Below are 94,529 nucleotides of genomic sequence, written 5' to 3'. Positions count from 1 at the left end.
GTGTTCCCCGTACCCACGGGGCTAAACCGTTATCAAAACAGAAATTAACCATATGGTTTTGGTGTTCCCCGTACCCACGGGGCTAAACCGTATGATGTAAACATAGATGGTGTTAAATACAAGTGTTCCCCGTACCCACGGGGCTAAACCGTGACGAACCCTTCTCAGATCCTCCTATAGCGGGTGTTCCCCGTACCCACGGGGCTAAACCGGACTTTATTTATAACGGACTCTGCTGCCAGTTGTGTTCCCCGTACCCACGGGGCTAAACCGAAAGGGACTTTTTTATGACGAACATGTTTTTAGTGTTCCCCGTACCCACGGGGCTAAACCGCGCCTTAAATCGGCGTTAAAACTATCAAAACAGTGTTCCCCGTACCCACGGGGCTAAACCGACCTGCTCAGGAGTGCTTTCGAATATGCCCCCGTGTTCCCCGTACCCACGGGGCTAAACCGTGTTATTCTGGTGCAGGCTGGCGCTTCTGATTGTGTTCCCCGTACCCACGGGGCTAAACCGCCCAGCAACCCTCAGGTATTGCCCACGGTGGTGTGTTCCCCGTACCCACGGGGCTAAACCGTAAACACTTTGTCGAATTTAACTCTGTCGAAAGTGTTCCCCGTACCCACGGGGCTAAACCGTAATGTGATTGAACAGTTCGAAAAAGAATTATGTGTTCCCCGTACCCACGGGGCTAAACCGCTTTCGCAGGATCTTTTATATCTTTATCCCACGTGTTCCCCGTACCCACGGGGCTAAACCGAGAATGGATGATGTGAAGAAAGGGGCTTAAGCGTGTTCCCCGTACCCACGGGGCTAAACCGGCGTTCCAACGCCTTTTATCACGTTACAACTTGTGTTCCCCGTACCCACGGGGCTAAACCGTTGGCCAGACTGTCCATGGGAAATGGTCTCGAGTGTTCCCCGTACCCACGGGGCTAAACCGCGCATCTATTGTTATTGAGCCAAACTTTTCAAGTGTTCCCCGTACCCACGGGGCTAAACCGTCACGTAGGTTTAGTGACATTTCCATTGTCAGCGTGTTCCCCGTACCCACGGGGCTAAACCGCTTGAATCCCAAATTACTGCGATGACTGAGAAGTGTTCCCCGTACCCACGGGGCTAAACCGTGGATAGGTATTCAAGAGGCGATAGGTGATGTGTGTTCCCCGTACCCACGGGGCTAAACCGGCTAGGCTCATCAACTCTGTTTTCTCCGGATGGTGTTCCCCGTACCCACGGGGCTAAACCGACGGTTGGAATTTTAGATTTTCTAGTGAGAATGTGTTCCCCGTACCCACGGGGCTAAACCGAGCTTGTTGCTATCGAAACATCTTCACCCTTTGTGTTCCCCGTACCCACGGGGCTAAACCGCGTAGACTTACCAGCCCCTGTAGGTCCTACTAGTGTTCCCCGTACCCACGGGGCTAAACCGATATCAACGACATTGTTGAAACATACAATCCTGTGTTCCCCGTACCCACGGGGCTAAACCGACTATGAAGAGTTCAAGGGGCGTATGGTTAGGCGTGTTCCCCGTACCCACGGGGCTAAACCGGTTAAAGTGGGCCAGCTTCCTAACTTTCGCCAGTGTTCCCCGTACCCACGGGGCTAAACCGTTTGGTTTTGTGATCCACTCTGTAGGTCAGCGGTGTTCCCCGTACCCACGGGGCTAAACCGTCAATCAAAATAACACCCGTTGGCGATATATCGTGTTCCCCGTACCCACGGGGCTAAACCGTTAATAAGCGAAACGCATTAAACAGGTTATTAGTGTTCCCCGTACCCACGGGGCTAAACCGCGAACCTATTTCTATTTGTGCACGCCGATTTTGTGTTCCCCGTACCCACGGGGCTAAACCGGTCTTTATTATTATTTCGTCGGGCCGCATTATGTGTTCCCCGTACCCACGGGGCTAAACCGAGCTTGTTGCTATCGAAACATCTTCACCCTTTGTGTTCCCCGTACCCACGGGGCTAAACCGTAAAACCCTTTTACGGGTTGTATCTAACCATTGTGTTCCCCGTACCCACGGGGCTAAACCGAACAGTCACCCGACGGCACACCATGGGAGCCGGTGTTCCCCGTACCCACGGGGCTAAACCGTTATCACGTTTTTCCATACGATTAAACAAAGCGTGTTCCCCGTACCCACGGGGCTAAACCGTTCATTTTCAGTTTTCCCGAAAACCAAGTATTGTGTTCCCCGTACCCACGGGGCTAAACCGCGCTTATGGCTCCCAAGAGCCTGACCAATGTCGTGTTCCCCGTACCCACGGGGCTAAACCGGTTGTTGAGTGTCACGTTGTTTTTGTCTCCATGTGTTCCCCGTACCCACGGGGCTAAACCGTAGTCAGCATCAGCATTATCACGTTTTCTATTCGTGTTCCCCGTACCCACGGGGCTAAACCGTACTTAGGGCAAACTAGAACAATGTTGCTGTAGTGTTCCTCGTACCCACGGGGCTAAACCGGACATATTAGATAGTGTTAGTAATTTTGAAGTGTGTTCCCCGTACCCACGGGGCTAAACCGTATTATTTCACAGGCAAGCCGTGCAAGCATGGGTGTTCCCCGTACCCACGGGGCTAAACCGCGCTTCATTGGCCGCGCTGTTCGGGTCCGTGTGTGTTCCCCGTACCCACGGGGCTAAACCGTTATCGTCTCTTAGCGTAAACATCTGACGCTTGTGTTCCCCGTACCCACGGGGCTAAACCGTGATTCAATTAGCAGTACAGCAGATATAAGTAGTGTTCCCCGTACCCACGGGGCTAAACCGTGATTCAATTAGCAGTACAGCAGATATAAGTAGTGTTCCCCGTACCCACGGGGCTAAACCGTTTTTTGGCCGAAAAATATGGAGCAAATTATGGTGTTCCCCGTACCCACGGGGCTAAACCGCTTTAAAAAGAGAAGAAGATTTATGTTATGAAGTGTTCCCCGTACCCATGGGGCTAAACCAGGTCCTGGCCACGATCTCGAATGATTTGCTGCGTGTTCCCCGTACCCACGGGGCTGACCGCACTCGTTAGATATGTCAACCCCCTTTACAGTTTCGATTATTCTGAGTTTAAAGAAAGCTCATGGGTTATGCCTATGTTTGTTAAAAAATACTCGTCATGGCTAACGATTAGGAAGCTGCCTGAGTATTCGCTTAGTGCCTTTGCGAGCTGTTGCTTTGAGTCGAAGTCTAGGTGGTTGTCAGGTTCATCGAGTAACAAAAGTGGAGTGGGGCTTTGCTGACTTGCGCAAAGCATACTGAGTTTCATTTTTTCTCCGCCGCTTAGGGTATTAATTGGCTGGCTGACTTTAGTTTTTTTCAGTCCTATTCCCGCAAGTAGAGTACGTGCGACTGAGTGTGTTAACTCTGGACAAGTTTGCGTTAACGTATCTAAACAATTTTGGTGGGACGTTAGGTGTAAAAAGTGTTGGTCGATATAGCTCAAAGTGGTGTTGATTATCACTGAGCCAGATTTTGGAGCGCGCTGATCTAGTAGCACTTTTAACAGGGTAGATTTACCACTGCCATTGGCACCTTGTATGTGCCATTTTTGCTGCTGATAAATGGTAAAGTTGAGCGCTTTTTGCTGGCCAAAGGGAAGTGTTAATTGCTGTGCGCTGACTAACGAGCGTTTGTTGGTGTCTGTTTTGGATATATTGCCTAAATAAAGTTGCTGGGTTTGGTGTTGTTGCTGTTTGAGCCTTAATTGAGCATGTTTATCTTGGAGCTTTTTTTGCCGTTGCTGTTGATTTTTAAGGTTGCTCGATGCATTCGCTGTGGCGTTGTCTCTTTTGCTATTGAGTAGCACTTTTGCTTGGCTATTACTTGCTCGCAGTTTGTTGCCTTGAGCGGCTCGCTTTTGTGCCTTTTCTTTATTGAGTTGTGCTTGTCTTTTTACTACTAATTGTTGCTTGCGCACGGCGTTAATTTGTTTGCTCTGTGTGCTTTGCTCGGTGTGTTTTTGTATTAAAAAGTTATCAAAGTCGGTGCCATACTGTTTTAATCCTAACTCACTTAGCTCCCATATTTGGCTTACTTGCTTTAGCAACGTATGGTCGTGACTGACCAGTAAAACATGGCCTCTAAACGCACTCAATTGCTCGGCTAGCCACTGCCGGCCATCGGCATCAAGGTGGTTAGAGGGTTCATCCAGAATGAGTAATTCGGCATTGCTATCAAAAAGTTGCCAAAGACGCAGACGCGCAAGCTGGCCGCCGCTGAGGTGTTTGCAAAGCATGTGATAGTCATTGGGTAAGCCTATAGCAATGAGCTGCTGAGACAGGGTTTGTGGCAGTTGCCAATGTTGCTCTACCGCGTCAAAAAGTGCGGGTTCACAGTGGCCGTTGGCTATTTTTTCCAGTGCTTTGAGTGTACTGTCGTGGCCAAGAAATTGTGCGATAGTGGTTGAGCTATCTAGATGTTGCTTGGCATGTTGATCAAAAAAGCCGATGGATGCTTGGCTGTGAATGCGACCTTGTGTTGGTGCTAATTGTTTGGCAAGTAGTCTAGCTAGAATAGACTTACCCGCCCCATTTTTGCCAACCAACCCGATGCGAGTGTGGTCAATGGCGCAGTTGAGGGCATTAAATATTACGTTGCCATCAGCAAATTGGTAACTTAGGTTTTGTGCGGTTAACACGGGCATCGCGGCCTCCTAATTATTCAAATAGGGGCAGTCAACGAGGCCAAACAGTACAACCAAAAGGTAACGCTCAGTCTAAATGTGCGTACAAAAAAATGAAAAGGTATAAACGCATAGCCACGCTCACTAACCCTGTAGATCCAAAGAAAACAAATGAAAATGGATAACAGGTATTAGTTGTTCATGTTGGCGTTTACTCCTTGAAGTAGGTGAGACGAGTAGTTTAAGGGTTTAGCGGTTAAAAATAAAGCATCACGCAGCAATATGGTGTTTAACTGCGTGATGGGTATGGTGTTGGTTAGCGTATTTTAGTGCCACCTTTGATATCGTTCGTGCGTACATCACCTGAACTATCGCTCAAGATTTCCAGGCTTTGTGCCGTGTCGATATTGATGTCGCCCGAGTCATCGTCAATGGTCACAGCGCCGGCGTTTCTTACCCAGATGTCGCCGCTACCATCTTCTATTTTTACATCACCACGGGTGTTATTGACTTTAATATACCCAGAGTCATCATCAATGTTGACGCTTTGTGCACCATCAATGGTTAAATTACCAGAGCCATCAACCACAGATATAGACCCCGCGATTGAAGCAAGACTGATGTCTCCAGAGTCATCTTTTATCACAAGGTTATTGCCACCGACTATGTCCATATCGCCCGAGCCGTCAGTGATCTGCATATCTCCTGTTACATTAGCAATCTCAATACCGCCCGAATCATCTCGTAAGGTGAGCTGTTGTCCACCACGGATCGTTATTTCTCCTGAGCCATCGTTTATGCTCAAGTTACCCTTGGCGTTGAGAACTGTTATGTCACCAGAATCGTCTCGTATTGTGATGTTGTCTCCACCATCAATCGTCAGTGCTCCTGAACCGTCATTGATTTGGATGTTATTGATCAACCCTTTTATATCAATGTCACCAGAGGTGTCGGTTAAATCTAATGCAAGTTGACTTGGCATGGTAATAGTCATGTCTATTTTTGGGCCGTTACCACCAAAGCGCCAAGTATTTTCAGCGTTAACTTTGGCAACTAGTTTTGCGGTATTGCCTTGCTGCTCAAGTGTAAAAACAAAGTCATTTGGTTCTATGGTGTAAATGTCTGCACTGGCGGTGATCTCATCGGTATCTGACGAGGCTATAATTTTTAGATAGCCTGCGTTGGTTAACGCAGCAAGTGACGAAATGTTACTAGTAGACAGTTGCAGTTGGCGTTGTACATGCTCTTTTGCTTCTGCAGAGGCTGTATTAACATGAATGATACAGCCACTTAGAATTAAGGTGCTCACTAAAGGGGTAAGTATTTTAAGCATGGAATGTCCCTGTATTTTATTTTTGGTAGTAAATCGGTGCCTTTTTATAGGGCAAGTAAGATGCCAAAAATTTAGTTATTGTTTTTTATGATTTTTTTAGTATTTTAGCTGATTTCATTATTCACTTTTTTAGTGGCTTATGCAATATATTGGTCAGATTGACTAAAGGCGTAGGGGGGAGTAAGGGAAGGTTTTGGGTGTGGGAACTGGGATGAAGTGGCTCTGCCACCCCATCCGATAGAGATTTAGTAGGCTGTAAAGTAGCTTACATTTACATCGCCCTCATGATACAGGTAGTTCAGTTGATGATAATAAATATCAACCACTACCGTTGCATAGTCAGTTCTAAATGAGTAAACATTCGGGTCTTTAGGGATTGAATAATAACACTCTGCCTGGCTAAACAAGTAGACGTCTTCGCTTGGCTGCGCAAAATAGTACACTGGTTGTTGCTCACAGCCTTGAAGCTCATAACCAGAGTTGTTTAACTGCTCTTTCACCACTTGGTATTTACGACCAAACTCTAATACTTCTTGCGTAGTATAATAGCCTGACGCTAGGTCTGGTGTAGCTAAAGATGAAAAGCTAGCAGATGAAATTAGACCAAAAATTGTGGTTAACAGTAATTTTTTCACAAGAAAATTCCTTCTAATTTAAAAGTGATTAATGCCTAATTGGCGGGTGTATCCTACCGTTTAAATTGAGTTCATCAAGTTAAACTTTGGTTACAGTTTAACGACGATTTAAATTAAAAAATTGATATAAATCAAAGGTTAAATGGTTGTTTTTGAGTGTCACTTTTATTTTCCAGCTGTAAATTTATGGCAGCTTTTAACGAGGTGAAATATTGTAGCCTGAAACTTGAATGTTAGAGATTTTAGCTCTATTGTTGCTGGTTTTTTTATTCTTTTTAAGTTAATTTCTGTATTAATTTTGCTCTTCTTGTTGCGTTTAATTAATTAGTTAAAAAGTGCTGCTTTTAATTACGTATAGAAGCTTACATCAAGGTAACAGTAGCTGTTATCAACCCCCTTTACAGTTGATAAGGGTCAAGCAACTGTTTTGTGGGCTAAGCTGTGTTAAAAATGTGCACCTGGTAGTGAGGAGTATTAACGTGGTAAATGAACAGCTTTGGGAAATCTATCATCAGGTGTACTTTCAACCTTGTGATTTACGCAACTCGCTAGTGCCTAGCAACCGTGGTCAGCGGTTTTTACATAGCGGAGCTATCATCAGTATTTGGAATCCGTGTGGACAAATATATACACTTAGAAAAAATAAGTTGTTCGCTCATAAGATTATTAATTGTCTCAATAACCAAGGGGTGCGTTACTCATTTTTGTGGGGCGGAGACAGAAATATGCACTACAAGGAGCTTAGTATGTTCGTGCCATGCCAGTTTCATACTGCTATAAAGTTAGCCAAGCAAAGCCAGCAATTGGCGTTTTATTATATTGATGATGCATGTGCACTGTGGCTTATCAACACCCATGCAAGTGAGCACAAGCAACGTGTTTGTGGATCTGCTAAGCGTAGAATCGTGAGTATGGGCGGCAAAAGAAGCAATATGGCGCTGAGCTAGCCAAAGAGTGCCTGAGGTGCTGTGATACAACGATGCTCAGGGCTGGGTTAATACTCGATATTTTACATCTTACCTTATTGTATTTATTGCTAATTTAAATCGAAAATAACAGCAATCATTGTTAGAGCCTGAGCGCTTTTTCTACTAGACTGTAGTGCATGTTTCTCATTCTAATAAGATGATATGCGTTTAAAGAACCAATTGGTTGGTTTAATGCTTGGCTGTGCGTTGCTGCCGTTACTAATGATGTTCTGGCTTGCGATAACCCAAAGTAGTGAGCAGGCCAAACAACTAAGGGTGATTGCAGCACAAGCGGAAGTAAACAATGCAGCGATGACCTTTGATAGATATTTTAGTGCGCGCAAAGCAGAGTTATCAACCATGGTGAATGATAAGCGTGTGCAAAGCATGGATTTTGCACAAATGAAAGCTTACCTCAAAAACGCCAAGGCTCGCAGCCAAGGAGGTTATGAAAAGTTTATTTTGGGGGAGTTGGATGGCCGTTTCTATAACACGGAAGGTGGTAATCCTGCACAAGGTATGTTCAGAACCTTTGATGACACAAACCCAAACGCTGAGGCAAAAAGTTTAATCAAACGAGACTACTGGCAAGCCACGATTGGGCAGAATATTGACGCTCGGCCCTTAGTCTATGTATCCGACCCCATGATTTCCTACACCACCCATACCAAGCAAATTGTGGTTAGTGCCAGTATTTTGGATGAGCAAAATAAGCTAGCAGGGCTATTGGCAGGAGCAATAGCTTGGGATGAAATTGAAAGGTTAATTGCACAGGTTGAGAACAATGTAGTTGCTTCGTTTTCAGGCAAAGCACGCATTATGTTGGTATCTCGCCATGGTGCTTATATTTCTCATTGGGACAAAGAAAATATTGTCCATTTGAAAACTGAAGAGGGTGAGTGGGCCAATGAAATGAGTGGTGAACGCGCATCTCAGTCACACTATATTACTCAACATGATGACCCTCAGATAAAAGCGCTTGGACTGCGAAAGATAGCTGGACATCGAGGTTATGAGCAGATCACAGACCCAAATACCCATCAGCCGCTACACGTATTTTTTGCCCCAATAGATTCAGCTAACTACAGTATTTCTATTGTTCTAACTGATGACGCCATGTTTGCTCAGGTACATGAGTTGCGAACATTATTTTGGATTGTGCTGGTGTTTGTACTCACCTTGGTATGTGTCGTTGCAATATGGATATCAAACGTTATTTATAAGCCCATAAAATCACTCACTGATGCGGCGAAATATATGTCATCAGGCAATTACGATCAGCCAATTAGCAGCCATAATAAGGGGGAGTTTGGAGAACTTACTCGCGCCTTCGAGCAAATGCGCAACAAGTTGCGTCAGCGAGAAGGTAAGCTTGCGGAGCTGGTTAATACGCGCACCCAAGAATTAGAAGAAGCCAAACAACAAGCTCAGCAGGCACTGCAAGCCAAAGGTCGCTTTCTAGCCAACATGAGTCATGAGATCCGTACGCCAATGAACGGTATTTTGGGTACTTTGGAGCTGCTAAATAATAGTTCAGAGCTTAGCAAAGAACAGACTCAGTTATTAAAAATCTGTACACATTCAGGTAAGCATTTATTGAATGTGATCAACGATATTTTAGACTTATCTAAGCTCGAAGAGGGGCATGTCACGCTTGAATACAATGATTTTGCGGTAAAAGACTTGATTGAGGATATTAATCATTTGCTCACCCCCTTGGCTGCAAAAAAGGGATTGCAGCTTGATTATGTGATAGATGATGATGTGCCCGAATTTATTCGTGGTGATCAGGCGCGTTTGCAACAGATCTTAATTAACTTAGTTGGCAATGCTATTAAGTTTACAGAGCAAGGAAAAGTGCTGGTATTACTAAGAAACACAAGTAGTCAATCAGCAAAGCAGGTGGACTTGAAGTTTGTTGTTTCTGATACCGGTGTGGGTATTTCACAGCAAGATTTACAGCATATTTTTGAACCGTTTAAACAGGCTGATGGCAGTAAAACACGCCGTTTTGACGGTACTGGACTGGGCCTGAGCCTTTGCAAGGAGCTGTTAGCGCTTATGGGCGGAGAGATTGGTATTGAATCCAAGCTTGGCCAAGGCACAGACGTGTTTTTTAGAATACCCGTAGAGGTTGTGTCCAGCCTAGATAAACCCATACAGCAACAGGTATCATCGTTGTCTGAACTCAAGGGCCACGTGCTGCTCGTTGAAGACAATGATGTCAATCTTATGGTTGTGACGGCAATGCTGAAAAAGCTTGGCCTAGAGGTGAGCACTGCAAAAGATGGTTTGCTTGCGCTTGAGGCACTTGAAACACAACGCTTTGATTTGATTTTGATGGACGTTCATATGCCGAACCTGGATGGCCTTGAAACATCCAAACGGATCAGACAAAACGGTACACTTAAAAACCTGCCAATCATTGCTTTTACAGCCAATATATTTAAAGAAGACATTAACGATTGCTTCAATGCCGGTATGGACGATTTTATAAGTAAGCCTGTGGAACAGGCACAACTTAAGGAAGTGCTCGCGCGTTGGCTTAATGTTAATCATTTGTGATTTTTATCTTGGTGGTAAAGTAAACTGTTGATATATTTTATATAACCTACTGAAGAGCATTAAGTTGTAGCAAGAAGTTGGCGGCTTCTGCTGTAAACATCAAGGAATAGAAATGAATTATAAACTGGTAATTAAGCTGCTGCTGATGGTGGTTATTGTTGTTTTATGTGTTAAAAGGCCCGTGCTGTTTGCTTCTGTTGCATGGTTTAGTGCGGAAAATAACTCTGTGTCGAGTACACATGGTATTGATGTCTCTCACGATCAAGGTCAGGTAGATTGGCAGCAGGTGGCGCAAAGCGGCATTGCGTTTGTTTATCTCAAGGCGACCGATGGTATTACATATACCGATCCTAAATACTTCGATAACTTAGCAGCCATCAAAAACACTTCGTTGGCGGTGGGTGCGTACCATTTTTTTGAAGCTGAAGATGCACCAGAGCAACAATTGAATAATTTTCTATCGCATATCAAAGGGAAAGGGCTCACATTAGCACCGATGGTGGATGTGGAAATTACTCGTGAACAAAGCGCAGAGCAAATTAAGTCACGGCTACATGAATTTTTAACTGGGCTTGAGCTGCAACTTGGGTGCAAGCCTTTGGTGTACAGTAATAGTAGCTTTTGGCAGGCTAACATTGGTCCGTCGTTCAATGACTATCCATTTTGGTTTGCCCACTATGGCGACACCATGAACCCTCCTGAAGGGCTTGAAAATATTCAAATTTGGCAGTATTCACAGACCGGCACCGTGGCAGGGATCAACACCCTAGTTGACCTAGATAAAGTGCTCAATGGTAAATACGCATTGGAGGCGCTCAAATGCAGTTATTAACATCCTTTCATCAAGAAGTTAAGCAGCAGCGGTATCGGATACTGGCACTTTTAAGCTGTATACTTTTAGCTTGGTTACTCATAGGCATTGTACAAGGCCATTTCGCAAACAGCTCACTAGTAGAAGATAACAAACAGTTGTATCAATCCAACTTACAGTATTTGCAACAGGTTGAGCAGCAGATCATGAAAGATTTAGCTGACGTAAACGCCCTAAACGCTGCGCTCAACGTTGCAAAAAGCAGCCAATTTGGTATCTCATTTATTGTTGATTTTAACGTACAAATAGGCAGTTTGTTGGCGGATTTCTCCAGTTTGTTAGAAAAAAGCAGTCATTATTTGTTTTGGTCGTTAGCTTTGGTTGGTGTGATACAGGCGCTTACGTTCTTGGCCGAGCAGCTGTCACCTTGGTTATTACAAGCGGGGTTGTTATACAGCATTGTGTGGGCAGCGTTATGCGTGGTGAAACCGCAGCTAATATACCGACCAAGCTTACAGTGGCTAGGTAAAGCCTTTGCCTTGGCATTTGTATTGTGCCATATCGTGATACCTTACAGTATTCATGTGAGTGCAAAAAGCTCTCAAATAGTTGCCTCGGAATTGGGCCATAAGGCGGATTTAGGCTATTTTCGTGATGTGGCTAAGGAAATGAATACCAGTTTATCCAGTACCGATCTAAAGGAACATGCAAAGCATGGTGTTAAGGTGTTGCATAAGTCGCTCGCGGTGAAGCTGCCAAATAAACTGTTAAAAGCCAACAGCGTGGTCACTCATAACTTGGCGCATAAGTTTATTGCTTTTGTGTTACTCCCTTTGTTGTTTGCTGGACTACTTTTTTTGTTAATCAAGCGTTGTCTGCATAGTTTACTGGGCAACCCTCCCCCTCTAATCACAGAGGCAAAGGCAATAGCCAAATAGCGCCAGGCGACTCCTCATAGCCCTGCCTTGACCATGTACTGGTTCTGGTGGGGTTACACCTCATTGTGTCCTCACCACTTATTACTTTGCGCGTCTATTAGGCTGCTCTAGCGCTTAATTACGCTTTTTTGATGTATTTAATCAATACCGAACTATGATTTATTAAGCTTGTATTAATTTTGCGCACTCTTTGCATCACAAGGGCACCATTGCCCCCAAACGCTCACTGTGAAATTGATAAGGGGATATGATGAGCAAGAATTATCCTAAGTTGCTGCCAGCATTTTGTATTGTGGCAATGACTACCGCGGCTTATGCTGAAGTTCAAGAACAAACATCTATTGAAACGATCACCGTCACCGGTTCACGTATTAAACGATCGGTACAGTCAGAAAGCGCTTCACCTATTTCAAGTACACAATTGAGCGATCTTGCGGATATTGGGGCCAATGACGTGCGTGACCTTATTGAGGTTTTACCCTTCAACGCAGGCTCACAGAATAACTCAGACAATTTAACGCAAAACTTTACGGTGGGTACCTCAAACGTCAATCTACGCGGTCTAGGTGTATCTTCAACCTTAGTGCTACTTAATGGTATTCGTCAGGTTACATCCGCCGTTGTCACTGACCAAGGAGCGAGCTTTGTTGATACGGCCTCTTTGGTGCCTGCGCTTGTTATCAAACGCGTTGAGATACTCAAAGATGGTGCTTCGGCAATTTATGGTTCGGATGCGGTTGCGGGGGTTGTTAACTTTATTACCCGAGATGATCTCGAAGGTGCCGAAGTACAATACGAGTATCGTACTCGATGGAGTGAGGGTAGCCAAGATGAGACCAAAATAGACTTTGCTTATGGTGGGTATGTGGGCGATTCTGCACATATGCTGTTTGCTGTGAGCTTTTTGGAGCGCTCCAGCTTATTATTGGATGAGGTTGATTGGGTGAAGCCAGCAACCAGTAGCTTTGGTAATCCCGGCAGCTTTGTGATCCCCTCATTAGCCGATGAAAATAACCCCAGCGGTTTGACCGTTGCGGATCCGAATTGTGAGGCTAACGGTGGAAGCGTGTCGCAGGGTTCTAACGGTAATTCCTTCTGTTTGTTCGATTTTGCCCCTCAGATCACCGCTGTTCCCAATGAAGACAGGCTACAGGCGTATGCGCGTGCACTGTGGGATTGGAGTGATACGACAAGAATGTGGGCGGAATTTGGCTATGCGCGCAATAAAATCAGTCGTGAAGTATCTCCCAGCTTTCCAGTGCTTAATGCGCCCAGTGTATTGGCCTCTCACCCTGACAACCCATATGAAGAAGATGTATTCTTTCGTGGCAGGCCTTATGGGGTGGGCAAACCTACCGAGATCAATTATTACGACCATACCACATCTCGTTTCGCCTTTGGTGTCGACGGTGAAATAAGTGATGGCATCTATTGGCAGGCTTCCTTTGTGGCTGCGGCAAATGATGCGTTGGTTAACCCAAGAGATGTTATTACTGATAATTTTCAGGCTGCACTGCATGGTTTTGGTGGTAACAAATGTAACGGTACAACCGCGTCTGAGGCTGGGGTAGGAGAGTGTTATTATTTCAATCCATTTGACCCACAAGACCCAAATAATGAGCTACTGAGAGACTTTATTATTGGTGACTATATTGGCGATGCTGAGTCTGAAATGCGTGTCTTCGAAGCGGTTATAACGGGAGACTCATTGTTTGAAGTGGCAGGAGGGGATGTGGGTTATGCCATCGGGATCCAGTACCGTGATGAGTCAATCACCAATGTGTATGACTCGTTTACACAACAGGATAGCTTTGCATTTCTTATAGGTAATCAGAACTTTACAGGTGAACGTGATGTGAAAGCTGTGTTTGCCGAAGTACTGATGCCAATCACTGAAAATCTAGAGATAGGTGCAGCGATAAGATATGAAGACTACGGCGATTTTGGTGGCGATACCACTAATCCTAAATTTTCATTCTTGTGGCTAGCTAGCGATACGCTCTCGCTTAGAGGCACTTTTAGTACTTCCTTTAGAGCGCCATCCGTGCACCAATTGCAAGGCGTACAGACTAATTTTGCTAATATCACTGACCCAGAAGATGGATCAACCACTTTTGGGGGAAACCGCACCATAGGAGACCCTGATCTGGTGCCCGAAACCTCAGAAGCGCTTAATCTAGGTCTCACATATAGCTATGATGAATATGCATTTGATATCGACTATTGGGATTTCTCATTTGAAGATGTACTCACCAGAGAAAGCCACCAAGCAGTGGTGAATGCTCATCCGAATGACCCTACACGCGTGATCAGAACATCAGCTGGCACCATTTCAATCGTCAATACTAAGTTTGTTAACGCCGAGGCAATAGACACATCAGGAATCGATATAAACGTCTCAACGATTTATCAAAGTGACTTTGGGGATTTCTCTCCACAATTAACAGCAACTTATCTACTGCGTTACGATTTGATGGATGCCAGCGGGCAAACCACCGATGGACTCGGTCAACTCAACCTCAATACCGTGGGCAATCCATCACCACGCTTACGAGGCAGCATAGGCTTAAACTGGTCAAATGGCATGCATCGCGCCAATGTTTTTATCAGACATGTGGCGAGCTACAACAATGATGTGAGCGATGAATCAATTGATGCCTTTAATACACTCGATGTGCAATACAGTGTGAATATGGGGCAAGTGCTCAAAGGCGACTCTGAAACTAAACTGACGCTTGGTGTTATCAACGTTACCGATGAAGCGCCACCCTATGTTGCGGTTGCAGGCAGTTATGACCCTCGCACAGGTGACCCAAGAGGACGTCGTGCCTATGCAAAACTACAGTTCAGCTTCTAATTCATCGAGGGCCGATTGGTTGTCGAGCAGTGAGTATGTACGAGTGGTTTGGCACAACAGAGCCACAAGAGAAGCTAGATATGGCTGGTAAATTAATCTTCTTGGCGGTGTTTTTGCTGGGGCTGTTGTGGCCCCTAGCAGCGCAGGAGCGGGTAATTCGCTTGGTGACGCTAGAGTATCCACCCTATGAGTTTCAGGGGGCACAGGATGCAAGTGGTATTGCAGTCGAAATTGTTCGTGAAGCGTTTGGTCGTATCGAACAACCTTTTTCGATTCAGTTTTTGCCGTGGGGGCGTGCTATCAGAGAAGTTAAAAATGGTCGGGTGGATGGCATATTTACCATTTATAAAACACCAGAGCGGGAAACCTTTATGAGCTATTCCAAGGAAGTTTTGGTGCAACAGTCCATAGGTTTTTTTGCTCGCAAAGAATATCCAATTTACTTTGATGGGCGCATTGCGTCGTTGTCTCCTTATCGTATTGGAATCGTAAGAAAAGTCAGCTATGGCGAAGAAATAGATGCGGCGCTGGCCAAAGGCGTGTTAGAAAATATTGTAACCACAGATACTGGAATTAACAGTTTTAAGCTATTACTAGCAGATAGAGTGGATGTGGTGATCAGTAACCAACTCGGCGGTTTGGAGATACTCAAGCAGTTAGGTATAGAAGATAAAATTCGCCAAGTCCCTTCTTATGACTACGACATACCAAGCTATATTGCATTTGCAAAAGAGCCTTATTTGGAAGGGGTTAAACAACGTCTAGACATCGCCATCAGAGCAATGAAAGAAGATGGTTCATACCAGAAAATAATCGCAGAGTATTTGCAACATTACCGAAGTATTAAACCTGTGATAAGCACGCCAGTTGGGTCCGCTCAATCGGTCAATTAGTTTGGCACAGGAGCAGGGCAATCGCTTTGTACGAGGAACAAAAGCATGAAACTCACCATAAAGTCCAGACTGATATTATTGTCTTTAATCCCGATTATTATCATTTCGTCTGTTGTGATTACACTCACCTACAGTGAAGCGACTATGCTCAGTGAGGCACAGGAGGCTTTAAGTCGTAAAGAAATGATGCGCATGAAAAGAGATGAACTAAAGGCTTATCTGGAAATTGCCCAAAGTGTGATCAAACCAATCCAAAATGAAGGTCGGCCACTAGAAGATGTGATCAACCTCTTGAAAAACATAAAATTTGGAGAGTCAGGTTACTTATTTGCGTTTAGAAGTGATGGTACGCGGGTGATGCAAGGAGATAGCGATCAGGGAATTGGCAAAAACTTCATTGCTTTAAAAGATAAAAGAGGAAATTATCTGGTTCAAGATATCATCGACTCGGCGAAAAGTGGCGATGGTTATTCTGTGTATTACTTTCCTAAACCGGATCAAACCGAGGCTATCCCCAAGTTGGCGTATAGTATTTATTTACCCGACTGGGACCTTATCGTTGGCACTGGGTTTTACACCGAGGATGTGGATGCGTTGCTTAAATCTATGCGTGAGAAGAACGATAAGCAGGTGGTAAAAAGTATTCGTGATATCTTGTTGTTTACACTCATTATTTCGATCGTAGTGGGTATATTTGGTTTGCTGATCAGCAAGAGTATCACTGTGCCATTATCGAAGTTTGAAGATACCATAGATATTTTTGCCGCCAGAGACGCGGACTTAACCGCGCGTATTCCAGATTTTACTTTACCTGAGTTTGATAGCTTGAGCCGCAATTTCAATATTTTTCTCGGCCAGTTACACGCATTGATCATTAAGGTTGCTAAGCTGACCAACGAAGTGGTTAATGAAACCAAACAAATCGCAACGGCCTCTTCTGAAATAAATTCGTTGTTGATGCGCCAACAGTCTGAGACCGAAATGATAGCAACCGCAATGACACAGCTCAGCGCTTCTGCTGAAGAAATCTCTCGCAATGCTAACGAAGCGGCAAACTCAGCAAAAAATGCCAACCGCAGCGCCAATGATACGCAAAACTCGGTCGATGAAGCGACTGATTCAGTGAATACCTTGGCGCAGAAGCTTGACCAAGCCAGTGATGTAATTTTAAAGCTCGAAGGTGATGTAAAAAATATCTCAAGCTCGTTATCAATCATTCAAGAAATTGCCGAGCAAACTAACTTATTAGCACTTAATGCAGCAATTGAAGCAGCTCGAGCAGGCGAGCAAGGTCGAGGGTTTGCGGTGGTTGCTGATGAAGTGCGTGAGCTTGCCACGCGCACGCAAAAAAGTGCAGCACAAATATTAGGTGTGATAAAGACGCTGACTGATGGCTCAAAAGACGCAGTACAAGCTATGGACTCTAGTAAGAGTTTTAGTGCGCTAACGGTTGATAAGGCCGCCAGTGCATCCGAATCCTTACAAAATATTGTGCAGTTTATTCACGAAATTCTAAATGTTAATGAGCACATTGCCAGCGCGACAAAAGAGCAAAATATCGTGGATAAAGAGATCAGCGAGAGAACTGAGTCCATCTCTGAACACTCCAAAGAGTCCGCGGCTATAGGGGATCGTAATTTGGAAATTAGCTCCAAGCTCAGTGAGAAAGCGGGGGAGTTAGCTGCGATTGTGAATCGCTTTAAAATATAGTCATCATTGTACAGGGCAAGTGCCAAGGCAGCAGAGAATGGGAAGATAACCATGCTAAAAAGATTAAATAACTATGGACCTGGTGTCATTGTGACGGCGGCGTTTATTGGCCCTGGCACCATCACCGCATGTACGCTTGCAGGCGCACAATATGGCTATGTTTTGCTTTGGGCACTCGTGTTTGCAACGGTTGCAACCATCATTCTACAAGAAATGTCGGCACGAGTAGGGATAGTGACGCAAAAAGGATTGGGCGAGGTGATTAATCACTCATTACGTGATTCTGTGTGGAAATGGCCACTGTTTGCACTGATCATTGTGGCCATATGTATCGGAAATGCGGCCTATGAAGCTGGCAACCTAGTGGGGGCAGCGCTCGGTATTGAGGCCATCACCAACCCCAACAAATGGATTTTTCGAGGCTCTATCATTGCGCTGACGGCGATTGGCGCGGTCATTCTTATGCAAGGTACTTATCGGCAAATAGAGCGTATTTTGATTACTTTGGTGTGTGTGATGGCCCTAGCATTTATCATCACCTTCTTTTTGGTCAAGCCAGACCTTACCCAGCTATTTAAAGGGCTTGTCATGCCTTCAATTCCTGAGGGGAGCTTGCTGACAGTGATAGCGCTGATTGGCACCACTGTGGTGCCTTACAATTTGTTTTTACATGCATCGACTGCCAAATCTCATTGGTCTAAACCCGAAGATATTCCAAAGGCTCGCTCAGATACGATAGTCTCTATTGGTTTAGGGGGGCTGATCGCGATTTTAGTGACCTCTACTGCGGCCGCCAGTATTTTTACGTTTGGGCTGAGCGTCAATAACGCACTGGATATGGCAGTGATCTTTGAGCCGACTTTTGGCAGCCTTTCAAAATATTTGTTGGGCATTGGCTTATTCTCAGCGGGGCTAAGCAGCGTGATCACGGCACCGTTGGCAACAGGGTATGTGATCTCTGAGATTTTGCAGTTAAAAGGAGATGTGAATTCTAAATCCTTTAGACTGATCACTATAAGTATCGTTGTGATCGGGGCTGTTTTATCAATGGCCGACGTTAAACCGATTCAAATCATCATTCTTGCCCAGTTTGCGAATGGTTTATTGCTACCCATTATTGCCATGTTTTTATTGTACGCGATGAACAATAGACAGCTGCTTGGCCGTCATGCTAATACCAAATGGTCTAACTTTCTTGGCTTTTCGGTGCTTATTTTTACCGCCTTTTTAGGCGTAAGGTTGATAGCTAAGGCACTTGGTTTGTATTAACTGACATACTAGTTGGACCTTGTGTGAAATAGCCATTCATTTGATATAAATGCACTTATAATGTTTGCAAGTGCTTACTAATTCAAGGTGTGCTAACGGGTCATTTTCCCAATATTCACCGCTTTCACTTCCGTGATAGTTATATCGCGAACATGGCGCATGGATTGCCACATCAATCTGTGGCCTTTAGTAAACCGCAATAGCCTTACACGTCTTTGCCAGCGCTGAATCTCTTCATCGGTAGCGAGTCTTAATGGTCCAAGTTGACCTGCCAGACGCACTGCTGGTTGATGCAAAAACTGCCCTTTTAATAATGATTGAAACCAAAACCACTTACTACTATTTACCGCTAAGATGCAGACGTTGGTATTGTGTGTGGCGTTGCTGGGGAGTTGTTTCGTAAAACGTTCAAAGTAGCAGGCTTGGACCTGACCATTGGTTAAAGTGCCTAACATCAAAGAGCCGATTGGGGTGAGATGTGGTGAGCCATTTTCATCTACTGAGGCGATAGCATAATGCAACGAAGAAAATAAAGAAGCCTTACACACGCTTTTGGCACTTTGCCATTGTTGTTCTGAGATCATGAGGCTTCCTTGTTCTGCTTTTAAGTCCATAAAAGCAGAACACCATTACCGAGTCAAATAATGCTTTAATACCAACTATGCGCTGGTGAGTGTACGTTCAGTATAAAGCTGCTTAACCACGTCACTAAACGCTTCTCCAACTTCTTGATTGGAACTGTCGATAAAGAAATGATCACCTTCAAATAAAGTGAAGGTGTACTCTCCTGAGAAGTACTTTTGCCAATCTTGTTGCTCCTCGACGGTAATTTCGTCATCCTTGCCCGCAAACACACTCAAGCTACACGGGCTCTTTTCATCACCAGTATATCGATAGGTGTTTGCCAGCTTGAAGTCAGCACGTAGTACCGGCATGAACAATGTCATCAGTTCTTCATGTTCTAACACCGCAGGAGGCGTGCCATTGAGGCTTTTCAGTTTGGCTTTGAATGCTTCATCATCTAATAAATGCGTTTTTTCGTGGCTGCGGTCTTTACCTGGGTTTGGACTACCTGAAGCTACAAAGTGGCATGGTCCGGCCATGCCACTTAGGCGCATTTTACGCTGTGCTTCGAATGCTACTCTGGCACCCAAACTATGGCCATAAAATACGAAATCACAGTTTAAATGTGGGGCAAGTTCTGTGATCAGCGTATCTGTTAATTCATCCATACATTGTGCTGGTGGTTCACTAATACGCGCGCCCCGTGCTGGCATCTGGATGATGATAAGCTCCACAAAGTCTGGCAGTGTATCTTTCCAATCACTGAATGATCTAACGCTACCACCTGCATAAGGGAAACAGATAACTTTGAGTGATGCCTGTGGGTTAGGCTTAGGAATAAATAGCCATGGGCTGTGTGATGCACTACTCATTTCTCAATCCTTTTTTATTCTTTTTAAATCAGTTATGCATTTTAGTTTACCTTGGTGGGCGACAAAATGAAACGTGCAATAATGTCCAAAGTTCAATGCTGATTGGATGAAGAACATCCAAAATCCCTCAATGTGACCGTCCCTAAAAAGTCATATTTATTGCACAAATATGCCATGAATAATTCGCTTAATTGTCTTTTTAGATCTCTATAGTACTTGCTCTAATTCTAGATAAATCAAAGAGCAAGGACTATGAAGACAAAGTTATTACCATTAGCAATATTGTGTGGCTCTAGCGCATTATTTGCTGGTTGTTCCGACTCAGACAACAATAAAATAAAGACGCCAAGCGAAAAGCAACCTGTAATTATTACCGAGGGGACGCAAATCGAAGTTCGCTTACTTGAGACCACGGATCTACACGCAAATCTGCTGAACTTTAATTATTTCTCAGATAAGCAAGATGATAAGGTTGGTCTGGTAAAAACAGCTGCTTTGATCCGTCAGGCGCGTGAGCAAGTGAGCAACTCAGTGCTGGTTGATAATGGAGACTTGATCCAAGGCAGTCCGCTGGGTGATTACATGGCTAAAATCAAAAAGCTAGCGGATGGCGAGGTACATCCGGTTTATGCTGCGATGAATACGCTTGAATACGATGTTGCGAATATTGGTAATCATGAATTTAACTTTGGATTAGAGTTTTTGCACGAAGCCATTGATGACGCGAATTTCCCTTATATCAGTGCCAATGTGTTTAAAGATGACGGCGATGATGATGACAGTAATGATGAACCATTGTTCAAACCTTATGTCATTCAAGACAAAACCTTCGTTGACCTTAAGGGCAACAGCCACACCATCAAAGTAGGTTTCATTGGTTTTGTACCACCGCAAATCATGCAATGGGACAAGGCCAATCTCGAAGGTAAAGTGATTGCCAAAGACATCATTGCGATGGCAAACCTTTATGTACCTAAGATGAAAGCAGAAGGCGCGAACTTAATTGTTGCTATTCCACATTCTGGGCTAGATGTGAGTGCTGACAAACCTATGGCTGAGAACGCCAGTTATTATTTGTCGAAGGTTGAAGGCATTGATGCAATTATGTTTGGTCATGCGCATGCAAATTTCCCTGGTGCGCGCTATGAAAACCTGACTGACCATGGTATCGATATAGACAAAGGCACCATAAATGGCGTAGCCGCAGTTATGCCTGGCTTTTGGGGAAATCATCTCGGGATTATAGACCTAACGCTGGAGTATAAATCTGGCCAGTGGCAAGTGAGTCAATCTCAATCCTCGTTACAAGCAATTTATGAAACTGACGAGAACCGTATCACCACAGCTTTGGTTAATAACGACGCTCAGGTTGAGTCTGCGGTCCACGATGCTCACCAACAAACGCGCGAATGGGTAAACGCCCCATTTGCTAAGATCACTGGGCCCGTTAACAGCTACTTCGCGCTTGTCAATGATGACCCATCGATTCAAATCGTGACCAACGCGCAAACTTGGTACACGCAAAAGATTGTCCAAGGGACGGAGCTTGATGGTTTGCCCATACTCTCTGCTGGGGCTCCATTTAGAGCAGGACGTGGCGGCGCGGATGACTACACTTCAATTCCATCGGGTGATATTGCTTATCGCAATGTGGCTGACCTGTATATTTACCCCAATATTTTAAAAGTGCTCAAACTCAATGGCGCGCAAGTAAAAGAGTGGTTAGAAATGTCGGCGGGGCAGTTTAATCAGGTAGACGTGCAAAGCAACGATGTCCAAATGCTGATCAACAGTGACTTCCCTTCTTACAATTTTGATGTGTTAGATGGTGTGACCTATCAAATTGATGTGACCCAACCTGCTAGATACAACGCCAAAGGCGAAAAAGTCTCCGATGGCCAACGTATTGTGGAACTTAAGTATCAAGGCCAGCCTGTTGCGCACGACCAGCAATTCTTAGTCGCTACTAACAACTATCGTGCCTCTGGTGGCGGAAACTTCCCAAATATTGGGGCGGATAAGATAGTAGTGGACTCTCCAGATGAAAACCGTCAAGTGGTTGCCGATTATATTGCTTATCAAAGCCAAGCAAATAATGGTGAAGGCTTAAATCCTGCGGCCGACATGAACTGGTCTTTTGCGCCAGTTGCCAACGTACAGATCCAATTTCCCAGTGCCAATAGCGCTGAGGCAAAGGCATACAGCGAACAGTTTACTCATATCATTACCACCGAACAGGTGGATGAATCAGGCTTTGCTATTTACCAACTCGATTTGACCCAACCGCAGTAACTTGTGGTTAAACCCTAGCCCCTTGAGTGGGGCTATTTATTTTCAGCCCTAGCTGATGTCTTGTTGATACAAAGAGATAGGGATTTCTAACTCAATAACGGGAATTTTAAAAATGAAATCTATGTATAGATATAGTGCATTAGCGTTGTTGTTCGGTGGTACGCTTTCGCTGAATGCACTCGCAGCAGATGCGTATGACTGGAACAATGTTGCACCGGTTAAAACGCCAAGTGTAGCGAATAACAACGGTAAAACCGTCTACTTTGATGTGTCTCATAGTGGTGTTGAAGGCAATGCGGACTGGGTTATTGATGGCGCATTTTCTGATTTCGCTGATGCTTTGGTACAAGAAGGTTATACCGTCAAAGAGTACCGAGGCGTTGACTTAAACAATGATGGTCGCATTCGCTTTTATGATGATCGCAGCGCTGGAGTAAATCAGAACGAAGCGGTTATCACCTATGATGCGATTAAAGCGGCTGATGTATTTGTACTTGCTGAGACTAACCGCCCATTTACTATTAGCGAGCAGGCAGCACTAGAACAATTTGTTGCATCAGGAAAAGGGATTTTCTTTGTTGCGGATCACTATGATGCCGATCGTAATTTAAATACTTGGGATGCAACAGAAGTTTTTAATGGCTATAACCGCTCAGATTTAAGCAAATACAATATGGGTGGAGCCTACGGTGACTGGCGCAACCCAAAAAATGCAAACGCTGGCTGGTTAGTTGATAACTTTGGCATTCGTTTTCGCTTTAATGCGGTGGATTACAAGCAAGGAGTAAGCGGTGTTGTTGAGAGCTCAAAAACAGAAGGTATAACACAAGGTGTACAGCCTATTTTGATGGCTGCGGGAGCAACTCTGGCGATTGTGAACCCACAAAAAGCAAAAGGCTTGGTATATTTTTCACAAACAGACACCCCAGTTAAATGGCGACACGCTAAAGATCAGGGACTATATTTTGGTGGCGCAGCGGAAGGCCCGTATGCCGCCATCGCAAAATCAGGTGCAGGCAAAGCGGCATTTATTGGTGATTCTTCACCGATAGAAGATGCAACGCCTAAGTACCTTCGTCAAGATAACGGTAACACCAAAAAAACCTATCCAGGTTGGACGGACACGGGCAACGCTGCCGTGTTGGCAGTAAATATCGTAAATTGGTTAGCAACGCCTGAAAGTTATCAGTATTTCGATGGCAGTAATGGTCACACCAGCGGTGTTGCCACACCGACTCCAATGGCGACCCAAGAGTATAGCGACCCTAACAATGGGCAACCATGGGGGACGCCTGCAACAGGGTTTAATGCGTGGGATACTGACACTTATAAAAACAATTCCTACAATGCGCCATACGGAAATGGGCAAACCAATCCCGATCCTGACCCAGATCCGACACCTACACCGGGCAATACGGTCTCAGTAGAGCAAGCTTTGGCATCAGCTCAGGGAACTGATTTAGTGGTGATTGGCAAGGTTAGCGCAGCTGTAAACGGCATTTACGGGTTAGAGCTGACGGACTTAAACAACCCAGCCAGCCACATCTACGTAAAGCTTGAAAGCGCGCAGCGTGGCGATTTTAACCCCCAGCTCAATCCGAGTATTTTAAATCAGAATATCATCGTAACAGCTAAGCGCGACAGTTACATGGGCGAACCTGGGTTGCGTTATGTCAGTGATATTCAAATTGCGCCGACGGCTTTATCTGTAGAGCAAGCATTGGCGACGGCGCAGGGTGAGAGCATCGAGTTAACTGGTCGAGTAAAGTCGGCACTGAATGATATCTATGCACTGGTACTGGAAGACAGCAACAACCCGAGTTTTACCATTAACGTTAAACTTGAAAGCGCTCAGCGTAGTGAGTTTAGTCCGCAGCTCAATCCATCTATTCTAAATGCACAGTTACTGATCAAAGGTGTACGCGACAGCTACATGAGCGCACCGGGTGTGCGTCAGGTCAGCTCGATTGAAGTGGTCGGTAATGGTACGACGAACCCAGACACCGGTAGCGATATGTCAGTAAGCGAGGTGTTAGCTTTAGCAAATGGTCAGGCTGTAGTGGTAGCGGGTGTAATAACTTCTCCAGTTAATGGTCAATATGCGCTTGAACTAAGTGATGATAACAATAGCGCGGATAACTTATACATTAAACTGGAGTCTTCACAGCGCGATGCTTTTAGCCCGCAGCTAAACCCAAGTGTATTGGGTAAACGGCTACGCGTTGAAGGCATCAAAAATGATTATATGAGCCACCCTGGTGTGCGCAATGTCAGCAAGTTGACCTTGCTAGATTAAAGAGTTTACCCAAAGACTGGTTAGGGCCGTAAGGCCCTTTTTTGACGAGACTAAATTGCTTTCAAGGCTTCGCAGTCAGTGTCATCTAAATGTAGTTCAATCAAGCGGTTAATACGGGTTTTAAGCCATTGTGGCCCGTAGTCACTCATGTCGTTGTGTCTGGACTTATCTATGGTGACCACACAGCTTTGATATTTTTGCTGCTCTGCAAGCGTTGGCAGCACACCAGGGTCAGCTGGGTAATCGCTGGCACGAATCGATAACACGCGAATGTCACGGTTACGTGGCAGTGGCACGCGGCGATGATCCAATGTAATGATATCCTTGATGAAGCTCACCTTTTGGCTGGCCAGTAAAGATGAAATATCACCGCCATTGGAGTGACCAATCAACATGAGTTGGTCGAAATTATAGTGTGGATATTCTTGCTTAAGCTGCTCGTGTACCACTGCAATGGTGACTGTACCTCTGAGCCAGTTTTCTTGACGGGTTTCAAACAAGTTGCCAGTGATCGACAAAGGCGGATCGCCGGGTAGTTCATGGGCTATTGCAACGGTTAAATAACCTCGTTGGTTTAACAGCTTCGAAATAAACTGATATTTATCATGTTCTACGCGATAGCCTGCGTTGATAAACGCCACTTTACATTGTGTTTGTGCCGTACACTGTGTCTCGTTAGTTGGCATGGTGATTTCCAGCGGAATCGCCCGGTTTCGCTTTTTATCGTCAATTGTTGAAGGGGTTGCGTGTGCGCCAAATATGGCACATAAGCTTAGCAAACCAATTATACGTTTCATCATTGTCCCTATTGATATTTCTTTAGTGCTAAAATGTATCATGCGATTAGTTTTTTTATCTATTAAAATTAATTGGTTATACATCTTGTTTGCTTAGTTTGAATTCAGTTAACAGCATAAATAGATGTGCCGCGCTCCAAGAAAAATTGGGTGCCCCCTGCACGGCCCCGTTGAGTGGATGGTAATTCTCTCTGATGGGGGCATTTTGCATTAGTCCATTTGCTCTGGATAAAAGCTTCTCAATCAGTTGCTGCGCGTCTTGATGATAACCGTAGTGGCTTAACCCTTTTACGCCAAAGTAGAACTGATCGAGCCACACGCGGCCCCGCCAATAAATATTCGGGCCAAAAGCTGGATTGCTTAATGCGGCGCTCCCAAGTGGTATATGGCTGTTAAACTCATTGGGGTTGAGCATGACGTTACGAACAGCTTGTGCCTGCGCAGGCGTTGCTACTTGATTGAACAAAGGAGACCATCCTTCTGGGCCCTTACCACGCTTGCTCAAAGGTTTGCCTGCACAGCCATTTTCCAGTGGTACTGAGGCAATTTCAATATCGTAATAATAGCCACTGTTTGGGTCAAACATGCAACGATTAATATAATCGCTGAGTTGTTGTGCTGCTTTTGCGAACATTTCTGCGTCGTCTGTATGGCCCAACAAACGCGCTATCTTAGCCAAATAGCGATTGTCAGCAACCATGTAACTGGCCTGATCAACCGACTCCTGTTTGAGTGAGTAACCGAGCAGTTGTCCATGTGTGGAAACATTTTTTGCAAAATCTACCTGCCAGTCTTGTCGCTTTCCGCCAGTTTTGAGGTATTCGGCGAGCTGCTGTGGGTGAATAAAACCAAAGTTACCCGCATCATCTCGACCAGACTCCCACGATGCGGCAGTTTGAGCTGGCAGTGTGACTGACTCCCCTTGGCTTTTTAGTGTACGAAATTGTTCTAAGCCATACAGAACACGGTGTTTATCGCCTTCAAGTAGTATAAATTTTAGCTGCCCCTTTGGGTTGTTGTGTGCTTTATCGAGTGTTGCGCCGTACTCGGGTACGCCATTGCGGTTGTGATCCCGATTGCGCAGCCACCACTGTCGATAGGCTTTTAATTTGGGGTACATGGTTTTTAGCCACTGACTATCTTGAGTTTGCTCATACACTTTCATTACCGCCCAAGCGGCAAGGCTGGGCTTGGTGTTGCGCTCACTCCAGTTGCCACCATCACCGCCACGTTCAGGACTGACGTTGTAGCCCACCAAATCGGGTAACATTCCTACATCCTGCGGTCGTACTTTGTCACCTGGTTGTATTTGATGCGCAAACACGGTGTTAATGTTTTCTTTGGCTAACAATGGGTGAAAGTGACTGAGGGTATAGGCTTGTTTCCATGTATCCCACGGCCAAGTCAAATTGCCTGAAAACCAGCGTGCGGTCACCGCAGGGCTAACCGTATGGTGTTTGATGGCACCTGCGGGCGCACGCCAGTTGCCAAGTAAGGTTTCAATAGTTTTTGCCAACAAACGACGATGCGAGGGTGACTTAATTTTCTGCGTTACCTGTAAATATGAGTGCCAGCGCTGCTTACTTTGCTGCAAGTATTGCTCAGGGGATTTGAGAATAGCTTGGTGGCGTTTTCGAGTATCTTTATATTCTGCGTCATTGAGTGTGTGGCTATAAAGCGTATAAAAGGTCGTATTAGCATCAACACGGGCTTGACCATGAAAGCCATTTTTCTCGCTTGTGAAGGTGATTGGCAGTGTTTTTTGCATCACATAACTAGAAGTGCCCGATGTGAGCAATTCCCAAGGCGCGCGAACTCGGCCAAATTCGACCCTAATACCATTACTGATTGGGGTGAGCACTGGTTGATAATCGGCAAACGCTTGTGTGTGGGTACGCTTGTCATCAAATTGGCTTAACAGCTGACCATCGAATCGCAGGGTATGTTGATGTGGTGACTCGATATGTGTTTTAAGCAAAGAGGTTCGATGGTCAACAAAGCGCAGTGTTAAGGTGACGCGAACTTCAGGACCATGTAACTTTTGTATCAAAACGCCCGGTTGAGAAAATACTTCACCTGATAGCGGCACCCGCTCACCGTGGCGATATAGCTGTAGGCGATCAAAGCGTTTGGCGATATACAGCAAATACTCTTCGGCAATGACTGCATGACCTGTAAAGCCGCCCAACTCTTCGTCTGAGCTAGGAAGCAAATGCCCATGCCAAGCGCCCATATCAAAAAATGGACTGTATGGACTGTGTTTAAACTCATCGCTGGGGCGCATCATGCTGGGTTCTCCAACACGGTCAATAAGATTGTTAAATGCTAAGCTTGACCCAGACAACAGCATTAAAGCGCATAGTATGGCGTGATAAAAGGCAGTCATGATATTCTCTTTTTTTTGCATACAATATATCTTTATGCGCGTGAAGCCAACCAAGTGGCGATAAAGCGTGATACTTGTGTGGGTGAAAGCTAAGTGGTACGGTTTTAAAACCGCTTTTAAATTTAGAAGATTAAAATGGATTTTACGACATTACTGCTATTTGTTCCTGCGTGCTTTGCGCTGAATATGGCGCCCGGCCCTAATAACCTGTTAGCCTTAAATAATGCACAACGTTATGGCTTAGCTGCGGCTATTATGGGGGGGCTGGGCAGATTAGTGGCTTTTATGATCATGATAGCTTTGGTTACCAGTGGCCTGGCGGTCGTGTTACTGACGTCCCAATGGCTCTTTTTTACAGTCAAAATCATGGGCGCAGGCTATTTATTTTGGCTTGCTGTCAAGTTGTGGCGCGCGCCAAGCATACAAGATGAGCCTTTGATACACCCGACGGCGAGGTCGTCTTTGCAATTGAGTAAACAAGAATGTTTACTGGCGCTTGGTAACCCCAAAGCCATATTGATCTTTACCGCATTTTTGCCGCAATTTATTGACCCGACAGCGGCTGTCATGGCGCAGTCCACTGCGTTGGGCGCTTTGTTTTTATTGCTAGAACTAACTGTCATTTGCCTGTATGCCGCGTTAGGGGCATTTTCGAAAAACTGGCTCAAACAAAGGCATATTCAACAATACTTTAATCGCCTATGCGCAACGTTTATAGCCAGTCTTGGCATCGCTATGTTGATGGAGGAAAAAGCGCGCTAACTTACTCTGTTAAAAACAAAATTTCACAATGTAAGTATTTTTATCGTGACGATAAAAATATTTCTCAGCAGCGTGCGGCGCTATTTTGTACTCTACGCTCTTTAAGGCATTGCCAATGTTGGCAATGCCGTTTAGCTACAAGAGATCAAAGCCTGTGAAAATTTGTTTTATTATGTACCCGTGGCATAAAGTTGAGCCAGAAAACGATTCAACTTTGCGTTTAATCCATGAGTGCGTAAAGCGCGGCCACACCGTAGCGCTTGCAACTGTTAACAATTTAACGATTCGTGATAGTGTTGCTAGCGCATTTTGTGATGTATTCACAAAAGCCAATAAGTGTCCGGACAATATCCCTAGCTTTTATAAAACGGCACAATTTAGACGCGTACAGCTACCTATGGCGGGTTTTGACGCCATTATCATGCGAGCAAATCCTCCGCTGGATACACTGGCGTTGAATTTCTTGGACTCGATTCGTGGTGATACCTTCATCATGAATGACCTAGATGGTTTGCGTATCGCGAACAACAAAATTTACACTGCTTCATTTCAAGATACGGCCAGTGAGTTTATACCTGCAACCCATGTATCAAAAAATCGTGAATATCTTGAGCGTATTTTTGAAGAATCCGCTAGTAACCGTATGATCCTTAAGCCTCTGGATGGGTATGGTGGTCGTGGTGTGATCGTGCTTGAGAAAAACGCTAGACAAAGTTTCCGCTCACTATTGGACTTTTACATAGGTGGTGATGAACACGGTAAAGGCAGCAACTATGTGATCTTGCAAGATTACGTGGAAGGCGCTGAGCAAGGTGACGTACGCATTCTGATGCTCAACGGCGAGCCGATCGGCGCAATGAAGCGTATTCCAGATGCCAACGATGTACGTGCTAACGTTCATGCAGGTGGCCGTGTGGTCAAACACAAATTAACGGCACAAGAGAAAAAGCTGTGTAAGTATATCGGCCCTAAGTTGGTGCGTGATGGTTTGTATTTCACCGGCATCGATGTGATTGGCGGTAAATTGATTGAAGTAAACGTGCTAAGTCCTGGCGGTATTGTGCGTATCAACAAGCTTAACCGCGTGCGTCTACAGGCACAGGTTATTGATTTTGTGGAAAGTGTTGTTCATGCCAAAGAGTTGGTACGCAGCCGTAAATCTGAGTTCAGACAGGTGATTGAAGATGCTAACGCTGTCTGAGCGCGAGTGTATTGCGTTAATTAAAAAAGGTGAGTGCTTTGATGCTGAGGTTGAGTCGGGTGCTTTCATCGTTAAGATAGATGAGTACTCACCGGTCATTTGTGCGGCCATACACAATGGCCACAACTTGCGTAGCGATCTTGAAAAGTCATTTCTTTTGACCAAAGAAGAGCGATTTTTTGAGGAAGATCCATACACAGATGAGCTAATTTCATCATTTCCTATTCAACTCATTGGTAATGACTCGCGTTTTGAATATGACTTGAACCGAGCGAAAACGCTTTCTACGTATTTTAAAACTGCGTGGAACAAGCAGGTGTGGAAAAAGCCACTGAGCACCACTCAGCGCGCAAAAAGTCATCGCAAGCATCAGGCGTTTTATAATGTGCTGGAGGCGGTTATCGCTGAGGTTGAACATCGCTTTAGAAACGCTATTGTATTTGACATTCACTCATACAATTACAAACGTATTGAGCGTGATACGCCAACATTTAACATTGGCTCTGGTCAAATTGATGTTGAACGTTGGGGTAAAGTGAGTGAGTACTTTGAAAAGCAGCTTAATAAAATTAGCTTACCAAACCTTGATGTACGTGCAGCAACCGATGAAGTTTTTCAAGGGCGTGGGTATCTAATTTCTCACGTCAATGCGCACTTTGACAATACCTTAGTGTTGCCAACGGAAGTGAAAAAGGTGTTTATGGATGAGACCACGGGTGAGGTTTATCCGTTGGTTTTAGAAGAGCTTAAAGCAGGTTTTAAAAATGCTATTAGTGACACAGCGGCCTACTTTGTGCGTCGCTATGGGAAGCGCAAAACCACCAAAAAAGCCGATGTGTTGTCGTCCTCAATTAGCCCTGATGTACTAAAGATAGATAAAGCGTTGTATTCATTGTGCAAAAATGTAGAGACCTTAAACTACATTAACCCTGTGAATATCGCCACTGAGCGAAGCCGGTTTTTAAATAAAAGCAGTGATGTGTGTCCCAGCTTTACGTACAAGCAGCTTAATATTAACCCGTACAAGTTTAGAGAGCATTTATATCAGTTACCAGTTGATGAAATCATGGACGCGGACATCCAGCAATTATATCGCCATGTAATTGATAACCTTGCAAACAAAATCGATTTATTGAGCACCATTGGTAGTGATAACTTTTTATATAACTCATTGAAGTATTACGGTGCACCGCAAAAAGCAGATGTTGAAAATGCTAAGTTTATTCTGCATTTGAATAATTCAGAGTTGGAACAGCATCAGGCTGTACATAACGCAGATGAAGCTGTTGAGTATTTTAAGCAAATGGCGCAGCAGTGGGGCTTGGTTTGTCGTATTGAAAAATCAAGCAAAACCGTTGCTAAGGCTATGGTTAACAGCGAGAAGTCGCTGCTAATGGTCAACAAAGACGCCAAGTTTACCGCGCCTGAGCTACATGCTTATGCTTACCATGAGTTAGGTATTCACATGTTGACGACCTTGATTGCCAAAAAGCTGCCGTTGAAGATTTTTGCACTGGGTTTGGCTGGCAATACGCATACGCAAGAAGGGGTTGCGATATACAGTGAATATTGCTCTGGCAGTTTAACAATTGGCCGTTTAAAAACGCTCGCACTGCGTGTATTGGCGGTACAGTACATGCTAGAGCATGGCGACTTTGTGAAAACCTTTCACAAATTGGTGGAAGATCATGGTGCCAGTAGGGAGTCAGCGTTCACACTGACAACCCGTGTGTATCGTGGTGGTGGGTTTACCAAAGATCATTTATACCTCAAAGGTTTTAGAGATGTGTTACATCTAGCTAAACATACATCGCTGGACAATCTGTTAATGGGCAAAGCAGGGTTACTAGATTTGAGTGTGATCTCTGAAATTGTTGAACGCGGCATGTTACCTAAACCTACGCCATTATTCGATTTAACTTATCGGCCTTCAGGTAATCCTGTACTGGATTTTGTGATAGGCTCAATCAAGTAAATTCACTACAACCACAGTCTGCTCTGGCTGTGGTTGTCTATAACCTTCCTAACTTGTTGCTATCACAGTACATGTTACACTGAATTCCCCTTTCGTATTAAGGAAGTAACATGGATAAGTACCTATTGAAGCGCAGTGATATCGAGCAACTTAGGGGTCTCGAAAAGACCCACTTTTTAAACGATCAAGCTCAGCGGCTAAACAAATCACTCGGTGATGAAACGGGCCTGACAGGGTTTGGCTTTCATATCATTGAGGTTGAACCCGGCTTTTATTCCACTGAATTTCATAAGCATTATCATGAAGATGAGTGTATTTATGTGCTTGAGGGGGAGGCAACGGCGACCATCGGTGAGAAGCAATATCACATTGGTACGGGAGACTTTATTGGCTATCGTGCTGGTGGCCTTGCACACACTATCTATAACAGTGGTGCCACAACATTAAAATGTATTGTGGTGGGGCAACGTTTGGCGCATGATGTGGGAGATTATCCTTGCTTACAAAAACGTATTTATCGCCAGCAAGGCTTGCCTTGGAACTTGGTCGATCTTGACGCTATTAAAGAACCAGTAGCTGGAAAAAAAATGCATGATGGGAGCACCAAGCGTTATAAAAGCTGAATTTAAACTATGCTTTTAAAGCGAGGCAACAAGAAATTACTTTTAAAGGGAGAACCTATGGCCATACTTACTAAAAATACACAGGTTTCAGACGAGGTACTGGCTGTTATCGCTCATATGCCCACCCGTAGCTTACCAACACTTATGAATGCTGAGTTTTCCTGTGCTTTAACGGACGCTGATTTTATGCGTATTGCCGTGCTCTTAGCGCAAAAAAGCTATAAAGAGGGTGGTTGCCCCATTGGTGCGGTGATCATCGACAACCAAACACGGCAAATAGTGGGTAAAGGACACAATACCTTAGTACAAGAGGATCACCCCTATAATCATGGCGAGACGTCTGCAATTCGTGATGCTGGGCGCATTGATTTTGGTAAAACCACCTTGTTTACCAGCTTAAGCCCATGCGATGTATGTGCGACTCTTTTGTACATGAGAGGCTTTGATAAAGTGGTTGTAGGCGATGTGACCAACGCGTCGGGCAATGAAGATTTACTTCGCGCGAAAGGGGTGACGGTTGAGATACTTGAAGATCAACAAGGTATTGCTCAGTACGCCAAATTTAGAGCGGAAAAACCAGCACAAGACTTAGAAGACTGGCAGGGCTTAAATGCGGTGAATAACCCAAGAGTGCTGTAGTTTAGCGTAACCCCTTTGAGCTAAGCTTTCGTTAGCACCCCGAGACATCCCTAGAAAATGGTCGCCAATTGGTGGTCATTTTTTTGTTTGTATTGACCACTTTTCCTTTGTAATGCATGTTAGAGCTTAAAAAATCAATAATGAGAGCTTAGCGCACCGATATCCTAGTGAATAGGCGGGCCGTGTTGAGTGCGCTCACGTGGTGCTAGAAAACTCAAATATTCAGCGTGTGGTGAGTTGTTTAGATTAGGGAAATAAATGAACTTCATAAAAAAAGTAAGCGTCGGAACAAAAAGTAAACAAGAGTCTATTCTATTGAACATCAAAGTTCCCCGCGGGAATGAAACAAAGCTAATCGTGTTTGCGGGTAAAAACCGCTCGGGAAAATCACATATTATCAATCATATTGATAGAAGTATTAAAGAACACAATGCTAATGGGAACAAGAGCTCTCAAGATGGTTTTACACCGAGGCGTTCTTCTGTTGCAGTTGAATTACAAGACCCTAATTTGAGCTGTAAGAATGTATTTTTACTCAATGACTTAGACTATGTATTAAAGAAGTTTACTTATATCCCACTCGGTGATGGCAGGATCACTAACGACGAAGCTAGTAACATTGAAAACATATGCAGGCAGGTTTTGTGGGAGTTTATTGGAAACCACCTCAGAGACAAACATGCAAATGAGTTTGATAAGAAAAAGTGGCTAGCGGATAAAAGTTATCGTTTTGATTATTGTGCAAATATCAACCCAGATAAACTGTATAAGTGTGATGGTGCGTGTGAAGTAACAAGAGATTTAGAATCAATTACTAACGGCCACCTATATTACAGATATAACAATGCAACCAAAAATATAGAATTACACCTAAGATACTTTGACGGTCAAATATTTCCAAATCCTTCTTGGAGTCAGGGACAAAGAGCGTTGTTTTTCTACTTATGTTTTATTTGCTACAAAGAAATCAGTATCTTGCTAATAGATGAAGTAGAAACTTATTTACATCCACAATATATTTCATTTTTGTGTGAGAAGATTAAACAGACAATCCCCCAAGCGATAGTTACGACTCACCATCCTCACGTTATTTTCTCAAAACTGATAGATCAATGTTGGTATGTAGAGCTTGATGAACCTAAGTGTATAGAGCCTGAACTTGAAATTGACTTTGAAAAAAGATCGAGAGCGGTTTTACCAACCTTTTCTCGTAAGATAGTGGATCTTGAAAGTGATTTTGAGAAAGTAAGTATGACTTACAAGTTATTTGATGGCTATGACAATAATTTGCTAAGACTATCACAATCCAACAGCCTTGCTTTGTCTGAATCGGTTTTGAGAAGCTTTGCAAAAGCCTTCAACTACGGTGCGGTACAACATAAAAACTCCAACAAGCCTGATTTACAAAACGACAAGTTAGCTGATTTTATTAAGCGAAAACTATCAAGCCAAAGTGGTAAGAGGCTAGAGGTTTTAGACTTAGGGGCGGGTTATGGAAGAACGTTTTTTGAAGTTAGTAAGCTCCCCGATGTTAAGAACAATATTCGATGGTCGTTTTGGGAACCTTTTGAAAATGTCAGGGAAGAGTTGGGCAAATTGATAGAACAAGACAGTAATAATGTAGAGATTATTAATCTTGAAGCGAATATTCTGACTTCTTACTATGATTTGGTGGTTATTTCCAACGTGCTACATGAATGTAACCCGAATGATTTCGCACAAATTATTAATAGAGCAGCTCAGGCGGTAAAAGGTGATGGGCAAGTCGTTATAATCGAGCTGTATCCCTTACTTCACCCAGAAAAATATGCTGTTCCGTATTGTGAATCTGACATGAAAGTGATTTTGCGAAAATCCGGTTTTGATGTTGAATCAACTTCATTGAACATAAAAAACTCATCCGTAAGCGCATACTGGATAAAAGCAACAAAAAACCCGCAGAAGATAGTTACTTCTGAGGGAGTAAAAGAAGCCGTGTTGTTGCAATGGGACTACATTCTTGAGAATACTTGTGGCGATTACAAAGGAAAGCCCGAGATCACTGAACCCGAGCACGTCGTGCAGGTAATGGGAGAGTTAACCACGATAGCGAGTATTCAAAGCTTTTTTTTAGGACAATGGTGAAACCAAAGCTAGGATGACTATGATAACTAAACTAAAACATCACGATGAGCGTATCGCTAAGCAAATCTGGTGCGTATCGCAAAGGTCTTATAGCGTCGAGGCAGAATTGATAGGACGGGAAGATTTTCCACCACTGTCTCGAACAGTGGCTGATATTAAAGCTGCAAAAAGTGATTTTTATGGTTATGTGGAAAGCGATGACGTCGCTGCGGTGATTGAAATTGAGATGACCGAGCTGCACCTAGAGATCCATAGCTTGGTGGTTGACCCGAATCATTTCAGGAAGGGGATAGCAGATAAACTGATGTGTTTTGTGCTGAGTGAATTACACATTACTTCTGCTTGGGTCGAGACGGCGGTGGTAAATGAGCCAGCCATTAGATTGTATCGCAAACATGGATTTGTAGAGATAGAGAGGTTTACTCCACCACACGGTATTAAAAAACTCGCTTTGTTATATTCATCAAGCTAAATTAGGTTGTTTTTTAAGCTGTTCACATTGTTTATTTTCAGCTAGTCTCATTGGGCAACGAATAACGACAAAGGAAAAAGTTATGACCGTATCTGCTATCCCAGAAGGATTTCACTCAATTACCCCTTATTTAATTATTGATGGTGCATTGAGCGCCATTGTGTTCTACCAAAAAGCTTTTAATGCTGAGCTGGTCATACAGCTTCCCATGCCCGATGGGGGGGTTGCCCATGCAGAACTCAAAATAGGTGATTCACACATTATGTTATCTGATATGTGCTCAGAGGTGCACTTCCAAGATCCGCAAGCGCTGGGTGGTACAGCCGTAAGCCTCATGCTGTATGTCGAGGATGTGGATAGCGTATTTGCCAATGCTATTGCGTTGGGGGCTACCGAGATAAGACCTGTTCATGATCAGTTTTATGGTGACAGGGCGGGGACATTACAAGACCCATTTGGCCATGTTTGGACCATCGCCACGCACACAGAAGATCTAAGCCAAGAGGAAATTATGCAGCGTATGGTTGATTTTATGAGTCAACAACAGGATGTATAAGGCAAACTCAAAAGAGCTTCATAGCTTAAAGAGCGCAGATAAAAGCGCTCTTTTTGTTGGTTAGCTTTTTTTACCTTTGCGTTGTCGTTTCACATAGAAATAGCCTCCCGAAATTACCAAGAAAACGGGAAGTAGGGTAAGTATCAGCCATAAGATTTTAGTGAAATGTCCGCCAAAACTACCAACGTGAAACACATATCTAAAATTCCATGTTGCGGTTGCTGCACTTTGATCAACGGCGTCAAACTTTTGCACTAACTGGCCTGTATTCATATCAACCCAACGCATACTATGAGGAAAAAACTCGTTTTCTAACTGTACGCGTCCAGACATAAGCGCATTGTTATGTGCAAAGCTCAAGCGTTGTAACTTTGCACCATCAAGGTTATCTAAAATGGTTTGATATGCCTTGTCCACAGACACCAATGGACCTGTTTGTTCTATTTTTGGTGCCTCGACCTTGGTAATGTCGCTAAACGTTAGCGTTTTAACAACCGCCTGAGTCGCGTCTTTCCAATGAAATGTCATGCCAGAGAAGGCAATCAATATAAGTGGCAGCGAACAAATCACACCAAGTGTGATATGTAATTGGTACAATAAAACTTTAGGTTTTGCCTTCCAATTAATTTTTAACCTTTTCAGCGGCTTTTTGGGCTTTAGCCACAGCCATAACCCTATCAATATCTCAATAATTAACATCAAACTTGCGATAGAGATAAACACTTTGAAGGGTCGTTCACCATCATCATTTTTATATAGCAACCAGCGGTGAAACAGCATGATCACCCCGTAGAAGGTTTCGCTGTAGCGGTAATGCTTGATGACTTCACCGGTGTAAGGGTTTAGATTTACAGCGGTCATATCATTTAAAAAAACTTGCCATGCTAAGTCGGACTCGTCTTGAAGACGAATTTGGCGAATATGTGACCCTGTATGTTTCTCAACCTCAGTGACAAGCTCAGATAAACGTAAAGTTTGCGTTTGAGGCGTCACCCGCCACTCACTGGGCGCTAAAGCGCGCTGTAGTTCGTGACCGTATACCAATAAAGCACCACTGATGCAGATACATAGCAAAAGAATTGCGGTAATTGCTGCGATCATTAGGTGACATTGTCTAAGTATTTTTACAAGCATAATAAATTCAAAACGTGAAGCGTTTGCCTCTCGACCCGTAATAGATGAAAACGCTATGTAACTCTTGCGTAATCAGACCAAATATTTGTAGCAAGTTATTGAAAAAATTGCGTTTCGCAACATAGATGCCACTGGTGAGCTTGTTTGCTCTGATTGCAAAATTAGCAGCGCAATGTCTCTGTGCCTTATCAGAGTTTTTATTGCGATTTTATAAATGCAAATCGATGTCATATGCTAATGATAATGGTTATCAAAATCAAGCTTGTGTTGCTATTTTAGCGCTTTTAGGCCAAGCACTTCGCATATTGACTAAACGCCTAGACAAATACCGTTGTAATATTGAGGTGATTTTCTCATGTTTGAGTGAACAAGGAATGTGGCCGAGCGGTTCACCATAAAAATTATGTCACTTGACTCTACCTAAGATTTAAACAAAAGGTGTTAGATGGATGTAAATATATTCCGCTGACTGAGCTTTAAGGTGGTATTCAGTCAGCTTTATTATTCTTAAAAGTGCATTAAATGAAATTGTTCATTGATATGAGAAAAACCATGGCGAGCAAAATTTGGGAGAGAAGCTTTGATAGGAGGGAATATGATAAAGATAGCAGACAATATCTGGGTGTTTGACGGCGAATCTGTATGTTATTTTTCGTTGCCTCATGCCACCCGAATGACAATCGTACGTTTTGACGACAATTCTTTGTGGCTACACAGTCCTATCAAGTTAACCGATGCCCTTATTCACGAAATATCCTCATTAGGGAAAGTGAAATATCTGATAGCACCCAATGAACTACATCATTTATTTTTGTACGACTGGCAAATACAGTTTCCTGAAGCCGCTTTAATGGGAACGGCGCAAGTGGTTAGAAAGCGCCATGATCTTGAGTTTAATGCTGTGTTGTCGGCTGATTTTTCACCCTCTTGGCCACCTGATATTGATTACTTGCTGTTTACAGGGTCACCAGCAATGGAAGAGGCGGTTTTTTTTCATCGGCCCTCATGCTCGCTTATTGTGACTGATTTAATTGAAGGAGATGTCAGTGCTGGATGTGAACCTTCACAAAATTGGTTGGCTAAATTCGCAGGAGTGGTGACACCGGGGGCTGATGCATTTCTGGATTGGCGTTTGAGCTTTACTTTTCATAAAGAAGAAGCGAGACAGCATATCGAACAAATGCTCTCTTGGCGTCCTGAAACAATTATTATGGCCCATTCACACATTGTGGAGCATCGTGCAGAACAGTTTTTAGAGCGAGTATTCTCTTGGTTGCATCCGCGTGTTATTGAGCAGCAACACGAAAAAGCCTTGGGCGACCTCTAGAGCCACCTAAGGTCAGTAAGGTTAAAGTTTGTAATTTCCTAGCATGGTGAATTATTAAACGCTAAAGTATTTTGTTGCCACCTATTGCTAAATGGAGTAGTACGATGTTAACACGATATCTAATCATGGGCTGTTTAATAGCGAGTTCACAGATAGTGGCTAAGTGTAATGAAAGCGGCTATCGCAGCTTTGACTTTTGGCTTGGTCACTGGCAAGTATTTACCAAAGACGGCCAGCTTGCAGGGGAAAACACTATCAGTAAATCTCACGACGGTTGTGTTGTAAAGGAGGTTTACAGTACGAAGTCTGGCTTTTCTGGAGAAAGTCTCAATATTTACGATATTAATACCAACACTTGGCATCAAACTTGGGTGGATAACTCAGGTTTACTCCTACGGTTAGATGGTGGGCTCAATGATGGACGCATGATTCTTTCCGGGGCGCGCTCTGCAGATAGCCAAAAGCAAGTTATAGAGCGTATTACTTGGACGCCAAATGAAGATGGTACAGTCCGTCAGTTATGGGAACGCAAAGAAGTTACAGCAACGCAGTGGCAAACTGTATTCGATGGATTGTATAAGCCTGCCAAGGCTGACAAAAATTAAGAAGATACATTTACCCCCACAGCTGTATAGCGAAGAGCAACATCATTTGGTGTTGCATCAATATTACGTATTCTCTGCGCCGTTAAAGAAAACGCGTCATTAAATTCGGTGCGTATTCCAATGCAAACGTTTCAAGAATATCCGCAGTAGCTTAGTCGTAGTTGAATATGTGAGTTTAGCTATGCTGATAAGATGTGCAGCAGTATTTGTGTGCTTTTCAACCAGGACTTATGAAGCTCAAGGTTGGATACGCGGTGCAATGAGTAGTTTGGGGGAAGTTGAGTTTTGTTTGTATAAGAAGCAAAAAAACCCCAGTTAAACTGGGGTTTTATATTTAACCATTAGGTTGCTATGGCTTAGTATTGACCTACTAAACTTACACCTGAGAAGCTAGTGTAGCCGTTTAGCATGATGTAATACGTACCGCCTTGACCTGAGCTGAAAGAGCAGCTTTCGTTATTACCATTTCTATATGGACGACAGTCATAGCTTGATGTAGTTGGTGCTGAACCTTGTTTTACATATAAGTCAGCATCACCAGAGCCACCTGAAATAGACACGTTTAATGTTACGTTTGCTGGTACTTCAATCTTGTAGTTTAATTGTTGATTTTGGCTGCCAGCTAAGCCAGTTACAGGAACACCGTTTTGTAGGCAGTCACTACCGCAACCTGTGTCATCGCCGCCAACTGTTGCTGTCAGCGTCGCGCCGCTATATGAGCTATAGCCGTGTAACATAGCATACCACTCACCGCCTGCAGGGTTTGTGAAGTCACACTGCTCTTCATTACCATTCTTGTATGGACGACAAGCGTAGTCATTCAGAGTAGGTTTTTGACCTTGCTTAACATACAGATCAGCATCACCAGAGCCACCTGTTAGCACGAATGATAGTGCTGCACTTCCTGCAGGAACGTCAATCTTGAAGTAATTTTGAGAACCACTGGCACCGTCAGCTGCAACACCAACGCCGCTTGTGAGTTCTGTTAAAGGAGGCTCTACGATTGGGCCACTTGCAGCTTGTAATAACTCGTTTGGTGAACCAGTCTTAGCATCAGATAGCTTGTTCTTCGCGCTCTTGTCGCTTAACATCTGATCAAGTTGTGATGGTGTAAGGCTTGGGTTTTCATCTAGGTAAAGTGCAACTGTACCAGCAACATGTGGAGCAGCCATTGATGTACCACTGATAGTATTGGTTGCCGTGTTTGAGTTGTACCAAGCTGACTTAATGCTAGAACCAGGTGCATAAATATCTAAACAAGTACCGTAGTTCGAGAAGCTAGAACGGCTGTCGCTGCTTGTTGTTGAACCAACAGTGACCGCATTAGCTGCACGCGCTGGAGAGTAGTTACAAGCATTGCTGTTATCATTACCAGCAGCAACGATAAAGCTAACACCCGATGCAACCGCGCTGTTCACTGCATCATCCAGTGCCTGAGAAGCGCCGCCACCCAGACTCATGTTCGCAACAGATGGGCCACTTGCATTGTTCTTAACCCAGTTTACACCCGAGATAACACCTGAGTTTGTACCTGAGCCACTACAGCTCAATACACGTACGCCTACAACGTTAACATTCTTTGCTACACCGTATGTAGAGCCACCGATTGTACCTGCTACGTGAGTACCGTGACCGTTACAGTCAGTTGCATCAGCATCATTATCGATGAAATCGTAACCGTGGCTTGCGCGGTTACCGAATTCGTTGTGGCTAACAAGAACACCCGTGTCGATAATATAAGCTGTAACACCAGAGCCATCATAGTCGTAGTGATACACACCATTTAATGGCAAGTCTTGCTGGTCAATACGGTCAAGGCCCCATACTGCGCCGTTTTGATCCGCAGCTGTACCAACCATTGGATTAACCGTGACTATTTGGTCTTGCTCAATGTATTTAACGTTGCCGTCTTTTAACATTGCTTCAATTTGTTTCTTGTTTGCATTAACAAGTACACCATTTAAAGCTGTGCCAAAGTTACGCTTTACATTCACATTATACTTATTCGCCAAACTGTTACCTTGCGTTTCAACATACGCTGCAACCTGATTTTCGTCGTTCATGCTCAGTACACTTGGTGTGTCAAACACAACAATATACTGATCTTCAATCGCTCTATCAGGGTTAACAGACAGCATTTGAGCCGCGTAACTGTTTGAAGCAATACCTAAAGTAACTGCTAAAGTGAGAGTGTTTAGCTTTCTCATATTATTTCCTTTACATGTTGTTTTAAGTGGATTCGCTATCTACGATGACTGAAAAAGAACAAAAAATAAACTGTTCTGTTATAATTTTTTAACTTTAGTTTAACCGTAAATACACAACAAATGTTATAAGTACTTTTCTCAATAATCAGATCAAAACCTCCTGAAATGCATGAATATAGAGCTCTTGCACGATGTTTTTACAAAATTAATGGTTGAATAAGCACCACAACTTGCTAATATAGCAATAAGTAATTAGTTATAATTTCTAGTTATAACCAAGTGGTTAGATATAAATAAAGGTCTTGTCATGTCTGAGCAACAGGCGCTAAGCCAAATTTACCTAGATGCAAACGCTACTACACCAGTATTGGCGAGGGCTGCAAAGGCAGCATTGTCGACGATGGAAACGATGTTTGGTAACCCTAGCAGTAGCCATATAAGTGGGTTACAGGCCAAAAAAATAATGGACGAAACACGCAATAAGGCAGTTAAAGTGCTAGGTGCAGGCTCTGGGCAAGTGATCTTTACCAGTGGAGCGACAGAAGGAATCCAAACAGGGATCCTATCAGCACTATATGCCGCTAAAAATAGTATGCAAGCGGATAAAGAATACAGCATTCTTTATGGTGCAACAGAGCACAAAGCTGTGCCGGAGTCTTTGAAACACTGGAATAAAATCCTAGAAATAAATGCAACAGTAAAGCCTATTCCTGTCGATGAGATGGGCAAATTGGACATGGACTTCATTGCGAAAGAAGTACCCAACGCATTAATGATCTGCACAATGGCGGTGAATAATGAAACTGGCGTATATCAAGATTTAGATGCATTGGAACTTGTAATACGAGGCAATAATGCCAATGTCTTTTGGATGGTGGACTGTGTACAAGCTCTAGGTAAACGCTGCCTTGAATTAGCCAATACCAGCATTGACTATGCGCCTTTTAGCGGTCACAAGTTATACGCGCCAAAGGGAATTGGTTTTGTTTACATACGCAAAGGTGCGCCGTTTACACCATTTATTGCTGGCGGCGGACAAGAAGGTGGATTGCGTTCAGGTACAGAGAATCTACCAGGTTTGGCAGCACTCAATGTTATTTTTGATGAGCTACTGGAACAAGGTGACGGGGTGTTTGCCAGTGTTGGTCAGTTACAATTGTTTCGTACACAACTGGCGTTGGCTCTGAAAAATGCGTTTCCAACCGTGGTGTTCAATCATGATTTCACAAATAGTGTGCCCACCACATTGAACTTTGCAATACCTGGCTTTAGCTCTAAAGAAATCATGGACTTGTTTGATGCGGCGAATATACGTGTTAGTTCAGGATCAGCGTGTAGCTCAAAGGTAACACGCAGCTTTGTCCTTGATGCAATGGGCTTGCCTGCATGGCAGAGTGAATCTGCTATTCGCATGTCATTTGGTCCTGCTGTCACTCAGCAACAAATAGATCAGGCATGCGATCGTATTGCGCATTGTGCACAGGCATTAGGTCACAGTTGTTTGCTAAATGCGATGGGAAATATTGACGAAAAGTCTCAGCTGCAAGGTTTAGTGCAGTTTAAAGTCGGTGGCAGTTGCACTTGGCTGTATGCTGATCCAACAACCAAAACAGCAGTTATAGTTGACCCTCTCCCTGAGCTGACTAACCGTTTACTGACGATTTTACAGTGTCAACAGCTACAGCTTGTTGCTGCTATTGATACTCATGGTCATGCCGATCACCAATCAGGGCGAGTGGAATTGGCGAAGCAGCATTTGGCTATGCAGCATACCAACCATTTAGGGTGGCCTGAGGAAGTAGCAAAGATAGAACTTGATGGCCAGTCATATGAAGCTATTTCTATTGGTGATAAGTATTTACTACGTATTGCAACGCCGGGGCATACCGATGACAGCATTTCCCTTGTGCTATGTGACAAACATAAGCTGCAACAGGGTCAGTTGGCGGTGAGCTATGTATTTTGTGGTGATTTGGTGCTTATGGGTAGCCTTGGCCGTACAAATTTTTCAACCAGCAGTGCGCAGTTGATGTTTAACAGCTTGAAGACACTTTTTGATTTGGTCGGTGACGATGCACTGTTGTGCCCAAGCCACGATTACCACAATGAATTCGTAACTAATTTTGCAGCAGAGAGAAGTAGAAACCAGTTACTCAATGGCGTTTTAATGTCTCAACTAAGTGAACAGCAGTTCAAGCAAAATAAGGCCGATTTAGATAAGAATATTCATGATCAGATTGGTGAGGAGATTATGTGTGGTGCATTTACTAGCTCATGTAATCAAAAGCGGCTACAAGAGTACAATACACCTGAGTTAAAAGCTAAATTAAACTCTACGCCAGGGGTTAAGCTCATCGATATACGTGAGCCTCATGAGTATGCACTCAACCATAGGCAAGAGTTTGATATGAACGTACCTTTGACCCGTCTAGCCGATTTTATTTGCCAGCAACAACAGAACAAATCTCAAGAGTTAATATTGGTCTGTCGTAGTGGTAGCCGCTCACAAGTTGCTGCTCAGGCCTTAAAACGTTTAGGCTTTGAACATGTGGGGCACTTGAAGGGTGGGTATGCATTGAGTCAAGCTACGTAACAGAGTAACTGAATGATCGCAATATCTGGAAAGGGCCTTTACAGGCCCTTTTTTTGAGGATTTTTATAGAGAAATAAAACAGATTGAAGCTGTTATGCGAACGAATCTAGAAAAGCGCTAATTCAATTCCTAATTCTTCTCTATAGGTCGACAAAAAGCGCAGAATATAGTTACAGATGATTCATTATTTCCTTAGTAAGCTCTGTAATCGCTGACTCAAAGAACCAGCTATTTACTTTGGGTATTAGGCAAAATAGCAAGCAAGATTAGCTCAATAGGGTCTCTACTACTGATTTAAGTTCATTCATTTCAATGGGTTTAGTTATGTAATCTGTAAAACCTAGCTCGGTTGCCTTTTCTTTATCTGCTGTCATGGCGTTGGCTGAAACGGCTACAACTGGAATATTCTTCGTGTTATCATTTTCCTTCAAAAGTTTAAAAACATCATAGCCAGACATATCAGGCAAATTTATATCCAACAGTATGATGCTTGGTAAGATATGTGATGCAGCATCAATACCACTTGCGCCGTCTATAGCTTCAAAATACTCAACATTGTCAACCCGATTGATGAGCCGCTTCATTAGTTTTCTATTCGTTACATTGTCTTCTATGTATAGTATTGAGTTGGTTTGTGAAGGACAGTCATAGACTTCTCTTAACAGTTGCACCGTAACGGTAAATTTGGTGCCTTCGCCTTCGGTACTTTCTACGGCTATTGTGCCTCCCATTGCTTGTAAAAACTCACTCGCGATGGTTAATCCTATGCCTATTCCTTCCTCACCTGAGTAGGCATCTGAGCCACGTTCAAATGGCTCAAAGATGCTGGTAAGTTTGTCCTGTGACATACCTATACCAAAGTCCTCAATTATCACACGTGCTTGTTCACCAAGTGCCTGCAAAGAAAGATTTATAGCCCCTCCGTCATGACTGAAATGAATGGCATTGTCTAGAATATTGGTAATGACCTGCTTTAATTTGGCGTAGTCTGCGCTGACAAATATCTGAGTGGTCTGCTCGAATGTGATTGTGAGGTGTTTGCTATGTGCTTGCGGTAATAATTGGTTAATCGCAGCTTGTATATTGTCATTGAGCAGGACTTCTTCTTTGCTGATTGCTAAGTTGCCTGTTTGAATAGTTGCTATTTGTAGTATCTCGTTCACCATGGTCATGAGATCTTTTCCCGCTTTGGAAATTTCATTCAAACTGTCTTGCTGAGCAGGTGTTAGAGGTTCGTCATCTAGAATTTGCGTGAAACCAATGATGGCATTGAGTGGCGTTCTAAGCTCATGGCTCATTCTTGATAAGAATTTTGACTTAGCTTGACTGGCGGCTTGAGCTTGTTGTGAGGCAGTTTCTAATTCTGTGGTACGTTGTTTTACTTTCTCCTCTAAGTCTGTACGGTATTGGCTTAGTGCAATTTCATACTTTTTTTGTTCGGTAATATCACGAACAATGCCAGTAAACATCTTTTTATTGTTTACGCTCATTTCACTTATCGACAGGGATATTGGGAAAACAGAGCCGTCTTTTCTTCGCCCTAGAACCTCTCGACCAGAACCTATAACTTTTTTTATCCCAGTATTTCTGTAATTTGATAGATATGTATCGTGCTCCTGCTGATAAGGGGCTGGCATTAGCATTTTTATGTTTTGCCCAATGACCTCATGCTCTGTATAGCCAAATATTTTTTCAGCGGCAGGGTTAAAGCTATCAACTATGCCATATTCATCAATGGTGATGATGCCATCTATGACTGTTTCAATAATGGCACGGGTTCGCGAAACTTGATCGCTCAACAGGGATTTTTGCGCCGTTATTTCAGAAATATCTCTAACAACGCCTGTGAACATTCGCTCGCCATCCACATTCATTTCACTGACAGATAGCTCAAGAGGAAAGAGTGCGCCATCAGCTCTTTGGCCCAACACCTCGCGACCAGAGCCTATGACTTTCGCGTTTCCGGTATCTAAATAATTAGTAATGTAATCATTGTGTTCATCCTGATAAGGTGTGGGCATAAGCATTTTTACATTGTTGCCGATGACTTCGTTAGCACGATAACCAAAGATTTTCTCCGCCGCCAGATTAAAGGTCTCCACTGTACCGTGCTTGTCGATGGTGATCACGCCATCTATGACTGTGTTTATAATCGCTGACAAGCGTGAATACTGCGACTGAAGTTGCACTGACAGCTGATCTTTTTGGTGTAACTCTGATTCTAATTGCACGCTGTCTGCATTACTTTGAGCCTCGATAGATGAGATCCCCTGTTCGATGACTGAAAATTCATCACCTTGTAACTCATTGAGTGAACGAGGATCTGGAAAGCTATGTATTGCCTTTTTAAGCCCACGTATACGCAGCTTGAGGTAGGCTAGTATAGACACCGACAATATAAACGCGAATAGCAGCCAAACGAGCTGTTGAGATAGGCTCTGCTGTGGTGGTTGAGTTATCCGCTGTTGCAGCGCATATAAAAAGCACTGTGTTTCGGCTACAGAAGCACTATTACATGCTTTAGTGAGGCCAAATAAAGAGTCTTGTACTTTTAAAAAAACGGGCTCTGTTGCTGTCAGTGCATCTAGAATCAGGTCATCGCTGCTTATGACCTGTATTGCTGGGGAATCTATTGCCATTTGCTCAGTGCTGTCGATCACACGTTGCGTACCAATGGTGATAAGGTAGCCGGAGGTTGTATGCTGTGGGCTTTCATCAAGGCTGTTTTTCCAAGCTAAAAACGCCGCTTGTGGTTCCATTTTTCTCGCTATAGAGGACAGTAGTCTTAATTGACTATCAAGGTGGGTTTGGTGGATTGCTGCTGATGTGGTTGCGCTATTCTCCTTTGCTTGTTCTGTGACTATCAAATACAGTGCACTAAAGCACGAGCAAACGAGTAAAATCACCACATAGGAGTAGGGGGTTGTTTGAACTGCCTTCATCTTTTGCAAACACCTCATAGCACGCTTCTTTCATCATTGAGTTACTGCACTCAATACGTCATTGTTACTTTTTCAATAAGTTGATGGTAAAAGTGCTCCCCACATTTGGCTCACTTTGTACTAATAGCTCTCCATTCATTAGGTGTACTAACTTCTTAGTAAGTGTTAACCCGATCCCCGTGCCTTCTGTTTCTGAGCCCTCCGCGCCTAGACGATTGAAAGGTTCGTAAATTTTTTCTAAGTCCTTTTCGCTAATACCTATTCCAGAGTCAGTGATGGATATAGAGCAAAAGTGGCTATCTTCATTTATGGCAACGCGAATCTCACCATTATTTTTGTTGTATTTTATCGCGTTTGAAAGCACATTTAAGAGCACTTGCTTGAGTCTAAGGCCGTCACAAACAGCTTCTATCTGTGAGTGTTTATCAACGTGCAAGGTCAAGCCTCGACTATTACAATCTGCTTCAATTAATTTAGTACACTCTTTAATGACTTGAGAAATATCGGTGCGTTTATTGTCGATTTTAAACTTACCAGCTTCGACTTTTGACAGGTCTAAGATCTCGTTAATTAAGTTGAGTAGATGCCTACTGGCTTTGAGTATTTCAGCTAAATCATCGGCGTCATTTTTTGAGAGATCTTCCGAGGATTCAAGAAGTTGACCAAATCCAAGAATAGCATTTAAAGGTGTGCGTAATTCATGACTCATGTTTGATAAAAACTCGGATTTAGCGCGGTTAGCTCTGTCTGCTTCTTCTTTGGCTTTTACGAGTTTTTCTTCATTATGCAGTCTGAGTAATTCCAACGAAACGCGATCGGCAAAGACCGTTAACAATGATTTTGTGTAGTCGGAGTTATAGAGCTTTTGATTGCTCATCAAACCTACATGGCCCAATCTGATCCCTTCTATTGAAGTCAGTGGTACAGCTATATAAGCTTCAATTTTATTTTCCCTTAGCCAATCGTCATTGGGAAATTGCTGATAAACATTTTCTTCGTAGAAACATAACCCGTTCTTAACTACTTGCTCGCATGGTGTACCAGCAAGCTCATACTCGTATGAATCCAAGTGCTCTCCGTTGTGGAACAACGACAAAGTTTTCATTGTATTTGGCTTTGATGCTGGCACTGAAATAAATGCACTAGTTGCACCGGTGGCCAATGTTAAACCAATGGTGGTCTCTTCAAAGAACTCAGTTCCCATCGTTGTGGATGTGCTGATCACCATTGCTTTTAGGGCTTCTTGCAGCATTTTATTGGTTGTAATGTCGGTGCGAATCGAAATGTATTGATAAGGGCGCCCGTCATTATTGAGCATGGGGGTGATGGTGGAATGAACCCAGTATAGGCCGCCATTTTTTTTCTTATTACAGATATCTCCTTTCCAAACTTCCCCTCGAGAAATGGTATGCCATATGTCACGATAAAACTCTCTATTGTGAACATCCGACTTTATCAATCGGTGGTTTTGTCCCATGAGCTCTTCTTTTGTGTAACCACTTATTTGACAAAAGTAGTCATTCACATAGATGATATCACCATTGCTATCGGTAATACTGACAATAGCATGAGAGTTAATAGCTAGGTGCTCTTTGTCTCTTTCATAGACCTCTCTTTGTAGGTTTCTTTTGAGTGCCATTTTGAAGCGATAGCGGCGTGCTCTTACTGAAATAGCACCACAAAAATGATCATGGTCAACGGGTTTTTTAAGAAAGTCGTCTGCGCCAGTTTTAAGCGCATAGAGTTGAGAGGAGTAGTCCGAGTCAACAGATAAAAATACGATAGGCACACTCATCAAGTCAGGCTGTTCACGCAACAGTGTCGCCATTTCTGGGCCCATCATATCGGGCATGTGGAAATCCAAGATGATCACATCAGGCTTGAGTTCATGTACATGTTCAAATACTTCCATCGGTTTGTTGAACTCAACGGTTTCAAAACCTTGGCTTTGCAAAATTGCGCTGTGTAATGTCAATGAAGTTAGGTTGTCGTCTATAATGAGCGCTCTGTAGGGCTCGACTTTATTATTCTCTGTTAGGGTACTGAGGATATTAGCGATGTAAACCTCATGGCTTGGTAGTTGGATGTACCTATCAACGCCAACACGGAGCACCTTCAATCGTAACTGTATATCAATAGCAGACGACATCAATATTAATGACGCATCATGGGGTAGCATTTTCTTTATTTTGGTAATATTGGGATAAAGCTGTGTTTCGGTGGGTTCTTGATTCCATTTGAAAATAACCATGCTAGACGCGTCATACTCATGATGTGTATGCAGGAACGATTCTAACTCTGCTACATTTTTTACCGAACAGACATCGAATCCAGCGTTGTTTAAAACCTCCATCAATTGCTCAGCTTCTTGTATATTGTCGTCGACAATAACCACGTTTTCATGGTAATCCAACAGACCTGCCTGCATCATTTCGACGCGCATACTTCTGGCGAACATATGATTTTGAGACAAAATATAGGAAATGTTGTCGATAGATCGGGTTATTGATTTTGCTAATTCTGTATTAGGGTTTGTCTGGTACGCATGCAACTGGTTGATGAAAACCGTTCGGATGAGCGATTCAGGATAAATTGCGCTACCACGTTGGCCACTGCACATTTCTTCTATCAGTTTGCTGACCTTGTTAATGGTTTCTTGCAGTTTATGCGGATCTAAACTCTCTTGGCCAATACGCTTTTTTAAGAGCATGAGTTTGTGGAGTAAGTGTGGTATTGGATACATGCTTATGTGCTTCCTGTACTTTGGTTAAAGCGCCGAGGTTGCAACCTTGTGTGTATTTGCACTGTGTTATTCATCTTGAAATTGATTCTTAATGAGTATGGCATCGTCAATATGGGCAATGAATACATCAACAACTTGTGGGTCAAAGTGGGTCCCGCTGTGGCTTGTAATATATTGAATAGCCTCTTGAATACTCCAAGCTTGTTTGTATGGCCTTTGAGAAGTCAGAGCGTCAAACACATCTGCTACGGCAGCTATTCGGCCTTCAACTGGTATACTTTCTTGCTGTAAGCCATTAGGGTAGCCACTACCATCCCACTTTTCGTGGTGAGTGAGTGCGATATTTCTAGCCATTATCATCAAGTCAGAGTCATCATCGCCTAGCAACTGGCCGCCAATTTGAGCGTGAGTTTTCATTACCTCCCATTCATGTGCATCTAGAGCACCAGGTTTTAAAAGAATTGAATCTGGTATGCCGATTTTGCCGATATCGTGCATTGGGCTGGCATGTAAGATGAGTTCACAGTCTTTTGGGGGTAACCCCATTTTTTGCGCTAATAGTTGGCATAAATGACTCATTCTTAAAATATGGTAGCCTGTTTCTTCATCTTTATATTCAGCGGCCATACCTAATCGTTGCACAACACTCAGGCGTGTATCGTTCAATTCTTTGGTTCTAAGTTCCACCATATTTTCTAGTACCTGAGCCTGATCATTAAGCAGCTTATGTGCTAAGTGCGCATCTAATAAATTTTGCACTCGTAGTAACAACTCATTTTTCTCGAATGGCTTGGTAATGTAGTCTCGTGCGCCTTTTTCTAATGCAGTTAGAGTTGTCTCAGAGCCTTGTTGCGCGGAAATAACGATAATGGGTGCCATAAGCGGCTCTTGCAAAGAAAACAGCGCATCCATCACCTCAAAACCATCCATATATGGCATGTTAATATCCAATAAGATCAGGTCTGGGCGAAGCATTTTATATGTGCTTAGGGCTTCTCGGGAGTCCGTAAGCAAGTGAACATGGCTATATCCTTTTGCACTAAGTAACCTGTGCAATAGCTTTAGATTGGTGGGGTTATCATCTATCGCTAGAATGGTAGAGTTGTTTCTCAAGTCTTTCACAGTCGCTTTGGCCTAATTGTCATGTTCGAGGCGCGCTCGAAGTAAATTCGTTCTAGAGGGCATCGCATAAAATGCAGATTTGCTTTATTCAACGGTTTTTAGTCGCTCGGTAATATTAAATAGCTTGTCTTCAATCACGAACGACAGCCCTAGAGTTTCTTCAACCACATCCTTAGTTTCGTCTACTAAACACATTAGTTCTGACTCTTGCTCTTCATCAAGACCTAAGGTAATGATTTTTAATTGGATTGCTTCAGACAAGTCATTCACTAGTTTGACGATTTTCTTGTCCTGACTTTCGCACAGGTTTTTAATGGTACCGAAATCATCCAACAGCTGAGTCTTGAGGTTATTCAGTGCTTTTTTACGAATATTGCCTTTTTCGATCTGACCTTCAATGAAGTCGATGCGACTATCAACGATGGTCAAAAGAATGGCAAAATTATCTCGAACGCGACCAATTACGTCTTCATCATTGATACGAAGACCTTTCACAAGCATGGAGCACTGCGGTGAATTGAACAGAATATTGGCACCGAATGGGACAATACGCTTTGCGCTACGACCCAACTCCAGAATTTCCCTTTCCAAGTTGGTGAGACTTTGCTCGGGGAACTGATAAAACTCACCCGCTATTCTAAATTCAACGCTACAGTTAACACCTGAGCTTCTAAAAAATCGCTGAATATTGTTGAATAGTTGACTGATGTCCGTCACCGATAAATTTTCGGTAAAAAAAGCGACTAATTCCCCCAGCTCACTGGCTTGCTGCATAGACGTAAAGGCGGTTGTGGAGGCCATTTCATACTGCTCTTTGAGCGAGTTACGTTCTTCGATACGCAGTTTGACGCGTTTTAGTTTTTCTTTGAGCTCTTTAAAGTCGACAGGCTTGGCAATGTAATCGTCACCGCCACTACCATAGGCTGCAAGTTTATCTTCGCTTGAAGTCAAGGCTGAAATAAAGATGACTTCACACTCTTCAAAGGTGGGAGTTGCTCGAATCTCTTTGGTTAAATCGTAGCCAGAATAAGACTGCCCTAGCATAATATCCATCAACACAACGTCTGGTTGGTGGCACTCCAGCAAAGGAATAATCGGCTCTGAGCCATCAGAAGAGACGATATCGTATTGTTTATTGAGAGCCTTTTCTAACACCGTTCTATTTTGCGGGTTATCGTCGACGGACAATATCTTCACTTGGTTTCCTTAGCACAAAGTCTTCATAGCGATGTTTAAAAAGTAGCTAAAGAACATAGGCCTCGCAAATAATTAGCGTGGCAACAGCTTGTAATGTTTGCTCCTTCCTCAGCTTTGAGATGTATACAGTGCAAAGCATGAAGCTTGTTTTCTATAGTGGCAGCCTTCTCTTTATAACTTTTTCCAAACTGTAAGTTTGTAGAAAGCTTGTGCATCTAAATTGGCCATAACAAATATTGTTGAGCAAATGCTTAGCTCAATTTACAAACAATCTAAAGAAGGAAATGAGTGATGGTTAGAGGTCTATTTTTATCAACATTGGTATTGGCATGTTCGGGGGCAATAGCACAGCCCAAAGCAAATAATAAAGAATTTAGCTGGGGGGTGGGGATTGCGGCGATTGCCCAAGATCAGGGTTATATCGACATAGGCAATGAAACAGTATTGGTACCCGCTTTGGCAATTCAATATGGCAACTTCTCACTGCTTGGCCCCAGAGCCAATTATAAAATCATTCACACTGAGAATTATGAAATCTCACTCACAGGTCATCTACGTTTGGATGGCTATGAAGCAGACGACGCAGATTTTTATGCTGGCATGGAAGACAGAGATATGAGTTTTGATATGGGCGTGTCGGCGGAACTCGATACAGATTTTGGTGAGTTCGGTTTGGAGCTCATCCACGACTTGACCAGTACCCATGAAGGTTATGAGGTCAGTGTGAGCTTTGGTACGCCAATTCGCTTCGAAAAAGGTACAGTAAAACCATACATATCAGCAAGCTATGAAAGCGAAGACTTAGTGGATTACTACTATGGTGTAAGTGCCACAGAGGCTCGCACTAACCGTCCGTTGTACCAAGGTGATGGATCTGTCAGCTATGAAGTAGGCGTGAGCTCAGACTGGTTTTTTGGCAAACATCATATGCTTAAGGCTGATGTTAGTTACACCAGCTACGCCAGTGAAATCAAAGATTCACCTTTGATAGATAAATCAGGCTCCGCTCAAATTATATTAGGTTATGTTTATGTTTTCTAAAATGTTTCTAATTACTGCTTTGCTGTGCACTGTTGCCGTTCAGGTAAATGCAGCGGTTTTATTTGAAAATAAAGATTTATATTTTGAGGCTGCTTCATTACCGATAAAAGTTGCTCATAAAGCACCAAATAAAGTGTTTTATGGGCGTATCGAAGGTAGAGAAAGCTTTGATATCGCCTCATTTTCTGTAGCAAGGGTTGCTCAATTACATGTCAGTGCTGGGCAGCAGGTTGCCAAAAACGATGTGCTCGTAACACTGTACTCTCCTGAGTTGAAGGCGCAATTGGATGCTGCTAAAGCAAAGTTGAAGCGGGAAAAAATTCGCCTGCAAAATGCACAAGAGGAACAGCAAAGGACAAATAGGTTGGTGGCTTTGGGATTGCAAAGCGAGGCCGATTTGGATCGGCTAGTAGCAGTCAAAGAAGTAGCGTTACAGTCGGTGAACCTCGCACAAGCACAGCTAACGGAGATCGCTAATTTACAAATTGATCATCAGATACGTGCTCAATCTGCTGGTGTGATAAGCGACATTTACACAAGGCCTGGAGACTTTGTAAAGGTCGGTGAATCAATCCTTAGGTTCCAAACTAGTGATGCTTATAGAGTGGCATTCAAGTTGCCTGAGCAAGAAGCGCTGAAATTATCACGCGACTCATTAGTCAATTTAGCCGTGCCGAGTTTGGATCTGCAACTGCAGGGGAGTGTGGTGGAACGCACATTACCGAGCAACTCGCACTCACCTTGGTTTACAGTGACGGTAGAACTTGATAGCGCTTCGCAAAGCTTTACCAGCGAGCAACACTTTGGCCGAAGTGTGCAGCTCTTACTGCCTATGAGCGATGACATTCTCTATGAAGTGTCAGCATATGCATTGCGTTACGACCCATTTAATCGTCCATACCTTTTACTTGATGAAGCGGTTCCCCGAAAGGTGTTAGTGAAGCCTGTGGCCACTGTCGGAGATACATTCTTAGTCAGTGCGAACGAATACTTGGGCGGGCACGCGATGATTGTTTCAGAGGCTAAGTTGGCACTGAACTTAGCCTCTGAGAAATGAGGAGAACGCCTGTGAAAAATCGACTGCCATGGTATTTGAACACGCGATTGGCGCTGAGTATGGTGCTTCTACTTTGCGTAACAGGCATTGCGGGCTGGCATTTTGCGAGTAAGCAAGAAGATCCACATTTTGCGTACAGAAATGGCTTTATTGTGGTGTCTAGCCCAGGCGCGAGTGTGCAGCAACTTACGGACTCTATCGTAAAGCCCATCGAACGAGCGTTGAGCAGTATCGATGAGATTAGCCGCCTCAACGTACGGGTAAAGTTGGGATCCGCAACAGTGGATGTTGAGTTGCAAGAAGATGAGTACCAGACGGATGCACTCTGGCAAAGGATCAAAGAGCGCTTGGCCGAGTTACAAAGCACCATTCATAATGCCCAAATCGACATTGTTGACAGGGCACAAGATACGCAAGGGATCCTGTTGTCTATAGATAGTGGTGGCGGACTAATATCAGATCGGCAACTAGCCTTAAAGGTACGTGAGCAATTACTCGCTATAAGTGCTGTGCGTAACGTTACTTTGGTGGGTGATCCCGGCTTGCAGTTAGCTGTGGATTTTCCCAAATCTAAGCTGCTAAGCACAGGAGTGTCTCCTTTGGATTTAGCTGAGCGGTTACAGCAGGCAAACAGCCAACATTTATACGCCGCTCTATCAGGCAACATGACAGGGATGGGGCTTGGCGCTGTTGATAGGCTGAGCGATGTACACTATCTGTCACAAAAACAGATACTGACCCCAAGCGGTGCGTATGTACCGTTGTCGAGTATTGCTGATATTCACTATCGGACAAACCCACTAGCAGATGAGCTATTTTGGAAAAATGGTAAGCAAGTATTAGGACTTGCCATTACCTTAGTGCCAAATGCTGTAGACGTTGAACTCGTAGGTGAGGAGATTAAATCACTTATAGCGCAGATCAACGCGCGCTACACTCAAGCGCCAGTGAGCATCGAATTGTTTCAACCTGAGTTCTCTGTTAAGCGCATTGAAGGCTTGATGCAGTCGCTACTTTTGAGTGTGACAGGTGTAGCCCTAGTGCTGCTATGTTTAATGTCAGTTCGTAGTGCTTTGATCGTTGCTTTATCTATTCCAACTGCGGTACTGAGCGTGATAGCTGTGTTTACCTCATTTGATGGAGTGATCCATCAAATGACCATCGCAGGGTTAGTATTGTCTTTGGGGTTGATGGTTGATAACGGTATTATTGTCACTGAGCGGATAACTCATTTTTTAGAGCAAGGACAAAGCAAATTTGATTCTATAATTAAAGCTGTAACAGAGCTCAAAGGGCCACTGGCTTGTGCAACATTAACCACGGTTGCTGCATTTGTGCCTATGTTGCTGGCAAAAGGCAGTGTCGCTGATTTTATAGCAACAATTCCCCTATTGGTGATCTTGTGCATCATCGCCAGCTATTTAATATCGTTGACCTTGATACCGGTTTTATTTCAGCTATTGAGTTTAGAGATTGCATGGTTACGCCGTGCTCAGCAGGCGTCTAAGGATAGGCTAGAAACGATTGGTAGCGGAATAGCCTACGCGTCACTCAATGCGCCCAGACGTACACTGTTATATTGTGCTGTGGCCATAGCCGTATTGATAAACGTTAAGTCACAACCTGGTGAGTTCTTTCCAAAAACAAACCGAAATCAGGCGTATGTTGATATTCAGCTGCCCATAGGTAGTCATATTGCAAATACCACAAATATAGGGCGAGCTGTTGAGCAGTACTTAAATGAGCGGGATGATATCACTAAAACCTGGATGTTTGCTGGGTTTTCGGGGCCACGTTTTTATTACAATCTAGTACAACAGCCCAGTGAAGCACATGTCGCCAGAGTGGTATTTGAAACACATAAAGGCGTTTCAGTTAAAGCGCTGGTCAGTGAGCTTAATCAGGTTCTTAAAACGAAGTTTGAGGCGTTGGTGATACATGCAAGAGAACTAGGTCAAGGGCCGCCTATCGAAAGCCCCGTTGAACTAAGAATACTGGGTGATGACCGCATTCAAAGCATGAGGGCCGCAGAGGCCATACTGGAACGATTGCGAACGCATAAAGCATTAACAAATTTAAGTCGCGGCTACACGTACGGTAGCACTCAGCTGAATATACAATTTGATGAGTCACTGCTGATACAGCAGGGGTTGCTAGAATCACAAGTCAGCCAATATATTGCTTGGAGAAGCTCTGGGTTGGTGGCGACTAAGCTGCATTTTTTACACGAACCAATCGATCTGGTGATTTATGACTCACAGGCCTCACAAAGCAGTACGGACTTGTTGAACACGCCAATCATTAATACCGCTGGAAATGTTGTGCCATTGGCCGCACTGGCAAGCCAAAATATGCGCGGTGCCCCCAGTTTTTCACAGCGAATGAATGGCTCTCCAGTGTTAACTATCAAAAGTGATGTTGCACTTGGGGTGGATGAAGAGCAATTACTAGAAACATTGCAGCCAGAATTATTGGCTATCGCCGCACACTATGGCGTACGGCTGGAGTTTGGTGGAGAACTGGAAGAGGCCCACAATGCTCACCAAGCCTTGGTGACTACCTTACCGGCTGGTATCGCTTTGTTGCTCTTGGCCCTAATCGTTCAATTTAACTCACTGAGGTGGATGAGCGTGGTCGTGTTGAGTATTCCTTTTGGCATCTTAGGGGCACCTGTAATGTTAGCTTTGGTGGGTATACCGTTTGGTTTTATGTCAATTTTAGGCGTGCTTGCACTAACAGGTATTGTGGTCAACAGTACCATCTTGCTAATTGATGCGACGTTGCAAAACCTAGCGCAAGGCATGAGTGAAAAACGCGCTATTCAGTTAGCGGTACAAAGTCGGATCAGACCTGTTATAGTAACTACACTCACAACCATCATTGGCATGGTGCCGCTGACCTTTAGTGGCAGCCCTCTTTGGCCTCCATTAGCTTGGGCCGTGATCGGTGGGTTGGTTTCATCCACGTTGGTAATACTGTTCGTTATGCCAATAGTGATCCATGGGTGCATACCAAAGAGGGCATTACAACATGCTGAGTGTAACGTTTAGCAAGGAAACTGAACGCCAAATGCGTATATTGATCACCGAAGATAACCAACAGCTTGCACAATTTATACAACAAGCAATTGCTCAAGACGGACATGCTGTTGATGTTGCCAACGATGCGTCTCAACTTTGGGCATTGCTGTCATGCTGGCAATACGATGCCATTATTCTTGATCTTGGCTTGCCAGATCAGGATGGCTTAGAAGTAATTCAAGGTATTCGCCAAGGGCATAACCCAGTACCCATCTTGATTTTAACCGCTCGTGGTAGTGTTGATGACAGAATAAAAGGGTTAGATTTAGGCGCGGATGATTACCTAAATAAGCCGTTTTCAATTGATGAGCTCAAAGCCCGCCTGAGGGCATTACTTAGAAGGCCAAACAGTTACACCGGAAACTTGCTAGCTCAGGGGAATTTAGCGTTAGATACCAAAGCAAGACGGGTAATGGTGGGCAGCAGCAACCTGAGTATGGGCAAGACCGAGGTCGCTATTTTGGAGTATTTGTTGCGAAATGCTGGACTGACTGTGGGTAAAGACGCGTTATATGATGCGATTTATGCGCTGGGGTTTGAGGTAACGGACAATGCAATTCAAGTGGCAGTACACCGTATTCGTAAGAAGCTTGAAGCTGCTTGCGCTGACTCTACCATAAAAACCTTACGCGGCATTGGGTATATTCTTACATGAACTTTCGCCAACATTCGCTTGCTAAAAAGATCTATCTGCACTTTTTACTAATAGGCTCCGCCGTATTCACCTTAATCGGGGTGACTTTGTATTTGTTCTCGATCAATTTCGCTAACCTTGCGGTTGAAAGCAGTATGTATGGTATGAGCGAAGATATTGTGCAGCAGTTATATTTCGATGATCAGCAAAAGCTGCATTATCACTCAGAGAATGTTGCTGAAAAGTGGGGCTATGATGCCCTGTTCAATAACCTTGCGTTTCGAGTGGTAGAGCAAAGTAGTGGTCAAGTAATGCTGAGTTCAATTTCGTCTGAGGCTGGCTCACAGGCTTTGGCGGCGCTGGACTCAGCTTTACCAAAGGGGTACTCCCATCAAGCAGGCATTGATCGTTACCGCCTTGATTATGACGTACAAGGAACAGCGATTTATGTCGACCTTGCACGCAACGACTTGATTGGTGAGTTTGCCAATGAAGCGGTGATGCCTGTGCTAAGTCAGGTATCAATTGTGACTATGGTAGCCGCATTTGGGGTGTTTATGTTGGTGGGGTTTTTATCCATTCGCTCAATTGTACGTCCAGTAAGAGAGGTTGCCAGTCAGCTTGAAGCGATTACGCCCGAGCAACTGAGTTTTCGCTTAACCTCGAATGGGCTACCCATAGAGATCCAACCGATTGTTAATTCACTAAATCAGGCGATGGAGCGTGTAGAGACTGGGTTTGATGAACAAAAGCGCTTTGTTGCTAACGCCGCGCACGAACTAAAAACGCCTTTGGCCATCCTTAACACCCGTGTGCAACTTGCCGATATGGATAGTACGACCATTGAAGGAGTGTTGGCTGATGTGGGATATATGACTCGGGTTGTACAACAGCTATTGGATTTATCACGCGCCCAAAGACAGTTTGGCAATGAAAAAACCACATTGAGCCTACTTATGCTCAGTCAAGAAGCGTGTATGATGTTAGCCCCATTGGCTTTATCTTTGGACAAAGAGCTATGTTTGGAAGGGCAGGATATAGGAGAGTTTGTTCATGTGGATAAAGCAGCAGTACATATTATGGTGAAAAACTTAATTGAAAACGCACTTCGACATAGTAAAGCTGGTGCTTGCGTCATTGTGCGAGCGTCAAACAACCAAATAGAAGTACAAGATGACGGCCCCGGTATTGACGAGAAAAATAAGGATAAGTTGTTTGAGCGCTTCTGGCGTAAAGAACAGTCAACTTTGACAGGCAGTGGCTTGGGGTTGGCGATAGTAAAAGAGATAGCTGAGCGCCACCATGCGCGCTTAACCGTTACCTGTAAAAACCCTCACGGAGGTGCCACCTTTAGAGTACAGTTTTAGTCTTTTTAGGTGCACCTTTACAGCATTACTCCGCCAAAGCTAAGTACGCCAATTGGTAGTAATAGCACCCACTGAGGGAGTAGTGTAAACACTTTTAAACAGCAAAAGTACCAGCCCACCACAATAAATAAGGAGGCGAATAACAAATAGCTAACCGCAATCGCCATGATAATTGAGACAAGTTGTGTCAACCAATATACGCCAACGATACGCTAGTGAGTAGCAGCGTGACAGAGACATCCGAGATAAACATTAGCGTATTCATAAACCCTTCCCTAGACATAAAACGCATATGCCCACTTTAGGGCCAATATTCGTCAATCGCAACTATGAAGTACCAACAAGTTTCACTCAATAGCTACGCTCTTTGGATCCGTATGTTGAACAGTTTTTTACAATCTTAGAACATTAATTTACTGAAATATAAGTTAATTTTATTGCCATTGTTAGTCTTACTGACAAGTTTGGATTATTACTAAATTATTAAAAAGGATTAAAAATGAAGGCTATGTTATCGACCGCCCTGATTATGCTTGGCACGCTTGTAACGCACAATGCAGTGGCAAATGATGATGTTTATGTGGGCGCATTGTACAACCAGCAAGATCTTGATGTGTCAAACAGAGACTATAGTGCGGCGGGCTTTTTGATAGGTTATGAATTTAATCAGTATGTTGCATTTGAGAGTCGCTTTGCCACAGGAACATCCGGCATGTCTGGACGATATGCAACCTCTGAACTGGTAAGATCCTATAAAGAAGACATTGATCTGCAAACTTCCTTGTTGTTAAAGCTGAGTTACCCCATTGCAGATGGTTTTAATGTATATGGCGTCGCAGGTTATACGCGCACTAAAATTAACTTTGAGAATGAAAGGTGGGAGGTTAATGAGGCGGGCGTGATGGTGGAGGATTATCATCATAATAGCAACTGGACTCGCGGTGGTTTTAGTTATGGGGCAGGGTTGGAATATCAGGTGAATGACAAGTTAAGTGTGTTTGTTGACCATCAAATTCTACCTGACTTTGAGTCTCTTGTGACGGTTGATCAGGATTGGAGCAGTACCACCGTGGGGTTAACTTATCGTTTTTAACGCGATGGACTGAGGGATAGGTAGGCTTACCGAATGCTAGGTGAGTCTACCCATTGTCGCCATTATTACACGGCTGGTACGCTAGGCATAAAAACGACCTGATTTCGGCCATTATTTTTTGCTTGGTATATTGCTGTATCAGCAAGCTTGTGCATACTTTCAATGGTAGTGTTACCTTGATTAGAGGTGCAGCCGATAGATGCAGTGATAGGGCCATGTTGTTCGCTCCAATATTCAATGACCATGTCTGCAATGTTTTGCCTGATATTATTAGCTACAATGTGTGCGGTTACACCATCCAAGTTACTTAGGATCACGGCAAATTCTTCACCACCGATCCGGCAGACGAGACCATCATTGCGAACCGAGCGTTTTAGTACGTTTGCAACTTCAACCAATACTCTATCACCCATATCGTGACCGCCAATATCATTCACTTTTTTAAAGTGATCAATATCTATAATGAATAGCCACATGGCCTGTTTTGTCCTTTCCGAATCAGTCAAAGTTTGTGCCGCAACCTGATTGAACTTACGACGATTTGCCAGACCGGTTAATGGCTCTGTCATCGCAGCATGAGCTAATTGATGTTCAGCGATTCGGCGGTTTTTATCACTTCGTTCTTGCAAAATGGCAGATATGGCAATCATAAGAATAATAAACCAACAAATAGCGACAACAAACAGACCAAATAAGTCGCTCTCACTGCTGCTTAGGCTTTTCACCATCAGGTATCCCATGATGGTTGGAAACAAATAGCCGACAATGGTTTGTAAACGGGCTATTTTACCTCCGATATATGGGCTTAAGATTGCCTTAACTGCACCGTGACCTGCGGTTGTGGTAATACTGGAAATGGCCAAAATTAACCCAATAGTTGTGGTTAGAATAGACATTTGTCCGTAGAAATCATTTATGTTGTAGGCATAACCTGTTAAAGAAATCATAGGTATAGCCAGCGAAATGAATGCAAAACATTGCGACTCAGCTTTGTGATGCTGATTATACAGTAGCAAACTTAATGCTATACCCATTAGCATAATGCTGGAATTTATACCCATATAATTACTCTTGCCAGCGAGTAGTTGGGCTTCTACCGTCCCTGAAAATGGCGTTAAGCTCGTTAGCATTGACGATCCAGATAAGAGATCGAGCATTCTGATGAAGGTTAATACAAAAACTATTAAGGGCAACACAATTAGATAAGGGAGTTGTTTCGTATTGTTGCTCACACCAAGCATAAGCCCAATACAAAGCATACACAGGGCAGTGATCGGATGGGTGGCAGGCCCATTGGCAAATGGTCTGTAAAGAGGCTCTATGTTAAAGGCATATCCAAAGAGCGCGATAAGACCAAATAACGCCCCAATGATACCGAATGGTCGCGTAATTTTCTTTGCGTAATTGACCAAGTACCAATTTTCAACATTTGAATTACTGGACTTTGGTATTGTTTGAGTTGTCATGAACCACCTACAAAATATGTTCACAAAAGAATGAACTTATTGATTTTGTTAAATATTGTGCACGATACTCATGGTAGATACAAAGACTAAGTTAAAAAGGCTTACTTTTTTACTTAAAAATCATCCTAAATAATTATTTAAGTTGTATTGTTTGTGCACTATCAGTCATATTAGTAAATTGAGTAAAGAGTGAGGTGGTGATAATTGCAAGTTTAGTGAAACTATCAATCTGATTTAATATGGTACCGAAATTAGGCTGTTCGTAAGTTTGTATATGGCTCCATTTTTGTGTTTATCGTTGTGCAGGTAATATCATTTACTGTTCTATCACAATGCCTTTCTGGGGGATGTGGAACGTATCTAAACACCACTTGAATGTTTGAGCTATAGTTTCTATTGTGGCTTTGGGAGCGGTGCCGAAACAGAGCCACAGCGGCACATGTGTGGCATATCCACAATACAACCTAGAAGATATTTATGATTGCAGGGTATCAGAATAAATTATCACCACCTATTCAGATCAGTATGACGCTGCTGTTGTGCGTGTTTATCACATTGAAAAGTCATGCAAATCCCCAATATCGTGTCACGATTTTAGTGGACGAGAGCTATCCTCCATATACTTATTACAGCAATGGAGAGTTAAAGGGTATTTATGTTGATTTAGTAAAACAAGCAGCGCGGCTGATTGACGATAAATATTTGGTTGAACTACATCCTGTGCCATGGAAAAGGGGGGTTTCAGCATTACAAAATGGTGAAGCGTTTGCGTTGATGCCTCCATATGTTCACATCAAACGCCGGCCCTTTATTTGGCCTTACTCAGTACCGCTACTGGAAGAAGTTATTGTTGCATTTTGTAATCAAGGCTTTTCACTCAAACGGATAGACTCGGAAGATACGACTGCTCACCCTATCAACGTCGGACTGAATGCGGGTTATATGATACTTGATGATCTGCTCAGACAAGCCCATAAGCAGAGTAAGATCCACCTTTGGGAAAATAAAGACACGTTCTCGAACGTGATGAAGTTAGCTAAAAGGCGTATTGATTGTTACGTTAACGATAGGCTTTCTACGTTATTAGGATTAAGAAATCTTAAACGTATTCATCCGGAATTAGACTTGAGTAATATTGTAGAAGATCGTGTTATTTTGAGGCGAACTGCGCATATTGGCTATGCTAAAGACGCCACCGATAGGTATCCATACAAGCATGATTTTATAGAAAAAATGGATGAAGCTTTGCAAACCGTTCTAGCCACTCAGGCAATTGAACTGAGCGACCAATAAACCTATTTTCCCTTCACATAAAAAGTAAAAAAGCGAACTAATGCATATGCAGTCAATGCTCTATCGCCAATCACAGATAATGTGATTATCGCGTCGGGCACGCTATTTTATCAATTGCAATATGGTTCTGAATTTAGGGTGATTGGCATCGGCGAGTAACTCATACAAGAGCATTTCTACATTACTCAGTTGTGCACCACAGTGTGTAAGCTTTTGTATGGCGAGCTGCTTGTGCTGCACGTTTCTAGACGCAATTGCATCCGTTATCAATGTAACGTCAAAATTATTATCCAATAGACTCATTGCCGTTTGGTAAACGCAAATATGTGCTTCTATGCCACAAATAAGCCAGTGACGCCTCTGTTCATTGGCCAGCCTTGTCTGAAACGCTTGATTGAGGAAGCCACTAAAAGTGGTTTTTGTAATGACTTGCTCATCGCAAAGTAACGTTTCCAGCTCAGGCACGGTGCGGCCTAATTTCTCGGGCGTTTGTTCAAGCCAGATGATTGGTAAATCAAGGGCCTTAGCACCTTGTATGAGTGCACTTATGTTGCGTAAAGTTTGCTCGCTGTTATCAATGATTCTGGCAAGCTTACCTTGTACGTCAATAACGACTAGCCCACAGTCTGAATCTTTGAGCATAATATCTTGCTAAATCCAGAGCTTGCGGACGTGGTGGCTGTAAGAGATCATATAAAAAAGTAAGCACCAGCGAGTAAGCCAAGCAAGGTTGCAGCCGCCAGAGGCCACGCAGGCTTTGGCGTGTCAGTGGCGATGTTATCTTCAGGTGCCGACGGTATTGAGAGATCTTCGTTATTGTCATTGTTTGCAGTTTGCTTGGGAGTCTCAACTTGAGGTGAAGTTGCGGGGGGGGCTTCATCGTCGGTCACTTCGGTGAGAGGTAATTGCCATTGATAGCCCTTGCGAGAAAAAGTTTTTATTGCATCATCACCAAACAGTGCTCTTAAGTGGCCAATGCTCTGAAAAACAACCTGGTTTGTGACCTCACGCCCTGGCCACACGGCTTCGAGTATTTCATCTTTGCTGTGAATATGTTCAGCATTGGTAAGTAGTAGAGCCAGCAATTTGGCAGGTTTTTCATTTAGCGAGAATACTTTACCATTGTTGGTTAAAACTAAAGCTTCGCAGTCAAATTCAAAATGGCTAAAACGGAATTTCATTTTTGTTATTGATCCAGTTTGTATGGATGTACCTATTTTATGATGATTTATAACAGCATATTGAGAACATTGCAAAACAACGTCGAATGCATGCTATTTGTTAAGGTTAACCTTATGTTATTAATACTCAGTTTCAAAGGTCTTATTTAAATTAACTAAATGTTGATTAATAATCAATCAAAATGCGTTTGATTTAATCGTCTAATTATCAATATGGCCAAGGTTTCTGGCTGGATCTAACTTATCTCTGACTCTGCGCTTTAATATTTTAGCTTCTGGAAAGCCGCCGTCTTGCTCTCTACACCAGATCAGTTCGTGATTATAGTAAATCTGAAATACGCCTTTTGATGCTGGCGAAATTGCGACTTCTTGCAGTTCATCAGAAAATGTTGAAAGTAATTCTTGGGCAAGCCAGCCGCTTCGTAATAACCACTGACATAGCACACAGTAATGTATAGTAATACGAGGTTTAGTCATTCAAAATAGCCTTATAAATATTGAAAGTCATGATGGTAAAGCAGTGATACGCACTACATTTTTTTACAAAAATACCTTGCCTTAATCATATTTATCAAGGTGTAGAGCTGCTAATTTAATCACTCAAACTATAAGGAGATAAGCATGAAAAATATATTAATGATTATAGCTGCTATTGTTTTGAGCGGTTGTCAATCAACCAGTAAACTGAGCATAAACCCAACGCCAGGGGACGCAACTAGGCTGATTGTAAATATAAGCAATGTAACGAGTGAAGAAGGACAGCTGCTGGTAATGATCCACGACAACAGTGCTGATTACCATGCAGATCTAAACATTAATGACCCTAAAGCACAGCATTTTTTAAAAAAAGTAGTTGCGCCAGTTGCACCAAATACGGTCGTTGTGTTTGAGAATATACCTGCGGGTAAGTACGCCATTAATGTGATCCATGATAAAGACGCAGACGGTGAACTTGATCGAATGATATTTCCGTTTTTAGGTATGCCCAGTGAGCCGTATGCGTTATCTAACAATATCTATGACCATTTCAGTAAGGGAGACTTTGATGACGCTCTGGTGGAATTACAGGCACCAAGCAGTCAAATTGATCTAACTCTAGGCACACATCTGTCGAAGGTGACAGGTTTATAAAGCCAGTTATTTGGATACCATAGCAGGCAATATTGTTGGAATTTTAAAAAATAACAAAAATTGCTTGCTTTTTATTTGGGGTCGGTGGTAAATTTCTTTCCTTGGGCCAACGCTACCTATGCGTGAGGTCAGTTTATAATGTCCTTTCTTACCCTGATCCAGTAAGCCAGCATTAAAAAATCAAAAGCTGAATTATTGTACGGCGACCACTTAGCCAGAATATCCTCGTGGCTGGACCGAGCCTTTTTAGGCGTTAATCGATGGGAATATCGTCAACACTGTAGTGAAGCTTATTTAATTAATTTGTCGATTTTCGACATAAATTTGTGAGTTTTCTATGTCATATGAATATAACGGATCTGTGATCCAAATTGCACAGCCTGTGCTGTCAATCTCAGTAAATAAAAGTAATGTTATCTTTGCCGATAAAATGGGTATGAGAAATACCCGTTTTGCCTCACCAAGTGATGCAAGAAGCTTTATTAAATGGCTGACTAAAACGTCAGCTTAATCATACTGAGTGGTGTCTGCTCTAGCGTTTAAACATGGCGAACAGTCAGCTTTTAGCGACCAGAGCTAGACACCTAACAATTTTCTTTACTTCCTTAGCTATTTCTTGGTGTGCTTCAGCCAAGCAGTGATTTCCTTGTCCATAAAGTCTCTGATAATGGGTTGAGCTTTTGCGTTAGGGTGCAAGTTATCATCCTGCATCAGCGTTGGATCTACGGCCACAGGTTCCATAAAATAGGGCATCAAGTATGCGTCTGTGCTGTCAGCTACCTTTTTGTAACTGTCGGTGAACATCGTGGTGTATCTAGGTCCTAAATTAGGCGGGATCTGAATTTCCATTAACGCCACATGCGCGCCCGCTTGCTGACTTTTTGTGACTAATTCTTTTAGGTGTTTTTGCAATAACTTTATTGGAAAGCCACGAATACCATCATTACCGCCCAGCTCTATGAGTACGTGACTCGGTTGATGTGCTACCAGCCAAGCGTCAATCTTAAGTAGCGCGTTGTCTGTGGTTTGTCCGCTAATCGCCGTATTAATAATTTCGATCGGTTTTTGCTGAGCAACGTATTTATTTTGTAACAAATTAACCCAAGCTTGTGCTTGTTCAAGTCCGTAGCCTGCGCTTAAGCTATCACCAATTATCATAATTTTATCTTTTGCGAAGCTGCTGAACGGTTGCACAGTCAGCAAGAAAACTACAAAGAACTTTAGGAAAAAACGTGTCATGTCAGTATTTTCTCAGTTAAATATTATTAATGTCTCGGGGCTTACCAAGCGTGTAAACACCTTTGAGGGCGAGCTCACTATCCTCAGTGATATCAATTTTACTGTCAAGTCGGGGGAGTCAGTTGCGATTGTGGGCGCTTCAGGGTCAGGTAAGTCAACATTATTGAGTTTGTTGGCTGGTCTAGATGTCGCGACGCAAGGTGAAATTATCTTAGATTCTGAGCCGTTAGGGGAGATGGACGAAGAGCAACGTGCTCAGTTACGAGCTGAGAAAGTCGGTTTCGTATTTCAGTCATTTATGCTGGTACAAAGCTTAACGGCACTTGAGAATGTAATGTTACCAGCTGAGCTTGCAGGTGACAAAAATGCCAAACAGCAAGCCATCGACTTGTTAGAAAAAGTAGGTTTGTCTCATCGCTTAGAGCACTATCCTTCTCAGCTATCAGGCGGGGAGCAGCAGCGAGTGGCTATCGCTCGTGCATTTATTGGCACGCCTAAGATTTTGTTTGCGGACGAACCCTCAGCTAACCTCGACAGCAAAAATGGCCACATGATAGAAAAACTTTTGTTTGATTTAAACAAACAAAATGGCACCACTTTGGTACTGGTAACCCATGATGAACAGCTTGCTCATCAATGCGACCGAATCATCCATATTGAGGGCGGAAAACTCGAAACGATTCGTGAAGGAGAGGCTGCCAATGTGGGTTAAATTAGCATTAAAACTATTTTCAAGAGAGTTTCAACGGGGTGAGCTGTCGATTATTTTCGCAGCGATCGCACTTGCTGTGTTGACGGTGTTCAGCTTGTCTTCGGTGACTGAACGTATCGGTTTGAATATAGAGCAAAAAACCAGTGACTTTATCGCCGCAGATCGCCGTTTATCGAGCAACCATGCCATCAGCCCTGAAATTTTAGAACACGGTATAGCGCTTGGGCTGCAAACCGCAAAGATGATGTATTTTGATTCTATGCTATTTGCCAATGACGAACTGGTTCTAGGCTCAGTCAAAGCGGTGTCCAACACATATCCTTTGCGCGGAGAGGTAACACTGAAAGACAGCTTGGATGGACAGCCCTACGAGATTCGTGGCGCGCCAGAGGTAGGGCAGTTGTGGTTAAGTGAAGGGCTGTTTTATAGCTTGGGACTAAAAGTGGGTGACAGCGTGGAGCTCGGAGCTGGCAATTTTATCGTTGGCAAAGTATTGGTTAGCGAACCGGATGCCCCCTTCTTTTCATTGGCGGGTAATCGCCGTGTGTTGCTCAATTATGAGGACATAGCCGCCACTGGTGCTGTGCAGCCTGGTAGTCGCGTATTTCATCGTTTGCTGTTTGCAGGTGAAGAGCAGCTGTTGAGCGAGTTTTATACATGGTTGAAACCGCAAATGAAGGCGAACCAAACGTGGCAAGGTGTTAAAGATAGGCAATCTCCATTGGGAGATAACCTCATGCGCGCTGAGCGGTTTTTATTGCTAGCGGGGCTGTTTGGTATCATGCTGGCAGCGGTGGCGATGGCTGTCTCAGCGAAGCGTTATTGTGAGCGCCAGTATGACCCTGTTGCTATGATGAAGACGTTGGGGGGCAGTCGTTCGGTTATTCGCAATATTTTCTTACTGCATTTGAGCTTAGTCACTGGCTTTTCTATTTTGGTTGGTTTGCTAATTGGCTTTGTTTTACAGCATATTGGCGCTGATTATCTAGCTAAATTTATGGACGCAGAATTACCTGCAGCGGGCTTTAGACCTTGGCTCATATCTATCTTTATTGGCATTGTGTGCGCACTGATGTTTTCGCTTAAGCCACTACTAGATTTATTCGACATTCCACCATTGCGAGTATTAAGGCGCAATCTTGGTGATCAACTGACGTTAAGTCGTTTGCATGTTGGCCTGTCTTTGGTGACGATTTTCTTGCTAATGTGGATGTTTAGCGCGCAGTTGGTTACAACGCTAGTCCTGTTTGGATCAACATTACTGGTCATAGCGGTACTGTTTGCTTTGTCTCGACTCATTTTTAGTGCGGGTAGGAAGCTAGGTTTGAGTCCCGGTTCTAGCTGGTCTTTAGCGATAGCAACGCTACAAAAGCGCGCCAACGCCAATGCCATACAGCTGATTAGTTTTGCTTTAGCAATCAAACTAATGCTTTTCTTGGTGGTGCTTAAAAATGACATGATCTCAGACTGGCAGATGCAAGTGCCTGAGGACGCGCCAAACATGTTCCTCATCAATATTGCGCAGGACGAAGTTCAGCCACTGACATCATTTTTCGAGCAACACAACATCACCCATGAAGACTTTTATCCAGTGTTTAATGCGCGAGTTGACTCAATAAATGGTGATGAGTTGGAGCGTAGGGTTTCTCAGCAAGAGGGAGAACAAGAGCAAAAAGATGAAAACGAACGCCGTGGCGTCAATCGCGAGCCGAATCTTACTTGGCTATCGCAGCTTCCGGAAGGTAATGAAATTACTGAAGGTGAATGGTTTAGCAACAATACAGTAGATGGCCGTATTGAAGTGTCTGTGTTTGAAGGCTGGAAAGAGCAGCTCGATTTGGAGCTCGGTGACACAGTTGGCTTTTTGGTGGATGAGAAGCGTTTTGAAGCTGTAGTCACTAGCTTTAGAAGTGTGGACTGGGGAAGTCTTAAACCAAATTTTGTGATGATCTTAAGCCCAAATATGGCAGGCCAGATACCAGTCACCTATTTTAGTGCTGCTAAGCTCGAAGATAAGCATACTAAAGCCATCAGCAGTATGCTCCAGCAATATCCGACGATCAGCATGATTGACATTAAAAGCCGTCTTGAACAGGCTCAGTCGATTATTGCTCAAGTATCTTTGGCGATTGGGTTTGTACTTGCGATTGTGTTGATAAGTGGAGCATTGGTATTGGTTTCTCAAGTTCAGGCAAGCCTTGCAGAACGAATGCAAGAAGTCGTTATTTTGCGCACTTTGGGTGCGAAAGGAAAATTGATAAAATTGGCGACTTTGTATGAATTCTTGCTATTAGGCGCAATTGCAGGGCTTGTCGCGGCTATCGTTAGCGATATTGCGCTGTTGATTATACAGCAGCAATTGTTTGATGTAGCTGGCAAAATGCACCCTTACATTTGGCTACTGGGTCCGCTGAGCGGCGCTGGATTTGTATCCGTTATTGGTTATTTTATGGTTGCCAAAACAATGCGGCAAAATACCCAAGGGCTACTTCGAAAAATCGCCTGACGGCTCAAGCAATATTGCTCTTAATGTTAGCCAAAAAAGCCTTCACAGCTGTGAAGGCTTTTTAGTATGTGAAGTTAAATATTCTCATATACCTGTTTTGATAACATATTAAAAAATATTCGTTTTTTAGCGTACTTAGCTGAGTAAATTAAGGTAAAAGCAAAATTCGCTTCTATACTCATGAAGATATTGATGTTTAACAACTTATCAATTGGGATGACACTATGAAAAAACGATTATTAGCTGTCGCTTTATGTTGTGCTATAAACGGTACCGCATACGGCGCAGACCTGCGCATCAATGGCTTTGCTTCAATAGTTGCAGGGTCTACCACCGACGATAACATGAGCGTATTCGGCTACGAAGATGAAATTTCATTCAGTAACGAGAGCATGTTTGCACTGCAAGTTTCGTCCGATTTAGGGGACGGAATTAGCGCCACTGCACAAATAGTGGCCCGAGGCCATGAGGATTACGATGCTGAATTTGAGTGGGCATATATATCATACGATATTAATGAGCACCTACGCCTGAGTGCGGGTAAAATGCGTTTACCCTTGTTTAGATACTCTGATTTTATAGAAGTAGGCTATGCGTATCGTTGGGTTCGCCCACCCACATCGGTCTATAGTTTCGCATCAACCACACCAACGGGGATGAGTTTGCTCTACACATCACAGCTGGGGCAGTGGGATTCATCGCTGCAATTTGTATATGGGCGCTATGAGGGGAAGGCCAACGCTATCACAGACAGTGATGACGCGACCCTCAATGACATTACTGGCTTTAATTGGACCATGTCTAAAGACTGGCTAACGTTACGTGCATCCTATGTGGTTGCTGAGACGAGCATCAGTCTAAATAACTCTGTGCCATTGGTCGCTTTGTCTGGTGCGTTGCAAAATTATGGTTTACAAGAACAGCTCAGCCAACTGGTGGTGGATAAAGACGATGGTTCGTTCTTAGGGCTAGGTTTTGCTATTGATTACAACAACTTCCTATTCGATGGTGAGTATACAGAAGTTGAAGTAGACAATAGTTTATTGCCAGAGCAATCGCAATATTATGTGTCTGCAGGTTATCGACTTGATGATTGGACGCTACACGTTACTTATGAAGAAAACGATGATAAGCACCCAAATGGCCGCTTTAACCAAGTGCCAACGACAATCACGCTTGCAAATGGCGCTGTAGTACCCGTTTCGACGGATCCAAGTAACCCAAATGCCCCCCTTATCCGAGACCTTATGAATGGCGCGTTGAATGCAACTCGTGTCAACACCAACACGGTAACCTTGGGGGCTCGTTATGATTTTCATCCTTCGGCTGCATTTAAAATTGACTGGAGTCGCTTGGATAATGACGTGACAAATCAAGATAACGATGTTATCGCGGTTGCAATTGACTTGGTGTTCTAGGGAGGCAAATATGAAAAAAACTATTGCAACTTGTGTATTGCTGGCTGTAAGTGCTCATTGTGCTGCCGAGATTTCAGTGATTGTGCACCCTAGCAACGGCAATGCACTTGATAAAGACAGTATCGCCAAAATCTACCTAGGCAAAGCCAAATCATTTAGTGATGGAACCAAGGTACAGGCGGTGGGATTAAGTAGCGGAAGTGTTGTCGATGAGTTCACCAGCAATGTACTTGGTAAATCAAGCAGTCAATATAAAGCCTATTGGTCAAAATTGATTTTTACGGGCAAGGGCACACCGCCCGAAGGGCTTGATAACGAGCAGGCAGTGCTGGATTTTGTTGCGCAAAACAGTGATGCCATTGGCTATGTTGATAGTGCCAAGGTTACCTCGGCGGTAAAAGTCGTTGGTAAATTTTAACGCAGTGAACACAGGCTAACAGCTTATAGCTGCTAGCCTGTACTCTTAACCGCCTAGTGTCCCTGCTTTATTTGCGCTTTTAGCCACACACCCGCCTCTTTTAATTGCTCGTCACCATAAAGTTCCTGTGCACATGAACCTACTTTAAATACGGCTCCAGAGCGCCAATCATCAGAATAGTTCCAGTTCGTCCAGCTAATATGCTTGCGGGCCATCAGATCAAGATAGGCTTGAGCGCTAACAAAGTCATTGTCACCCTCTCCTTTATAATTCTGGGTGCCCCACTCGGTGACAAATACGGGCAAAACATCAGATGCTTTATCCAGCATGTCACGGTGATAGTCTAAGTGCGATGCAGCATAAAAGTGAAAAGTGTACATGATGTTTTCAAATGGCAGCGGCTGTAGCAATACGTCGTTGAATGAACCTCCATCGGATGCTCCGAATGTAGACCAGCCATGAGTGCCGACAAGCACTACCGCGTTAGGGTCAATTTCGCGAATGACGGGTATTAACTCAACGGCGTAGTCATAAATACGTTGCCAGTTGACGCCGTTGGGCTCGTTGGCGATATCATAAATGACATTGTCTCTTGCCTTGTTTGCGCTAACGATATCGCTAAAAAATTGTTTGGCATTGGCGAGGTTGAAATTCGGGTCTCCTGGGTTCAGTTGATGCCAGTCAACCAGTACGTACATGTCTAAATCGCTGGCCATGGCAATCAATTCATTCACCTGATTGGTAAATGCTTGAGGGTTGGTTTCATATCCCCCCTCTTGGACGTAGAGGCTCAGGCGTATGATGTCTGCTTGCCAATCCTGAGCTAATACCTGAAGTGACTTCGCAGTTAAGCACTTATTCAAGCCATACCATTGCAGGCCATGGCTGCTCATACCCTTAAGTTGTACTGGTGTATTGTTTTTGTCACACAGCTTAGTGCCACATACACTTAATTTACCGTGACGGTTAAAGGGCCCTTCACTAACAGGTGGTGTGCTTTGACACGCGCCGAGCGTTTCCCAAGCACTGCTACTGCCAGGTTTGGAGTTGGTCCACCATTTAGCACGATAAAGTGTACCTAAGTGGTGCATCTTATCACCACTAATAGCATGGTCGTAAATACCAGCCCAATTACTTTGTGTCCAGTTGGGGTATTCGTTGATGCCATTACAATTATTAGCGTAACCATATGAATTAAAAAATGATAAATATATATAAGTGATAAGACTAAGTATCTTCTTGATCATGACGATCTCCTATTGTTAACATGTTGTATCACGTTAAAAGGTACGGTGCTGTGCTATTTTTAACCAATATACTTTGGTCTAATGCAGGAACAAGTCTTCCTCCGAGAGTTATACTAATGTATTGAATCACATAGTAATCATGAAAGAATTTGCGGGAGTGGAGCTATACTGAAATGCTCTTAATTCATGATACGTCGAAACAAGGAGAGGAATATGCAACATCATATAAATTATGTGGAGTTTGCCGCTCACGATTTAGCTGCAACGGAGCAGTTTTTTAATCGCACTTTTGGTTGGTTATTCGAACATTATGGGCCAGATTACATTGCGTTCAGTGATTCTGGGCTTGAAGGTGGCTTTTATCGGGCTGAACTATCGGCAAGTGTCGCCAGTGGCAGTGTGCTGGTGGTTATCTACAGTAACCAGCTTGAACAAACACTGGAGCTTGTACAACAAGCCGGTGGTTCTATCAGTAAGGATATATTCAGCTTCCCTGGGGGGCGTAGATTCCACTTTATTGAGCCCAGTGGGAATGAGTTAGCTGTGTGGTCTGATTGCTAGTAACTTACACAGCGCAAGTGTGATTTATTTAACCTCAGCCGCAAATTCGTTTATGTGCAACTGAGGTTATTTACACGCGCAACCAACATCCAAGCGTGAAAACCACTCTAAAAATTCTTGTACCGTCTCTCCTTTGAAAATACGGCCATGTTGCGGTGCCATGATATCGATTTCCAGTTCTTTAACGCGGGCTATCCAATTTTCTTTCGCTCGGTTTGATGGCATCCAGCGACGATGAAAATACTCCATATGTTTAACATGGCTCGCAAAGTCTTCGACAAACATGGGCGGCTCACCCTTTTCAAGAGCTGCACCAATGTCACCGCTCATTAATATTTTTGCGGTCGGGTCATAAACATTAAAGTTGCCGGAAGAATGTAAGTAATGGGCGGGTACAAATCGCAGTGTGGTTTTACCAATTTTTATTTCACCACCTTCGTCTTTAATTGGCTGATAGCTGATATTGTCCATACCGAAATGGCGAATAAAGCCCTCCCATAGCCAAGGGGCATGAAGCGTCGCTTGTGGTAAAGCTTTATCCCAAAGCCCTAGTGAAGAGATAATGTCAGGGTCTTGGTGAGATGCAAACAAGGTTGTGACTTGCTCCAAAGAAACATGTTTGAGTATGCTTGCGAGCATAGGTGAAAATAGTTCGATACCACCTGGATCTAAAATGATTGCTTCGTTAGCACTTTTTATTAAATACTGATTGGTGTCGATGATATTATTTGGTTTGTTTGAATCCCTACCAAGTACCAGCCACGTATGTGTAGCGCTGCTGTAGATTTCGGTTGCTTTCAACGTAATGCTCCTTTTAACTGGTTAATTTCTTTTAAATTATTATGAATAGCTGATTTTATTTTCTTTGCAGCCCCCGTGATAAAGTCAGATACTGACTGTAAGCTCTCACTAAACTCTCCGGCATTGGATGCTTCCACTCGGCTTGTGACGGCAATATACTCGGCACTGCGCATTTGCTTGTTAATATCCTCAAAGTAGCTTGCTAGATTGTCAATTACCGACTCCAGTTGTTTAATGGTTTGCATGAGTTCTAGATTTATTCCTCTTTGTAGGTGGCTAATTGCTTTACTTTGAGAGTGCTTTGCGCAGGCATTTAAGTGATGTTGAAAATCACTACACCTGACCACCGATAAGGCAATTGAAAACAACTGACTGGATAGTTGTGATATTTGTTTAGTTGTTTTGATGGTGAGATCAGAAAACTCGTCGATAAAGTTGGTGATAGGTTTAAAGCCAAAAGCAGAGTCACCGGCTCTGAGTGCGACAACTCTCGCATTTTTTGCCGTAAGAGAGAGATTCTTGGCTTCGGTTAAAATAGTATCTAAGTTTGCGATTATGTTTGCTACTCGTACAAAATTTCTAACAGCCTGGGCGGCTTCATCATTTTTGGTCATGGGTGAAACTCAACTGTTACGGTTTTATGAGCATAGATAAATTTTAGTCTTTCGCCCAATAAATCACTCGAAAACCGCTTGTATCATGCCTTTACCTTGATAAATCAAAAGATCTCACTCATATTTTTACTAAGCACAAGCCCGTCAACGTCAACCAAGGTTAGGTTATACAAATGAAACACCTGTTATTTTGGGTTTTGGGTTATTTAGCGACAGTTTTATTGTATTTATTTCATTCGCCAACTGCGCTCGCTGTGATTTCGTTAGGTGGTGTGAGTTTGTGGTTGATAGGGGCGCTTATCAATCAACGGTTAGTCGTACGTGTTGCTGTGTGTACATGTATCGCAATGATTAATGGGGCTGCTTTAGCCTATCTTTCCGCGCTCAATTTACTCAGCACATCCTTGATAGTGATCAACATGATAGCAGTAATCGTGATCTGCGAGTTACTGGAACGTTACCATCATATTGATTCACATCAGCATTCCATTTTGCGCATAGTCACGAGTATTCTTACCTATGTATTTATCCCAGCGATGCTTTTTGGTGCTATTGGCGTTTCTTTGGTTTTGTATCAAACCACAATAGCGACACAAACCGTGTTATTTAGCGCTGTGGTAGGTACTTCATTGGCACTGTTTGTTGGAACGCCCTTTGTTTTAGCCTTTATGGGCAGAGGTGACGCGTATCTACAATCGGTGTATCAGTTTCGTCATGTGATGTTTTGTGTCGTTGTGATCAGTTTAATGGTGGCCACTGCGGCCATTTCATGGCATTTGTTTAGCGCCGCAACGGTGGCGCTGTTTGTATTGTCAGTGGTTTTTTATGATTTCAAGACGTTGAATTTATGTAGCTTTGCTGTTGGGGGGCTGGCAAGTGCAGCCCTTAACTTTCATTATATCAATGCGGACAGTGGGCTATTAGACTCGGGCTTTTATGCATTCACTTCTATTGCGGTGGGTTATGTAACTGCGTTGTTTGTATGGCGCTACAAGAAGCTTGTCGCCCACTCAAGTGCTCAGTTATCGCAATTGCATGAGAGCTTTAAACACACATTTGAGCTTAGCCCTGAAATGCTCCTGACAATAGATTCGTCTGGTACAGTTCAGGAGGTTAGCCAAGGGTTTGCAGACGCGATTGGGGAGCCTAAAGAGCTTCTTTGTGGAAGGCCATTTACTGATTTTATGACCGCACAAGGTCAGCAAGCATTTACCAAGCATGCTTTAGATGTCGAGAGTAAATTTATGCTGTCCAATTTACAATTACTCTCAAGTGAAGGGGAAACCTTAACCGTTAATTTAAAAGCTGAATTGTTTGGTACACCAAGTGGAATATGTACGTTATGTTTCTTGCAAGATATTTCAGAGCAAATAGAACTAGCAGAAGTTTTAGAACAGGAAAAGGAGCTGTTAGAAGTAACACTAAGTTCGATTGGCGATGGGGTGATATGCACTGATGTAAATAGCAAAGTGACTTACATGAACCCAGTTGCTGAAGCGGTACTGGCTAAATTGACTCGGGAAGTAAAAGGTTTGCCGTTTGATGAAGTGATGCCACTGTACAACGAAGATACCAAGCAGCCTATCAGAGGGTTGACTGATTACTGCATTAAGAACAATAAGCTAATGGAGCTACCTGAGTTAACTTGCGTAAAGAATCACTTAAAATTAGAGTTCGCCATCCAAGATTCAATCTCTCCTATTTACCTTAAAAACGGAGAAATAGTGGGTGCTGTAATGGTATTTCAGGATGTGACGGAATCGCGCATTATGTCACGAAAATTGAGTCATTTGGCCCACCATGACGTGCTGACTGGCTTACCGAATCGATTATTGTTGCAAGACCGCTTGTCGCAATTTTGCAGGCGAGCACTAAGAGAAGAACATAATTTTGCGGTCGTTTTTATTGACTTGGATAAGTTTAAAAAAATCAATGACTCCTTGGGACATGCTGTGGGAGATTCGCTGCTAAAAAAAGTGGCAAAGCGATTAACTAATTGTATCCGTAGTTGTGACACAGTATCTCGTATGGGGGGAGATGAGTTTGTTTTGTTGCTTGATGCGGTTCGCAGCAGAGCGCAGGTGGGTAAAGTTGTTAAAAAGATCCTTGAATCTGTTTCGGGATGTTATGAGCTAGATACAGTGCAGGTTGAGCTGGCTGTCAGTGCTGGTGTTGCCATCTATCCGGAAGATGGTGACTCAGCAGACGCTTTGATGAAACATGCCGATACTGCGATGTACCGCGCTAAGAAAGTCGCCAGAAGTAATTATCAGTTTTACAGCGTCGAGCTTGATAAGGATGCTGAATTTAAAATAGAGCAAGAGTCAGCGATTGCTAAAGGCATAAAAGACAGTGAATTCATTCCCTATTATCAGCCAGTTGTTAATGCTCAGAGTTTTTTACTAGAAAAGCTCGAAATGTTAGCAAGGTGGGATCATGATGGGGAGTTAGCTGGGCCCCATCAATTTATTGCCACAGCAGAAGAAGCAAACCTTATTGGCAAGGTTTGTGAGCAGTTACTTCAAAAGGCGTTCAGAGATTTTTCTTCATGGCTGGAAAAAATGCCTTCGCTGACCTTAAGTGTCAATATTTCTGTATTGCAATTAATTGAACCCGAATTTATTGATATCTTTTTATGCTCACTCAAGCGCTTTAATGTCCCCCCTATAAACGTAGAAATAGAGATCACTGAGTCTTCGTTAGTTTCTAACCTAGACACTATGAAACAAACATTATTGGACCTTAAAAGCCATGGTATCCGTGTGGCAATCGACGACTTTGGAACGGGTTATTCTAGCTTGAGTTATTTAAAACACCTGAGTTTTGATACCATCAAGGTCGACCAAAAGTTTGTTTCTGACCTAACTGGCAACATTGATGGCGGAGAGCTGGCAATTGTAATTGTACACATGGCACAAAGCTTACAGGTTAACTGTGTTGCTGAAGGCGTCGAAACTGCTGAACAGGCACGTATACTAGCTGATGCTGGGTGTCATCAGTTGCAGGGTTATTACTTCTCAAAGCCTAAAAGTGCACGTGCTATTGATTCTATTATTGAGGCTGGGGTTTCTATCGTTCAGTCTCGTACTCTCCTGTAGTACATGACTACCTCACACTCAGGCACCCATTCATGAAACAAACTTTTTTACAAAATTAAATACGCTTAAGGTTTACTTAATTTTGGCGATCTACAGTCAGTTCATCACCGTTAGAGGAACTGCTTATGAGCGCGATACCCCTTCACAATCAAACGATTTCTGCCAGTGCTTTGCTATGGGCAAAAGTGGGACAAATTGGCCGAGACGAGCTTGAGCAAACAGTGAAGTCGGGGTTTGCTAGTGCTTACCAAGCGAACCTACATGATTTTTATCCTTTGCTAAGTCGCTTATCAACATCACAAGGGGATTGTGTGCTCGGGCTCCGTCTTGCAGCAAACGCAGATTTATTTGTTGAACAGTACTTACAACAGCCAATTGAAAGGTTTTTACCGCAATGCCAGACACGCGCTCAGATAGCTGAACTCGGCAACTTATATTCCACCCATCGCAGCGCTACGCTCGGTCATTTCATTGTTGTCACACGTGCTTTTTTAGATACCGACATACAGTATTTGGCTTTTACTGGAACACTACAGGTACGCAATTTAATGGCATGGTGTGAGGTACCCATTTGTGAACTCAGTGTGGCGCAGAGCGAATGCGTAGCCAGTGCTTTGGATTATGGCAGTTACTATGCAGCGGACCCAAAAGTATGTGTGGTTGATTTGCGCAGCGCACAACAAGTGATAGCAAACAATAAGCTATTTTCCAAGTTGGCTGATCTCTATGCACGAGAAGCTGAACAATTGAAAAAAGGGCTGTGTGTATGAATATGTTAGTTGAGCAGTTACAAAAATCGCCAGAGCAGGTTGTGCTGTTAGACAGCGAAAAAAGTATCACTAGCGCAGAGTTAACTACGCGAGCGACTGAAATATCGGATCTCATTGGTACACAGCAGTTAAGCTGCGTAGCATTTCGATTAGATAATAGCATCGCATGGGTGGTACTAGATTTAGCCTTAACTATGACAGACAGCGCAACGCTCCCGCTACCGACTTTTTTTACGCACGCTCAGTGTGAATTTGCGATGCATAAGGCAGGTGCTCAATGGCTGATTAGTGACCAAGCAGAGTCGAATTTGGCGATGTTAACAACACTAAATATCTTTGGCCAAACCCTTTGGATATACGAGCTGCAAGGCTTGCGAACCACGGAATTATTTCCTGACACCCAGAAAATTACATTTACATCGGGCTCTACAGGAGAGCCTAAAGGGTGTTGTTTGTCTTTGAGTAGTCAATTTACGGTTGCCAGTAGCTTATGTGAACGTGTTGCTTTACCGGCACCTAAACATCTATGTGTATTACCACTTGGAGTATTGCTAGAAAACATAGCGGGTATCTATGCGCCATTGCTCAGCGGTGGACAAGTCAAGGTTCTATCTGCTGAGGAACTTGGATTCATAGGAAGCCAAGTTTTTGATTATCAATTGCTTCTAAATGCGATTACGCAGTACGAGCCAAATAGTTTGGTCCTAGTGCCAGAAATATTAAAGATTTTGATTTTGGCTGCAGAGCAAGGTTGGCTTCCACCAAAATCACTGCAGTTTGTAGCGGTAGGAGGGGCATTAGTGTCTCGTCAAATGCTTAACCGTGCCAGCGCTTTGGGCATACCTGTGCACCAAGGATATGGGTTGTCAGAAGCGTGCTCGGTGGTGAGTCTAAACACAGATGTGGAGCAAGACGGTAGTGTTGGTAAGCCCCTAGCGCATATTCAATTTAAAGCGATTGATAATGAATTATATATTCGTGGGCCACTGTTTTTGGGTTATCTCAACGAGCAACCTCATGACGAAACACATTGGTATGCCACAGGCGACCTTGTAACCATTGAGCAGCGCGATTTAGGCTCGTCACTGAGCATTATCGGGAGAAAAAAGCATGTGCTCATCAATAGTTTTGGTCGCAATGTCAGCCCTGAATGGCCTGAGTCTTTACTACAAAACACGTCTTGGCCAATACAAGTGGTGGTGTGTGGCGAAGCAAGAGCATTCTTGAGTGCCTTGGTATGGATGCCTCAGACAATTTCAGATGAACAATTTGAGCAGCATTTGGTCAAGGTCAACCAATCCCTACCCGATTATGCGCGGGTTTTGCGTTGGCACCGTCTTAGCAAGCCGCTGAGCATTGAACAGGGGTTACTTAGCAACAATATGCGGCCCAAAAGAGCAGCGATCGCTGATTTTTATGTGGATGTGATCAACGGTCTATACCTTCAATAATAGGACAAAGAAATGAGTGACTTTTTCGAACAACTACAAGTACACACGCAAGCTGAACGTGAGTATTTATTAGCGGCGCCTATCATAACAGATGTGCTCGCGCAAAAAGTAACGTTGGGCCAGTATGGTTCGTTTTTACAACAAGCATATCATCATGTTAAACACACCGTACCATTACTGATGGCATGTGGTAGCAAACTGGATGAATCAAAAGAATGGCTGCGAGAAGCTATTGGTCACTACATTGAAGAGGAAATGGGGCATCAGGAGTGGATCTTAAACGATCTAGAATCGTGTGGTTTTGACAAAGAAGCCATCCGCTATTCAATGCCAAGTTTCGCAACCGAGATGATGGTCAGTTATGCCTATGACAGTATCCACCGCGTCAACCCTTTGTGCTTTTTTGGCATGGTTAATGTGCTCGAAGGTACGTCGATAGCATTGGCAGATAAGGCCGCTAAGAACATTAGTGAGCAGCTAAACCTGCCTGAACGCGCATTCAGCTATTTAACCTCTCACGGTGCACTAGATATTGAACACATTGATTTTTTCAAAGGGTTAATGAATAGGATTGAATGCAAAGAAGAACAAGCACTTATCGTTCACAGCGCGAAATGCTTCTATCGTCTCTATGGGGATGTCTTCCGAAGCATAACGGCTATGCCACAGCTAGATAGTAATAGAGAGAGCGACTCATGACACAAAGTAAACTTGCAGTTGTCACAGGCGCTTCGGGTGGCATAGGTGCAGCCATCGCACGACAGCTTAGTAACGCTGGTTGGCGCTGCTTGCTATTAGGGCGAAATGAAGAAAAGTTATCTTTATTGCGGCATCAACTGGGGCCTCAACATGAGTATCTGGCAATTGATCTGGCACAGCCTCAAAGCCATAGGAAAGTGGTTTTACATGCGCTCACAATGGGTGGAGTAGCCCTGCTGGTTAATTGTGCGGGAGGGAATAAGGTACGCGCATTTTCAGATATGTCGCCCGAGGATATTCAGCAACAGTTAGTGCTTAACCTCCACGTTCCGATGTTGTTAACCCAGAGCTTTTTGGTGCAACTTAGTCAATCTTCAGGGACAGTCATCAACGTCGGATCGGCATTTGGTTACATCGGGTTTCCATATCAAAGCATTTATTGTGCTAGTAAATTTGGTTTACGCGGTTTTAGTGAAGCCTTATCAAGAGAGCTCGATGGTCGGGTAAACGTGAAGTATTTTGCCCCACGAGCTACAGATACGAGCCTTAACGATGATGATATGCGCTCGTTGAACAAAGAGTTGGGTAACAACGTAGATTCTCCTGAACGTGTCGCAAAAGAGTTTATGCAACTACTCAATAGCCGTAAGCGCCGCTGGGTCGTAGGCTTTCCTGAGAAAGCATTTGTCAGAATCAATGGTTTGCTACCAGAGCTTGTTGATAGCGCCATAATTAAGCAACTAAAGACCATCGCGCGTTGTATTCGTGGTCAATTCAATACTAAGGAGTCATCCTCATGAAAGCTATCTATATAGTGTTAGCAATAATTTTGTTAGTGAGTGCCAGCGGGTTTGCTAAAACAGATTTTAATCACCAGTTAGCAATGGTGCAAAAATCTTGGGCAAGCGTGAACTATGAATTGCAAGATGATGCACAGGAAAAGGCATTTGAAGCTTTGCTGAAAGACTGCCAAGCATTGGTTGCGGAGTATCCAAAGAAAGCACAGAGCCATATTTGGTACGGTATTGTGCAATCAAGCTATGCTGGAGTTAAAGGTGGTTTAGGTGCCCTTGGGTTAGCAAAAGCTGCAAAGTCAGAACTAGAAGCGGCTATTGCGATAGATGAATCTGCACTGGGCGGCTCAGCGCTAACGAGTCTAGGCACTTTATACAGCAAAGTTCCTGGCTGGCCAATTGGGTTTGGTAGTGATAAAAAAGCGGAAAAGTTATTTCATAGAGCTTTAAAAATAAACCCATCTGGGCTAGATATTAATTACTTCTATGCAGAATTTCTCTATCATGAGAAAAACTACAAAAAAGCGCTAAAACACCTACAGTTAGCGAAGCAAGCGTCAGCTCGTGAAGGCCGAGAAAAGGCTGACTTTTATCGCCAGCAGGAAGTAGACATGTTAATAGCCAAAGTTGAGAAAAAGTTAACACATAAACGATGAGATTATTACTGGTTGAAGATGATGCCTTGTTGGCTCAGGGTCTGGTTCATTCCTTACAAAAAGAAGGATATACGGTTGAGCATGCAGGCACTGCCAATGAGGCTAATAAGATGCTCAACAATGGGGAAATTGAACTTGTAGTGCTCGACTTAGGACTGCCTGACGGTGATGGCTTGGATTTGTTAAAGGTCATACAAAAACAAAAAAATCAGTTAGCAGTGCTTATTTTAACTGCCAGAGATAGCGTAGAAGATAAAATCAGGGGGCTCGATTTAGGAGCTGATGATTACTTAGCCAAACCGTTCGAGGCTAAAGAACTATTTGCCCGTCTGCGAGTTATCAGTAGGCGTTTGGGTAGTCAAAGTAGTAGTATTTTGCAATGTCAGAATGTGCAATTGGACTTGGCCGCTCATCAAGTGTGTGTTGATGCACTCCCTATATCGTTACCGAGAAAAGAGTTTATGTTGTTGAAAGCGCTGATGGAGAATGCAGGGAGAGTGCTGTCAAAAAATCAGTTGGAAAGTAAGCTATATCAGTGGGGAGAAGAGCTCGGTTCCAATGCTATTGAAGTTCACATCCATAACTTGCGCAAAAAGTTACCAAAAGATTTTATCAAGACGCTGCGTGGCATCGGTTATGTCGTTGCAAAATAGATCACAAATACAAACGATCGCGACATCGCAAAGAAGGGGGCGTCTATCTATTAGCCGCAGATTGACCATGATTTTGCTCTCTATGGTGATTTTGACTGCGTTTATGGCGTTGCTAAATGGTTATCACAGGAGCATGGAAGAAGCGCAGCGACAATTAGATTTGCAGTTAATGAGTATGGCACAGGTGTTGATTGAGACTCCCGCGGAACATTGGCCTGAGCAACAAAGTTTATACGGGCAGTTGTGGCGCCAAGACCACTTGGTCTATACGGCAAAGCTGCTTGCAAAAATGCCTGTATCACTTATGGACGAAGTTGGTTTTGCGACTGAGAATATTGCTGGCACCCGCTTGAGAATTTTTGTATTACATAAGCAAGATAAGCGCTTACTATTGGCAGAACCTATTCAAAAACGTTATTTACTTTCAGAAAGTTTGATCCTCTCAGCGATGACGCCATTGGTGATGGCAATGCCGTTACTAGCTGTGTTTATTGCTTGGTACATCTACCGTGCGCTTCGGCCCTTAACGACTTTATCTCACGAACTAAAAGAACGAAATGCACGCGACTTTAGTAAGTTGGTTATTACCAGTGAAGATGCTGAAGTAGCCCCCGTGATAGAGCGATTAAACAGCTTGTTTGGCAAGGTTGAGAAAGCTTATATGCGTGAACGTTTTTTTGCAGCGGACGCAGCTCACGAACTTAAAACCCCGATTAGCAGTTTAAAAATCAATCTTCACAACTTAGCGCAAGAGATACATCACCCAAGCCTACAGGCGATGCAAAAAGGAGTTGAACAGCTCAACCATATTGTGGAGCAAATGCTGACACTGGCGCGCACTGAGCCTGATAGGTGGCATGTTAATTTTCATCCGGTTGACCTTGAACAACTGAGTCAGGAAGTTGTGGCGCAACTTTATCAACGCATCGACGAAAAACAGTTACAAATAAGCTTGGATGCTAAGCCTCAGGTTATACTCGGCTGTGAATTTACACTTAAAACCTTGTTTGTGAATCTGCTTGGAAACGCAGTGAAGTACACTCCTGTGGGTGGAAAAATAAAACTTACCATTGACGCCGAAGGGTCTGGAATGAGTTGGATTGTAGAAGACTCTGGACCCGGCATGGATAGTAAACAAATGGCGCGCATTTTTGACCGCTTTTATCGTGTAGGAGGCGACAAACATCCATCAGGAGAAAAAGGTGCCGGACTGGGGATGGCGATAGTTCAGCAAATTGCTGAAATTTACGGGGCCCAAATTAAGCTAGAGCGTGCCCAATTAGGAGGATTGAAAGTACGAGTAACCTTTTTGAAGGAGCATCTATGCAAGTGACGCGCACCTTAGTATCTCTTAGCGTAACACTCTACTTATTTTTTACATGCAAAGTACAGGCGATTGACTCGGTAAATATTGTGCTAAGAAATCATTTATTTTTGCCCGCCGAAGTAGAAGTTCCTGCGGGTAAAAAAGTGCGGTTGATTATAGACAATCAAGATGACACAGCGGAAGAGTTTGATAGTTTCGACCTAAACCGAGAAAAAGTGCTATTTCCTCATCGTAAAAGTACTATCTATATAGGCCCGTTGAGCGTGGGTGAGTATCGGTTCTTTGGTGAGTTCTCACCGAATACCGCACAGGGTAAAGTGATCGTTAAGGAGTCTTCAAATGCTCCTTAACACGGTTATCATTAGTTTAAATCAATTCTTGCCAATGGCACTGTTGTGGGTGCTGTTATTGCAATGTGACATAGGGCCTTCGTTATCTCGGATCTCTGTTTGGAGAGCTGTATTATACAGCTCAGTGGCAGTTACCTTATTTTTAGCTGCGGCGGGCTCAATCAGTCAATGGTTCGACTACCGAGGTTTAGAGGTCGGTAAAATCGTGCTGCTTGTTGGCATTTATGTCTCTGTACTTGGTGTTATTACTAGTTATAAATCAGGTATTTATAAGCTGGTGGCGATTACTTTAGCGAGCATGCTGTACCTGAGTCATTTCGTGATGTATCTGGGCAGTTACTGGGGGCAAGATGCCAAGCAAGGTTTATTGATTGGTTCAATTCTTGGGCTGGGAATTTGTTTGAGTTTTTGTATCTTACTGTATTTTATTTTGGCTTGGCTACGGACACATCATTTACAGTTTTTAGTACTGACCTTATTGGCTTGTCATAGTGCAAGTAAAATTGCAAACGCTGTTGATTTATCGGCACAAATAGATCTGTTACCCAGTAGTAAAATTGCTTTTGATATACGAGCTTGGCTAGACGAGCACGGTATTGTTGGACGCATTTTAAAGTCGTTATTCGGGTACGAAGCCTCCCCCAGCCAGGCTAATCTAGTCGCATTTTTATCGGCGTTACTCTTAATGGGAGTAGTGATATGTTGGCGTGTTCAGGTGAACACGCAAGAGGTCGTGAAGGAGTTGGAGCATGACTAAATCGCTTTTCATCAGAATGTTGTTGTGCGGTGCACTTGGTTTGATGTCAGTGAGTGCACGAGCCGATGGCATGGTAGTTGATAAAGTTTACCACCCATATGTCTTGCCATTTGAAAGAGAAGTGGAGTGGCGTTTGTTATCTCGTCAAACTGATGATCGCAATGTGTTGGCGCAGCGGGCTGGACTTGGTTGGGCTATCGCTGAGACCGTGACCGTTGAAGGGTATATGATAGGCGAGCGTGACCAAGATGATAACTTTGATTTAGCCGCTTATGAGCTAGAGGCGCGCTGGCAGGTGGTTGAACAAGGGCGCTATTGGGCCGATTGGGGGATGCTATTCGAACTTGAAAAACGCCATAAAGTATCAGCTTATGAAGCAACCCTAGGAGTGTTGTTTGAAAAAGAATTTGGCAAAGTCAGCCTAACTATGAATGCTTTCGCTGTAAGAGAATGGGGACGGGCGATTAAGAATGAGTGGGAAAGTGAGTTTAGGGCACAGTTACGTTATCGCTTCGACCCCGCGTTTCAACCCGCTATTGAAGTGTATACAGGGGAAGACTTTGTCGGAATAGGGCCTGCGGTTATTGGGTTATATCGGTTTGCAGGACAACGCCAACTAAAATGGGAAATCGGCTTTGCTAGCGAAGTAGCGCATAGTGGAAAAGATCACAGTTTTAGATTAGCTCTGGAATTTGAATTCTAGCAATTATAGTAGGGCCATTGACTTTTTTGATTGAGTAGCGCCATGTTTACGAAGAACCATTGGGCATAAATTTGGTGGTTTTTATCTATTATCTTCATTAACTTGCCAGAATAAATTGCAAAGCGTGTTTTTTAGATTAGCCTTTAATGTGGGTGGGCAAGCAGACATGGCGTCGCGTGCTTTTACCCGCATATTCTTAGTCATGGAGAAGCAAATGAATAAACTGGTGTTGATTATTTTAGCAATTATCTTTCCACCGATTGCAGTGGCATTAAACAATGGGGTAGGGAAAGACTTAGTTATAAACGTACTATTAAGTATTTTGTTTTTTGTCCCGGGGATTATACATGCGCTATGGCTAATTTTACGTTAGTCACAGTGATTTAATCAGCTCAAATTATCTGGCCTTGGTGCTTGGTTATGTGGCAAGATCGTGGTAGTTTTTTGCCAAAATAATTTTAAGAGAAATAGTCATGCCTAAGGCCAGTGAAATTAAAAAACATGCTGCGATTGAGTACAACAACCGCGTAATGATCGTAAGAGACATTGAGCGCTCGGTGCCACAAGGTCGAGCTGGTGGTAGCTTATATCGTATGCGCATGTACGATGTTGTTAACGGCGGCAAAGTTGATGAAACATTCAAAGCAGATGAAATGTTAACACTTGCAGATTTAGTTCGTCGTCCAGTGATGTTCTCATACATTGACGGTGATGAATATGTGTTTATGGATGAAGAAGACTACACACCATATAACTTAAACAAGAGCACCATTGAAGAACAAGTACTGTTCATCAATGAAGATACCAAAGGGTTACTGGCAGTGATTGTAGAGGGACGCCCGGTTTCTGTAGATTTGCCTTCAAGTGTTGAGCTTGTTATTGAAGACACGTCACCATCAATCAAAGGGGCTTCAGCCAGCGCGCGCACTAAACCTGCAACATTAACAACGGGTTTAGTTGTTCAAGTACCTGAGCATATTTCAGCAGGTGACAAGATCCGAATCAATACTGATGAGAAAAAGTTTATGGGTCGCGCAGATTAATCTACGACTCCATTGGCGAGCACAGTTATTGGGTGCTCGCACCATAAAACCTTTAAGCATGTCAATGTATGTGTACCTCCAATTTGGATCGCTGTATGTCAAAGCGCATTCAATATGCCCAATCTGTTTACTAACGAGATCAAATCACAAATGGAAAATAATATAAAATGTCTCACCCAAGCGTGTGATGCAGTTGGTTTTGAATATGAATTTATAGACTTGGACCAAAACTTTGTGCGCGTAAAAATGGATCAAGGCTGGCAATATTTTGAACTGAATAAAACACCGTTTAACAGTGAAGTGGCGTTTTGTGTTTGTAAGGACAAGAGTCATACATATCAGTTACTTAAGAATATTGTTCGGGTACCTAAAACATTAGATTTTCTAGATTTTAACGTGGCGACTAAGTACAGCGAATATAAGCACTGTAACAGTGTTGCTGCAGCGCTGGCGCGTATTGATGAAGAGCTTGAATATCCCATCGTGGTTAAGCGCAACAAAGGTGCACTAGGAGACAACGTGTTTTTGTGTCAGGGCGCACTGGAGACAGAAGCGGCCTTGAAAGCCATTTTTAACCATCAATCAAAAAGTTATGACTACCTAGCATTAGCACAACAGTTTGTTGCGACGAAAGCTGAGTACCGGCTGTTATGTGCTTATGGCGAACCTGTATTTGCATACCGAAGAGGCAATGCAGCATCTGCTTTTAATGCAAAATATTGGGAAAGCGGCGAACAAGCTATTCATGTAACTGACGAGGCGTTGTTCAAGCAGCTAGCTGATTTTGTTGCGCCTATTCACAACGAGTTCCCGATGGGGTGGGTTGGCTACGATATCATTGTTGATGATAAAAACGAGATGTATATTATCGAACTCAATGCCTCTCCTCAGTTTAATAACTTTATAGAAACCAATAGTATAGAGCCCGTTATCGAGCTTTATAAAAAAGCGTTACAGGCGTTGAATAAAGCCTGAACAGTTTATCGGCTACCACCTGAGCAGTTTTAGATTACTGTTTAGCCTGCATTATGATTGTGACGTTGAGTGTGTTCAGCGTGGGTGGATTAATCAACCTGAACTAGGGATAAGCTACATGCTACATCACTACGCTTGTCATATATTCCTGCGTTGAATTCGCAAGTAATACCACGATTACTTACACGAGCTCGCCGTGAACTATGCAAAAAGTAGCAGCGCTGTAGGTTAATTCTGGTTAATCAGCGTATTGCTGAGCAATAGAATAGAAAACCTTTTCTATTGCTAAAAACTCATCGAGTATTTCGGGGTCAAAGTGACTGCCTCGTCCTTCGCTGATAATGCTTAATGCTTGTGCATGTGGCATGGCATCTTTATAGACTCGTTTGCTTATCAGGGCATCATACACATCGGCAATTGCCATGAGTCTTGCGCTTAGAGGAATATCTTCGCCAGACAACCCTAAGGGGTAGCCGCTACCATCCCATTTTTCATGGTGAGAGCGTGCTATCTCTTTAGCTATTTCTAAAAACTTTATCTCACCAGAGAGCTCCTCTTCAGCTTTAGCAATGGCTTCATACCCCAGTTGAGCATGGGTTTTCATAACCTCAAATTCAGCGTCTGTTAGGCGGCCTTGCTTAAGTAAAATGGCATCTGGAATACCCACTTTACCAATGTCGTGTAACGGAGCCGATTTGTAAAACAGCTCAATGACTTCTTTGGTAAGCACATGCTCGTATTTTGGTAAGGTTGCCAATCTGGTGGCCAGTTCTTTTACATACAGCTGTGTTCGTTTAATGTGATTACCTGTTTCCTGATCGCGGGTTTCTGCTAAACAGGCCATTGCAGTAATGGTTGCATCTTGTGCATCTGACAGTTCTTTGGTTCTCTTTTGTACTTCGGATTCTAAATACGCGTTTTGGTTTTTTAACAGGTCTCTATGACGTTTAATTTGGATATGTGTTCGTATGCGAGATTGAACAATCGGTGGGCTAATTGGTTTGTTGATATAATCGCACGCACCAAGTGAAAACCCTAACTCTTCGTCCTGTATACTATTTTTGGCAGTCAAAAAGATAACGGGAATATCGGCTAGCTTTTCGGTGGCTTTTATTTTTTTTATCACTTCATAGCCATCCATTTCAGGCATGATGATGTCTAGTAGTACGATATCGACAGGTTTAGTGTTCAATATATTTAATGCGCTTTCGCCACTTTTGGCGGCGATCACTCGATATTCGTCTTTTAATATCTCTGACATCAATGCAAGGTTTAGGGATGTGTCATCAACAAGCAATACGGTGAACTTTTCAGCCATATATGCCGCCTCACACTAAATACAAACATAGAGTCAATATTAGGTCTATCTTTTTATTAGTGCCAATTGAGCGGAACGAAATAATGCTACAGCTTAGATTACTCTTTGTCGTTTTATTTGGATTTATGTTTGTGACCAGCATCGCCTTAATGTTTGTTTCACGATATATCGATACCACCCAAACATCAGAATCAGTCGCTCGTCAGCAATTAGCCACACTAAATCAGCTGACTGAGGAGCTTAAACAGGTTTCTGACCATCGTAGTTTATTTGCACGCGCTTATATTATTACAGCACAGCCGCGTTGGTTGAAACTGTTTGATTATGCAATTGCCGTGAGTGCGGGTAAAGCCCCCAATATTGACGCTCATAGTTTAAATTATTGGGATAACCTCGCGCTGGGCCATGTGGAGGTTCCAAAGCTGCAAAGCAGCGAGCTGGGCATATCTTTTCTAGAGCGCTTTCATTCACTTGATATTACCAGCTATGAACTTAATCAGGTACAGCAAGCCTTAGAGATGGATAATGCGTTGATTGAGATTGAACGTGGCGCAATTGAAAATATGCAAAAGCTGTTGAACAACGGTGGTACAGCATCAGAACATGCTCAGGTGATGTTAGCTGACAAGCGCAGCGTTTTGTTTGATGAGGCCTATTTGGCAACAAAAAGCGATGCCATGTCCACACTTAGCAAAGTTGAGCGGAGTATGTTGACTCGTTTTGAAGCGCAGGTTAAAGACAACCAGCGCCACTTCAATGCAGCAAAGCAAGTACAAAATGTCATCATAGGCGTGTTACTGGTCATCATCGCACTGTCGTTTTACTTCTTGTGGCGCTATTACATTTGGCCGATTTCAAGGATGCAAAAAGCATTGGTCGCGCAGGTGGATAGTGATAATTTCGAGTTCCGCCTTGAGAAAAATTACAAAGGTGAGTTGGGTGTATTTGCTCAAGCTATGAACCGCTTATTGGGGAACATCAATGAACAACTGAAATATAGTGACATTCTTAAAGATCTTAACTTAGCGTTACGCGGTAAAAATAGCGCGCAAGAACTGGGTGATGAGATAACTGTATTTATCTGTCAAAGGCTATCTATTCCTTTAGTGGGTTTATACGTAAGCCATGAGGGGGAATTGATCAGGGTTTCGGGTATAGGATATGAGCAGGGGGCGCAAAGCACTTATCATGATTCTGACTCGGTTTACTTTCATGCCGTTAAAATGAACAGTAAGTACTCCATAAATCTAGGTGAGCAATATGCCATTGAACATCACGGTAAGCATATATTTCTCAAAGAGTTACATTACTTTCCCCTGAGTGTTTCCGAAAACTGTATTGGCCTGCTGGAGCTGGGGAGTTTTTATAACATAGGTGAAAGAGAGTTCTATTGGCTGAACTTCATCATCAGAGACTTATCAGTGGGCTTACACTTGGCGCGTAATCAGGAACTGCAAGGTAAGACTGAGCGTATGTTAGTGGAGCAATTGGAGCTCAACCGAAAAATCATTGATGCTATTCCCAATCCCATGTATTACCGTAACCGAGCAGGTATCTATATGGGGGTGAACTCACAATTTCATGAAATTGTGGGTACTTTTGAAGCGGATGTTATAGGTGCTAGACCCGACAATATTTTCAGTTTTGAAATTGCCAATCGTTTTAACGAGTCAGAACGTAAGTTACTAAGCGAACCTGGCAGTCACAATTATGAGATGCGCCTCAAGGATGTGCACGGCAACTTGCGGGAAATGGTGGTCTATGAGGCTACTTTTAGCGATGCGGATAATCGCGTTGCTGGTATTGTAGGCTTGCTACTTGATGTTACCCAAAGCAAGGAAATGGAGGCACAACTTCGCGAAGCAAAAGCCAAAGCAGACAGTACCAGCAAAGCCAAAGGTGAATTTTTGGCGAATATGAGTCATGAAATACGCACACCAATGAATGCCATCATAGGTATGAGCCATTTAGTGCTCAACACTAAGCTATCAAAACAGCAAATGAACTACATAAAAAAAATCGATATGGCAGCAAATAACCTGCTTGGGATCATTAACGACGTATTAGACTTTTCTAAAATTGAATCGGGCAAAATGGCTATGGTAGACGAGAAATTTGACCTAGATGATGTCATGAATAATGTATCGGTGGTTAACTCGGTGAAAGCAGAAGACAAAGGTATAGAGTTACTGTTAGACATTCCTTCCGCCGTCCCTACTAATCTAATCGGCGACTCAATGCGTTTAGGGCAGATATTGATTAACCTCTGTGGCAATGCCATTAAGTTTACTGAGCAAGGTGAGGTGATCATTACTGCAAATGTGGTAGAGCAAACATTGGATACAGCGATACTGCGGTTTTCAGTTAAAGACTCTGGTATAGGGTTGACACAAGAACAGCAAGGTAAACTGTTCAAAGCCTTTTCTCAGGCCGACAGCTCTATCACGCGTAAATATGGTGGCACAGGGTTAGGTTTGAGTATATCAAAGCACTTGGTTGAGTTAATGGGTGGGCAGATAGGTGTCAGCAGCGAGGCAGGCGTTGGCTCAGAGTTTTATTTTACTGTTAAGGTAGGTTTGCAGGCAAAGCCGACAAAGCAATGGTTATGCCCCGAGTCTATTATCAGAAATACCGCTGTGCTAGTCGTGGATGATAACGATGCGGCCAGAGAGATTATTTCTAACCTAATAAAAGGGTTAGGGTTTTCCACCTACGCTGTAGCCAGCGCTCAAGAAGCACTCGATGAACTTGTAAGGCGGCCATACCAGTTGGTTTTTACTGACTGGAGCATGCCAGAAATAGACGGCTGCCAGCTAGCATCACGCATCTTCGATCTCAACTTACAACCCAAGCCAAAAGTCATTTTAGTGACAGCACATAGTCGAGAGTTAGATATTGATGAAGAGCTGACGCGTAAACTGGATGGCATAATCAGTAAACCTATTAATGCATCGATTGTATTTGACTGTGTGGTAGATTGCTTTGATATAAAAGGACGCGAAACGGTCGAATCAGAGCAGCCATCAGGTTGCAATGAATCATTTGCTGGGGCCAAAGTTTTGTTGGTTGAAGACAATGTCACTAATCAAGAAGTTGCAACTGAAATGCTGAAGTCCCTCGATTTGCACGTGACGATTGCTAACCATGGTAAGGAAGCGCTAGCAATTCTTGAACAGGCAGAGCAATTTGATCTGGTATTTATGGATATGCAAATGCCAGTGATGGATGGCTTGACGGCAACCAAAAAAATTAAAGCTCAGCCTCAATTTGCAGATTTGCCCATAGTGGCCATGACCGCGAATGCGATGCGTGAAGATATAGCGCTTTGTTTATCTGCGGGTATGAATGCTCATATCAGTAAGCCGATAAACTTCAATAAAATGGTGTCTACAATTGCTGCGCAACTCAACGCGAGCGAACCGGCTAAAAAAGCAGATGGAAAACCAACTCTAAAAGCGCCAGATAAAGTCGGTGATGAGGACAGCTTTGAACTTGATGGTATCGATATTGATGAAGGGCTAGAGCGCATCGGTGGCAATGAAAAAGCCTATTGGAATATTCTCGGTAAATTTATTCATACGCAAATAGAGGAACTGATCAACTTGGAGCAAGCATTGATCATTGGAGACTCAGAGCATGCTTCACGCATCGCGCATTCACTCAAAGGCTCAGCGGCTAACCTATCGGCAAATTATCTGTCGGAGCAAGGAGCCTCGTTTGAAGAGCAAATCAAAACATCTGGTAAAGTCGATGTTGGGCAATTGCATGAAGTGATAGAGTATCTGCGCGCCGTACATGAGGAACTGGAAAATCATCAGGATAAAGTACAGCAATCAGAGTCGACGAACAGCAGTAAAGCGACTATGCCAAAAGCACAGTTAGATAAGCTGTTTACTGAGCTCCTGGAGTTGGTAGAGAATAGCGATGTACAGGCAATTGAATTAGTCGATAAGCTATCAGAGCAAGACGTTGTTTCTAAAGAGAAGTTAGAGCTGCTGCGCAATACCATAACGGATTTTGAGTTCGAAAAAGCGAAAGCAATCTTGCAGGAGTTGCGAGATTGCTAGTGCAAATCAAAACACGACAAAATAGCCCAATGCTAACACCACTAAATGTAATAACTCAGAGTTGGTGGCCCTAGAGTTTAAACGAATAGGGCCTGACTCTATCAGAGAGGTAATTTTTAGCGGGGAGCGGACGCTAACTTCAGCTCGTTTTTGGACAGAAACGAGTTATGACGAATGCGTGCTTTGTGCCAATAGCAGACATTGTTACAACGCCCAATTAAGGTGTGAGCCACGCGACCAATAGACTCAAATTGGATACCGTAAACACGAAACTAACCCCAAATCGAAAATGCCAAGCATGAGGAATCACTCTTAAATTGTTTGTTAGGCAACTTGCACTTATGGCTCAAGGTAAGTTACTGTGGTTTTGACCTTTTTATTACCGTCACCATCAAATGTCATTATATTATTACACTGATTACAAGCAAATTTATGCAGAGTCCCTTCGATAGCACACGCTAAATCCTTGGAGTGACAAATGTTGCAGATTTTATCACCCAGATTTAGACCTTCGTACTGGCGTAAATGAACACTCAATAGCTCCAATGAAATCTGAATCGTTTCAGCAAATAGTTTTGACCAATTTGAGAACTCTTCAACTTTAAATACCTTACCTTTCCACTCTCCAGACTGTGTTCCTTTATTATTAATCAAGCTGGCACTTCCATGTATATAACCATTGAACTTATCATAAAGATTGGACACTATTAGATTTTGTCTAGAGTCTATTAATGATTGATTTTCCAGCTCCTGCAACAGACCTTTTTTACCCCTTAGAGGTGGTGTTCTATAGTCATCGACTTTCCATTTTTTGTAGCTTTCAGGGTTCAAACAAAAGTGTAATTGCAAGACCATTCCTTCTAAAAAACCTCGCAAATTCTGGCAAGCTTGTTTATAAAAGAGTCCTGCACACATATGAATTGAGCATTCTAGATCTGTTCTAGATTCGAGTATGTGTGGTAAGGAAAAGAAAGCACT

Annotated in this window: 74 protein-coding genes and 1 CRISPR repeat array; of the genes, 51 read left to right on the top strand and 23 right to left on the bottom strand. The window is 43.4% G+C overall.

Translation table 11 applies throughout. The features are described from left to right. Position 1: 1 nt before the first annotated feature. A CRISPR array of direct repeats spans positions 2–3,021; the repeat unit is 28 nt; unit sequence TGTTCCCCGTACCCACGGGGCTAAACCG. A 36-nt stretch (positions 3,022–3,057) separates the two neighbouring features. From L1070_RS15600 to L1070_RS15590, 3 genes are all read right to left on the bottom strand, one after another. Beyond that, entirely contained in the window at positions 3,058–4,644 is a 1,587-nt protein-coding gene (locus L1070_RS15600; RefSeq protein ID WP_237126244.1) for an ATP-binding cassette domain-containing protein, read from the bottom strand. 295 nt (positions 4,645–4,939) lie between these two features. Then, a complete protein-coding gene (locus tag L1070_RS15595; protein WP_237126243.1) occupies positions 4,940–5,956 on the bottom strand; it encodes a DUF4097 domain-containing protein in 1,017 nt (338 codons plus the stop codon). A gap of 245 nt (positions 5,957–6,201) precedes the next feature. Continuing rightward, positions 6,202–6,591, bottom strand: coding sequence for a hypothetical protein (locus L1070_RS15590; protein WP_070985959.1), 390 nt, complete (start codon positions 6,589–6,591; stop codon positions 6,202–6,204). 479 nt (positions 6,592–7,070) lie between these two features. Between L1070_RS15590 and L1070_RS15585 the strand changes: the two genes are divergently transcribed. The 8 genes from L1070_RS15585 (at position 7,071) to L1070_RS15550 (ending at position 18,602) form a co-directional block, all read left to right on the top strand. Beyond that, complete coding sequence (locus tag L1070_RS15585) at positions 7,071–7,538, top strand: hypothetical protein (RefSeq protein WP_237126242.1); 468 nt, start codon at positions 7,071–7,073, stop codon at positions 7,536–7,538. 183 nt (positions 7,539–7,721) lie between these two features. Beyond that, entirely contained in the window at positions 7,722–10,124 is a 2,403-nt protein-coding gene (locus L1070_RS15580) for a hybrid sensor histidine kinase/response regulator (protein ID WP_237126241.1), read from the top strand. 112 nt (positions 10,125–10,236) lie between these two features. Beyond that, positions 10,237–10,956, top strand: a complete 720-nt coding sequence (locus L1070_RS15575) for a GH25 family lysozyme (protein ID WP_237126240.1) — start codon at positions 10,237–10,239, stop codon at positions 10,954–10,956. Beyond that, a complete protein-coding gene (locus tag L1070_RS15570; protein ID WP_237126239.1) occupies positions 10,944–11,873 on the top strand; it encodes a hypothetical protein in 930 nt (309 codons plus the stop codon). The genes L1070_RS15575 and L1070_RS15570 overlap by 13 nt, the downstream gene beginning before the upstream one ends. 250 nt (positions 11,874–12,123) lie before the next feature. Continuing rightward, positions 12,124–14,730: a TonB-dependent receptor gene (locus L1070_RS15565; RefSeq protein ID WP_237126238.1), complete on the top strand. Its 2,607-nt coding sequence runs from the start codon at positions 12,124–12,126 to the stop codon at positions 14,728–14,730. A 35-nt stretch (positions 14,731–14,765) separates the two neighbouring features. Further along, positions 14,766–15,623 carry a transporter substrate-binding domain-containing protein gene (locus L1070_RS15560; protein ID WP_237126237.1) on the top strand — a complete coding sequence of 286 codons (858 nt, stop codon included), beginning with the start codon at positions 14,766–14,768 and terminating at the stop codon, positions 15,621–15,623. 45 nt (positions 15,624–15,668) lie between these two features. Next, positions 15,669–17,333 (top strand): methyl-accepting chemotaxis protein, encoded by a 1,665-nt coding sequence (locus L1070_RS15555; protein WP_237126236.1) that lies wholly within the window; start codon positions 15,669–15,671, stop codon positions 17,331–17,333. Positions 17,334–17,384: 51 nt separating this feature from the next. Further along, on the top strand, positions 17,385–18,602 hold the full coding sequence (locus L1070_RS15550) for an Nramp family divalent metal transporter (protein WP_237126235.1): 1,218 nt from the start codon (positions 17,385–17,387) through the stop codon (positions 18,600–18,602). Between the two features lie 92 nt (positions 18,603–18,694). Here the strand turns inward: L1070_RS15550 and L1070_RS15545 are convergent, their stop codons facing one another. Beyond that, positions 18,695–19,186 carry a hypothetical protein gene (locus L1070_RS15545; protein ID WP_237126234.1) on the bottom strand — a complete coding sequence of 164 codons (492 nt, stop codon included), beginning with the start codon at positions 19,184–19,186 and terminating at the stop codon, positions 18,695–18,697. Positions 19,187–19,261: 75 nt separating this feature from the next. Further along, a complete protein-coding gene (locus tag L1070_RS15540) occupies positions 19,262–20,038 on the bottom strand; it encodes an alpha/beta fold hydrolase (protein WP_237126233.1) in 777 nt (258 codons plus the stop codon). 252 nt (positions 20,039–20,290) lie between these two features. Here L1070_RS15540 and L1070_RS15535 point away from each other — a divergent pair, with 252 nt between their 5' ends. Next, a complete protein-coding gene (locus L1070_RS15535; protein WP_237126232.1) occupies positions 20,291–22,330 on the top strand; it encodes a bifunctional 2',3'-cyclic-nucleotide 2'-phosphodiesterase/3'-nucleotidase in 2,040 nt (679 codons plus the stop codon). A 112-nt stretch (positions 22,331–22,442) separates the two neighbouring features. Next, positions 22,443–24,626, top strand: coding sequence for a DUF6359 domain-containing protein (locus L1070_RS15530; RefSeq protein WP_237126231.1), 2,184 nt, complete (start codon positions 22,443–22,445; stop codon positions 24,624–24,626). 50 nt (positions 24,627–24,676) lie between these two features. Here L1070_RS15530 and L1070_RS15525 read toward each other — a convergent pair whose 3' ends face one another. Together L1070_RS15525 and ygjK are read right to left on the bottom strand one after the other, a co-directional pair. Then, positions 24,677–25,423 carry an alpha/beta hydrolase gene (locus L1070_RS15525; protein WP_237126230.1) on the bottom strand — a complete coding sequence of 249 codons (747 nt, stop codon included), beginning with the start codon at positions 25,421–25,423 and terminating at the stop codon, positions 24,677–24,679. A 76-nt stretch (positions 25,424–25,499) separates the two neighbouring features. Then, on the bottom strand, positions 25,500–27,830 hold the full coding sequence (gene ygjK, locus L1070_RS15520) for an alpha-glucosidase (RefSeq protein ID WP_237126229.1): 2,331 nt from the start codon (positions 27,828–27,830) through the stop codon (positions 25,500–25,502). Between the two features lie 114 nt (positions 27,831–27,944). Between ygjK and L1070_RS15515 the strand changes: the two genes are divergently transcribed. From L1070_RS15515 to L1070_RS15480, 8 genes are all read left to right on the top strand, one after another. Further along, entirely contained in the window at positions 27,945–28,571 is a 627-nt protein-coding gene (locus L1070_RS15515; protein ID WP_237126228.1) for a LysE family translocator, read from the top strand. 154 nt (positions 28,572–28,725) lie between these two features. Continuing rightward, positions 28,726–29,772, top strand: coding sequence for a glutathione synthase (gene gshB / locus L1070_RS15510; protein WP_139158579.1), 1,047 nt, complete (start codon positions 28,726–28,728; stop codon positions 29,770–29,772). Then, positions 29,756–31,747, top strand: coding sequence for a flavohemoglobin expression-modulating QEGLA motif protein (locus tag L1070_RS15505; protein ID WP_237126227.1), 1,992 nt, complete (start codon positions 29,756–29,758; stop codon positions 31,745–31,747). Before gshB ends, L1070_RS15505 begins: the two co-directional genes overlap by 17 nt. A gap of 110 nt (positions 31,748–31,857) precedes the next feature. Next, complete coding sequence (locus L1070_RS15500) at positions 31,858–32,370, top strand: cupin domain-containing protein (protein ID WP_070985971.1); 513 nt, start codon at positions 31,858–31,860, stop codon at positions 32,368–32,370. Positions 32,371–32,427: 57 nt separating this feature from the next. Continuing rightward, entirely contained in the window at positions 32,428–33,009 is a 582-nt protein-coding gene (locus L1070_RS15495; RefSeq protein WP_070985972.1) for a nucleoside deaminase, read from the top strand. A gap of 258 nt (positions 33,010–33,267) precedes the next feature. Continuing rightward, positions 33,268–35,133 carry an AAA family ATPase gene (locus L1070_RS15490; RefSeq protein ID WP_237126226.1) on the top strand — a complete coding sequence of 622 codons (1,866 nt, stop codon included), beginning with the start codon at positions 33,268–33,270 and terminating at the stop codon, positions 35,131–35,133. A gap of 19 nt (positions 35,134–35,152) precedes the next feature. Next, entirely contained in the window at positions 35,153–35,605 is a 453-nt protein-coding gene (locus L1070_RS15485; RefSeq protein ID WP_070985974.1) for an N-acetyltransferase, read from the top strand. 82 nt (positions 35,606–35,687) lie between these two features. Next, positions 35,688–36,161, top strand: a complete 474-nt coding sequence (locus tag L1070_RS15480; RefSeq protein WP_070985975.1) for a VOC family protein — start codon at positions 35,688–35,690, stop codon at positions 36,159–36,161. A gap of 60 nt (positions 36,162–36,221) precedes the next feature. On the opposite strand, the gene L1070_RS15475 is transcribed toward L1070_RS15480, so the two are convergent. Next, positions 36,222–37,295: a PepSY-associated TM helix domain-containing protein gene (locus tag L1070_RS15475; RefSeq protein WP_237126225.1), complete on the bottom strand. Its 1,074-nt coding sequence runs from the start codon at positions 37,293–37,295 to the stop codon at positions 36,222–36,224. Positions 37,296–37,519: 224 nt separating this feature from the next. Between L1070_RS15475 and L1070_RS15470 the strand changes: the two genes are divergently transcribed. The 3 genes from L1070_RS15470 (at position 37,520) to L1070_RS15460 (ending at position 39,227) form a co-directional block, all read left to right on the top strand. Next, positions 37,520–37,693, top strand: a complete 174-nt coding sequence (locus L1070_RS15470; RefSeq protein ID WP_237126224.1) for a hypothetical protein — start codon at positions 37,520–37,522, stop codon at positions 37,691–37,693. Between the two features lie 197 nt (positions 37,694–37,890). Then, positions 37,891–38,622, top strand: a complete 732-nt coding sequence (locus L1070_RS15465; RefSeq protein ID WP_237126223.1) for a DUF4336 domain-containing protein — start codon at positions 37,891–37,893, stop codon at positions 38,620–38,622. Between the two features lie 104 nt (positions 38,623–38,726). Further along, positions 38,727–39,227: a hypothetical protein gene (locus tag L1070_RS15460; protein WP_237126222.1), complete on the top strand. Its 501-nt coding sequence runs from the start codon at positions 38,727–38,729 to the stop codon at positions 39,225–39,227. A gap of 356 nt (positions 39,228–39,583) precedes the next feature. Here the strand turns inward: L1070_RS15460 and L1070_RS15455 are convergent, their stop codons facing one another. Continuing rightward, complete coding sequence (locus tag L1070_RS15455; RefSeq protein ID WP_237126221.1) at positions 39,584–41,434, bottom strand: S8 family peptidase; 1,851 nt, start codon at positions 41,432–41,434, stop codon at positions 39,584–39,586. 307 nt (positions 41,435–41,741) lie between these two features. On the opposite strand from L1070_RS15455, the gene L1070_RS15450 reads away from it, so the two are divergent. Further along, a complete protein-coding gene (locus L1070_RS15450) occupies positions 41,742–44,027 on the top strand; it encodes an aminotransferase class V-fold PLP-dependent enzyme (protein WP_237126220.1) in 2,286 nt (761 codons plus the stop codon). 266 nt (positions 44,028–44,293) lie between these two features. Here the strand turns inward: L1070_RS15450 and L1070_RS15445 are convergent, their stop codons facing one another. From L1070_RS15445 to L1070_RS15430, 4 genes are all read right to left on the bottom strand, one after another. Continuing rightward, positions 44,294–46,969 (bottom strand): PAS domain-containing hybrid sensor histidine kinase/response regulator, encoded by a 2,676-nt coding sequence (locus L1070_RS15445; protein ID WP_237126219.1) that lies wholly within the window; start codon positions 46,967–46,969, stop codon positions 44,294–44,296. A 64-nt stretch (positions 46,970–47,033) separates the two neighbouring features. Further along, positions 47,034–49,712: a response regulator gene (locus L1070_RS15440; RefSeq protein WP_237126218.1), complete on the bottom strand. Its 2,679-nt coding sequence runs from the start codon at positions 49,710–49,712 to the stop codon at positions 47,034–47,036. A 66-nt stretch (positions 49,713–49,778) separates the two neighbouring features. After that, positions 49,779–50,834, bottom strand: coding sequence for an HD domain-containing phosphohydrolase (locus tag L1070_RS15435; protein ID WP_237126217.1), 1,056 nt, complete (start codon positions 50,832–50,834; stop codon positions 49,779–49,781). Positions 50,835–50,918: 84 nt separating this feature from the next. Beyond that, complete coding sequence (locus L1070_RS15430; RefSeq protein ID WP_237126216.1) at positions 50,919–52,031, bottom strand: response regulator; 1,113 nt, start codon at positions 52,029–52,031, stop codon at positions 50,919–50,921. 291 nt (positions 52,032–52,322) lie between these two features. On the opposite strand from L1070_RS15430, the gene L1070_RS15425 reads away from it, so the two are divergent. From L1070_RS15425 to L1070_RS15400, 6 genes are all read left to right on the top strand, one after another. After that, the gene (locus tag L1070_RS15425) at positions 52,323–53,072 is read left to right on the top strand and encodes a MipA/OmpV family protein (protein WP_237126215.1); all 750 of its coding nucleotides are present in this window, start codon (positions 52,323–52,325) and stop codon (positions 53,070–53,072) included. Next, the gene (locus L1070_RS15420; RefSeq protein ID WP_237126214.1) at positions 53,062–54,129 is read left to right on the top strand and encodes an efflux RND transporter periplasmic adaptor subunit; all 1,068 of its coding nucleotides are present in this window, start codon (positions 53,062–53,064) and stop codon (positions 54,127–54,129) included. Before L1070_RS15425 ends, L1070_RS15420 begins: the two co-directional genes overlap by 11 nt. Positions 54,130–54,140: 11 nt before the next feature. Further along, positions 54,141–57,179 carry an efflux RND transporter permease subunit gene (locus tag L1070_RS15415; protein WP_237126213.1) on the top strand — a complete coding sequence of 1,013 codons (3,039 nt, stop codon included), beginning with the start codon at positions 54,141–54,143 and terminating at the stop codon, positions 57,177–57,179. 19 nt (positions 57,180–57,198) lie between these two features. Continuing rightward, positions 57,199–57,864 carry a response regulator transcription factor gene (locus tag L1070_RS15410; RefSeq protein ID WP_070985988.1) on the top strand — a complete coding sequence of 222 codons (666 nt, stop codon included), beginning with the start codon at positions 57,199–57,201 and terminating at the stop codon, positions 57,862–57,864. Further along, positions 57,861–59,210, top strand: coding sequence for a HAMP domain-containing sensor histidine kinase (locus L1070_RS15405; RefSeq protein ID WP_237126212.1), 1,350 nt, complete (start codon positions 57,861–57,863; stop codon positions 59,208–59,210). The genes L1070_RS15410 and L1070_RS15405 overlap by 4 nt, the downstream gene beginning before the upstream one ends. A 499-nt stretch (positions 59,211–59,709) precedes the next feature. Next, positions 59,710–60,303 (top strand): porin family protein, encoded by a 594-nt coding sequence (locus tag L1070_RS15400; protein WP_237126211.1) that lies wholly within the window; start codon positions 59,710–59,712, stop codon positions 60,301–60,303. A 65-nt stretch (positions 60,304–60,368) separates the two neighbouring features. Here L1070_RS15400 and L1070_RS15395 read toward each other — a convergent pair whose 3' ends face one another. Continuing rightward, positions 60,369–61,769 carry a GGDEF domain-containing protein gene (locus L1070_RS15395; protein WP_237126210.1) on the bottom strand — a complete coding sequence of 467 codons (1,401 nt, stop codon included), beginning with the start codon at positions 61,767–61,769 and terminating at the stop codon, positions 60,369–60,371. 477 nt (positions 61,770–62,246) lie between these two features. Here L1070_RS15395 and L1070_RS15390 point away from each other — a divergent pair, with 477 nt between their 5' ends. Next, on the top strand, positions 62,247–63,062 hold the full coding sequence (locus L1070_RS15390; RefSeq protein WP_237126209.1) for a transporter substrate-binding domain-containing protein: 816 nt from the start codon (positions 62,247–62,249) through the stop codon (positions 63,060–63,062). A gap of 102 nt (positions 63,063–63,164) precedes the next feature. Here the strand turns inward: L1070_RS15390 and L1070_RS15385 are convergent, their stop codons facing one another. The 3 genes from L1070_RS15385 to L1070_RS15375 all read right to left on the bottom strand — a co-directional run bounded on the left by L1070_RS15385 (position 63,165) and on the right by L1070_RS15375 (position 64,720). Next, positions 63,165–63,704 (bottom strand): hydrolase, encoded by a 540-nt coding sequence (locus L1070_RS15385; protein WP_237126208.1) that lies wholly within the window; start codon positions 63,702–63,704, stop codon positions 63,165–63,167. A gap of 47 nt (positions 63,705–63,751) precedes the next feature. Beyond that, positions 63,752–64,243: a winged helix-turn-helix domain-containing protein gene (locus L1070_RS15380; RefSeq protein ID WP_237126207.1), complete on the bottom strand. Its 492-nt coding sequence runs from the start codon at positions 64,241–64,243 to the stop codon at positions 63,752–63,754. Positions 64,244–64,444: 201 nt separating this feature from the next. After that, a complete protein-coding gene (locus L1070_RS15375) occupies positions 64,445–64,720 on the bottom strand; it encodes a SelT/SelW/SelH family protein (protein WP_070985996.1) in 276 nt (91 codons plus the stop codon). Between the two features lie 144 nt (positions 64,721–64,864). On the opposite strand from L1070_RS15375, the gene L1070_RS15370 reads away from it, so the two are divergent. Further along, positions 64,865–65,374: a DUF2141 domain-containing protein gene (locus tag L1070_RS15370; RefSeq protein ID WP_070985997.1), complete on the top strand. Its 510-nt coding sequence runs from the start codon at positions 64,865–64,867 to the stop codon at positions 65,372–65,374. 337 nt (positions 65,375–65,711) lie between these two features. Then, positions 65,712–65,885: a hypothetical protein gene (locus tag L1070_RS15365; protein ID WP_170829151.1), complete on the top strand. Its 174-nt coding sequence runs from the start codon at positions 65,712–65,714 to the stop codon at positions 65,883–65,885. 98 nt (positions 65,886–65,983) lie between these two features. On the opposite strand, the gene L1070_RS15360 is transcribed toward L1070_RS15365, so the two are convergent. Beyond that, complete coding sequence (locus L1070_RS15360; RefSeq protein WP_237126206.1) at positions 65,984–66,613, bottom strand: arylesterase; 630 nt, start codon at positions 66,611–66,613, stop codon at positions 65,984–65,986. Between L1070_RS15360 and L1070_RS15355 the strand changes: the two genes are divergently transcribed. The 4 genes from L1070_RS15355 to L1070_RS15340 all read left to right on the top strand — a co-directional run bounded on the left by L1070_RS15355 (position 66,612) and on the right by L1070_RS15340 (position 71,667). Then, the gene (locus L1070_RS15355; protein ID WP_237126205.1) at positions 66,612–67,325 is read left to right on the top strand and encodes an ABC transporter ATP-binding protein; all 714 of its coding nucleotides are present in this window, start codon (positions 66,612–66,614) and stop codon (positions 67,323–67,325) included. The genes L1070_RS15360 and L1070_RS15355 overlap by 2 nt on opposite strands. After that, complete coding sequence (locus L1070_RS15350; RefSeq protein ID WP_237126204.1) at positions 67,315–69,831, top strand: FtsX-like permease family protein; 2,517 nt, start codon at positions 67,315–67,317, stop codon at positions 69,829–69,831. Before L1070_RS15355 ends, L1070_RS15350 begins: the two co-directional genes overlap by 11 nt. 224 nt (positions 69,832–70,055) lie before the next feature. Beyond that, entirely contained in the window at positions 70,056–71,249 is a 1,194-nt protein-coding gene (locus L1070_RS15345; RefSeq protein WP_237126203.1) for a porin, read from the top strand. Positions 71,250–71,259: 10 nt separating this feature from the next. After that, positions 71,260–71,667 (top strand): phosphate ABC transporter substrate-binding protein, encoded by a 408-nt coding sequence (locus tag L1070_RS15340; RefSeq protein WP_237126202.1) that lies wholly within the window; start codon positions 71,260–71,262, stop codon positions 71,665–71,667. 53 nt (positions 71,668–71,720) lie between these two features. Here the strand turns inward: L1070_RS15340 and L1070_RS15335 are convergent, their stop codons facing one another. Continuing rightward, positions 71,721–72,914 (bottom strand): cellulase family glycosylhydrolase, encoded by a 1,194-nt coding sequence (locus L1070_RS15335; RefSeq protein ID WP_237126201.1) that lies wholly within the window; start codon positions 72,912–72,914, stop codon positions 71,721–71,723. Positions 72,915–73,127: 213 nt separating this feature from the next. Between L1070_RS15335 and L1070_RS15330 the strand changes: the two genes are divergently transcribed. Then, a complete protein-coding gene (locus L1070_RS15330) occupies positions 73,128–73,475 on the top strand; it encodes a VOC family protein (RefSeq protein WP_237126200.1) in 348 nt (115 codons plus the stop codon). A 66-nt stretch (positions 73,476–73,541) separates the two neighbouring features. On the opposite strand, the gene L1070_RS15325 is transcribed toward L1070_RS15330, so the two are convergent. Together L1070_RS15325 and L1070_RS15320 are read right to left on the bottom strand one after the other, a co-directional pair. Further along, positions 73,542–74,276 (bottom strand): MBL fold metallo-hydrolase, encoded by a 735-nt coding sequence (locus L1070_RS15325; protein ID WP_237126199.1) that lies wholly within the window; start codon positions 74,274–74,276, stop codon positions 73,542–73,544. Next, positions 74,273–74,890, bottom strand: coding sequence for a chemotaxis protein (locus L1070_RS15320; RefSeq protein WP_237126198.1), 618 nt, complete (start codon positions 74,888–74,890; stop codon positions 74,273–74,275). The genes L1070_RS15325 and L1070_RS15320 overlap by 4 nt, the downstream gene beginning before the upstream one ends. A gap of 173 nt (positions 74,891–75,063) precedes the next feature. Between L1070_RS15320 and L1070_RS15315 the strand changes: the two genes are divergently transcribed. The 14 genes from L1070_RS15315 (at position 75,064) to L1070_RS15250 (ending at position 88,166) form a co-directional block, all read left to right on the top strand. Further along, positions 75,064–77,988, top strand: coding sequence for an EAL domain-containing protein (locus L1070_RS15315; RefSeq protein ID WP_237126197.1), 2,925 nt, complete (start codon positions 75,064–75,066; stop codon positions 77,986–77,988). 125 nt (positions 77,989–78,113) lie between these two features. After that, positions 78,114–78,758: a thermostable hemolysin gene (locus tag L1070_RS15310; protein ID WP_237126196.1), complete on the top strand. Its 645-nt coding sequence runs from the start codon at positions 78,114–78,116 to the stop codon at positions 78,756–78,758. Beyond that, complete coding sequence (locus L1070_RS15305) at positions 78,755–80,209, top strand: AMP-binding protein (RefSeq protein WP_237126195.1); 1,455 nt, start codon at positions 78,755–78,757, stop codon at positions 80,207–80,209. The genes L1070_RS15310 and L1070_RS15305 overlap by 4 nt, the downstream gene beginning before the upstream one ends. Before the next feature lie 12 nt (positions 80,210–80,221). Then, on the top strand, positions 80,222–80,908 hold the full coding sequence (locus tag L1070_RS15300) for an iron-containing redox enzyme family protein (protein WP_237126194.1): 687 nt from the start codon (positions 80,222–80,224) through the stop codon (positions 80,906–80,908). Further along, positions 80,905–81,708: an SDR family oxidoreductase gene (locus tag L1070_RS15295; RefSeq protein ID WP_237126193.1), complete on the top strand. Its 804-nt coding sequence runs from the start codon at positions 80,905–80,907 to the stop codon at positions 81,706–81,708. The genes L1070_RS15300 and L1070_RS15295 overlap by 4 nt, the downstream gene beginning before the upstream one ends. Then, complete coding sequence (locus tag L1070_RS15290) at positions 81,705–82,358, top strand: tetratricopeptide repeat protein (protein WP_237126192.1); 654 nt, start codon at positions 81,705–81,707, stop codon at positions 82,356–82,358. The genes L1070_RS15295 and L1070_RS15290 overlap by 4 nt, the downstream gene beginning before the upstream one ends. Beyond that, positions 82,355–83,011 carry a response regulator gene (locus L1070_RS15285; RefSeq protein ID WP_070986012.1) on the top strand — a complete coding sequence of 219 codons (657 nt, stop codon included), beginning with the start codon at positions 82,355–82,357 and terminating at the stop codon, positions 83,009–83,011. The genes L1070_RS15290 and L1070_RS15285 overlap by 4 nt, the downstream gene beginning before the upstream one ends. Then, complete coding sequence (locus L1070_RS15280; protein ID WP_237126191.1) at positions 82,995–84,344, top strand: ATP-binding protein; 1,350 nt, start codon at positions 82,995–82,997, stop codon at positions 84,342–84,344. The genes L1070_RS15285 and L1070_RS15280 overlap by 17 nt, the downstream gene beginning before the upstream one ends. Then, complete coding sequence (locus L1070_RS15275; RefSeq protein ID WP_083330540.1) at positions 84,335–84,688, top strand: cupredoxin domain-containing protein; 354 nt, start codon at positions 84,335–84,337, stop codon at positions 84,686–84,688. The genes L1070_RS15280 and L1070_RS15275 overlap by 10 nt, the downstream gene beginning before the upstream one ends. Then, positions 84,678–85,445, top strand: coding sequence for a hypothetical protein (locus L1070_RS15270; RefSeq protein WP_237126190.1), 768 nt, complete (start codon positions 84,678–84,680; stop codon positions 85,443–85,445). Before L1070_RS15275 ends, L1070_RS15270 begins: the two co-directional genes overlap by 11 nt. A gap of 16 nt (positions 85,446–85,461) precedes the next feature. Further along, positions 85,462–86,148, top strand: a complete 687-nt coding sequence (locus L1070_RS15265) for a hypothetical protein (RefSeq protein ID WP_237126245.1) — start codon at positions 85,462–85,464, stop codon at positions 86,146–86,148. A 214-nt stretch (positions 86,149–86,362) separates the two neighbouring features. Further along, the gene (locus L1070_RS15260; protein ID WP_070986015.1) at positions 86,363–86,521 is read left to right on the top strand and encodes a YqaE/Pmp3 family membrane protein; all 159 of its coding nucleotides are present in this window, start codon (positions 86,363–86,365) and stop codon (positions 86,519–86,521) included. A 100-nt stretch (positions 86,522–86,621) separates the two neighbouring features. Then, the gene (gene yeiP, locus L1070_RS15255) at positions 86,622–87,191 is read left to right on the top strand and encodes an elongation factor P-like protein YeiP (RefSeq protein WP_237126189.1); all 570 of its coding nucleotides are present in this window, start codon (positions 86,622–86,624) and stop codon (positions 87,189–87,191) included. A 114-nt stretch (positions 87,192–87,305) separates the two neighbouring features. Next, positions 87,306–88,166, top strand: a complete 861-nt coding sequence (locus L1070_RS15250) for an ATP-grasp domain-containing protein (RefSeq protein ID WP_237126188.1) — start codon at positions 87,306–87,308, stop codon at positions 88,164–88,166. Positions 88,167–88,404: 238 nt separating this feature from the next. Here the strand turns inward: L1070_RS15250 and L1070_RS15245 are convergent, their stop codons facing one another. Further along, positions 88,405–89,484 carry a two-component system response regulator gene (locus L1070_RS15245; protein ID WP_237126187.1) on the bottom strand — a complete coding sequence of 360 codons (1,080 nt, stop codon included), beginning with the start codon at positions 89,482–89,484 and terminating at the stop codon, positions 88,405–88,407. Positions 89,485–89,567: 83 nt separating this feature from the next. On the opposite strand from L1070_RS15245, the gene L1070_RS15240 reads away from it, so the two are divergent. Next, positions 89,568–93,551: a hybrid sensor histidine kinase/response regulator gene (locus L1070_RS15240; protein WP_237126186.1), complete on the top strand. Its 3,984-nt coding sequence runs from the start codon at positions 89,568–89,570 to the stop codon at positions 93,549–93,551. Between the two features lie 339 nt (positions 93,552–93,890). On the opposite strand, the gene L1070_RS15235 is transcribed toward L1070_RS15240, so the two are convergent. After that, positions 93,891–94,529 (bottom strand): hypothetical protein (locus L1070_RS15235; protein ID WP_237126185.1); only part of this gene is annotated, 639 nt, incomplete at its 5' end.

Source organism: Pseudoalteromonas sp. MMG022 (assembly GCF_021654245.1).
In the GTDB taxonomy this organism is placed as follows: Bacteria; Pseudomonadota; Gammaproteobacteria; order Enterobacterales; family Alteromonadaceae; genus Pseudoalteromonas; species Pseudoalteromonas amylolytica.
This window is presented reverse-complemented; position numbering and strand designations above follow the sequence as displayed.

Bases quoted from the DNA above. Each gene is read 5' to 3' on its own strand.
- L1070_RS15600 (WP_237126244.1), bottom strand. From the start codon at position 4,644: ATGCCCGTGTTAACCGCACAAAACCTAAGTTACCAATTTGCTGATGGC.
- L1070_RS15595 (WP_237126243.1), bottom strand. From the start codon at position 5,956: ATGCTTAAAATACTTACCCCTTTAGTGAGCACCTTAATTCTAAGTGGC.
- L1070_RS15580 (WP_237126241.1), top strand. From the start codon at position 7,722: ATGCGTTTAAAGAACCAATTGGTTGGTTTAATGCTTGGCTGTGCGTTG.
- L1070_RS15575 (WP_237126240.1), top strand. From the start codon at position 10,237: ATGAATTATAAACTGGTAATTAAGCTGCTGCTGATGGTGGTTATTGTT.
- L1070_RS15570 (WP_237126239.1), top strand. From the start codon at position 10,944: ATGCAGTTATTAACATCCTTTCATCAAGAAGTTAAGCAGCAGCGGTAT.
- L1070_RS15565 (WP_237126238.1), top strand. From the start codon at position 12,124: ATGAGCAAGAATTATCCTAAGTTGCTGCCAGCATTTTGTATTGTGGCA.
- L1070_RS15560 (WP_237126237.1), top strand. From the start codon at position 14,766: ATGTACGAGTGGTTTGGCACAACAGAGCCACAAGAGAAGCTAGATATG.
- L1070_RS15555 (WP_237126236.1), top strand. From the start codon at position 15,669: ATGAAACTCACCATAAAGTCCAGACTGATATTATTGTCTTTAATCCCG.
- L1070_RS15550 (WP_237126235.1), top strand. From the start codon at position 17,385: ATGCTAAAAAGATTAAATAACTATGGACCTGGTGTCATTGTGACGGCG.
- L1070_RS15545 (WP_237126234.1), bottom strand. From the start codon at position 19,186: ATGATCTCAGAACAACAATGGCAAAGTGCCAAAAGCGTGTGTAAGGCT.
- L1070_RS15540 (WP_237126233.1), bottom strand. From the start codon at position 20,038: ATGAGTAGTGCATCACACAGCCCATGGCTATTTATTCCTAAGCCTAAC.
- L1070_RS15535 (WP_237126232.1), top strand. From the start codon at position 20,291: ATGAAGACAAAGTTATTACCATTAGCAATATTGTGTGGCTCTAGCGCA.
- L1070_RS15530 (WP_237126231.1), top strand. From the start codon at position 22,443: ATGAAATCTATGTATAGATATAGTGCATTAGCGTTGTTGTTCGGTGGT.
- L1070_RS15525 (WP_237126230.1), bottom strand. From the start codon at position 25,423: ATGAAACGTATAATTGGTTTGCTAAGCTTATGTGCCATATTTGGCGCA.
- ygjK (WP_237126229.1), bottom strand. From the start codon at position 27,830: ATGCAAAAAAAAGAGAATATCATGACTGCCTTTTATCACGCCATACTA.
- L1070_RS15515 (WP_237126228.1), top strand. From the start codon at position 27,945: ATGGATTTTACGACATTACTGCTATTTGTTCCTGCGTGCTTTGCGCTG.
- L1070_RS15505 (WP_237126227.1), top strand. From the start codon at position 29,756: ATGCTAACGCTGTCTGAGCGCGAGTGTATTGCGTTAATTAAAAAAGGT.
- L1070_RS15500 (WP_070985971.1), top strand. From the start codon at position 31,858: ATGGATAAGTACCTATTGAAGCGCAGTGATATCGAGCAACTTAGGGGT.
- L1070_RS15495 (WP_070985972.1), top strand. From the start codon at position 32,428: ATGGCCATACTTACTAAAAATACACAGGTTTCAGACGAGGTACTGGCT.
- L1070_RS15490 (WP_237126226.1), top strand. From the start codon at position 33,268: ATGAACTTCATAAAAAAAGTAAGCGTCGGAACAAAAAGTAAACAAGAG.
- L1070_RS15485 (WP_070985974.1), top strand. From the start codon at position 35,153: ATGATAACTAAACTAAAACATCACGATGAGCGTATCGCTAAGCAAATC.
- L1070_RS15480 (WP_070985975.1), top strand. From the start codon at position 35,688: ATGACCGTATCTGCTATCCCAGAAGGATTTCACTCAATTACCCCTTAT.
- L1070_RS15475 (WP_237126225.1), bottom strand. From the start codon at position 37,295: ATGCTTGTAAAAATACTTAGACAATGTCACCTAATGATCGCAGCAATT.
- L1070_RS15470 (WP_237126224.1), top strand. From the start codon at position 37,520: ATGTCATATGCTAATGATAATGGTTATCAAAATCAAGCTTGTGTTGCT.
- L1070_RS15465 (WP_237126223.1), top strand. From the start codon at position 37,891: ATGATAAAGATAGCAGACAATATCTGGGTGTTTGACGGCGAATCTGTA.
- L1070_RS15460 (WP_237126222.1), top strand. From the start codon at position 38,727: ATGTTAACACGATATCTAATCATGGGCTGTTTAATAGCGAGTTCACAG.
- L1070_RS15455 (WP_237126221.1), bottom strand. From the start codon at position 41,434: ATGAGAAAGCTAAACACTCTCACTTTAGCAGTTACTTTAGGTATTGCT.
- L1070_RS15450 (WP_237126220.1), top strand. From the start codon at position 41,742: ATGTCTGAGCAACAGGCGCTAAGCCAAATTTACCTAGATGCAAACGCT.
- L1070_RS15445 (WP_237126219.1), bottom strand. From the start codon at position 46,969: ATGAAGGCAGTTCAAACAACCCCCTACTCCTATGTGGTGATTTTACTC.
- L1070_RS15440 (WP_237126218.1), bottom strand. From the start codon at position 49,712: ATGTATCCAATACCACACTTACTCCACAAACTCATGCTCTTAAAAAAG.
- L1070_RS15425 (WP_237126215.1), top strand. From the start codon at position 52,323: ATGGTTAGAGGTCTATTTTTATCAACATTGGTATTGGCATGTTCGGGG.
- L1070_RS15420 (WP_237126214.1), top strand. From the start codon at position 53,062: ATGTTTTCTAAAATGTTTCTAATTACTGCTTTGCTGTGCACTGTTGCC.
- L1070_RS15410 (WP_070985988.1), top strand. From the start codon at position 57,199: ATGCGTATATTGATCACCGAAGATAACCAACAGCTTGCACAATTTATA.
- L1070_RS15405 (WP_237126212.1), top strand. From the start codon at position 57,861: ATGAACTTTCGCCAACATTCGCTTGCTAAAAAGATCTATCTGCACTTT.
- L1070_RS15400 (WP_237126211.1), top strand. From the start codon at position 59,710: ATGAAGGCTATGTTATCGACCGCCCTGATTATGCTTGGCACGCTTGTA.
- L1070_RS15395 (WP_237126210.1), bottom strand. From the start codon at position 61,769: ATGACAACTCAAACAATACCAAAGTCCAGTAATTCAAATGTTGAAAAT.
- L1070_RS15390 (WP_237126209.1), top strand. From the start codon at position 62,247: ATGATTGCAGGGTATCAGAATAAATTATCACCACCTATTCAGATCAGT.
- L1070_RS15385 (WP_237126208.1), bottom strand. From the start codon at position 63,704: ATGCTCAAAGATTCAGACTGTGGGCTAGTCGTTATTGACGTACAAGGT.
- L1070_RS15380 (WP_237126207.1), bottom strand. From the start codon at position 64,243: ATGAAATTCCGTTTTAGCCATTTTGAATTTGACTGCGAAGCTTTAGTT.
- L1070_RS15375 (WP_070985996.1), bottom strand. From the start codon at position 64,720: ATGACTAAACCTCGTATTACTATACATTACTGTGTGCTATGTCAGTGG.
- L1070_RS15370 (WP_070985997.1), top strand. From the start codon at position 64,865: ATGAAAAATATATTAATGATTATAGCTGCTATTGTTTTGAGCGGTTGT.
- L1070_RS15365 (WP_170829151.1), top strand. From the start codon at position 65,712: ATGTCATATGAATATAACGGATCTGTGATCCAAATTGCACAGCCTGTG.
- L1070_RS15355 (WP_237126205.1), top strand. From the start codon at position 66,612: ATGTCAGTATTTTCTCAGTTAAATATTATTAATGTCTCGGGGCTTACC.
- L1070_RS15360 (WP_237126206.1), bottom strand. From the start codon at position 66,613: ATGACACGTTTTTTCCTAAAGTTCTTTGTAGTTTTCTTGCTGACTGTG.
- L1070_RS15350 (WP_237126204.1), top strand. From the start codon at position 67,315: ATGTGGGTTAAATTAGCATTAAAACTATTTTCAAGAGAGTTTCAACGG.
- L1070_RS15345 (WP_237126203.1), top strand. From the start codon at position 70,056: ATGAAAAAACGATTATTAGCTGTCGCTTTATGTTGTGCTATAAACGGT.
- L1070_RS15340 (WP_237126202.1), top strand. From the start codon at position 71,260: ATGAAAAAAACTATTGCAACTTGTGTATTGCTGGCTGTAAGTGCTCAT.
- L1070_RS15335 (WP_237126201.1), bottom strand. From the start codon at position 72,914: ATGATCAAGAAGATACTTAGTCTTATCACTTATATATATTTATCATTT.
- L1070_RS15330 (WP_237126200.1), top strand. From the start codon at position 73,128: ATGCAACATCATATAAATTATGTGGAGTTTGCCGCTCACGATTTAGCT.
- L1070_RS15320 (WP_237126198.1), bottom strand. From the start codon at position 74,890: ATGACCAAAAATGATGAAGCCGCCCAGGCTGTTAGAAATTTTGTACGA.
- L1070_RS15315 (WP_237126197.1), top strand. From the start codon at position 75,064: ATGAAACACCTGTTATTTTGGGTTTTGGGTTATTTAGCGACAGTTTTA.
- L1070_RS15310 (WP_237126196.1), top strand. From the start codon at position 78,114: ATGAGCGCGATACCCCTTCACAATCAAACGATTTCTGCCAGTGCTTTG.
- L1070_RS15305 (WP_237126195.1), top strand. From the start codon at position 78,755: ATGAATATGTTAGTTGAGCAGTTACAAAAATCGCCAGAGCAGGTTGTG.
- L1070_RS15300 (WP_237126194.1), top strand. From the start codon at position 80,222: ATGAGTGACTTTTTCGAACAACTACAAGTACACACGCAAGCTGAACGT.
- L1070_RS15295 (WP_237126193.1), top strand. From the start codon at position 80,905: ATGACACAAAGTAAACTTGCAGTTGTCACAGGCGCTTCGGGTGGCATA.
- L1070_RS15290 (WP_237126192.1), top strand. From the start codon at position 81,705: ATGAAAGCTATCTATATAGTGTTAGCAATAATTTTGTTAGTGAGTGCC.
- L1070_RS15285 (WP_070986012.1), top strand. From the start codon at position 82,355: ATGAGATTATTACTGGTTGAAGATGATGCCTTGTTGGCTCAGGGTCTG.
- L1070_RS15280 (WP_237126191.1), top strand. From the start codon at position 82,995: ATGTCGTTGCAAAATAGATCACAAATACAAACGATCGCGACATCGCAA.
- L1070_RS15275 (WP_083330540.1), top strand. From the start codon at position 84,335: ATGCAAGTGACGCGCACCTTAGTATCTCTTAGCGTAACACTCTACTTA.
- L1070_RS15270 (WP_237126190.1), top strand. From the start codon at position 84,678: ATGCTCCTTAACACGGTTATCATTAGTTTAAATCAATTCTTGCCAATG.
- L1070_RS15265 (WP_237126245.1), top strand. From the start codon at position 85,462: ATGTTGTTGTGCGGTGCACTTGGTTTGATGTCAGTGAGTGCACGAGCC.
- L1070_RS15260 (WP_070986015.1), top strand. From the start codon at position 86,363: ATGAATAAACTGGTGTTGATTATTTTAGCAATTATCTTTCCACCGATT.
- yeiP (WP_237126189.1), top strand. From the start codon at position 86,622: ATGCCTAAGGCCAGTGAAATTAAAAAACATGCTGCGATTGAGTACAAC.
- L1070_RS15250 (WP_237126188.1), top strand. From the start codon at position 87,306: ATGCCCAATCTGTTTACTAACGAGATCAAATCACAAATGGAAAATAAT.
- L1070_RS15245 (WP_237126187.1), bottom strand. From the start codon at position 89,484: ATGGCTGAAAAGTTCACCGTATTGCTTGTTGATGACACATCCCTAAAC.
- L1070_RS15240 (WP_237126186.1), top strand. From the start codon at position 89,568: ATGCTACAGCTTAGATTACTCTTTGTCGTTTTATTTGGATTTATGTTT.